The following is a 111,318-nucleotide window of genomic DNA, read 5'->3' as shown; positions in this document are numbered from 1 at the left end:
TGCCGGTGACGCTGACCATGTCGAAGGTGAAATGACCGCCCTTCAGACGCTTGGCGGTGGCCTTGATGAAGCCGTTCTCGACCACGATCTCGGCCCCCAGCGCCTGCAGGCCCTTGATGTGCTGGTCCACCGGGCGCGAACCGATCGCGCAGCCGCCGGGCAGCGACACTTCGGCCGCGCCAAAGCGGGCCAGCAGCGGGCCCAGCACCAGGATCGAGGCACGCATGGTCTTGACCAGCTCATACGGCGCCACATGCTGGTTCACCGGGCGCGGGTCGACCACGATCGCGCTGCCGCGCGACAGAGTGCCCTGATCGATGGTGACCTTGGCGCCCAGTTCGCCCAGCAGCTTCACCGTGGTCACCACGTCGTGCAGGTGCGGCACGTTGGTGATCTCCACCGGCGCATCGGCCAGCAGGGTCGCGCAGAGGATGGGGAGGACGGCGTTCTTGGCGCCGGAGATGCTCACTTCACCGTGCAGCGCAGTGCCGCCGGTCACAACGATCTTGGCCATGTATTGGGGATCTTCTGCGGTTCAGCCGGCTTCGGCCGGGGTCACGGTTTTCAGCGCCAGCGCGTGGATCGCGCCGCCCATCAGGTCACCCAGCGTGGCATACACCATGCGGTGGCGGGCCAGCGGCAGCTTGCCGGCAAAGGCCTCGCTGACCACGGTCGCTTCGAAATGCACGCCATCGTCACCCTGCACATGGGCGCGGGCGCCGGGCAGGCCGGTTTCGATCAGATTGCGGATGGTGTCGGCGTCCAACGGGCTTTCCTAATAAAATGTGCGTCCATTCTACTTCCGCTGCGTGGCGTCCGCATGGCCGAATCCCTGTTGCCCCCCCGTTCCGTCGACCCTGCCGCCCTGGTCGCCAGCGGCCGCCGTGTGTTCGAGATCGAGCGGCAGGCGCTGGATGCCGTGGCCGACCGCCTCGGCGATGCCTTCCAGCGCGCCTGCCAGGCGATCCTGGGCAGCCGCGGCCGGGTGGTTGCCACCGGCATGGGCAAGTCCGGTCATATCGCGCGCAAGATCGCCGCCACCCTGGCCTCCACCGGCACCCCCGCGTTCTACGTGCACCCCGGCGAGGCCGGCCACGGCGACCTGGGCATGATCACCGAGGATGACGTGGTGCTGGCGCTGTCCTATTCGGGTGAATCGGACGAAGTGCTGATGCTGCTGCCGGTGCTCAAGCGCCAGGGCAACATCCTGATCGCCATGACCGGCCGCCCGCAGTCCAGCCTGGCCAGCGCCGCCGACATGCACCTGGATGTGAGCGTGCCGGCCGAAGCCTGCCCGCTGGCGCTGGCGCCGACCTCCAGCACCACCGCCTCGCTGGCGATGGGCGACGCGCTGGCCGTGGCCCTGCTCGACGCCCGCGGCTTCACCGCCGACGATTTCGCCCGCTCGCACCCGGCCGGCAGCCTCGGCCGCCGCCTGCTGCTGCACATCACCGATGTCATGCACAGCGGCGAGGAACTGCCGCGGGTCGACGCCGATGCCACCCTCAGCGAGGCGCTGATGGAGATGAGCCGCAAGCGCCTGGGCATGACCGCCGTGGTCGATGCGCAGGGCGTGCTGATCGGCCTGTTCACCGACGGCGACCTGCGCCGCGCGCTGGATACCGACCTGGACGTGCGCACCGCGAAGATCGCCGAGGTGATGACCCGGCAGCCGCGCACGATCGGTGCCGACCAGCTGGCGGTGGAGGCGGCCCGGCTGATGGAGACCCACAAGATCACCGGCCTGATCGTGGTCGATGACCAGGGCCGCGCGGTGGGCGCGCTGAACATTCATGACCTGTTGCGGGCCCGGGTGGTTTAACCGACAGTCCGTAGACCCCATTCAGTCTGTACGCTTTCCCGCAACGATCGAGTCCGATGCCCTGATGCCCTGGTCCCCCCTGCCCGCCTTCCCTGCCCACCTGCACGCCGCCGCGGCCCGCGTCCGCCTGGCCTGCTTCGACGTGGACGGCACCCTCACCGACGGTCGGCTGTACTACGACAAGGACGGCAACGAGAGCAAGGCGTACTTCGTGCAGGATGGTCTGGGCCTGAAACTGCTGCAGCAGCACGGCATCCACCCCGTGCTGATCACCGCGCGCAACAGCCAGTCCGCGCTCAAGCGCGGCGCCGACCTCGGCATCGATACCCAGATCGCCGTGGGCGACAAGCTGGCCAGCGTGCAGGCGCTGTGCGCGCAGCATGGCATCGGCCTGGACCAGGTCGCCTTCATGGGCGATGACCTGCCGGACCTGGCGCCGCTGGGTGCGGTCGGCCTGGCGGTGGCCCCGGCCAATGCCCACCCGTGGATTGCCGAACGCGTGCAATGGATCACCCGTGCCGACGGCGGCCGCGGTGCCGCCCGCGAGCTGTGCGATGTGCTGCTGGCCGCGCAGGGGCGCGTGGATGCGGTGCTGGCGAGGTTCGGCGCATGAACGCCCCGTCGCTGAACTGGCGCGCGATCCTCGGCGTCGGCCTGCTGCTGGCGGCCCTGCTGAGCAGCTGGGCGGCACTGCGCAACCGCGACAAGGCGCCTGCCGTCGAAGGCCAGGACGCTGGCGTGGATTACATCCTGCACGACTTCCAGATCGTGGCGCTGGACGAGCACGGCAAGGAATCCACCACCCTGCGGGCGCCGTTGCTGGAACGCCAGCGCGGCGACCAGACCCTCAACATCACCACCCCGGTGTTTGAAATGCCGGACAAGGATGGCCAGCACTGGACCCTGCGCGCCGAGACCGGCTGGCTCAGCGCCAAGGGCGACGAGATGAAGCTGCGCGGCAATGTCGCCGGCGACAGCCCGGCCGGTCCGGGCGTGGCACCGACCACCTTCCGTACCGACCACCTGGACGTGTTCCCGAAGGACAACCGCGCCCGCACCGACGCCCGGGTGACCATGACCCGCCCGGGCATGGAACAGTCCGGCGTCGGGTTCGAAGTGGATTCGAAGAACAACACGTATCATTTCCTCAGCCAGTCCAAGGGCCGTTACACGCCCAGGCGCTGACCCCGCCGCCCACCCGCGACGTCCCAGGACAGGCGCGGGCGGACGGCCCCCACCCGCGTCCCCCGGTCGAACCGGCGGGACCTCCACCGCTAGAACGGACCTCCATGAAGATTCCCTTTGCAGCCCTGCTCGCGCTCAGTCTTCTTGTCCCGGCCGTCGGCTTCGCCAAGTCGACCGACCGCAATGAAGCCATGAACATCGATTCCGGTGCGCAGTCCGGCACCCTGACCGGCGACGGCAAGACCGTGCTTTCCGGCGGCGTGATCATCACCCAGGGCACGCTCGACCTGCGTTCGTCCGAAGCCGAGATCTACCTGAAGGGGGGTGAGGCCGTGCGTGCGGTGTTCACCGGCAAGCAGGCCAAGATGAAGCAGCAGCTGGACGATGGCACCTGGATGGATGCGGTGGCCGACCGGATCGACTACGACATCACCACCGAGATCATCACCCTGACCGGCAACTACAAGGTCACCAGCGCGCGCGGCACCAATGCGGGCCAGCGCATGGTCTACAACACCCGCAGCGGCGAGATGAACTCCGGCGGCGACGGCAGCCGCGTGCGTACCGTCATTCCGCCGAAGAACAAGACGCCGGCCGCCGCTCCGTCGGGAGGCAAGAAGTAATGCTCGTCGCCACTGGCCTGCGCAAGCGGTACAAGCAGCGCGAAGTCGTCAAGGACTTCGGGCTGACCCTGGATGCCGGCGAGGTGGTCGGCCTGCTCGGTCCCAACGGCGCCGGCAAGACCACCTGCTTCTACATGATCGTCGGCCTGGTCGGCGCCGATGCCGGCAGCATCGTGCTTGACGGCAAGGACATCACCGGCGACCCGATGTACACCCGTGCCAAGCAGGGCGTGGGCTACCTGCCGCAGGAACCGTCCGTATTCCGCAAGCTGACCGTGGCCGACAACCTGCGCCTGGTGCTGGAACTGCGCGAGGATCTGGATTCGGCCGGCCGCGAGCGCGAATTGAACAGCCTGCTTGACGAGCTGCAGCTGGGCCACGTGTCCGAACAGCTCGGCGCCAGCCTGTCCGGCGGCGAGCGGCGGCGCTGCGAGATCGCCCGCGCGCTGGCGGCCAGGCCGCGCCTGATCCTGCTCGACGAACCGTTCGCCGGCGTCGACCCGATCTCGGTCGGCGAGATCCAGCGCATCGTCACCCATCTCAAGCAGCGTGGCATCGGCGTGCTGATCACCGACCACAATGTGCGCGAAACCTTGGGAATCTGCGACCGCGCGTATATCCTCGCCGAGGGCACCGTGCTGGCCCAGGGTTCGCCCGAGGCGATCCTGGACAACGCCGACGTACGCCGCGTCTACCTTGGGGACTCCTTCAAGCTGTGACCGCGGCCGCCGGGCCCTCTCCCTTCCGTTCGGCACAGGCATGAAGACTCGGCTGCAGACATCGTTGGGACAGCAGCTGGTGCTTACGCCCCAGCTGCAGCAGGCCATCAAGCTGCTGCAGATGTCCACGACCGAACTGGAGCTGGAAATCGCCCAGGCGGTGGAGAGCAACCCGCTGCTGGACTGGGCCGAAAGCGGTGACGACAGCAGTGCGGCGGGCAGCGATGCCGCCGACGGCAACGACAACGACACGCCCCCGGACAGCGCCGAACCCGCTGGCGATGACTGGGCACCGGCCGAGCTCGACTGGAGCAGTGCCGGCAGCGGCGGCAGTTTCGACGATGATGACGACAACGGCAGTGCGGCCGAGCGCGTTGCCGAAACCGAGACGCTGGCCGATCACCTGCTCTGGCAGCTGCACCTGACCCACCTGTCCAGGCGCGACCGCAGCATCGGCGCCGCGCTGATCGATGCGCTCGACGAAGACGGCTACCTGCGCGAGCCGCTGAGCACCGTCGCCGAAGCGCTGCTGCCGGCCATCCATGCCGGCGAAGATGAAATCCTGACCGTGCTGCACCAGATCCAGCGCTTTGATCCGGTGGGCGTGGCCGCACGCAGCCTCGGCGAATGCCTGCAGCTGCAGCTGGACGTGCTTGACGCGGATACCCCGTGCCTGGCGCTGGCCCGGCAGGTGGCCGCCGGCCCGCTGGAGCAGCTGCCACGCACCGGCGTGGCCGGCCTGGCCCAGCAGCTGAAGCAGCCGTTGGCCGACGTCGAGACCGCAGTCGCCCTGCTGCGCTCGCTGGATCCGCGGCCCGGTACCCAGATCGCGCCGCTGGCCCAGGACACCTACGTGGTGCCCGACGTGGTGGTCTGGCGGCAGAACGGCGTCTGGCGCGCCGCGCTGGCCGCACATGCCGGGCCGAAGCTGGTGATCCACCGCGGCTACGAACAGATGATCCGCCGCTGCGGCGATGCCGACGCCGGCTACCTGCGTGGCCAGCTGCAGGAGGCGCGCTGGCTGCTGAAGGGCCTGCAGGCCCGCGGCGAGACCCTGCTGCGCGTGGTCCGCAGCCTGATCCAGCAGCAGGCCGGCTTCCTTGAATTCGGCGAGCAGGCACTGCGCCCGCTCACCCTGCGCGAGATCGCCAGCGAGCTGGGCCTGCACGAATCCACCGTATCGCGCGCGATCGCCCGCAAGCATGTGCGTACGCCGCGCGGCACCCTGCCGCTGCGTGCCTTCTTTGCCTCGGGCATCGATACCGAGGGCGGCGGCGAGGCCTCCAGCACCGCCATCCAGGCCATGATCCGGCGCCTGATCGATGATGAAAACCCACGCAAGCCGCTTTCTGACGCCAAGCTGGCTGACCTGCTCAAGACGTCGGGAATTCCAGTAGCGCGGCGCACCGTGGCGAAGTATCGTGAGGCCATGAACATCTCCGCCTCGCACGAAAGAGTCAGAATCGCTTGACGCGCCGCCGCGCCCGGCGGAGAGGTTCATTGGCACATCCGATCAAAGGAGAAACCCGATGCGCATCGAAACGTTTGGCAAAGATGTCGAAGTCACCCCGGCCCTGCAGTCCTATGTAGAGGAGAAGCTGGCCCGGATCGGCAAACACTTCGACCAGCACTGCGAAGCGCGGGTGACCCTCAAACTGCAGAAGACCGAACACCACGTCGACGCCAGCCTCAACATTCCCGGCCAGACCCTGCACGCCGAGGCCGGCGGCCAGACCATGTATGCCGCGATCGACATTCTTGCGGACAAGCTTGACCGGCTGGTGATCAAGCACAAGGAGAAAAAACAGCAGCACGCACCGCTGCCGGTGGGCGACAATGGTGGCTGATCGCCACCGTTCCCCGCAGACATGCCCCTGACTGACCTCCTGGCGGCCGTGCAGACCCAGCTCTGCACGGCCACCGACCGCGACAGCGTCCTGCGGGCCGCCGCCGGGTTGCTGGCCTGCCGCCAGGCCAACGCCGAACAGATCTATCTCAACCTGTGCCAGCGTGAAGCGCTGGGCAGTACCGCGATCGGCTACGGCATCGCCATTCCGCATGGCCGTGCACCGGCGCTGGATCGCCCCCGCGGTGCGCTGCTGCGCCTGCAGACGCCGGTTGATTTCGGCGGCGAGGAACCCGTGGACCTGGTGTTCGCGATGGCGGTTCCCGCCCATTACACCCACCAGCACCTGATGCTGCTGTCCGAACTGGCCGAACTGTTCTCCGCCCCGTGCATCCGCCAGGCGCTGCGCGAGGCCGGCGACGCGCGGGCCCTGCGCGAGGCCCTGGACCTGACCCCACCTGCGAGCGCCGCATGAATACCAGCATCACCGCCCGTGAACTGTTCGAACAGCAGCGCGAGCGGCTGGGACTGCGCTGGGCCGCAGGCAAATCCGGCGAGAAGCGCGAGCTGGAGGCCGGCAACACGGTATCGCGGCGACCGTCGCTGGCCGGTTACCTCAACGCGATCTACCCCAACAAGGTGCAGATCCTCGGTACCGAGGAACTGTCCTGGCTGGACGCGCTGGAACCGCGCCAGCGCTGGGAAACGATCGAGAAGATCATGCAGTCGCACCCGCTGGCGCTGGTGCTGACCCGCAACCAGGCCTGCCCGGAGGACCTGCGCGCGGCAGCCGACGAATCCGGAACGCCGCTGTGGCTGTCGCCCAAGCGTGGTCACGAACTGCTCAACCACCTGTCCTACCACCTGGCACGCACGCTGGCACCGCGGGTGATCCTGCATGGCGTGTTCATGGAGATCTACTCCATCGGCGTGCTGATCACCGGCGAAGCCGGTTCGGGCAAGAGCGAACTGGCGCTGGAGCTGCTCAGCCGCGGCCATCGCCTGGTGGCCGATGACGCTCCCGAATTCACCCAGATCGCGCCGGACGTGCTGGATGGCACCTGCCCGGAGCTGCTGCAGGACCTGCTGGAAGTGCGCGGCCTGGGCGTGCTCAACGTGCGCGAGATGTTTGGTGATACGGCGGTAAAGAAGAACAAGTACCTTCGGCTGATCGTGCACCTGACCAAACCGATGACCGAACCCACGCCGCACGGTTACGAGCGCCTGACCGGCGATTCCGGGACCCGCCACGTGCTGGACCTGGACGTGCCGCTGATCACCCTGCCGGTGATGCCCGGGCGCAACCTGGCCGTGTTGACCGAGGCGGCCACCCGCCTGCACATCCTGCGTACCAAGGGGATCGACCCGGCCGCGATGTTCATCGCCCGCCACAGCAATCTGCTGGAACGGCGGACCCCCTGACCTTTCCTGTCCTGCCAAGAGCCTGTCCATGAGCACCGTTGTTCCCACCGCCCCGACCCTGATCATCGTCAGCGGCCTGTCCGGCTCGGGTAAATCCGTCGCCCTGAAGACCTTCGAGGACCAGGACTACTACTGCTCGGACAACCTGCCGATCCAGCTGTTGCCGGAGTTCGTGCGCAATGTGCTCAGCCACCACGACGGCACCGCACCACGCCGGCTGGCGGTGGGCATCGATGTGCGCGGGCAGACCGACCTGGGCCAGCTGGGCAGCTGGCGCCAGCTGGCCGTCGACGCCGGGGTGGAGGTCAAGGTGCTGTACTTCGAGGCCAGCGATGAGACGATACTCAAGCGCTACGCCGACACCCGCCGCCGGCATCCGCTGAGCCAGCTCGGCCTGTCGCTGCCCGAAGCGATCGCCCGTGAGCGCGAGCTGATCGCACCGCTGCGCCGTGAAGCCGACGCGGTGATCGACAGCAGCACGCTCAACGTGCACCAGCTGCGGCGCCGGATCATCACCGAATTCACCCTGGACCACGCCACGCGGTTGTCGCTGCTGTTCGAATCGTTCGCCTACAAGCGCGGGGTGCCGGCCGAGGCCGATTTCGTGTTCGATGCCCGCGTGCTGCCCAACCCGCACTGGGATCCGGACCTGCGCGCGCTGAGCGGGCGCGAACCCGGCGTGCGCGACTACCTGGAAGCGCAGCCGGACGTGCAGCGCTACCTCGCCCAGGTGATGGAGTTCCTGGACACCTGGTTGCCCAAGCTCGGCGACGGCACCCGCAGCTACGTCACCGTGGCCTTTGGCTGCACCGGTGGCAAGCACCGTTCGGTGTATCTGGCCGAGCGGATCGCCCGCCATGCGCGCGAGCGGGGCTGGGAAGACGTGGCGACCTACCACCGCGAACAGGATTGAGGGCAGCCGGGCTGCGCCCGGCACCGGCCGGTAGTGCCGGCCGCTGGCCGGCAACAGCAACGCCAAAATCAAAAGCGGCATTCCGTGGGATGGCGGGGCGGTGTGGACCTTGATCGACACGGTGGATCCACACCATGCGTGGATGAATCTCTATCAGGCGTCGAAAAAACAGACAGGGTCGGATCCCTTTTCAACAGAAAAGCGCTCCGACCCGGGCAACGCTGAATACGGGACACAGTGCCCCTCTTCTGCTGCTATCGCCAATTCACCTTGACCTGTTAACGTGCAGTAATGACCTGTGGCATTCTCCTCGTAACACATCCCGGGGTCGGGGCCGCCCTGCTTGACGTGGCGACCCGGCTCCTGCGGCATTTGCCGCTGAAGACAGAAGCTTTCGAAGTACCGTTCGACGCAGACCTGGACGCCCTGCTCCCGCTTGCCTCGGCCGCGCTGCGGCGGGTCGACCAGGGGCATGGCGTGCTGATCCTGACCGACCTGTACGGCGCCAGCCCCGCCAACCTTGCCGGGCAGTTGGCCCGGCTGGGGACCCCGGTTCGCCGGGTGTCGGCGCTGAGCCTGCCGATGTTGCTGCGGGTGATGAATTATCCGGAACAGGGACTGGATCAACTGCCTGCCACTGCGGCGGCGGGCACCCGTAATGGAGCGATAGTCGACGATGCTTGAACGAGAACTCACCGTGAGCAACCGCCTGGGCCTGCACGCCCGGGCCACCGCCAAGCTGGTGCAGACCCTGGCGCCGTTCCGCTGCAACGTGACCATGGCCGCCAAGGGCCGTGAGATCAACGCCAAGAGCATCATGGGCGTGATGCTGCTGGCCGCCGGCCAGGGCACGCCGGTCACCATCCGCATCAACGGCGACGACGAAGCAGCGGCGATGGAAGCGGTAGTCGACCTGTTCGAGCGCCGCTTCGACGAGGACAGCTGAGGGTGCCGCGCGCGCGCGCCGGCCAGGCCCCCGACAGCCAGCGGCCGGTCCAGCTGCTGGCCGGCCACGGGGCTGCCCGTGGCTCTGCGATGGGCCGTGCCCGCGTGCGCCTGCCGCATGCCCTGGAGGTGGCCGAACAACGCGTGGCGGCCCACCAGATCGAGGCCGAACTGGCGCGCCTGCACCGCGCAGTGGACGCGGCACGCACGGAAATGCACGACCTTCGGCAGCGCCTGCATGGCGCGCTGAACCAGGAGGTGGGCGAGTTCCTCGACCTGCATGCGCTGCTGCTGGATGACCCGGAGCTGCTGTTCGGCCTGGACGAACTGATCCGCAGCGGCCCGTACAGCGCCAGCTACGCGCTGCGCCTGCAGCGCGACCGCCTGGCCAAGGTCTTCGATGGCATGGACGATGCCTACCTGAAAAGCCGCATGGACGACCTGGATCACGTCATCGGGCGCATCCACGCGTACCTGCAGCCCGAACGGCTGCCGGCGGTGAAGGGGCTGGCCGGGGAAATCCTGGTCTGCGACAACATCGCCCCTTCCGAACTGGCCCAGCTGCAGTCGCAGGGCGTGGTCGGGATCGTCACCGCGGCCGGCAGCGCGCTGTCGCACAGTGCGATCCTGGCGCGCAGCCTGCACCTGCCGCTGATCGTCAACGTTCCGCAGCTGCTGAGCCGGGTGAGCGATGGCGATGTCCTGATCGTCGATGGCGCCGACGGCAGCATCACCGTCAACCCCCAGGCCGACAACCTGCGCGACTACCGCGCACGGCTGAAGGAACACGCACGCGAACAGCGCGAACTGGGGCGCCTGCGCAGCAAGCCCAGCCGCACCCGCGACCAGGTCGACATCGCCCTGCTGGCCAACGCCGAGTCGCTGGAGGACGTGACCCAGGCCCATGCGCTGGGCGCACAGGGCCTGGGCCTGTACCGCACCGAATTCCTGTTCCTGCAGCGCAACGAGCTGCCCGACGAGGAAGAACAGTTCCAGACCTATCGCGATGCCGCGCTGGGCATGAGCGGCCGGCCGGTCACCATCCGCACCCTCGACCTGGGCGCGGACAAGGCCGACCGCACCGGCCTGACCCTCAGCAACGAGGACAACCCGGCGCTGGGCCTGCGCGGCGTGCGCCTGTCGCTGGCGCGGCCGAAGGTGGCCGACACCCAGCTGCGCGCCATCCTGCGGGCGTCGGCCTACGGCAAGCTACGCGTGCTGGTGCCGATGGTCAGCACCCGCGAGGAGCTGCTGGCGGTCCGCCGGCGCATGCTGAAACTGGGCGAGCAGTTGCGCGCCGAGGGCCACATCGTGGCCGAGCACGTACCGCTGGGTGCGATGATCGAGGTACCGGCCGCCGCGCTGGCACTGGAGAGCTTCATCGATCTGGTCGACTTCCTGTCGATCGGCACCAACGATCTGGTGCAGTACCTGCTGGCCGCCGACCGCAACAACGAAGCGTTGGGCGAACTGTATTCGCCGCTGCATCCGGCGGTGCTGCGGCTGCTGCAGCTGGTGATCGAGACCGGTGCACGCCATCGCATCCCGGTGGCGGTGTGTGGCGAGATCGCCGGCGACGCACGGATGACCCCGCTGCTGCTGGCGCTGGGCCTGACCGAGTTCAGCCTGCACCCGGGCACGCTGCTGGAGGTCCGCCGGGCCGTTCGCGACAGCGATCTGGCCACCCTGCGCGCACGCGCGCCGAAGCTGCTGGCTGCGCGCGACCGCCGCGCCATCGAGCGCTGGCTGGCACTGGTGGCCGACACGCCGTGATGGCCGCACCCAATGCCCGCCGGGCATGGCCCGGCGGCTATGCGCTGAAACATCCCCTTGCGATAATGACGCGCTGAACACCCCTGTTGCCGCATCCTTGCCAGGATCGCGGCTTTTCTTATCCCCGCGGGAGCTGCGATGGCTGAGGCTGTACGCCACGACAAGACTGCGCGCCAGTTGCGGATGCTGTCCGATGCACTGGACAGTGGTCGGCTGGGCCCGGTGCGCCGCCTGGTCAATACCCTGGCGCCGGCCGAGATCGGCAACCTGCTCGAATCGCTGCCCCCCGGCAAACGCGAGATCGTCTGGGGGCTGGTCGATCCGGAAGACGATGGCGAGGTGCTGGTCCACGTCGGTGACGACGTGCGCGAAAGCCTGCTCGCGGACATGGACCCGGACGAGATCATCGCCGCGGTCGAAGACCTGGACATCGACGATCTGGCCGACCTGGTCGAAGACCTGCCGGACACGGTCATCGACGAAGTCCTCAAGTCGATGGACCGCGAGAACCGCGAGCGCCTGGAGCAGGTGCTGTCCTACCCCGAGGACAGCGCCGGGCGCCTGATGAACCCGGACGTGGTGACCGTGCGTGCCGACGTCAATGTCGACGTCGTGCTGCGCTACCTGCGCCTGCGCGGCGAGCTGCCTGACCATACCGACCATCTGTTCGTGGTCAGCCGCCGCCACCAGTACCTGGGCCGGGTGTCGCTGGCATCGCTGGTCACCCATGAGGACACCACCCCGATCAACCGCCTGATCGACGATGAGCAGCCCGCCATCGACGTCGGCGAGAGCGACCAGGAAGTGGCACGGCAGTTCTCCGACCATGACTGGATCTCCGCGCCGGTCGTGGATGACAATAACATCCTGATCGGCCGCATCACCATCGATGACGTGGTCGACATCATCCGTGGCCAGGCCGAGCACCAGGCACTGGGCGCTGCCGGCCTGGACGAGGACGAAGACCTGTTCAGCCCGGTCTGGCGCGCCATGCGCCGCCGCCTGATGTGGTTGTCGGTGAACCTGTGCACGGCCTTCCTGGCGTCCAGCGTGGTCGGGCACTTCGAAGGCACCATCGACAAGCTGGTGGCGCTGGCGGTGCTGATGCCGATCGTCGCCGGGCTGGGTGGCAACGCCGGTACCCAGGTGCTGGCACTGATGGTGCGGGGCCTGGCCCTGGGCCAGGTCGGCGGCTCCAACGCGCGCACGCTGCTGTGGAAGGAAGTGCGGGTAGCCCTGCTCAATGGCGTGGTGCTCGGTTCGGTGCTTGGCCTGATCGTGCTGGCGTGGTTCCATTCGCCGGGCCTGTCGGCGGTGATCGCCATCGCGCTGACCTTCAACCTGCTGTTTGCAGCGCTGGCCGGTGTGCTGGTGCCGCTGACATTGAAACGCTTCGGCTTCGACCCGGCCCTGGCCAGCGGCATCTTCCTGACCGCGGTGACCGACTCGATGGGCTTCTTCACCTTCCTCGGCCTGGCCACCATGGTCCTGCTGCACTGACCGGAACCGCGATGGCAACCACGATTGAAAACTACTTCCAGCCCGGCTGGCGTGACCAGCTGCATACCTGCGCCGCCTGCGAATGGAAAGGCAGCTCGCGGGCGATGGTGATGGAGCTGGACGAGGACGCCACCGAGTATGTCTGCCCGGTGTGCGAGAACCCGCTGCTGGTGGTGCTGCACCCGGACCTGGCGCAGGTGCAGGCCGCTGCCGCCGCGGGCAATGCCGAGGCACAGGAGCAGCTGGACATCATCGCCAGCGCCCCGCGCCCGGAGTGATGCGGCGCACGATGCCCGGCATGCCGGCCCGCACTACCATCGAGGCGAACCTGCCCCTCCGGGAACCACCATGCTTCGATCGCTGCTGCGCTGCCTGCCCTTGTTGGCCCTGCTGATGATGGGAGGATGCGCAAGCACCCCGCCCACCGCAGGCGGGCACTTCGAAGCGCGGGCGGTGAAAGTCGATGGGCAGACCGCCTACTACCAGGTTTTCATTCCGGCCGCCGCAGCGCGCGCGTCCGCGCCGCTGCCGGTCGTGCTGTTCCTGCATGGCTCCGGCGAGCGCGGTGCTGACGGCGTCCGACAGACCGGTTCGGGCCTGGGCCCCTACCTGCGTGCGCATCCCGACTTTCCCGCGCTGGCGGTGTTCCCGCAGGTGCCGGGCCACGAGGAATGGAGCGGCCGCAACAACCGCGTGGCCGTGGCGGCACTGGATGCCACCCTCGCCGAATTCGGCGCCGACCCGGCGCGGCAGTATCTGACCGGAATGTCGATGGGCGGCTATGGCAGCTGGAACATCGCCCTGGATGATCCGCAACGCTTCGCGGCGATCGTGCCGGTGTGCGGCGCGGTGCTGGCACCGCGCGCCGTACGCCCTACCCTGTTCGTGGAACAGGTGGCCAACGAAGCGGATCCCTACGCGGTGATCGCGCAGCGCCTTCGGCACACCCCGATCTGGATCTTCCACGGCGCACTGGACGACGTGGTGCCGCCGGATGACGACCGCAGGCTGCATGCCGCCTTCCAGGCCACGGGCGCGCGTGATGTGCGCTACACCGAATACCCCGAAGGCAATCACAACGCCTGGGACGCCACCTATGCCGACCCGGCGATGTGGGCCTGGCTGTTCGCGCAGAAGCGCTGAGCCACGACGACCGGCGGGAACCATCTGTTGGTGGATGCCGGTGGGTGCCGACCGGCGCTGTGCCGACCAGCGCTCGGCACCACCCGGCAGCCCAAGGTGAAATCCGCACCGTGCCAACCAACGATTGGCACCCGGGCGGGTATCAGCCCAGCAGGGTTTCCAGCACGGCCATGCGGACGGCCACGCCATTGGCAACCTGGCGCAGCACCCACGACTGCGGGCCGTCGGCCACCTCGTCGGTCACTTCCACGCCACGGTTGATCGGGCCCGGATGCAGCACCGCGGCGTCCTTGCCGGCGCGGGCCAGGCGCGCGGCGTTCAGACCATACTGCGCGTGGTACTGCTCCAGCGACGGCACCAGGCCTTCTTCCATGCGCTCGCGCTGCAGGCGCAGCATCATCAGCGCATCGACGCCTTCCAGCATGGCGTCGAAATCGTCTCCGACCACGCAGCCCTGCAGCGTTTCATCGTCGGGCAGCAGCGATTGCGGGCCACACACGCGGATCTCGCCCACGCCCAGCGTGCGCAGTGCATGCAGGTCGGTGCGGGCCACGCGCGAGTGCTTCACATCGCCGACGATGACCACCTTCATCCTCGAAAAATCCGGGCCCTTGGCCTGGCGCAGGGTCAGCATGTCGAGCAGGCCCTGGGTGGGGTGGGCGCTGCGGCCGTCGCCGGCATTGATCAGGGCGGTGCCTTCGCCTGCCGCTGCGGCCAGCGCCGCGACCGCACCGTCGTCCGGGTGGCGCACCACGAAACCACGCACGCCCATCGCTTCCAGATTCTTCAGCGTGTCACAGGCGGTTTCGCCCTTGCGGGTGGACGAGGTGGAGGCATCGAAATTCAGCACATCCGCCCCCAGCCGCTGCGCCGCCAGCTGGAACGAACTGCGGGTGCGGGTGGACGGCTCGAAGAACAGCGTGCACACCGCCGACCCTGCCAGCACGTGGCGCTTGTTGCCGACGCGGCCCACCGCGGCGTCACGGATCTGGCCGGCGCGGTCGAGCAGCTGCACCAGGGTGTCGCGGGGCAGACCTTCAAGCGTCAATAGGTGGCGAAGGCGGCCGGAGTCATCGAGTTGCTGGGCGGTCATGGCAGGTACGCAGGGTCAGGGAATGGGAATGGCGTCGTCCGGCGACGACAGCCAGCGGTCGATGATCACCGCCGCGGCCACGGCATCGAGCGCGGCCGCATCACGGCGGCGCTTGCGCCCTTCGGCGCGCTCGACGGCGAAGCGGCGGGCAGCCTCGACCGAGCTGGAACGCTCGTCGATCATCACCACCGGCAGCTTGAATCGTTCCCGCAGCTGGCGGGCGAAGCCCTGCGCACGCTTGCGGTTGGGTTGGTCCTGGCCGTCCAGGGTCAGCGGGTCGCCGACCACCAGGCCATCGGGCTTCCATTCCTTGATGAGGCGTTCGACCGCGGCCCAGTCCGGGCCGTTGCCATGGACATCGACCACCGCCACCGCGCGCGCATGCGCCGCAAAGGCACTGCCGATGGCCACGCCGATCCGGCGCGAACCGACATCGAAGCCGAGCACGGTGCCATCGCGACGGATGAGCGCCGGCTCAGACATGGCCGCTGTAATCGGTCAGGCGGAACAGGTCGACGCCGATGCGCGCCGCGGCGCCCTGCCAACGATGCTCCAGCGGCAGCTGGAACACCAGTTCGGCATCGGCCGGCACGGTCAGCCAGCTGTTCTCGGCCAGTTCGCTTTCCAGCTGCCCCGCCGCCCAGCCCGCGCAGCCCAGGGTCACCACGGCGTTGGCCGGGCCTTCGCCGCGGGCCATCGATTCGAGGATGTCGCGCGAAGTGGTCAGGTACAGGCCATCGCCCACGCGCAGGCTGGAATCCCACGCGCGCGCATCATCGTGGATGACGAAGCCGCGCTCGGGGTGCACCGGCCCCCCGTTGAGCACCATGCGTGCCTGCAGCTGCTCGTCGCCGGTGGCGATGTCCATCTGCGCGAGCACATCGCCCAGCGTGTACTCGGACGGCTGGTTGACCAGCACCCCCATCGCCCCGTTCTCATCGTGCTGGCAGATGAGCGCGACGGTGCGGGCAAAGGTGGCGTCAACCAGCGACGGGAGTGCCACAAGCAGGTGATTGGCGAGGGAAGTTGGCGTTACGGGCATGGTTGCCATTCTAACCGCTGGGGCCGGATGCGGCGCGAAGGGATCGGCTAGGATGGGAAACGTCCCGCAGCGGACGGCTGGACACCTGGTGTTGCCTTCCCTGCCCTGTTTTCCCCATCTGAGCTGCCCATGAGCGGATACTGCCGCATCGCACCGGGCCACCCGGTGCACGAGTACTACCATGCCAACGAGTATGGCTTCCCGCAGCGCGATGAGCGCGAACTGTTCGAGCGGCTGCTGCTGGAGATCAACCAGGCCGGCCTGAGCTGGGAAACCATCCTGAAGAAGCGCGAGGGCTTCCGCGCGGCATACGATGGCTTCGACGTGGATCGGGTGGCCGCATACGCCGAGCAGGACATCGAGCGCCTGCTGTCGGACCCGGCCATCATCCGCAACCGGCTGAAGGTGCTGGCCGCGATCCACAACGCGCAGGTGATCCAGGGGCTGCGTGCGAGCCATGGCAGCTTCGCCGGCTGGCTGGACGCACACCACCCACGCAGCAAGGCCGACTGGGTGAAGCTGTTCAAGAAGACCTTCCGTTTCACCGGCGGCGAGATCACCGGCGAGTTCCTGATGAGCCTGGGCTACCTGCCCGGTGCACATGCCGAGGACTGCCCGGTGCATGCACGGCTGTTGACGCTGGCACCGCCGTGGCTGCAGGCGGCTGGCCGCTGATCAGAATCCGCCGGGCATGGCCCGGCGCTACCGCCTGCCGGTTCCGTGTGCCGGGCCTGGCGGTACAGGCGGTCAGACGCCCATGTAGCGGCCCGGCCGGTGGTTGAACATCAGCACCAGGCTGAGCACCACCGCACCGATCGCCGAGTACATCACTTTCGACGGCGACAGCACGAAGAACGCGGCCACCATCAGGCAGGCATCGAAGGACATCTGCACCTTGCCCGCACTCCAGCCGCGCGTGCGCTGCAGGTACACCGCCAGGATGCCGATGCCGCCCAGGCTGGCGCGGTGACGGATGAAGAACAGGATGCCGAGGCCGGACAACGCACCACCGACCAGGGCCGAATACAGCGGCGCGATGTGCGAGAAGTCGGCCCAGCGCGGCAGGATGTCGGTGAGCAGGCCGCACGCGGTGACCGCCGCGAAGGTCTTCAGGGTGAACTCCCAGCCCATGCGGCGCACGGCCACCCAGTAGAACGGCAGGTTGACCAGCACGAACACCAGCCCGAAGTTCCAGCCCATCGCGTAGTGCAGCAGGAAGGCCATGCCGGCCATGCCGCCGATCATCAACCCGCCCTTGGCGAAGATCGCCAGGCCCAGCGACGCCACCAGCATGGCCAGCACCATGCCCTGCACGTCCTCGGCCACCGAGTGGCGCAGCGCTTTTTCATCGGCAGGCGTGCCGGCACTGTCCGGCGGCGGGGTCAGCGGGCCAGCGGTGACCAGGTGGCCGTCAGCGTCGTCGCACGGCGCCGGGCCATGGGATTGCAGGGACATACGGGTGGGGGAACCGCGGGTGGGGAGCGGTATTAGACACGATCCCGATGACAGTTGCAGATGAAATCGTTCAGCTGGTTGGAGGACGTGCCACCCCGGCCCGCAGCGCCGGCATGCAGGCAGTGGGTCAGCCCAGCCCCGCCAGATGGTAGGCGACCAGGGCGTTGGCGTGACCATGGCCCAACCCGTGCTCGGACTTCAGGTAGCTGACCAGCGCCATGTGCTTCAGCCCGGGCCGTTGGGCCAGCAGCCCCAGCCAATGCGCCACCGGCTGGCCATAGGTTTTCTCGATGGAGGGAAAGTACGAGGCGGGGCCCTTGGTCGTTTCAGCAGACATGTGACGTGTCCTTGCGATGGATGTACCGGTACGACGAACCCGGGAACCGGAAATCGACACCCTGATGTCTGCAGGCGCGTGGGCGGCCGGGTGCGGGCACCGCTGCAGGGCATCGATCTGCCGCCTGCGGGGCGCCGTATCATCCCTGCATGCCCCGCGAAAACCTCAACGACCTGCAGGCCTTTGTCCACGTCGCCCGGGAAGGCAGCTTCACCCGGGCCGCCGCCCAGCTGGGCGTTTCACAGTCCGCGCTCAGCCATGCCATGCGGGGTCTGGAACAGCGCCTCGGCGTGCGCCTGCTCACCCGCACCACCCGCAGCGTGGCCACCACCGAAGCCGGTGCGCGCCTGCTGGAGACCCTGGCGCCGCGCCTGGCCGAGATCGAGGACGAACTGGCCGCGCTGGCCGAGTACCGCGAACGCCCGGCAGGCACCATCCGCATCAACGCCACCGGCCATGCTGCCGAATACCTGGCCTGGCCGCGGCTGGCACCGCTGCTGCAGCAGTACCCGGACCTGAAGGTCGAACTGACCACCGACTACGGCCTGGCCGACATCGTCGCCGAGCGCTACGACATCGGCATCCGCCTGGGCGAGCGGCTGGCCCGCGACATGGTGGCGGTGCCGATCAGCCCGCCGCTGCGGATGCGCGTGGTGGGGGCGCCGTCGTACTTCCGCCGGCACGCCGCGCCGCTGCACCCGCACGATCTGGCCGGGCACAACTGCGTCACCCTGCGCCTGCCGACCCATGGTGGGCTGATGCCGTGGGATTTCGGCCAGGACGGCGAGGAACTGAGCGTGCGCGTGTCCGGCCAATGGACATTCAACACCATGGGCATGACCCGCAGCGCCGCGCTGGCGGGCAGCGGCCTGGCCTGGCTGCCGCAGGACCAGGTGCAGCCGATGCTGGACGATGGCCGCCTGCAATCGGTGCTGGACGACTGGTGCCCGCACTTCGATGGCTATTACGCGTACTACCCGTCGCGCCGCCACGTCAGCGTGGCGATGCGCACGGTGCTGGATGCACTGCGTGGGCCGATGATCGCATGACGGGTGCGGACCAACGGTCCGCACCCACCACCAACAGTCCGCACCCAGCTGGTGATCAGCCCTTGGCCTGCGCCGCGCGCTGCGCGTTGTAGCGCTCGCCGACGATGGCGATGTCCTCCAACGTCTGCGCGATGCGCTGCAGCTCTTCCGGCGCCAGCTGCACCTCGGCGGCGGCAAGGTTCTCTTCCAGGCGATGGACCTTGGTCGTACCCGGAATCGGCACGGTCCACGGCGCCTGCGCCAGCAGCCAGGCCAGCGCCACCTGCGCCGGGGTCGCGCCTCGGGCAGCGGCGATCGTGCTGATGCGATCGACCAGCGCCTGGTTGGCCCGACGGGCCTCCACTTCGAAGCGCGGCACGGTATTGCGGAAGTCGTTGGCGTCGAAGGTGGTGTCAGCGTTGATCGCGCCGGTCAGGAAGCCACGGCCGAGAGGGCTGAACGGCACGAAGCCGATGCCCAGTTCCTGCAGGGTCGGCAACAGTTCGCGCTCGGGTTCGCGCCACCACAGCGAATACTCGCTCTGCACCGCAGCCACCGGCTGTACCGCATGCGCGCGGCGCACGGTGGCGGCACTGGCTTCGGACAGGCCAAAGTGACCGACCTTGCCTTCGGCGATCAGGTCGCGCACGGTGCCGGCCACGTCCTCGATCGGCACGTTCGGGTCGACGCGGTGCTGATAGAACAGGTCGATGTGGTCGGTGCGCAGGCGCTTGAGGCTGGCCTCGGCCACCGCGCGGATGGTCTGCGGACGGCTGTCCAGGCCGGTATCGACGCGCGCGTCCTTGAAGCCGAACTTGGTGGCGATGACCAGCCTGTCGCGGTACGGCGCCAGCGCCTCGCCGAGCAGGTCTTCGTTGGTGTAGGGGCCGTACACCTCGGCGGTGTCGAAGAAGGTCACGCCGCGGTCGACCGCGGCCTGCAGCAGCGCAATGCCCTGGCGGCGCTCCACCGGCTGGCCGTAGCCATGGCTCAGGCCCATGCAGCCCAGGCCGAGGGCGGAAACCTTGAGGCCGCTGCGGCCCAGTTCACGTATCTGCATCGTCGTGCTCCAGTAGGGGAGCGATGACGATACGCCGCCGGTGGCGGTGGATTGAACCGATCGCATGGCAGTCGGTCATGACTGGAATTCATCAATGCAGACCGCCGCCCCGGACGGGAACGGCGGCACCGGTCGCAGACCCGCACCCGGCGCCATGCGCCGGCCTGCATCGACGGCCTCGCCGATCAACGGATCTCGGAGATCTCCACGCCATCCAGCCCCTGCGACAGGGTGCGCGCATCGCCGCCCTGGCTGAGCTTGATGCGCAGGCGCACTTCGTTCTGCGAATCGGCGTAGCGCAGCGCGTCTTCGTAGCTGATCTCACCGGCCTGGTACAGCTCGAACAGGCTCTGGTCGAAGGTCTTCATGCCCAGCTGGACCGATTCCTTCATCACTTCCTTCAGCTTGTGGATCTCGCCGTCGCGGATGTAGTCCTGCACCAGCGGGGTGCCCAGCAGGATTTCCATCGCCACCTTGCGCGAACGCCCGTCCGGGGACGGCACCAGCTGCTGTGCAACCACGCCCTTGAGGTTCAGCGACAGGTCCATCAACAACTGGTTGCGGCGGTCTTCCGGGAAGAAGTTGACGATGCGGTCCATCGCCTGGTTGGCATTGTTGGCATGCAGCGTGCACAGCACCAGGTGGCCGGTTTCGGCGAAGGCGATGGCGTGGTCCATGCCCTCGCGGGTGCGCACTTCGCCGATCATGATCACGTCCGGGGCCTGGCGCAGGGTGTTCTTCAGCGCCGCTTCCCAGCTGTCGGTATCGATGCCGACTTCACGCTGGGTGATGATGCAGCCCTCGTGCTTGTGCACGAATTCGATCGGATCTTCGATGGTGATGATGTGGCCGGTCGAGTTCTGGTTGCGGTAGCCGATCATCGCCGCCAGCGAAGTCGATTTGCCGGTGCCGGTCGCGCCGACGAACAGGATGATGCCGCGCTTGGTCATTGCCAGCGTCTTGATGATCGGCGGCAGGCTCAGCTCTTCCACGGTGGGAATGCGCGTCTCGATCCGGCGCAGCACCATGCCCACCTGGTTGCGCTGGTAGAAGCAGCTCACGCGGAAGCGGCCGACACCGGACAAGCCGATGGCGAAGTTGCACTCGTGGGTCTTCTCGAACTCTTCGCGCTGTGCCGGCGTCATCACGTTCAGCACCAGGTCGCGGCTCTGCTGCGGCGTGAGCGGCGTCTGGGTGATCGGGGAAATCTTGCCGTTGACCTTCATCGCCGGCGGCATGCCTGCGGTGATGAACAGGTCCGAGGCGCGCTGGTGCGCCATCAGCTTGAGGAACGAAGTGAAATCGATGGTGGTGGCAGTGGTGTTCACGGAAGGCTCCAGGAATCGGTCGGTGGAGGGAACAGCGCGGGGACAACCGCGCCTTCGCGCGCGCTGCCCCGCCATTGCCTCGCCTTACTCGAACAGACGCTTGTCCTTGGCGTACTCGCGCGCCTGGTTGCGGGTGATCAGGCTGCGCTTGACCAGATCCTGCAGGTGCTGGTCCAGGGTCATCATGCCCTGCTGCTGGCCGGTCTGGATGGCCGAGTACATCTGCGCGACCTTGTCTTCGCGGATCAGGTTGCGGATGGCCGGGGTGCCGACCATGATTTCCCAGGCGGCGGTACGGCCACCGCCCACCTTCTTCAGCAGCGCCTGCGAAATGACCGCGCGCAGCGATTCGGACAGCATCGAGCGCACCATTGGTTTTTCGCCGGCCGGGAACACGTCGATGATGCGGTCGATGGTCTTGGCCGCCGAGCTGGTATGCAGCGTACCGAACACCAGATGGCCGGTTTCGGCAGCGGTCAGCGCCAGACGGATGGTTTCCAGGTCACGCAGTTCGCCGACCAGGATGATGTCGGGGTCTTCGCGCAGCGCCGACCGCAGCGCTTCGTTGAAGCCGTGCGTATCGCGGTGCACTTCGCGCTGGTTGATCAGGCACTTCTGCGAGGTATGCACGAATTCGATCGGATCCTCGACGGTGAGGATATGGCCGTATTCGTTCTTGTTGATGTAGTCGATCATCGCTGCCAGCGTGGTCGACTTGCCCGAGCCGGTCGGACCGGTCACCAGGATCAGGCCCTGCGGCTGCTGGATCACCTCGCGGAACAGCGGCGGGCAGGCCAGGTCTTCCAGGGTCAGCACTTCGGACGGAATGGTACGGAACACCGCACCCGCGCCACGGTTCTGGTTGAACGCATTGACACGGAAGCGCGCCAGCGACGGGATCTCGAACGAGAAGTCCACTTCGAGGAATTCCTCGTAATCGCGGCGCTGCTTGTCGGACATGATGTCGTACACCAGCGCATGGACCTGCTTGTGGTCCAGGGCTGGAATGTTGATCCGGCGAACATCGCCGTCCACGCGGATCATCGGCGGCAGGCCTGCGGACAGATGCAGGTCGGACGCTTTGTTCTTTACGGAAAACGCCAACAGCTCGGCGATATCCATGAGCGGCTACTCCCCAATAACGGCTTCGACTGGAAGGATCTTTCCCCGGGCGGCAGTATAGCCTCCTGATTCAACGGAACGCGTTACGTGGCCACTCCCCTGCCCCAGATCCTGAGCACCCTGCACAACGCTGCCGAGGCCGCCGGACGGCCATCGCCACGCCTGCTGGCGGTATCCAAGACCCAGCCGGCCGAGGCGGTGGCGGCGCTGGCCGCACAGGGACAGCAGGCGTTCGGCGAAAACTATGTGCAGGAGGCGCTGGCCAAGATGCAGGCGCTGCAGCCGCTCGGGCTGGAATGGCACCTGATCGGCCATCTGCAGTCCAACAAGGCCGAGGCGGCAGCCCGCCATTTCGACTGGGTGCAGAGCGTGGACCGGCCCAAGCTGGTGACCGCGCTGGCCCGCCATCGCCCGGCCGCGCGCGGGCCGCTGAACGTGCTCATCCAGGTCAACATCGATGACGAATCCAGCAAGCACGGCTGCACACCCGACGCGGTGGACGGGCTGGCCGCAGCGATCCAGGCCGAGCCGGCACTGTGCCTGCGCGGGCTGATGGCGATCCCGGCGCCGTGGCCCGATGCCGCGCGCCGGCGGGCTGCATTCGTGCGCATGCGCACACTTTTCGAGGCGCTGGCCGCGCGTCATCCGCAGGTGGACACCCTGTCGATGGGCATGAGCAGCGACTACGCCGACGCCATCGCTGAAGGCGCCACCCTGGTACGCATCGGCACCGCCCTGTTCGGCGCGCGCCCGCGCCCGGCCTGATACCCCGCTAGGAGATTCCCATGGCAACCGATTCCCTCACCTTCATCGGCGGCGGCAACATGGCCCGCAGCCTGATCGCCGGCCTGATCCGCCAGGGCATGCCTGCCGCGCAGATCCATGTTGCCGAGCCGGTAGCCGCTCTGCGCGAACAGCTGGCGGCCGATTTCGGCGTGCAGACCCACGACAACGCCGCCGATGCCGCCGCGCAGGGCCGCACCTGGCTGCTGGCGGTGAAGCCACAGGTGCTGCGCGAGGTGTGCCAGTCCCTGCAGAGCGTGGCGCAGGCCCACACGCCGCTGGTCATCTCGATCGCAGCGGGCATCACCAGCCCGCAGCTGCAGCGCTGGCTGGGCGGCGCGCTGCCGGTGGTGCGTGCGATGCCCAATACGCCGGCCCTGCTCGGTGCCGGCGTGACCGGCCTGTATGCCACCGCGGCGGTGGATGCGCAGCAGCGCGCGCAGGCGGAGCGGGTACTGGCCAGTGCCGGGCGCACGGTGTGGGTCGACGACGAAGCGCAGATGGATTCGGTCACCGCCGTGTCCGGCAGTGGGCCGGCCTATGTGTTCCTGCTGGCCGAGGCGATGGAAGCAGCAGGCATTGCCCAGGGCCTGCCTGCCGATGCGGCCCGCACGCTGGTGGTGCAGACCCTGCTGGGGGCCTCGCGCATGCTGGACGAAGCCGGCGAAAGCCCGGCCGAGCTGCGGCGCCGGGTGACCTCACCCAACGGCACCACCCAGGCTGCGATCGAGAGCTTCCAGGCCGGCGGCTTCGCCGCGCTGGTGGAACAGGCGCTGCGTGCGGCACAGGTGCGCGGACAGCAGTTGTCGGCCGCGAATGATTGACCCGGCGTCGTTGCCGCGGCGGCGCTGAGGATCTGCCCCCGCCCGGCCGGGCGCGCCGACCCGATGCCGCCTCAGCGCCCCAGTGTGTTCATGACGAATTCGACGAAGCACTGCAGGCGTGGACGCGGCCGTCGATCCGGCAGGTAGATCAGGTGCATCGGTCGTGGTTCGGGCAGATGATCGCGCAGCAGGGGCTTCAGCCGGCCCGCTGCGATCTCGTCGGCCAGCAGTGCGGTCGGTTGCAGGACCAGCCCCGCGCCGGCCACTGCCGCCGCACGCAGGGCGAAACCATCGTTGCTGGTCAGCCGTGCTTCCCAGTCCACCTGTTCGCCGTTGGCCAGCTGCCACCCGTGGCCACCGCGCCAGGCAAGGTGGCTCAGGCAATCATGCCCCTCCAGGTCAGCGGGTACGCGCGGGGTTCCCCGCCGGCGCAGGTATGACGGTGACGCGCACAGGCTCATCGCATACGGCGGCAGCGGCCGCGCCACCACCTCCTGCGATGGCAGCGGACCGACCCGGATCGCCGCGTCGAAGCCATCCTCGATCAGGTCCACGCGGCGGTTGCTGAGGTCCAGTTCGATGTTCAACAGCGGCTGCGCACGCAGCAGTCCACTCAACACCGGGGCCAGCACGCAGCTGCCCCATGTGGTCGGCGCGCTGACCCGCAGCAGCCCGCGCGGCTGCACCTGCAGCCCGGCCACGTCGGCCTCGGCCTGCTGCACCTGTTCCAGTACCTGCCGGCAGCCGGCCAGGTAGGCACTGCCTGCTTCGGTCAAGCGCTGCCGGCGCGTGTTCCGCTGCAGCAGCGCGGTACCCAGGTGCGTTTCCAGCTGCTGGATGTACTTGCCGACCATCACCGCCGACACCTGCAGCTGATCGGCGGCCCCGGCGAAACTGCCCCGTTCGGCCACGGCGACAAAGGCCTGCATGCAGCGCAAGGTATCCATTGCAAACCCACGGTTAGGAATCCACGAATCATACGCCGCTTACCAAACCCCGCTGTGACGGCGCAGACTGCCCGCATCCCCTCACGCACGGAGCTGTCATGAAGATCCTCCTCGTCGGTGCCAGCGGCACCCTCGGCCAGGCCGTTGCCCGCCACCTGGGCCAGCAGCACCAGATCCTGGCCGCCGGCCGCCACAGCGGCGAGCTGCGCGTGGACCTGACCGATGACAGCAGCGTGCGCGCGCTGTTCGCGCAGACCGGCCCGGTCGACGCGGTGGTCTCCACCGCCGGCAAGCTGCATTTCGGCCCGCTGCAGCAGATGACCCCGGAACAGTTCAACCTGGGCCTGCAGGACAAGCTGCTCGGCCAGGTACGGCTGGCGCTGGCGGCACAGCACCACCTCAATGCCGGTGGCTCGATCACCCTGACCAGCGGCATCGTCAGTGCCCGGCCGATCCGCGACGGCGTCAACGCCACCGCGGTCAACCAGGCGCTGGAAGGCTTCGTGCGCGCCGCCGCGCTGGAACTGCTGCCGCGCGGGCTGCGCATCAACGTGGTCAGCCCGAACGTGCTGGTGGAGTCGATGGATGCCTACGGGACGTACTTCCCGGGCTTTGAAGCGGTTACCGCACAGCGCGCAGCGCTGGCCTTCCAGCGTGCGGTGGAAGGCATCCAGAGCGGCGAAACGATCACGGTCTGGTAGCGCGGCCGCCGTCCGCCAGGCAGGGCTGCCGGCGCGGGCTCAGCCCCAGCGCATCGGGCCGTCGCCGCGTTCGCCGAGTTCGTCGTCCGGATTGGCCAGCCGGCAGCGCTTCAGCGACAGGCAGCCGCAGCCGATGCAGCCGGTCAGTTCATCGCGCAGCAACTGCAGCATGTGGATCCGCTCTTCCAGCTCGCCCTGCCAGCGTGCCGACAGCCTGGCCCAGTCGGCCTTGGTCGGCGCGCGCCCCTGCGGCAGCGACTCGAAGGCGCGGGCGACCGCTTCCAGCGGCATGCCCACGCGCTGCGCGACCCGGATCACCGCCAGCCGGCGCAGCACGTCGCGGGCGTAGCGGCGCTGGTTGCCGGCGGTGCGCAGGCTGCTGATCAGCCCCTTCCGCTCGTAGAAGTGCAGCGCAGACACGGCGACGCCGCTGCGTCGGGCAACATCGCCCACGCTCAGTTCCACTGCCTGCATTTCTTGACCTCAACGTTGGTTGAGGATGCATGCTGCTACCATCGCCGCCAGATGACAAGCGCGGCCTGCCCGCCCCCCGCATGACCCAGCCCCTGCCTCCCGCCCGCGCTACGGCGCCGGACGCGACCTCCATCCTGTCCGCGCGTTACCGCGCCACCACCCTCGGCATGGTCGCGCTGGTCTCGCTGCACGCCTTCGAAGCGCTTGCCGTCGCCGCCGCGATGCCGACCGTGGCCGACGCCCTGGATGGGCTGCGCCTGTACGCGCTGGCATTCGGTGGCACCCTGGCCACCAGTGTGATCGGCATGACCCTGGCGGGCCGTTGGGCCGACCGCCATGGACCGGCGCGGCCACTGTGGTGGGGCCTGGGCTGCTTCGTGCTGGGCCTGCTGCTGGCCGGCCTGGCCACGCGCATGGGCGTGCTGGTGAGCGGGCGCCTGATGCAGGGCCTGGGCGCTGGCGCGATCTCGGTATCGCTGTACGTGATGGTGGGCCGCACCTATCCCGAAGCGCTGCGACCGAAGGTGTTTGCGGCGTTCTCCGCCGCCTGGGTGGTGCCGTCGATGATCGGCCCGGCACTGAGCGGGATGATCGTGCAGCACCTGGGCTGGCGCTGGGTGTTCCTGGCGGTGCCGCTGCTGGCGGTGCCGGCCGGCCTGCTGCTGCGGCCCGCGCTGGCACGCATGGCAGCGCCGCCGGCGGCAGCCAGCGTGGCCGGTGCTGGCAGCGTCGTGCGCTGGGCCAGTGGCGCCTCGCTGGCGGCACTGCTGCTGTACCTGGGCGGCCAGCAGCGGGGCCTGCCCGCACTGCTGTGCATCGCTGTGGCCATGCTGGCGCTGCTGTTCTGCGTGCACCGGCTGCTGCCTGCCGGCACGCTGCGCCTTCGCCGCGGACTGCCCAGCGTGATCGCGCTGCGCGGCGTGGCTGCCGCCGCATTCTTCGCCTGCGAGGCCTATCTGCCGCTGCTGCTGCAGCGCGAGCGTGGCTTGTCGCCCAGCGCCGCCGGCGCGGTGCTGAGTCTCGGCGCGTTGGGCTGGTTCACCGGCTCATGGCTGCAGGGCCACCAGCAGCGCGGCTGTTCGCGGCAGCAGTTGCTGCGGGTGGGCACGCCGTTGATGACCGTGGGTATCGCAGCGACATCGGCGGTGCTGTTCAACATCGTGCCGTTGCCGATCGCGCTGGTCGGCTGGGCACTGACCGGCTTCGGCATGGGCATGATCTACGCCAGCCTCTCGGTGCTGACCCTGTCGTTGTCAGCGCCGCATGAGCAGGGTGCGAATACCTCCGCGCTGCAGCTCAGTGAAGCGTTGTCGGTGACCACCGCGCTGGCGGTGTCCGGCGCGTTGTTCGCCCTGTTCGTGGAACGCGCGCCGCACACCGGCTATGTGCTGTGCCTTGCGATCACCGTGGGCCTGGCGATGCTCGCCACCGTCATCGCGCGGCGGGTGTAGGCCGGCATGTTGCATCCGCCGGGCGTGGCGAGGACGCGTTGGCAGCGCCGGGCCATGCCCGGCGAGCACAGCGGTCAGGGGGTGGCGGCAGCCCCGACCTCATCGATGTCCTGGTGCAGGATGCGGCGCACTTCCAGCACCGCCTGCGGGGTTTCCTGCACGCTGTGGCCGGAGATGATCACCTTCTCCGACAGCGCGCCCGGCAGGTGCGAGCTCCAGTACGGCACCAGCCCGTCATCGGATTTCTCCACCGGCAGCTCCGGTTTGCGCTGGGCGATGATCGAGTGGTACTTCAGGCCGGGCGCGATCGGCAGCTGCGCCGCGGCCTTCACGAACGGATCGCTGGCCTTGAGGTTGTCGATGCTGTTGGGAATCTTCGGCTTGGCGGTGCCATCGACCTGCTGCTCGGCCTGCGCCAGGGCCAGGAATACGTCCTCGAACTTGCCGAGGATGGTCAGCGGCAGGCGCACCAGCCGCCCGATCAGCCGACCGACCTTGTTGCCGGCGATGTCGGTGCCCTGGTGCGGCGCGGCGATGAAGATCGCCCGCTCCACGTCCGGCTGGGCCTTGAAGTGCAGCAACGGCCCCAGCTTCGACTGCACGCGCTTCAGGCGCTCGCCCTTGAGTTCGTAGGTGGCCAGCAGGTCGTCCCACAGGACATCGCCGGAATCGCTGACCAGCAGGCGCGCCAGCACCCCGCCCATGCTGTGGCCGATGTAGACCATGTCCTTCGAGGCGCGCGTGCTGCGGTCCGGATCGAAGTGCTTGAGCGTGTCATTGAAGGCGTTGGCGATCTCGTAGCGGTTCAGGGCGATCGGCGCGTTGGTCGGGTAGTAGACCTGCCAAACCTGGAACTGCTGGCGCAGTTCGGGGTCGCCCATGATCTCGTTGGCCAGGTTCACCCACGCCTCCGGGCTGCTGGCCAGGCCATGCAGCATGAAGATGATGCGGCGGTTCGGATCCCACGGCTGCATCAGGTAGATGTGCGGCTCGCCGATGCCTTCGCTCATCCCGAACAGGGTGCGCAGCGACTGCCGCGCAAACCCGCTCTGCGCCAGCCACAGGCCATAGGCGGCGGTGAAGTTGCCGGCCAGCGGGACCTGTTCGCCGTGCAGGGTGATGCGTTCGGTGGCTTCCGGCGAGTACGCGTCCAGCTCCACCCGGCGAGTACGCATCACGTCGTCCAGGCTGCTGCCTTCGAAGCGCAGCAGCGCGGTGACGTTGATCGAGGACATCTCGCTGAACTCGGGCACCGAATCGTCATGGCGGTGACGGCGTCCCCGGCGGTTGCCATCCGCGTCCTCGGCACCGGCGTCCTCGGCCTTCGGCCCGTCCGGCGCGATCACCGGCGCCACCAGCTTGGGCGGATCCATCACCATCACCAGCTCGGCACCGAAACCGTCGCGGCGATAGGTGCTGCGCAGGCCAACGAAACTGACCGAGCCGGCCGGCACGAGCTGCGCGGGGATGCTCTTCAACTGCAGCTGCTGGTAGTTGGATGCCAGTGTCCAGCTGCCGGCCGATACCGGCCGGGTGTAGTCCTCGCCCGCCAGGGCCGCCGCCCGCGCACGCACGAACAGCACCACGGCGGCCTTTTCCGCGGCGTAGTTGTAGTAATCACGCACCTGCGTCTGGCGGTCCTCGAAGGCGCGATCAGACGGCGAGCGGCCGCTGTAGAACAGGTAGGCGTAGGCATAGCGCGCCGCTTCCAGCCAGGCATCCAGTGCGGCATCGCTCATCGGCGGTTCGTCGCGGGCCTGCTTCTTCGGCGTCAGTGCCAGCGCAGCCTTCACCCACAGCTCGGAGAGCGTGGACAGGCGCTGCTCGACATTGAGGTCGTCGGTCATCAGCAGGGTGCTGCGGCAGACCACGAAGTCCTTGTCGCACTGCGACTCATCCAGACCTGCGGCACTCAGTGTCTCGCGCGAGGCGGCACTGAGCTTGCCGGTGTTGAGTACGTCGGTGCGCTTGTTGGCCAGGTAGTCGCTGGAGGCCACCTGCTTGACCGTGACCATGGCGCAGCCGCTGCCACCCAGCAGCAGGAAGGCGGCGAGCAGCGCCGGCAGCAGGCGCTGCCAGCGGGACAGGAAGACATCAGGCATCAGTGCGGGTCCTGCTCGGTGCCGGGCACGCCCTGGCGGATCACGGTGGAGAACGGCCCGCCATCGCCCAGATCCAGCGCGCGCTGGGTGATGCGGCCCTTGGCATGCAGCTCGGCGTAGGGCACCCCGGGCGTCAGCGCCCCCACGTCGTGGGCGTACTCGGCCAGATAGCCGGACAACAGCAACCGGTAATCCAGCGGCAGGCGCGGGGCGATGTGCCGGGCCAGGTCGAACACGATGGTGGTGCAGTTGCTGGTCAGCGTGTTGTAGAAGCCGGGCTTGGCGTCCAGCTGGCGCGCCTGGTCGACATACGCGGCGAACAGGGTCTTCAGCTGCGCACGGTCCATGCCGTGCAGGCGGTACAGATAGACATCCTCGCCGCGCGCGTTGGTGCGGGTACGGATGATGTCGGTCTCCTCCGAGGCCACCAGGGTCATCTCGAACTTGCGGAAGAAACCGCCGAGCGCCGAGAACGATTCGCCCCGTTCCTTGCGGATCTCCAGCGAGAACACCAGGTAGCGCCCGTCGTCGAAACCGAACGAGACCAGGGTGTGGGCGATGGCCGGCCCCATCCAGTAGGACAGCACCAGATCGGCCGAGCGCAGCTGATCGAGGTCGTAGCTGCGGCGCACCCAGCGCGCGTCGTAGTCGGTCTCGCTGCGCCAGCTGAAGTCGCGCACGTTGTCCAGTACCACCTGACGACCGTCAAAGGATGCCACGTGCAGGCGCTGGGCCACATCGTCGGCCCAGTCGCGATCCTGGCGCGGCGCCAGCAGCAGCCACCACAGCGCGGCCAGGCCAAGCCCGGCGACGAACACCCGCCGCTGCCGTCGCGTGCCCCGGCCCCGCGCCACCTGCCAGGCCATCCAGCCGGCGGCCAGCAACCACAGCAGCGCGGCCGCCGCCCCCAGCCAGCCCGGGCCGGGCATCTGGTAGGTCAGCAGACCGGCCACCCACAGCGCCAGCAGCACCATCGCACATCCTGTCATCCATCGTCCTGCGGCGTTCACTGGCGTCCTGTCGGGGTCCCGGGGCGGCATAGTTAGCCACAAGCGGCCGCACGGCGACATCCACAACCGGTTCAGGCTGGCGCCGCCGGGCGCATACTGGCCTCCCTTTCACTGCACCGGGAGTACCGATGGGCATCACCTCCGTGGCCGGTATCACGGTCCAGCCGCAGCATCGCGCCACCTGCCACTGCGGCGGCGTGGAACTGCTGCTGGACCTGCCCGAGGGCATTGTCGACCCCCGCCGCTGCGACTGTTCGATGTGCCGCCGCCGCGGTGCCATCGCCGCCACCGTCACCCTCGCCGGCCTGCGGGTGGTGCGCGGCCGCGATCAGCTGCGCCTCTATCAGTTCAACACCCACGTGGCCGAGCACTACTTCTGCGGGGTATGCGGCATCTACACCCACCACCGCCGGCGCTCCAACCCGGACCAGTATGGTTACAACGTAGCCTGCCTGGAGGGGATCGACCCGTTCGCGCTGGGGGTGATTCCGGTCAGCGACGGGGTCAACCACCCTGCCGACCGCACCGGCTAGTGGCGGCTGCGCCGCACCGGCGGCGCGACTTTCTGCCAGGGCGCCATGCTGGCCCGCCCTACGCGCAGCGGGCGCTTCAGCAGCGTCCGTCGCACCGGCGGGGCCGCGCTGGACGGCGGCCGATCAGCCATGGCGGGCGGGCGCGGGGGCCACAACCGGTCAAGCAACCACATGGCAGGTCTCCGGGGGACGGGGACGCTCTACCCTACCGGCGGCCGGGCCAAGACCGGGTGAGGGCACTGCGGCGGGAACATGACAGCCGGCCCGCGCTCATGGCGTCGGCCGCGCCCGGCCCAGCCGCCGCACCAGCACGAAGAACAGCGGCACCAGCACCACCGCCAGCACGGTGCCGGAGAGCATTCCACCGATCACGCTGATGCCGATCTCGCGGCGGCTGACCGCACCGGCACCGGTGGCCAGCGCCAGCGGGATCACGCCGGCCACGAAGGCCAGGGAGGTCATCACGATCGGCCGCAGGCGCAGGCGCGCGCCCTGCAGCGCCGCCTCCACCGCCGAACTGCCGGCACGATAGCGGGCCTCGGCGAACTCGACGATCAGGATCGCGTTCTTCGCCGACAGGCCGATGGTGGTCAGCAGGCCCACCTGGAAGTAGATGTCATTGACGAACCCGGCCGCGGTGGTCGCCAGCACCGTACCGATCACGCCCAGGGGAATGACCAGCACCACCGCCACCGGCACCGTCCAGCTCTCATAGAGCGCGGCCAGGCACAGGAAAATGAAGGCGATGGAAGCGGTGTACAGCCACAGCGTCTGGTTGCTGGCCAGCTGCTCCTGGTAGGACAGGCCGCTCCACTGCAGGTCGAACCCGGGCTGGTCGGCGACCAGTGCCTGCATGCGCTGCATCGCCTCGCCCGAGCTGCGGCCTTCGGCGGCACTGCCCTGGATCTGCATCGCCGGCAGGCCGTTGAAGCGCTGCTGCAGCTGCGGGCCGCGCGACCAGTGACTGCTGGCGAAGCTGGCGAACGAGGCCATCTGGCCGTTGCCGCCGCGCACATACCATTGGCCGATGTCGTCGGGCACGCTGCGATAGGGCTGGTCGCCCTGCATGTAGACACGCTTGACCCGGCCGCGATCAAGGAAATCGTTGATGTAGCTACCGCCCCAGGCAGCGGACAGCGTGGAATTGATGTCGGCCTGGGCCAGCCCCAGCGCACTGGCCTGGGCATGGTCGATGTCCAGCCGCAGTTCGGCCTTGTCGCCAAGCCCGTTCAGGCGCACCGAGGTGAGTCCGTCGTCTGCACCGGCGGCGCGCACCACCTGTTCCTGCGCCGCCTGCAGCGCCACCCGCCCGGCCGCACGGGTGTCCTGCAGCCACAGCTCGAAGCCGCTGGACTGGCCCAGCCCCCGCACTGCCGGTGGCGCCAGCACGTTGACCCGGGCATCGGGCAGCCTGCGGAAGTAGGCGTTGGCGCGCGCGATGATGGCCGCAGCGGTGTTGTCGCCGCTGCGCTCATCCCACGGCTTCAGTGCCAGGAAGCCCTGCCCGGCATTCTGGCCGGTGCCGGCATTGTTGCGGCCCACCACCACGAACACCACGTCCAGGTTCTGCTTCTCGTGCTCCATGAAGTAGCGGCTGATCTGCGCACCCAGTGCCTCGGTGCGCGCCATCGGCGTGCCCTCCGGGGTGGAGAACTGGAAGGTCACCTGGCCCTGGTCTTCCACCGGCAGGAAGCCGGTGGGCATGCGCGCATACAGCGCGACCATCGCGATCGCCAGCAGCAGGTAGAACGCCATCCAGCGTCGCGGGCGTGCAACGACGCCGCCGAGCCGGTCCTGGTAGCCTGCCTGGCTGCGTTCAACGCCACGGTTGAACGCCCTGAAGAAGCGCCCCTGCGGCTTCTGCGCGGACGACGGCTTGAGCAGCGTCGCGCACAGTGCCGGCGTCAGCGTCAGCGCGACCAGTGCCGACAATGCCATGGCAGAGGCAATCGTGATCGAGAACTGGCGATAGATGATGCCGGTGGAACCGCCGAACAGCGCCATCGGCAGGAACACGGCACCGAGCACCACGGTGATGCCGATCAGCGCGCCGGTGATCTCACCCATCGACTTCTCGGTCGCCTCGCGCGGTGGCAGGTGTTCTTCGTGAATGATGCGCTCCACGTTCTCCACCACCACGATCGCATCGTCGACCAGCAGGCCGATCGCCAGCACCATCGCAAACAGCGTGAGCGTATTGATGGTGAAGCCGGCGACGGCCAGCACCCCGAAGGTACCCAGCAGTACCACCGGTACCGTGATCGCCGGGATCAGCGTGGCGCGCACGTTCTGCAGGAACAGGAACATCACCACCACCACCAGCACGATGGCCTCGATCAGGGTGTGGATGACCCCCTCGATCGAAACCCGCACGAACGGCGTGCTGTCACGCGGGTAGGCCACCTGCAGCCCGGGCGGGAAGGTCGGCCGCAACCGCTCGATCTCCGCGCGCACCGCATCGGCAGTGGCCAGGGCGTTGGCGCCGGACGCCAGGGTCACCGAGAAGCCGGCCGCCGGGTAGCCATTGAGATAACTGCTGGTCTGGTAATTCTCCGCACCGATCTCGACCCGCGCCACGTCGCCCAGCAGCACCGCAGCGCCGCTGGGCAGGGTACGCAGGATGATCGCGCGGAACTGCTCGGGGGTCTGCAGGCGCGATTGCGCGGTGACTGTGGCGTTGAGGCTCTGGGTGGGGCTGGACGGCATCGCGCCCAGCTCGCCGGCGGTCACCTGGGTGTTCTGTGCCTGGATCGCGCTGCGCACGTCCGACGGCATCAGGTCATAGGCGCGCAGCTTGTGCGGGTCCAGCCACACCCGCATCGCGTAGGCCGAGCCGAACACGTTGATCTCGCCCACACCGGGAATGCGGCTGATCGGGTCCTGCACGCTGCTGACCAGGAAATCGGAGACATCCACCCGTTCCATGCGCCGGCTGGTGTCGTACAGCGAGACCACCATCAGCGAGTCGCCCTGCGACTTGGCCACGGTCACGCCCTGCTGCTGCACTTCCTGCGGCAGCCGGTTGATGGCCTGGTTGACGCTGTTCTGCACCTGCACCTGGGCGATATCGGGGTCGGCGCTCTGGTCGAAGGTGACCGTGATGCGCGCCTGGCCCGACGACGAACTGGTGGACGAGAAATACAGCAGGTGGTCGATCCCCTTGATCTGCTGTTCGATCACCTGGGTGACGCTGTCCTCCACCGTCTGCGCCGAGGCGCCGGTGTAGTTGGCGGTGATGTTGACCTGCGGCGGTGCGATGTCCGGGTACTGCTCGACCGGAAGCTGGGTCACCGCGATGGTGCCGAAGGCCATGATGCAGATCGCCAGGACCCAGGCGAACACCGGGCGATGGATGAAGAAGCGCGGCAGCATGCGCTCAGTCCTTCGCTGCAGGTGCCGGCGCGGGCTTCAGCCGCACCGGCATGCCATCGGCCAGGCCCTGCGCGCCCGCCACCACCACCTGGTCGCCGGCCGCCAGGCCATCCAGCACCAGCCACTGGTCAGCGACGGCGCGTGCGGTCCGGAACAGGCGCAGCCGCGCCTTGCCGTCCTTGTCCACCAGCCACACCTGCGCCTCGCCCTTGGGGCTGCGGTCCACGGCCGCCTGCGGCACCAGCAGCGCCTGCTGCCGGGTACCCTGCCCGACCTGTGCCCGCACGTACATGCCCGGCAGCAGCTGCCCCTCGGGATTGGGAAAACGCGCGCGCAGGGTGATGCTGCCGGTCTCCTGCTGCACATCGATGTCGGCGAATTCCAGCGTGCCCGGCAGCGGATAGTCGCTGCCATCGGACAGGCGCAGCCGCACCGGTGCCGAGTCGGCCTGCACGCCTCCCTCGGCGATGGCGCGGCGCAGTGCCAGGTACTCGTTGCTGGACTGGGTGATGTCCACGTTCATCGGATCCATCTGCTGGACCCGCGCCAGCGGGTCGGCCTGGCCGGAGGTGACCAGCGCGCCCGGGGTGAACAGCGCGCGGCCGATGCGCCCGGCGATCGGCGCGGTCACCGTGGCGAACCCCAGCCGCGTGCTGGCGGTATCCCGGGCTGCCTGTGCGGCCTGCGCCGCAGCTGCGGCCTGCTGGTTGCTGGCAATCGCATCGTCCACGTCCTGGCGCGCGGCCAGCTGCTCCTTGCCGAGCACCTGCATGCGCTGCGCCCGCAGCCGCGCGGTCACCGCTGCGGCCTCGGCGGTCTTCAGGTTCGCCTGCGCCTCGTTCAGCGCGGCCTGGTACAGCGCTGGCTCGATCTGGAACAGCGGTTGCCCGGCCTTCACCCACTGGCCCTGCTCGAACAGGCGCTTCACCAGCACGCCGTCGACCTGCGGGCGCACGTCCGATTCCTGCGAGGCCACGGTGCGCCCCGGCAGCTCCTGCTGCAGCGCCAGCGGCTGGTTGCGCAGGGTCACCACGGTCACTTCCGGCGCCGCTGCAGCGGGCTTGGGCGTGTCCTTGCCACAGGCGGCCAGCAGGCCGGCCAGGGCCAGCGCCAGCAGTGGCAGGCCCGCGGTTCGCGGCAACGGCCAGGGACGGTAGTGGGGGGAGTCGAAACGGGTCATCGGCGAAAGGGTTCCACGCGTGGGGGAGCGTTCGGCGCCGAATATAGAAGACGCGGCGGTACGATCCTGCTAAATGCCGCATGAAACATTTTTCATTTGCAGTGGCTGCCCGCGGTTGCGAGGATGGCCCTGTCCCACTCTGCATACTGGCCCATGCCACGCGTACTCACCATCGAGGACGACCTTGTCACCGCAGAGGAAATCGCCACCGAACTGCGCAGCCATGGCTTCGACGTCGATGTGGCGGCCGACGGCAGCAGCGGCCTGGCCCTGGCGCGCTCCGGCGAGTATGCGGTGATCACCCTGGACCGCATGCTGCCCGGCATCGATGGCCTGGCCCTGGTCACTACACTGCGCCGCGAATGCATCACCACGCCGGTGCTGATGATCAGTGCGCTGTCCGATGTGGATGAGCGTGTGCGTGGCCTGCGCGCCGGCGGCGATGATTACCTGACCAAGCCGTTTGCCTCGGATGAGATGGCGGCCCGCGTGGAAGTGCTGGTCCGGCGCCAGCGGCAGGCCGGCGCCATCGACAGCGTGCTGCGTGCCGGTGACCTGGAACTGGACCTGATGACCCGTTCGGCCCGACGCGGCGGCCAGGAGATCGCACTGCTGCCCACCGAGTTCAAGCTGCTCGAATTCCTGGTCCGCAACGCCGGCCAGGTGGTCACCCGCAGCATGCTGTTCCAGGAAGTCTGGGGCTACCACTTCGACCCGGGCACCAACCTGATCGACGTGCACATCGGCCGCGTGCGCAAGCGCATCGAACAACCCGGCCGCCCGCAGCCGATCACCACCGTACGTGGAACCGGATATGTCTTCAACGCGCAATCCTGACCACTGGCGCTCTTCCAGCAGCAGACTGCTGGGGCTGTACTGCATCCTGTTCGTGGCGTGGTCGAGCCTGCTGCTGGGCGTGATGTACTGGCGCATCTCGGATTACCTCAGTGACCTGACCGAATCGGGCCTGCAGCAGCGCGCCCACCTGTTCATGAGCTTCGACGGGCCGGCGCTGGATGAAGCGCTGCGTGACAGCCAGCGCTTCGATCTGCACCAGGTCTATACCTATGGGTTGTTCGACAAGGCCGGCATGCCGATGGCGGGCCCGTTGACGGCAATCCCCGCGGGACTGCCGCTGGATGGCAACTCGCATGCGGTCGACGGTTGGACGCTGGCCGATGGCCGCCACGAGAACGGTGGCAGTGCGCTGGGCGTAGTAACCCGCGATGGCCGCACGCTGGTATTCGTGCGCCAGAATGGCAAGCTCATGGCGGTCAACAGCATCATCCTCGATGCACTGCTGTGGGGCGTGTCGCTGACCGTCATCCCCGGGCTGGTGGGTTGGCATATCCTGCGCCGGCGCCCGTTGAAGCGGATCCAGCAGATCGAAGCCGCGACCAACCGCATCATCGCCGGCGATCTCGGCCAGCGCCTGCCGGTCTCCAACCGCCGCGATGAGATCGACCGGCTGTCCAGCATCGTCAACGCCATGCTGGAGCGCATCGAACAGCTGATGACCGAAGTCAAAGGTGTCTGCGACAGCATCGCCCACGATCTGCGCACCCCGCTGACCCGGCTGCGCGCGCACCTGTACCGCCTGCGGGTGGGCCTAGACGATCAGCACCCGCACGTGGCACCGCTGGACAATGCACTGGCTGAGACCGACATGCTGATGGCGCGCTTCGCTGCGCTGCTGCGGGTATCCGAACTGGAAAGCCAGCAGCGGCGCTCGGCATTCGACGCGGTCGACATTGCCGACCTGCTGCAGGAACTGCACCAGTTCTACCTGCCACTGGCCGAAGAGAAGCAGCAGCTGCTGCAGCTGCAGGTGGACCCGCAGATCGGTGCGCTGCGCGGCGACCGCGAGCTGCTGTTCGAGGCGCTGGCCAACCTGCTGTCCAATGCGCTGCAGTTCACCCCGGCCCATGGGCGCATCCTGCTGCGTGCGGTGGACGACCACGGCGCCCCCAGGATCGATGTGATCGACAGTGGTCCGGGCATCCCGGCGCAGGACCGAACGCTGATCTACCAGCGCTTCTATCGCGGCAGCAGCAGCGCCAGCCAGGGGCCCGGGTTCGGGCTGGGCCTGTCGATCGTGGCCGCCATCACCGGCCTGCACGGCTTCCGGGTGCGCGCTGGCAGCGCCCCCGGGGGCGGCGCCTGGATGAGCATCCGCGCCGCCGCCGACGGCCTGCCCTGACGCGCGACCGCAGCACGCCCAACCGCACTTGGGAATCATTTGTATTTGAGCACGGGCATCCGGATAATCCGCCGTCACCGTCTCTCCCGGGTCACTTCCGATGCCTGCCCTGCCACCGCGTCCGCTGCTGTACACGCTTGCCCTGCCCTCCCTGCTGGCCGCGACCATGGCCCAGGCCCAGGACAGCCCGGCGGCGCGCACCCTGGACAAGGTGAGCGTGGTGGCCGATCGGGCCAGCACCGCGACCAAGACCGACACCGCGCTGACCGAGACGCCGCAGGCCATCAGCGTGGTCACCCAACAGCTGTTCAGCGACCGCGGCGCGCACAACCTGCAGGAAGTACTGCGCTACAGCGCGGGCGTCACCGCTGACGCCTGGGGCCTGGATACCCGCAACGATGCCAGCTCGGTGCGCGGGCTGGATCCGGTGCAGTACCAGGATGGCCTGCGCCGCAGCTATGGGTTCAGCCCCCTGGCCCGCCCGGAGATCTATGGCCTGGAACGGGTGGAAGTGCTGCGCGGTCCGTCTTCGGTGCTGTACGGTGCCGGCGCCACCGGCGGCATCATCAATGCGATGAGCAAGCGCCCGGACTTCGGTGCAGCCCGCGGTGAGCTCGGCCTGCAGCTGGGCAGCTTCGATCGCAGGCAGCTGCAGGGCGATGTCGGCGGTGCGTTGAACAGCGATGGCACCCTTGCGGGCCGCGTTGTTGGTGTGGTGCGCGAATCGAACATGCAGACCGATGTGCTCAATGACGACCGTGTCTACCTGGCGCCGTCGATCAGCTGGCGCAACGAGCGCAGCAGCCTGACCCTGCTGGCCAGCTACCAGCACGACAGGACCGGCTCCAGCCAGCAGTTCCTGCCGTTGGCCGCGACCCTGCTGGCGCCGCCCGGGCGCCGCCTGGATCCGTCCACCTTCATCGGCGACCGCGACTTCGACCGCATCGATTCGCGCGTCTACAGCCTGACCGCGCTGTTCGACCATCGCTTCAGCGACGTGGCCAGCCTGCGCTCGGCCGTGCGCTACATCGATGGCAGCACCACGCTGCAGCAGCTGTACGTGGACAGCTACAGCAATCCGGAGAACCCGTTCATCGACGCCGACCGCCGCGTGGTCAACCGCACCGCCTATGGCACCCGGCCGGATGTGCAGATTCTCAGCGCCGACACGGCGGTGCAGTTCGATTTCGCCACCGGTGCCTTCCAGCATCTGCTGCTGGCCGGCGTGGACTACAGCCAGTACAGAGAACAGCTGCAGCGTCTGGATGCCATCGGCACCCCCATCGACATCTACGCACCGGTATCGATCGCCCCCACCGTCCGTGGCTGGGATCGCCAGCCGGATCAGGAATCCAGCCAGCTGGGCCTGTACGTGCAGGATCAGATCCGCTGGGCCGACCGCGTTTCGCTGGTGCTGGGCGCACGCCGCGACCACGCGCGTTCGAAGACCGAAGGCCAGTCCAGCCAGACCGACAACGCCACCACCTATCGTGCCGGCCTGATCGGTGAGCTCGGCGGCGGGGTGTCGCCCTACCTGAGCTACAGCGAATCCTTCCTGCCGGTGTCCGGCCAGGATCTGTTCGGCAGCGCCTTCAAGCCGATGCGCGGGCGCCAGGCCGAGGGGGGCATCAAGTGGCAGCCTGCACGCGGCATGCTGCTGACCCTGGCGGCATACCGCATCACCGAGACCAACCGGCAGACCAACGACCCGGACAATGTGCTGAACGTGGTGCAGACCGGGCAGATCCGCTCCAAGGGCGTGGAGCTGGAAGGCCAGTTCCAGTTCGCCAACGACCTGACGGTCACCGCCGCCGTTGCGCGCAACGAGGCCGAAGTGAGCCGCAGCAACTTCGCGCTGGAAGTCGGCGAACGCTTGAACGACACCCCGCAGGACCTGGCCTCGGCCTGGGTGTCCAAGGGCTTCCCGCTGGACGACGCAGCACGCATGAAGATCGGCCTGGGCGTGCGCCATGTCGGCAACACGGTATCGCTCGGCAATGGTGGCCGCATCATCACGCCCAGCTACACCCTGGCCGATGCACTGGTGGAAGTGCAGGTGAGCGACTGGACGATGGCGCTGAACATCACCAACCTCACCGACAAGCGCTACTACGCGCCGTGCCGGACCTTCGGCGACTGCTTCGCCGGTTACCCGCGCGTAGTGACCGGCACCCTCAGCTATCGCTTCTGAGCGCGGCCACCACCACTAGCTGCGTCGTACCGGGCAGTTCCCTGCCCGGCACGGGTGTCCAGATGCATCGCCCGCCGCCGATCTGCTGGCGCACAGCGCCTTCCCCCAAGCGAACGCAGACCGGCGGCGGGCGATGCGGTTGGCACTGCACGCAGCACTGGACATGTCGGGCGGCCCCGTGTGATTCCCATGCTTCACCCGCCACGGACAACGGATCGCACTGGTTCCAAGCGCCGTCCATGACACCTGTCGACCGGTGCGACAGCGCTGCCTGCGAAATGCCAATCCCTGCCGGCCCGAACTGGCTGGCAGGGGCGTCATGTTCGCCATTGCACGCCGCGCGCACCATCGGTGGTTTGCCCGGTGACCTGTCAGGAATGGGGAAGGCGCATCGCATCACCGCGCGCAGCGCCGCTCATGCGCCCGGCAGGGCACGGCCGACCGCCGACCGCCATCAACGCGCCGCGCTGGCCGCCGCCGCGTCGATGAAGTTGCGCACGACCGGCGATGGAGATTCCGGCCGCAGGCAGAACTGCAGCGCGAACTCGGCCTGCGCGCCCTGCAGGGGCCGATAGAGGATTTCATCGGGCCGAAAACCGGTCATGCTCGCCGGCACGATCGCCACGCCGGCCTCCACCGCCACCAGCGACAGCACCGCGTGCATGCCCTGCGCCTCCTGCACCACGCGCGGACTGAACCCCGCGGCGGTGCACAGCCCCAGCACCTGTGCGTGGAAACCGATACCCTCGGCCGCCGGCCAGGAAACGAAGGGCTCATCCACCAGCATCGCGACCGACAGCTGCGGCACGTTGGCCAAGGCGTGGGCACGCGGCAGGGCGATCGCCAGACGGTCCTGGTCGAAATCGTGCAGCACCAGCTCGGCGGCGGGAATCGGCGGGATCAGCACGCCCACGTCGATACGCGCCTCGCGCAGCCAGACCTGCTGCTGTCGCGAAGTGGCTTCGTGCAGGTGCAGCTGCACCTGCGGAAAGGCGTGGCGGAACTGCCGGATCAATCCGGGCAGGCGGCCATACAGCGCGCTGCCCACATAGCCCAGGCGCAGACTGCCGGTCTGCCCGGCCGCCGCTGCGCGGGTACGCTGCAGCGCCTGCTCGGCCTGCTGCAGGGTCGCGCGCGCTTCCGCCAGCAGCGTCTGCCCGGCCATCGTCAGGCCCAGCGTGCGGTTGCCGCGCACGATCAGCCCGGTGCCCACTTCGTCTTCCAGCCGCCGCATCGCCGCCGTCAAGGGTGGCTGTGACATGTGCAGGCGCGCGGCGGCGCGGTGGAAGTGCAGTTCTTCGGCCACCGCCACGAACTGGCGGAGCAGGCGCAGATCGATCATTTCAATGCAGGCAGCGGGTGACCTGCCTAGGGTACGCGTTCAGCCGCGTGCGTCGACACTCGGCCGTGCGATCACCGGCCATTGCAGGGCCACCGACTCGATGCTGTCGGCCAGCACCGCACGCAGGTCGCGCGGATAGGCCACGTTCTCCGCTTCCTGCAGGCGCAGTGCATGGAACTGGCCATTGCTGGCCCGCAGCACCCAGCCGCCCTCGCGGCAACGACCGGATACCAGGAACGCGCCCCCGGCTGCCACAGCATCCGGATGCAGCTCATCCGGTTCGCCGTCGATGCCCCACATGCGGGTCTTGGCGACCGGCGAAACCGCGTTGACCACGATGCCGTGCTCGGCCCCCTCCAGCGCCAGCACGTTGACCAGCCCCTGCGCCGCCAGCTTGGCCATCGCATAGGCCGCCAGGCCGCGCTGGGCATACTGCGGGTACAGCGCGCGATCCGACGTGGTCACCACGATGCGCCCGCCGCCGGCTGCCCGCATCGCCGGCCATGCGGCCTGGGCCAGCCACAGCGGCGTCTTCGCGGCCAGGCACAGCATCTGCTCCAGCGCGTCGTCCTGCACCGCCTCGATGCCCGCGTACGCCACCCAACCGGCGTTGTGGATGATGAAGTCCAGCCGCCCATGCCGCTGCAGGATGTCCTGCACCAGCGCGTGGCAGCCGGCGCGCTGGTCGATGGCAGCGGCGGCGGCGTCCACCGCCAGGCCCTGCGTGCGCAGCGCAGCGGCGGCCTGCGCCACGCGCTGCGGATCGGTCCCGGTGCCATCCAGCCCGGCGCCGACGTCATGCATCACTACATGCGCGCCGCGCTGGGCCAGCAGGCGGCTGTAGGCCAGGCCCAGGCCACCGGCGGCACCGGTCACCAGGCCCACCTGGCCGTCGAAGGAAATGCTGGAATTCGGCTTCATCCGGCCAGCATCGGCCAGCGTGCGCACGACGGCCAATACTGTTTTCGCGCCTGTGCGATACGCCAACGGTATCGCGGCGTGATCGCCGGCGATGCGTTCAGCGGCTGAAGCGGCGTGCGCCGGCCACGCAGGCCACTGCCGCCACGGTCACCAGCAGCATGCTGGCGCTGACCGCTTCGTGCAGCAGCACCGCCGCCAGCGCCAGGCCGAAGAACGGCTGCAGCAGCTGCAGCTGGCCCACCGCAGCGATGCCGCCCTGGGCCAGGCCGCGGTACCAGAACAGGAACCCCACCAGCATGCTGAACACGGCCACATAGCCCAGCGCCCACCAGGCCGATGCCTGCACCGCAGCGAACGAGGCCGGGCGCATCAGCACGGTCAGCGGCAGCATCACCGGCAACGCCAGCAGCAGCGCCCAGCTGATCACCTGCCAGCCGCCCAGGTGCCGCGCCAGTCGCCCGCCTTCGGCATAGCCCAGCCCGCACACCACGATCGCCGCCAGCATCAGCAGATCGGCCTGCCACGAAGCCTCGATACCATTGCGCGCGGCGTAGCCGGCCACGCAGGCGCTGCCCAGCAGCGAAAACAGCCAGAAGGCCGGGCGCGGGCGCTCGCCACCGCGCAGCACGCCAAACACCGCGGTGCTCAACGGCAGCAGGCCGACGAACACGATGGTGTGCGCCGACGAGGCGTGGCGCAGGGCCAACGCGGTCAGCAACGGGAATCCCACCACCACGCCCAGACTGACCAGCACCAGGCCCGGCAGATCACGCCGATGCGGGCGCGGCTGGCGCAGCAGCAACAGCAGGGCCAGGCCGAGCAGCGCGGCGATGCTGGCGCGCGCCGCAGTGACGAAGCCGGCATCCAGCTGCAGCACCGCCACGCGGGTTGCCGGCAGCGATCCGGCAAAGATCACCACACCGATGAAGCCATTGATCCACCCGTTCACCGACCGTTCCACGCCTGCGCTCCTGGAGTCCCGGGCGGCGCCCGGCAGATGCGGGCATGGAACCACCCGCATCGCGGATACCCCAGCTACAATCCAGTACAGTCGAAAGTAACTGTACTGCCCATACTTCCACTACAGTCCCCATGTCAGGTCCGCCTACCCGCATCGATTCGGTCATCCAGGCGGTGCGCGCCCGCATCAGTGCGCGCATCGATGGACCCGGCTCGCGCCTGCCCTCGGTACGTGCCCAGGCGGCGGCGATGGGGGTGTCGGTCTCCACCGTGGTCGAGGCCTACGAGCGCCTGGCCGCAGAAGGCGTGATCAGCGCGCGCGCAGGCTCCGGGTTCTACGTCAGTGGTCCGGTCGCACCGCTGGCGCTGGCGGCGATGGAGCCGCAGCGGGAACGCGCGGTCGACCCGCTGTGGGTTTCGCGGCAGTCACTGGAAACCCCGGCCGGGCACCTCAAGCCGGGCTGCGGCTGGATGCCGAGCGACTGGTTGTACCAGGACGGCGTGCGCCGTGGGCTGCGTCGGTTGGCACGCGTGGACGCATCGCATCTGGTCGACTACGGCAGCCCGCTCGGTCTGCCGTCGCTGCGCCAGCTGCTGCAGCGGCGCGCCGCCACGCTGGGCATCGATGCGCCGATGGAACAGGTGCTGCTGACCGAATCCGGCACCCATGCCGTCGATCTGATCTGCCGCTTCCTGCTCAAGCCCGGCGACTGCGTGCTGGTGGATGACCCGAGCTACTTCAACTACCACGCGTTGCTGAAGGCACACCAGGTGCAGGCCATTGGCGTGCCGTACACGCACAGCGGCCCGGACCTGGAGGCATTCGCGCAGGCACTGCAGTCGCACGCGCCGCGGCTGTACATCACCAATTCCGGCCTGCACAACCCGACCGGCGCCGTGTTGTCGGCCAGCACCGCGCATCGCCTGCTGGGCCTGGCCGAGCGCAGCGAACTGGTGATCGTCGAAGATGACATCTTCGCCGACTTCGAACTGCAGCCGGCACCGCGGCTGGCCGCACTCGATGGGCTGTCGCGGGTGATCCACGTCGGCAGTTTCTCCAAGACGCTGTCGGCCGCCTCGCGCTGCGGTTTCATCGCCGCGCGCGGTGACTGGATCGAGGCACTGACCGATCTGAAGCTGGCCACCAGCTTCGGTGGCGGTCACCTGGCTGCGCAGCTGATGCATGTCGCACTGACCGACAGCGGCTACCGGCGCCACATGCAGGCGGTGCGCACGCGCCTGGCCGACGCGCGCCGGCACACGCTGCGGCAGCTGCACAGGCTGGGCATCATTCCCTGGCTGCAACCCGACGCGGGGCTGTTCCTGTGGTGCCGGCTGCCCGATGGCCGCGATGCCGCCGCACTGGCGCGGCAATGCCTGCGCGAGGGCATCGTGCTGGCACCGGGCAACGCGTTCAGCCAGTCGCAGCGCGCGGCCGACTACCTGCGCTTCAACGTCTCGCAATGCCAGGACCCGCGGATCTGGCAGGTACTTGCGCAGGCGTTGCGCTGAGCTGGTAGTGCGCCACCAGCGCATCCACCACCACGCGCACGCCCGGCAACTGGCCGCGACGGTGCGGCATCAGCACACTGGTGGTCACCTCGCCGGCGTGCCAGGCCGGCAGAACCTGCTGCAGGCGGCCAGCGGCAAGGGCCGCTGCACACAGGCTGTGCGGGAGCACGGTAATGCCAAGCCCGGCTTCGGCTGCGGCGATCAGCAGCGTCGACTCGTTGCCGACCAGCGCCACCTGCGGCTCCACCTGCACCCGGCGGTCGTTGGCATCATGCAGCGTCCAGCGCGTTGCATGACGCGCGGTCAGCAGGCCTGCGTGCGCGCACAGCTGCTCCGGTGACTCCAGGGCGGGCGCGCTGGCCAGATAGTCCGGTGCAGCCACCAGCACGATGCGCTCGCTGCCCAGCGAGCGCTGCACCAGCCCGGAATCCGGCAGCGGACCGAAGTGGCTACGCAGGGCGATGTCGATGCCTTCCTGTGCCAGATCGATGAAGCGATCGCTGACATCGACTTCGATGCGCAGCCGCGGATGGCGGCGGGCGAGTGCGGGCAGGCAGGCAGCGAGCTGGTCCTGCACGACCGGAATGGACGCGCTGATGCGCACGGTGCCACTGGGTTCGGCCTGGCGGTCGCGGACAATCGCTTCGGCGGCCTCCACTTCCGACAGCGCCGCACAGGCGCGCTCGAAGAACGCCTGGCCAACCTCGGTCAGCGCGAAGCGGCGCGAGCTGCGCTGCAGCAAGCGCACGTCAAGCTGCGCTTCCAGCAACGCCACGCGCTTGCTCAACGTCGAGCGCGGCAGCCCCAGGTGACGCCCGCCGGCGGCGAAACCGCCCTGTTCGACCGCCGTCACGAACAGGGCCAGATCGTTGAGGTTGAGCATGCGCAATGTCCACGGAGGTGGACTTCAGGATGCCAGCGGGACGGCTTCCTCGGCAATGTCCACACAGGCACGCTTTTCCTACCCGCCGCACCGCGGCTTGAACCGGAAACCTGCCATGACCCCGATCCTCTTCTACGGCGTGCCCTCGGGCTGCTCGTTCGGCTCCATCGTCGCCCTGGAATGGCTGCGCCAGCCCTACCAGCTGTGCCGCATCGACATGCCCGGCCAGGTGCAGGGTGACCCGTACCGTCGCCTCAACCCCCTGGGCGAAACCCCGACGCTGCGCACCGCCCAGGGCGAACTGCTCAGTGAAAGCCTGGCCATCCTCAACCATCTCGCCGCACGGGGCATCCCGCAGGGGCTGGGCTTCGCGCAGGGCACGCCCGGCTTCGACCGCCTCAACCATCGGCTGGCCTATCTCAACACCAGCTTCTTCGGTGCCTATGCCCCGCTCTGGCACGCGCTGGAACACGCCGAAGGTGCCGAGGGTGAGGCGCTGCGGGCCTACGGTACGACCAAGGTGCGCCACGCCCACCAGGCGCTGGAGCAGATGATCGGCAATGGCCCCTGGCTGCTGGGCGATCAGCGCAGTTTCGCCGACGCCTACTTCGCCGGCATTGCGCGCTGGAACGACTACCACCAGGTGGTCGACCGCCGCGGGTTCCCGAAGCTGCAACAGCTGTTCGAGCGCCTGCAGGATGACCCGGGCGTGCAGTTCGCCCACGCCATCGAAGCGCAGCGGCCGGCCACCAGCAGCGGGAGCTTCCTCGGCGAGGTGCAGCTGCAGGATGTGCCTGAGGCTGCAGCGGCCTGAACCCCGCCGTGCCTGTGCCGCCGCGGCGCGCAATGCCCCTTGCGCGCCGCGCTACAGTGGTTAGTCCCCCGCCGCAGGAATCCGCGCATGTCCACGTTCTCCGACCCGCAGGTGGTGGCCCGCTACGCCGACGGTCCGCTGCGGCAGGTGCCGGGCTTCCTCGCCCTGCAGCAGATGAGCCGCCTGCTGCTGGCCGAAGTCGTTCCCGCACACGGCCGCGTGCTGGTACTCGGGGCCGGGGGCGGGCTGGAACTGAAGGCCTTCGCCGAGGCACATCCGGGCTGGCAGCTGCTGGGCGTGGACCCGGCCGCGCCGATGCTGGCGCTTGCGCAACAGACGCTGGGGCCACTGATGGCGCAGGTGGAATTGCTGGAAGGCTATATCGACGATGCACCGGATGTGCGCTTTGACGGCGCCAGCTGCCTGCTGACACTGCACTTCCTCGATGCCGCGCAGCGGCTGCACACGCTGCGCGAGCTGCACCGCCGCCTGCGTCCGGGCGCGCCGCTGGTGCTAGCCCACCACAGCGTACCGGCCGATGAAGCAGGCAAGCGCCGCTGGCTGCAGCGCTACCTGGCCTTCGCCGAGGCATCCGGGGTGACCCACGCCGATGCCCAGCGCACGATCGAGGTCATGATCGAGCGGCTGCCGCTGCAGTCACCCGAGCAGGACGTCGCGTTGCTGCAACAGGCCGGCTTCGACGGCGTGGAACTGTTCTATGCCGGCTTCAGCTTCAAGGGCTGGGTGGCGTACGCCGGCTGATGCCTACGGCACCAAGGTGATGCCGATGCGCTGCATCAGCAATGCCACCTGCTGCACATCCAGCCGCGCCCCGCGCAGGTTGACCACGCGCAGGTCCAGATCGCCCAGCTCCGAACCGGTCAGGTCACAGTCGGTGAAGTTGGCACTGCTCCAGTCGATGCCCTCGAACTGGCCCGCCGACAGGTCCGAACCGGCAAAGCTGGCGCCGCTGAGGTTGGCGCCGTCCCAGCGGTTCTCCCACAGCTCGCACTTTTCCAGCGTCACCCGCGAGAAGTTGGCGTAGCGCAGGTTGGACTTCTTGATGAAGGCACTGCAGAACCAGCTGCGCGTGGTGATCTGGTTCATGAAGCTGGCGTTGCTGAAATCCGCGCCCTGCGCGCGGCACTCGCTGATTTCCAGGCCCAGTGCCTTGATGAAGTTGAAATGGCACATGCTGATGTCACAGCCGCGGAAGCTGGCTTCCTTCAGCGTGGCGCCGTTGAAGCGGCAGCCGGTGCGGCTGTCAGCGTTGTAGAAGCTGCAGTTGATGAACTCGGTGCCGGTCAGGTCGGCGCCGGAAAAGTCGCAGTCGTGGAACTGCTGGTCGACCACTTTCTGGCCGGTGTACAGGTCGCCGGCAATGCGCAGCTTGCGGTGAACGGTGGGGGACATCGGGAATTCCATGTCACGTTTGCCCGACATGATGCCGGGCAAACGTGGTCTTCCGTAAGCGGGCGTGCCGCGGGGTTCACCGGCAGTCCAGCCGTGCTGTGTACAAATCGCAGCCGACGTCAGTGCCGACGGCGCCGGAACTTCATCCGCAGGCGACGATAGCCGATCACCACGCCCGTGGCACACAGGCCTGAACCCGCCACACTCAACACCAGCAACACGCCCAGCCGCGTGTTCTCTTGGCGCAGCATGCCCGGCAGGTCCCAGCTGTGCAGGAGGTAGAACAGCCAGCGGCCAACCCGCTCGCGATGGCCCAGGGTCAGCAGCGGATCACCGGTGGCCAGGTCGAAATAAACCCGTGTGGCGGGCGCATCGCCGAAGTCCGCCACAGCTACCGGAAAGCGCCGCACCGCTGCACCGTTCATCGCCTCGGGGGCACGCGGGTAGAAGTACTCGTCGGGCGTGTGCAGGATCGAGAACGCACGCAACGGCCCCCTACCCATCACCTGCGCGTGCTGCTGCAGCCACGGGGTGGGCAGCACCCGGGCGACATGCAGCTGCCCCTGTGCCTGCGAAACGATGCGCGTACCACCCTGCCCGTCCAGCAGCACCGCGAACAGTTCGCCACCGATGCGACGCCACTGGATTTCCACCGGCACGACACCTTCCCGGGACGCTGCGGCAAGCAACGCCTGCGGCCGTGCCATCGCAGAATCCAGCGCCACTGCCGCACCGCGATAGCGCGCGGTATCCACTGCGCCCGCGGTGCTGCTGAACACCTGCAGCGGGTTCATCGACATCAACCCGCTGAATATCCAGGTGAGAACGAAGGCGGACGCCAACAGCCCGATCAGGTGGTGCCAGCGCATCCACGGTTCGGCATACGGCGTCTTCGCGCCGGACCGGTAGCGACCACGGAAGCGCCAGCGCCACACGCCCACCACGATGCCGCTGATGGCCACAACCGTGCACAGCCCGGACAGCACGATCACCACCCACGTCCACACCGGGTCCACCGACTGCATGCGCAGGAAGTACAGCCAATGCAGCCACGCGCCGACGTAGTTCCAGCGCTGCTGGCGGTACGGCGCGTCCAGCACCACTTCGCCGGTGCGCGAGGACACGTACAGACTGCCTGGCTGCGGGCCGCCCACTTCCACCTTGTACAGTGGTCGGTGCGCGTCCAGTGCGCGCGAATGCGTCCAGCGATCCTCATCGACGCGCATCGCCCCGACGAAGGCCTGTCCCCCAGCGTACTGCGCCGCGGCAGCCTCGGCGCGCTGTGCCGACACCGGCAACAGGGCCTGGCCGGTGCGCGCAGACCAGGCGCCCACGTTGCCGCCACTGCGCACCACGTAGGCCGGCTCACCGCGCAGCGTGGTCAGCGCCACGCTTTCCGGCTCAGCCTGCACCGCCGCTGGCAGCGCCGACAGCCCGAGCACGGCGTGCGTGCCGTCCAGCACCGGCAACGCTGCCAGCCGCTCGCCCGGCGTCAGCTTCGGGTAGCCGACGAACAGCATCACCATGCCACTGGCAAACCACAGCAGCATCAGCAGGCAGCCACAAATGCCCAGCCAACGGTGCACCAGATACGTCCAGCGCTTGGCGGTGGATCGCAGCGACATGGCCGGCCCCCTCAGAAGCGGTGGTCGACAGTGAACTCGACGCGGCGGTCCGCGCCCAGCAGCCACTGCGTGCTGGTGTAGTACGCCGTCGCGTAGTACGCCTTGTCTAACACGTTGAACAGGCGTGCGCTCACCCGCGTGCGCGGTGCCGCCTGCCAGCTCAGCGCCAGGTCGGTGGTGCTGTAGCCCGGCAGCTCCAAGGTGTTGCCGTTGTCGGCGTAGCGCTTGCCGACATAGCGAACACCTGCGGCCGCGCTCCAGTCGGGCAGGAACTGCCAGCTCAACCACGCACTGGCCAGCCGCTCGGCCACGTTCGGCGGCACGTTGCCGTCGCGCGAGACCAGCACCGCCGGCGAACCGGTGGTTTCCAGGAAGTCCTCGAATTCCGCCTTCAACACCGTGGCATTGGCATCGAGCGACCACTGCGGCGCGAAGGTCCAGTTCAACGAGGCTTCAATACCGCGCGAGGTCTGCGCGCCCACCTGCACCCGACGATCCGGCACCAGCGGGTCGCGGCTGAGCAGCCCGGTCTTGCGGATCCGGTACGCCGCCAGCGTCCACTCGCCACCGTCAAAGGCCTGCTTCACGCCCACCTCGATCTGCCGCCCCTTGGCCAGATCGAAGGCACCGTTGGCCGGGCTGATCATCAACAGGCCACTGACCGGGTCGGCCGCCTGCGCGTACTGTGCGTACAGGCTCAACGTCGGGCGCAACGCAAACACCGTACCCGCGCGCCAGCCGGTGCTGCTGTAGGTCTTCGAGAACGCCGCCGCACCGCTGATCAGATCGGTGCGATCGATGCGCGCGCGATCGTGGCGCAGGCCGCCCAGTACCGACCAGCGCTCGCTCAGCGCCAACCGGTCCTCCACGAACAGTGCGTACTGCTCGGCACCGTTGCGGTAGCGCGGCAGATTCGGCGCATCGCTGACGAACTGGCCCGGCACAGGGTCAAACGGATCGACCGGGCCAGAGCTGCCGGCATAGGTGTTGTTGGTGTGCCTGAAGTGCGCGCGGTTGGCATCCAGGCCCACCGCGAAGCTGTTGGCCAGCCCGCCTACCTGCCCCTGCACACGCAGCGTCGAGGTCAGCCCGGTCTGGTCCTGGTTGTGAGTGATCTCGGTGTTTCCCGAGCGATCGATCAAGCCGGTAGCGCGGTTGTAGACATAGGCCTCGGCATTGCGCCAATCGCGCTGGCTGTCGATCTGGTAGAGGCGCGTGCGCCATTCCACGTTCGCGGTCGGCGTCCACAGCGCATCGAGCTGGGTCCAGCGGTCACGGAAGCGGATCACGCTGTCGGCCACGTTGTAGTTGCGGTGGCGCAGCGCGTCCAGCTGGCGGCCCTCCACCAGCGGCGTGCCGAAGTAGCGCATCGGCTGCTGGTAGCCCTGCGCATGGGTGAGGGTCAGCTGCAGGTCCGCGCGCGGCTGCCACAGCAACGCACCGGAGAATGTCGCGTCACTGTTACGCCCGCGATCCACCCAGCCACCGCTGTAGTTGCCACTCACATCCAGCCGGTAGGCCAGCTCGGGGGTCAGTGCGCCGCCACTGCCGACGCCCAGGCGCGCGGTGTCCTCACTGCCCACGGTTACGCTGATCTCGTTGTCGATCGCACCGCGCGAAGGCTTCTTCGGCACGATGTTGATCACGCCGCCGATCGCACCATCGCCATGGATCACCGACGCCGGTCCGCGCAACACTTCAATGCGATCGATCGACCAGGTATCGAACGGGAAGGTGATGCCCACGCCGCCGTACTGGCGCAGCCCGTCGTACAGGCGCATGACCGAAGCACCGTCGGTGAAGCCGCGGCTGGACAGCGCACTCAGGCCGTTGCCCGGGTGCGGCATCGCACTGATCGCACCCGCACGGCTGATCGCATCGTTGAGGCTGCTGTCGCCGCGCTGTTGCAGTTGCTCGCGGTCGATGACGGTGAGCGCGGCCGGCGTCTGCAGCACGCTCAGGCCAAGGGCCGAGCCCGCGCTGGGCACGGCCGACAGTTCGCCATGGCGGGTATCGACCACGCGCACGGTGTCCAGGGTGGTGGGGTCTGCCGCATCGGCGCGGGCCGGTGCGGTGTACAGGGCGCAGGCGCACAGCGCCGGCAGCGTCGCCCAGCGCAGGGCAACGACATTCGGATTCGTTTTCATGTTTCCACGGCATGCAATGCCGCCCCATCAACAGGAGCAGCAGAAAGAAGGTCGCACGCGGGTGCACCGGGCCATGCCCGGCGGCTTCAATCAGCTCGACAACGCCGGGCCATGCCCAGCAGCTTCAATCAGATCGGTTGCGCCGGGCCATGCCCGGCGGCGTTCGCGTGCGCGGCTCAGCCAGCGAACGCCCGCGGCGGTCCACGCGCGCCCAGGGTTCCAGCAAGGCGCGCAGGCAACGCCAGCACCGCACCCAACCGCTCCCTGCACATCGGCACCAAGGGCACCAGCAGCAGCAACGCCGCCACCAGCAGGGTGATCAATCGCGCCGCGATCAGGCAGTACTCGCAGTCCACGCCCATTTCATGCTCGGCATGTGGATCGCCAGGCGGCTTCTTTGCGGCCTCGCCGTGCGGCATCGCCATCGCGTGATGGTCGTGATGCCCTTCCATCGCGTGCTGCGCATGCTCTGCGTGCATCGCGTGATCCATCGCCACCGCCGGCGCGGCAGCCGCAACGTGGCCATGCGCCAAACCACGGCTCACCAGCGGGGCGAGCAGCACCAGCAGCATGGCAAGCCATGCCAGGGCCTGGAACCGGCGATGGAGGACAGAGTGACGCACGGGGCCATTCTACGGGCCCGCAGCCAACCTTGGACCCCGTCCAGGGTTTACTGCCTGCGACACGGTGACGCAGGGGCCAGCGCCAGCCGCGGGATCCACGCCATGCGCGGGTACCCGGTGCACATCAACGCACATACTGCGCCTGCCCGTTCCCGAACGACCAGTTTTCCTTCTTCACTTCCACCAGGTTGATGAACACATCCTCGCGGCGGATGCCCACTGCCGCGTGCAGGCCCTCAGCAATGCCCAGGTACAACGCTTTTTTCTGCTCCAGCGTGCGCCCTTCGTTCCAGGTGATCTGGATGCAGATGAAGTCGTCGCTGCGGTCCACGCCCAGATAGCCGGGGTCGTAGATCAGCGTGCCGGGCGCGTGTTCCTGGAAGATCTGGAAGCGATCATTTTCCGGCACGCCCACCGCGCGCATGGCCTGGTAGATCGTTTCGCCGACGCGGTGCAGGTAGTCGGCGGATTTACCTTTGCGAAGATCGATACGGGCGAGCGGCATGGTGGCACTCCAGGGCGGATGGGCACGGCAACGGGCCGAGACTACGCCTGCCCGGGCCGGTGGGACAGCGCAGGAATGGAACGCCTGCTCTCATTGACGGCACATTCGACGGGGTCACGCGCCGGATGACGTGATTGCCACTCCGAGGCGACCGTCGAGCGGCACAGTCCGGTTCAGGTGCGGGCAGCGGAGTGCGCCATGGACGATGGGGCGCACATGGAGAGAGTGGTGGGCTGCACAGATCCGGAAACGCCGGCTCCTGCAGGACATTGTTGCAACGTTCCTCACTGACTTCCGTGTTTGCACGAATCGAAGATCGCCTCGCCGAGGCAGGTTGCCTTGGCCGGGATTGGCGTCTCGAATAAATGAACAGGCTCACAGGATGTTGCGATATCGATCGCAGCAAAGAGAATGCACCGGCTGCCTTGCATGGCGGGCGGTGCGTGGGGATCGCAAGATCCGCCAGGCCTTTTCTCCCTGTGAGCTTTTCAGCCTTGGTACGCCAACCCGCACCGTCCGCCACCTTCACTCCGCAAGGTGGCCCTACGCCAGTGAGGGTTTCGCCATGACCAACCGCACCTCCATCCATCCCCACCTGCACGCACTGATTGGCGACATCGCCACCGACGTGCCTGAAGACCTCGCACGCGAGATCGAGTGCGCATTGCGCGACCAGCATCCCCCCGTGCCGCCGGCCCGGTTCTTCGCCTGCCTCAATGCCATCCGGCAAGCAGACGATGCAGACGGACAGCGCTGCGCCGCACGCACGCTCGGTGCCACTCGCCGTGCTGCTTGATCTCCTGCACGCCGCCGAACGCGCGCGGGTGGACAGCGGCCCGGATGAGCAGCTGGGCGCCTTCCACACCGATGGCCTGATCCTGGCAGCGCGGCAACTGGTACGCGAGGCGCATCACTGCCTGGCGGGCAGCGCAGCCTGATCGGCGGCATGGGCGGTGCCGCTACAATCGCGCAGGGAGCGCAGGAGACCGCAATGGACGCCGAACACCTGGAGTACTTCAAGGCCGCACTGGAAGGCCGCGCAACCGTGGGCTGGAACGTCTGGTTCGCCGCCAACCAGCAGGCGCTGGCACAACAACTGAGCCGCCCTGCGCTGTTGCGCTTGAAATTCAGCAAACTGGATGAAGCCGAACGCCTGCTGGCCGAGGCCGGCATCGTGCCCGCCAGCACCACCGGCAAACGCTACGAGATGTACTGTGCACAGTTTGCAGCCGAGGCGGTGGACGCGAACGGCCGACCGCTGCCCCGCTACTGGCGCGCGGCCCATGGCGGCGCCATCGGCCTGCTCGCCGATGGCCAGCATGAGGCCGGCCGCGACAAGCTGCTCGCAGAGTTCCGCCGTACCCGCAAACGCGGGTTGCAGCAGGCCCACGAGTGGTTGGCCGATCTGTGCTTTGAAGGTGAGATGGAACTCAGCGCGGGCAACCTTGAGGTGGGCCGCAGCCTGCTGGGCGTGGTGGTGCAGGCCGGCAGCGGCCATGACCTGCTGGATGGAACAGCGATGATCGCGCGCGAACTGCTGGACGGACAAGGCTGAAACGGTGTGCGCTTCCAGCTGATCTTGCTGGATCGCAGGCAACAGAAAGCCCCCATTGCTGGAAGCCTCTTTCGTTCTGCAACATGGTGGGCGGTACGGGGATCGAACCTTTGCCCCTTGCCGTGTGAAGGCTAATCCAAATTGCTGTTATAGGAGCTGTTACGGAGGCGTAGTGAAGCTCGCAAAGAAGCTGCCCCGGCCATCGTTACGGCCCTGAAGCCCGAATCCGAACCCTATCGACTGTGGGATGTGGCAGTTCCGCAGTTGTTTCTGCGTGTCCAGCCATCCGGCGTGAAGTCCAGGAACGTGCAATGGCATAGGAACAATATCCGTGCACTAGGAAGTGGCCGGGTGTCACTACCGAAGCAGCTCGCACGCAAGCCCGCAAGCTGCTGACCGAAACGGCCGAGCAGGGAGCGCCGTCAGAAGTGGTCAAGGACAGCGTGGCCGACGCTTGCCGGGTCTATGTCACTTGGCTGCGCAGCAAAGGCCGCAAGGATGCAGCCGCAGACACAGAGCGCCGGTTGAGCGGACGGTCTACGGTGATCCGCTAGGGAAGATCCGTTTAGCGAAGCTGCACCAGGATGATCTGGAAGCTTGGCGCGAACGCGTGAAGCGTGGTGAGCTAACGCCTCTCCCGAGCAAGCGCGGCTGGCCGCCAGCCGCCGGGCCGTTGAGCAAGGCCAGCGTCAACCGGATGCGTACTCCGCTGGTTGCGGCGCTGAACCGCGCAGTCCCCCTACGCAAGGTGGCCCAAGACCGTGCGTTTGAATGGGAAAGCGTCAAGCCCTATCAGGATGCCGGCAAACGCCGTGACCTGTATCTGAAGCGCCAGCAACGGCGCGCCCTGCTGGACAAAGCCGGGAACGCTTACCTGCGCGATTACATGGAGTGCATCGCGTGGACCGGCTGCCGCCCCGGCGATCCTGCGGCGGCGCTGTGCAGTGATTACGACGCCCGTCACGGCACCACCCGCTTCAAGTCGAAGAAGCATGTGCGTGTCATCCCAAGGTCGAGATGGTGCCCACCTATAAGCTGTCCATCCTCAACCGCACCCGCTTGGAGAACCTGTTCCAACGCATTTTCCAGGAACCCCGGCTGGATCTGACGATCGAGGACCGGTTCGGCAAGCCGGTGAAGCCGCGCGATGGTTCCTAGTGCCGCTCCACGTCATCGACGAAGCAGTAAAGCGCATCCAGGACGGGACGATCACCGACTACGTTTACGCCCCATCGCAGGCGGCTTTGGTGCGTCGCTGACCGTCGAGCTCAGGATCGATCCCTGAGCTCGTCGTTCACCGCGTTGCCGATCATCAGTATCAAGCCCTCTTGCCGCTGGTATTCGTCGATCAGCGTGGGGCGAACCCACTTGGTGGGATATGTCACCCCATCGTAGGTGAAGGGGTTGAATCGCAGACCGTGTTCGACCGCGTCCGACTCGAAGTTCACCGAGTAGGAAACCTCGACGATGGAACGGTGTTTGGAGTGGTTGCTTAGAGCCGCGAGGTAGGTGAAGCCCGGATCGTCCAGTAAGGCGCTCAACCCATCCTTGATGGGCCCCGCGACGAGCTTCTTGCTCACCTTGGACCAGGTGATGTCGCGCTCCTTCTCAATGCGGGTGGCCGGGTCCAAGTTGACGCCGAGGACGTAGTAGGCGAAATGGACCATATTGTCGACGACCGCGTGCATGTTCTGGACGCAGGCAACCGTGTGCGCATACGCCTGAAATCGTGCGGTGCTGAACTGCCGATCGTCGGTGTCGAACGCCCCAAGGAGCGCGGCAGTCAACTCGAAAGTTTCGCGGCCCTGGAGGGCACCCTCCATTCGGCCCTTAGCTTCGTTGAAGTGGTAGCGACTGAACTCGCGCCGGTCGCCGATGGTTCGCAAGCACTGGTTGACTGTGCGCAGCTGCTCTTCGCCGAACAGCCGCTCCACGTGTCCCCGAAGCACTTTCAAGTCCCATTTCATCAGCGCACCTCAAGGCGAGCGTGCAAACAACCGATCGACTTCCGAACGCTCCTCATCCGAGTAGGGCTTGCCCAAGTATTTGCCCGAGTAATCCATCGCGCCGGTCAAGAAGTAGTGCGCGACTTGGCTGCACGCGTCAATGGACGTGTCCAGGTAGATGCAAAATGCAAAGCCGGCTTGCGGGGCAAGTATACCCATTTCCTCCAGCACTGCGCGCAGCGCCGTGAGGTCTGAGAACGGGCCAATGTGCGCGTCCATGCCGTTGGGGCGCAGCATGGCGAACCCGTCTAGCGTGGGGTGCCCAGCCAGCATGGAGAACTTGATGTAGATAGCCTCGCGCTGGCTCTTGCCCAAACCCGCAGCGTCGTCGAGGATCTTGCGCACGGCCGCGGGACCGAAATCCCGCTTGAGCGTACGTCGGTCCGCCTTGCGCCACCTTTCGATGAGCGCGCGGTCCACATGGAATGCATTGACCAGGTTGGTGGTCTCCACGATGTCGCGCAGGATGAGCGTGGCCGCCTGGTAATAGCCCGATGCCATGAGCTTCCACGCGGTGGCAAAGCCATTGAACGTGCGGATACCAAGATGGCTGATGGCGCGTTCGTCGTCGTCGGCTTGGTAGTGCTGGCGCAGCATGTCCATCACGTCCATGGCACGCTCGGTGATGCCCAGGTGGTCGGCCAAGTCGGGGTTGGTTTCGACCAGGCGCACGGCGCGCTGGCACAACTCCTCTTCGCCCTGGTGCAGCAACAGCATGTTGGCCGGGACTCGGGCCATGGTTAGCCACCGATGGCCGTCACACCGGCCAGCGCGTCGCGGTCGTCCTCGCGGCGCCACACCAGCGGCAGTATCCCTTCAAAGCGCTCCAGCGCGGCGGCGTCGGTGCCGGCGCGGCGGTACGTGGCCGAGTCGTCGAGCACGTCCAGCACCCCTGCGCCCCCTGTGCCGTCCTCGCCCACCGCGACGTGGGTTTCGTAGATGCACGTGCCGGTCCACGAGCGCCAGCAGCGCATTGCGTGGCCGTCGAGGCAAACGGTACAGCGATCGTCCATGTCGCGCGGCCACATACCTTCTCGCAGCAGCGCCGGCTCGTCGGCCGAAAACACGTGGCCGCAGCGGATGGGCCAACGGGCCCGGGTCAAGGCGGGCAACTTGGCTTTCCAGGCGGTGGCGCGGTCTATTTTCATGACTTCATTTAGTAGGTGGTCGGACTGGGCGGCAAGATCGCTTTCGAGAGGCGACGTCAGTCTCGCGGATATGGCCTGAGCACCCCACGGTCCAGCAGATCCAGCAGCAGTCCGGCAACTTCCCGGGCGGCCACCGTCCATTCCTCGTCGTCGCCCTGGTAGGGCTCCTGCAATGGGTCTTCCTTGCCGCCGTGGAAGAGGTTGTTGCGCACACGCCGCATGGCGACCACCAGCGCTTCGACGTCGTTGCGTGGCAAGGGGCTGTCCTCGTAGTTCGCGCTCCAGGTGCCGTCGGCAGCCACTTGCACGAACTGCACCTGCGGCCGGTTGCGCGCTCCACCCAGCAGCTTGGCGAGCGTTGACCCGGACAGCTGGTCGAGGAAGTCCGCCGGCTCCAGCGCGGCCACCGCGCGATCAACGGCCGGCCAATCCGCCTTTGCTTTTGCCCGCTGGTTTCCTAGTGGATTTCCATCAGCCGCCAGAAAACCCGGCGTGCGTTTCAGGGTGAACTCCAGCATCCCGAAGGCACGGAGCAGAGCAAAGGCGCTGGCATCGGAGACGGGCATAGCCGCATCATAGCCGAGGGCTGCACCTCGGTGGCCTAGCTGGCTGATAATGCCGGCCTTGGGGCCGGCGCGCGCCTCGTACTCTGACTCAGTCCTTGAGACGGGACCGGGGCAACCTAGTTCGCGGTAAGCTGGCCGCTGGGGACAGCCACAACCAACAGGGGACCACTTGGACGCGAACACCCGTCAGCTCAAGGCCATCTTCGATCCCAGCGTGAACTTCCAGGTGCCGCTTTTTCAGCGGCCCTACGTGTGGGCGGAGGACGAGAATTGGAAGCCGTTGTGGGACGACATTCTGGCGCTGCTCGATAGGCATCTGCGCACCGGGGCTGCCCGCGCCCACTTTCTGGGCGCCATCGTGTTGGAGCAACTGCCCAACCCGGCCGGGTCCGTGGAAGCGCGCCAGGTCATCGACGGGCAGCAGCGTTTCACCACGCTGCAACTGTTCTTGATGGCGGGGCGCAACTTGGCGGCTGAGCACGGCGCCGAGCGTTACGTGGGGCGCTTCACGGGCTTGGTGGAGAACGACGACGACCTGGTGGAAGACCCCAGCGAGAAGTTCAAGCTGTGGCCGACCAACAGCGACCGGGCGGCGTTCAAGACCATCCACGCGAGTTTGAACCTGCAAGACTTGGACAAGGCAATGAAGGGCAAGCCCGAGCTCGCCCGCAGCAACCTCGTCGGCGCCTACCGCTATTTTCACGCCCGGTTGTCCGACTGGTTGAACGGGAAGCTGGACGACGTCGACGACACGCCCGAGCTGGCCAGCAAGACGGTCGCCGATCGCCTGGAAACGCTGTGGCAGGTGGTGAACCGCGGCCTGCAGCTGGTGGTGATCAACCTCGACAAGGAAGACGAGGCCCAGGTCATCTTCGAAACCTTGAATGCCCGCGGCACCGAGCTGTTGCCGGCCGACCTCATCAAGAACTACCTGTTCCGCAAGGCGCTGAACCAAAAGGCGGACGTGGAAGCGCTCAACGATCAGCATTGGGCGCGCTTCGAAGGTGGGTTCTGGCGGGAAGAGGTTAAGCAAGGCCGCATCACTCGCCACCGCATCGATCTCTTCATCAACCACTACCTAGCCCTGATGACCCGAGATGAGGTGAAGACCTCACACCTGTTCAACGCCTTCAAGGCCTTTGTGGAATACGCCGAGCCGGTGCCGGGGTCGCTCATTCCGGTGCCGGCGGACGCGGATGGTCACATTCGCCAGCTCTCCCGCTACGCCGATGTGTTCGAAGCCTTCCACCATCCCGACGGCCACTTGGCCTTGGCCCGGTTCCTGCGCAACCTGGAAGCGGTAGACACCACCACCGTTTACCCTTTCCTGCTGCACGCCTATGCGGAGCTCATGCCCGACGACCAGACCGAGTTCGACAAGGTGCTGGCGGTGCTTGAATCCTTCCTCATGCGCCGGCTCATCACCAATTACACGAGCAAGAACTATAACCGCCTGTTCGTGGATCTCATCAAGGCGATGGAGAAGGGAGGCAGCCTGACGGCCAAGGCCGTGGCCGAGCACTTGCGCAAAGGCGCGGGAGAGAGCACCAAGTTCCCCATCGACTCGGAGCTTTTGACCGCAGTGTTCGAATGGCCGCTCTACGGCCGCATCGCCCAGTACAAGGTCCGCGCGGTCCTGGAAGCGCTTGACGCCGCGGCGCAGTCTACCAAGAGCCCCGTGCTGGCCATCCCCACCAACCTGACCATCGAACACGTGTTGCCACAGACGTGGCAAACGCACTGGCCATTGCCGGCCGAGGCGAAGGCGGACCCGGTGGTCGAGCAAGAGGCCATCGCCCGGCGCGAGGTGATGCTCAACACCTTGGGCAACCTCACGCTCATCACGGGGGCATTCAATTCGTCGCTGCAGAACGCGGCATGGTCGGCCAAGCGGCCCGAGCTGTTGAAGTATTCGAAGATCAACCTGACGCAGTATTTCCACGGCCCCGAGGCGGACGACTGGCACGAGGACGCCATTCGCAAGCGCACTGAGCACTTGTTTGGGTTGTTGCTCAAGGTGTGGCCGGACGCTAGCAAGGTCGCCGCATAGGAGAGGAACGGTGCGGACCCCGTATGTGCCCCATGTGTTTGGCGAGGAGGTGGAGCGCAAGCTCCGCAGCCGAATGGGATGGCTGTCCGCTGCGGTGGCGAGTTCCATACCGTGGCCGAAGAAGGACGTGTGGATCCGGTACGCCGAGGACGATTTCATCCTGCGCGGCACCGAGAACGGACAGCAACCCACCGCGCCAGCCGTCACTGTGCCGGGGACCTCACAGCAGATTGAAGAGGGACTGGCCAAGGTCTATCGACTGACCTCCGTTCTGGGGTGGTTCTTGAACGGATACGTGGATGTGGTCGAAACCATCCAGGGCAGCCACCCCATGGGGTTTGGCGCGCAAATGCGGCAGGCCTATTCCGAAGTGGGCCAGTTCGGAGATCGAGATTTTGATTGCAATCATATGCCGATCATCGAGTCGGAGAACGTGCGCATTGCTTTGGCGTTCTGGCGGGAAGGGCAACGCCTGACACGGGTCCACGACAGTTACGCATTCCTGAGCTACTTCAAGGTAATTGAATCGCAATACCAACAGGGCGCCGACCGCGCCGATTGGTTTGCTCGCCACGTGGATCTCATGACGGGCGAGGCTGGAGCCCGAGTGGCCCAACTGCGTGAGGATGGCATGGATGTGGGGCGGCACCTGTATGACAGCGGTCGGAACGCCGTGGCGCATGCATCCTTCGGTGGCGGCATCGTCGATCCGGACATTCCGGCCGATCGCCGGCGGATTGAGGCCGACCTGGTCCTGATGCGAGAACTGGCCAAGCACTACATCGCCAGCGAGTTGAAGGTGCCGACAGCGTGGGAGCTTTGTCGAACCCGCAATCGCATTGAGCCCTGGGAACCGCTGATTAACGAAGGGGCGCTCGCTGCGTTGAAGGCAGGCGGAACCCCCGAAGGAGAGCTTGGTTTGGATGGGTTGGCTGTGGCGCTCAACTTATGGCCGGATAGCCCCATGCCAGGTCTTAGCCGGCTCATCATGAGGGTGGACGCGGTGCATGAAGGGGCCGCCAGAGTGCTCTTGTTCAACGACCGCATGACGATGGTGTTTGCGTTCGTGATTGATTTCCTGAAAGGGCAAATCCACGCGCAACTGGAGAATAGCGGATTGCTGCAGAACGACGAGCACAGGCCAATCGAGGAAGACGTTCGCGAGTTCTACACGGTGTTCCACCGCGCGATGGGAAATGCTGTGGTGGAACTTCGCATTGAAGGACGTGAGCCCGTGGACTGCGAGGTAGTCATCCCTGTGAACATCCTCCCCAGAAATCCTGAGGAAGCGGTGGCAGAAGCCGTCGAGGCGTTCCGTCGGGCGAACGCACAAAAGCCAGAATGATCACGGCGAGCGGTTGCGGAGACTGGAGAAGGCGGGCTTAGCTCCACTTACCGTTCCATTGCGGCCCCATGCATGGCCTGCAGGCGATGGCTGGCACGCCATACCCGTTTTGCCGTTATGAGGCTGTTACAAAACAAAAAAGCCACCTCTTTCGAGGTGGCTTTTTTGATCATAAGCCCTTGTATATCAAGGCACTTTATATGGTGGGCGGTACAGGGATCGAACCTGTGACCCTTGCCGTGTGAAGGCAATGCTCTACCGCTGAGCTAACCGCCCGGTGTGTTGCTGAGCCGCTCATTATAGGGGCTTTTCAGGGGCCGTCAACAGGTTTTCACATTCGTGTTCACGTCCGTTTTCGAGGCCCGCCGGGCATGGCCCGGCGCTACCGGAATCACATCGTATGGGTCGGCTTGTCCGAACCGGTCAGGCCAGCCAGGATCGTCTCGATCTTGTGGCGCACGGTCTCGCCTTCCTGGCCATCGGCCAGCTGCACGCCGATGCCGGCGGTGCGGTTGCCCTGCGCGCCGGCCGGGGTCACCCAGATCACCTTGCCGGCCACCGGCAGGCGCTCGCTGGAATCGGGCAGCGTCAGCAGCAGGAACACCTCGTCGCCCAGGAAGTAGCGCTTGGGCGTGGGCACGAAGATGCCACCGTTCTTCACGAACGGCATGTACGCGCTGTACAGCGCGGCTTTGTCCTTCACGGCCAGGGACAGGATGCCCTGGCGGGCGTTGCTGGCACTCATCGATTTCCCCTTGCGGCAGGCCGCTCGTTGACCTTGTTCCAGGCCAGCAGTAGTTCCACCACGGCAAGATCCGCACGCACCGTGGTGCGCAGCAGGTCGCGGGTGCGGTTGGCAGCGTCGAACCAGGCTGCAAGCTTGTGCAATCGCTCCGGCGTGGTCAAGGCATCGGTGCTGGCCTGGGCCAGCGCCAGGTCGGCGGCGAAGCGCAGGCGCAGCGCCGCGTTGTCGTCGCCACACCACTTCTGCGCCAGTTCCACCGCACCGGTCTTGCCGGCGGCCAGCTGTTCCAGCTCGCGCCCCACCTCGCGGCGCAGGCTCAGGCCATCTTCGCGCAGCCAGTTGTCGGCCTGCCCGGGGTGGCCGCGCGCGGCGTCGAGCGCTTCTCGCGCGGCTGCCTCGCTGTGGCCCTGCTGCTGCAGCCAGGCCAGCGCTTCCTCGCGTGGCGGCAGCTTGAACTCCAGGCGCTGGCAGCGGCTGCGCACGGTCTGCGGCAGGCGCGCCGGGTCGCTGCTGATCAGCCACAGGTAGCGGCCGGGCTGCGGTTCTTCCAGCGTTTTCAGCAGCGCGTTGGCGGCGGAACGATTGATTGCGTCGGCGGGATCGACAATCACCACCTGGGCCACGCCGTACTGCGGGGTCAGCGCCAGCTTGTTGGTGATCTCGCGCACCTGTTCGATGACGATCTCGGTGCGCAGCTTGTCGCCGCTCTTGTTCGGAATGAAGCTGATCAGCTGCAGGTCCGGATGGGTCCCGGCGGCGATCAGCTGCCGCGTGCGCGTCGCATGCGCGGCATCGCCGCGGGCCAGCACATGGTCGGCCAGCGCCAGCGCCACCTCACGCTTGCCCAGCCCGGCCGGGCCGCAGATCAGCAGGCCATGACCGAGGCGGCCGGCATCGAGCGCGGCCACGGTCTGGTCGAAGGCGCGCTGCTGCCAGGGCGAGAAGTGGCTCATGCGCCCTCCCCGTCCCGCAGCCAGCGCTCCACGCGCGCGACCACGTCGGCCGCCACGCGTTCCTGCACCTGCGCGGCGTCGATGAGGGCGAAGCGCTGCGGGTCCTGCTGGGCGCGGTGGCGGAAAACTTCGCGCACGCGCTGGAAGAAATCATCCTGCTCGCTCTCGATGCGGTCCGGCCACAGGTCGCGGCCATTGGCGCGGGCGCGGCCGACCGCGACGTCCACGTCCAGCAGCAGGGTCAGGCCCGGCAGCAGGCCCACGGCGCGGCGCTCGAGGTCGGCGATCCACTGCGGGTCCAGGCCGCGGCCACCGCCCTGGTAGGCATAGCTGGAATCGGTGAAGCGGTCGCTCAGCACATAGGCGCCGCGCCGCAGCGCCGGCCGGATCACCTGGCGCACATGCTGCGCGCGCGCGGCGAACACCAGCAGCAGCTCGGCTTCGGCGCTGAGCGGTTCAGCGGCGATCTCGGCGTCCGGCTTCAGCACCAGGCCGCGGATGCGCTCGGCCAGCGGCGTACCGCCCGGCTCGCGGGTCATTACCACCTCATGACCGTGGCGGCGCAGGCAGTCACGGATGGCGTTGATGGCGGTGGTCTTGCCCGCGCCCTCGCCGCCTTCCAGGCTGACGAAACGCGGGTGGCGAAGCAGCGCGGGACTCATTGCGCCGGGGTCTCCTGGGTGCGTTGCTGGCGCAGCTGCTGCAGGTAGCGGGCTACGGCGGCGTTATGCCGGTCCAGACTGGGCGAGAACACGTGCGCGCCACTGCCATCGCCCACGGCGACGAAGTACAGCGCGTCGCCGGGCGCCGGCTGCGCGGCGGCCATCAGCGCGTCGCGGCTGGGCATGGCGATCGGGGTCGGGGTCAGGCCAGAACGGGTGTAGGTGTTGTAGGGCGTATCGGTGGTCAGGTCGCGGCGGCGGATGTTGCCGTCGTATGCCGCACCCAGGCCGTAGATCACGGTGGGGTCGGTCTGCAGGCGCATGCCGATCTTCAGGCGGCGCATGAACACGCCAGCGATCTGCGGACGCTCGCTGGCCAGCGCGGTTTCCTTTTCGATGATCGAGGCCAGCGTCAGCAGTTCATACGGGCTGTTGATCGGCAGGTCGGGCGCGCGGCTTTCCCAGGCCTCGTCCAGCGCCTTTTCCATCGCAGCGTGGGCGCGCTTGAGCACATCCAGGTCACTGTCGCCACGCTGGTAGACATAGGTCTCCGGCAGGAAGCGGCCCTCCGGGTGCTGGCCGCCAAAGCCCAGGCGCTGCATCAGTGCGGCGTCATCCAGCGCATCGGTGGTGTGCAGCAACGGCTCGGCGCGCTTGAGCGCGGCACGCAGCTGGCGGATGTTCCAGCCTTCGACGATCGTGACCCGGTGCTGCAGCACCTTGCCGGCGCGCATGCGCAGCAGCAGTTCGCGCGGTGTCAGGCGGTTGTCCAGTGCGTACTCGCCCACCTTCAGCTTGCCGGCGGCGTCAAGCTGGCGGGCCAGCAGCTGCCACTGGGTGTCCTGGCCCTCGTCCACACCGGCCTGGCGCAGCTTGCGCAGCACGGTATTCATGCCATCGCCGCTGGCGATGACCACGCTTTCGGCGGACGGGGTGATGTGGCGGTCCGCGAACTGGCCCTGCTGGTAGAAGAACCACGCGCCCGCGCCGGCCAGGACGGCGCCCAGCACCACCACCAGCGTTACCACGAACAGACACCCGCGCTTGGCTCCCGCCATGGACTACCTCTGAACTCGATTCCGTCGTGCAGGATACCGTGCCGGTGGTGTGGGGTCATGGCCGGGGGGTCCCAAACCCCGCTTCGCTCGCCGGGCGTGGCCCGGTGCTACCAACGCGTCACCCTCCCGGTAGCGCCGGGCCATGCCCGGCGAAGCCCCGTGCCCTCAGCCCGGCTGGCCCAGCGCGCGCAGCAGGCCGCGGGCCTTGGCGCGGGTTTCATCCAGCTCCTTGTCCGGGTCCGAATCGACCACGATGCCGGCGCCGGTACGGAAGCTGACGTCGTGGCCATCCACTTCGGCGGTGCGGATCAGGATGTTCAGGTCGAGGTCGCCATCGCGGTTCAGCCAGCCGAAGGCACCGGTATAGGCCCCGCGCGGTACCTGCTCCAGCTCGCTGATGATCTGCATGCAGCGCACCTTGGGGCAGCCGGTGATGGTGCCGCCGGGGAAGGTCGCGGCGATCACCTCGCCCGGGGTCACCTCGGGGCGCAGATGGCCACTGACGTTGCTGACGATATGGTGCACGTGGGCATAGCTTTCCACGGTCATCAGTTCATCGACAACCACGCTGCCGGGCAGGCAGATGCGGCCCAGGTCATTGCGCTCCAGGTCGATCAGCATCACATGCTCGGCGCGCTCCTTCGGGTGGCCGACCAGCTCCTGGATGCGTGCGGCATCGTCATCGCCTTCGAAGCGCGGACGGGTGCCGGCAATCGGCCGGGTCTGCGCATGCCCGGCATGCACGGAGACCAACCGCTCCGGTGAGGAACTGACCACGTGGCGGCCGTGTGCGCTGAACAGGCCGGCAAACGGCGCCGGGTTGGCGCGGCGCAGCTGCGCGTACAGCGCCTGCGGGCTGACCGGCGCGGCGAACTGCGCGCTCCAGCGCCGCGACAGGTTCACCTGGAACACGTCGCCGGCGCGCAGGTATTCGATGACCCGGCGCACGCCGTCGGTGAAGCGCTGCGGCGGGTCTTCGCTGACCGACTGCGGCGGCTGCCAGCCCTGCCCGGCTTCGGGCAGTACCGATGACGCCTGTGCCACCAGCGCGTCCAGCAGGGCCTGCTCTCCCGCTTCGGCGATGACGAAGGCGGTGCCGTGCTCGTGGTCGTGCAGCAGCGCGGCCGGGCAACGCAGGGCCAGTGCGCTCGGACGACCGTCGTCGCGCGCGCGCGCCGGCAGCACGGTTTCGATCTGGCTGGCCACTTCGTAATCCAGCATCAGCGCCCAGCCACCGCGGAACGGCAGGCTGTGGCTGCCATCGTGCGGCAGCCGCTGTGCGCGCCAGGCATGGTCGAGCGCCTGCAGGAAGCTGCCCGGCAGCACCCGGTCATGCTGGTCACGCACCTGGCCATCGGCATCCAGCCGCAGCACGTCGCCCTGCGCGGCCAGCAGCAGGCTCCAGCGGCCCTGGGCGGTCCCGGAGGCAGTGGATTCCATCAGCAGCGGGAAGCGTGCCGGGTCGTGCTGCTGCAGGGCCAGCAGGTCGATCGGATGCGGCAGCGGGTGGATCAGCGGTGCGTGGGTCATGGCGGCCAGGTCGGGATCAGATGCACGGAAGCCGCCTTGCGGCGGCTTCTTCGTATGTAGAGTCGAGCCATGCTCGACTGGGTTGCACGTTCAGTCGAGCATGGCTCGACTCTACACAACGGCGGAGTCGAGCATGGCTCGACGCTACCAAGCGGCGCCGGGCAGTTGCCCGGCGCCACAGACAGGTCAGACGCGCTTGAAGATCAGCGTGCCGTTGGTGCCGCCGAAGCCGAAGCCATTGGACATCACCACGTCGACCTTGGCCTGGCGCGCCTCGTTGGGCACGTAGTCCAGGTCGCAGCCTTCACCCGGCTCGACCAGGTTGATGGTCGGCGGAATCACGTTGTCCTGCAGCGCCATCACCGAGAAGATCGCTTCCACGCCGCCGGCGGCGCCCAGCAGGTGGCCGGTCATCGACTTGGTGGAGCTGACCATCATCTTGTAGGCGTGGTCGCCGAAGGCGGTCTTCATCGCCATGGTCTCGCCCAGGTCGCCCAGCGGCGTGGAGGTGCCGTGCGCGTTGAGGTAACCCACCTGTTCCGGGGTCACGCCAGCGTCCTTCATCGCCATGACCATGCAGCGCGCGGCGCCTTCGCCGTTCTCGCTCGGGGCGGTCATGTGGTACGCGTCGGAGCTGGCACCGAAGCCGGCCAGTTCGCAGTAGATCTTCGCGCCGCGCGCCTTGGCGTGCTCGTACTCTTCCAGGATCAGGATGCCGGCGCCGTCGCCCAGCACGAAGCCGTCACGGTCCTTGTCCCACGGGCGCGAGGCCTGTTCCGGGGCGTCGTTGCGGGTGCTCATGGCCTTCATCGCACAGAAGCCGCCCAGCGCGGTCGGCGACGAGCCACGCTCGGCACCACCGACCACCATCACGTCGGCATCGCCGTACTGGATCATGCGCATCGCGGTACCGATCGAATGGTTCGAGGTCGCGCACGCCGACACCGCCGAGAACGACGGGCCCTTCAGGCCGGTGATGATGCTCAGCTGGCCCGGCAGCATGTTGATGATGGTCTTGGGCACGTAGAAGGGCGAGATCTTCTTGCCCTCGTGGAACTCGATGGTCTGCTCTTCGATGCCGAGCAGGCCGCCGATGCCGGCGCCGACGATGGCGCCGATGCGCTCGGCATTGGCGTCGGTGATCTCCAGGCCCGAATCGTGCAGGGCCATGAACGAGGCACCGAGGCCGTAATGGATGAACGGGTCCATCTTCTTGGCATCCTTGCCGCTGACCCTGAATTTGCCGAACAGTTCATTGTCGGCGGTGATGTCGAATCCCTTGACCTCACCTGCAATCTTGGTGGTGAACCGATCCACGTAGGCATCAGCAACGTTGGTCAGCGGACCGATGCCCGAACGACCGTGGGTGATGCCTTCCCAGCTGCTGGCCAGATCATTGCCCAACGGCGAGACGATGCCCAGGCCGGTTACGACGACGCGACGCTTCATTGCTGATTCTCCTGACCCGAACGTTCTTTACGGGTAACGCGGTTTACTTCGGTGTGATGCGCAAACACACGGGGCCGCAAACAGCGGCCCCATGGGGTGCCGTGCGCGGCGAGCGCAAGCCCGCACGCGCACTGACGTCCTGCATCAGGCCTTGACGTGGGCCGTGATGTAGTTGATCGCAGCCTGCACGGTGCTGATCTTCTCGGCTTCTTCGTCCGGGATCTCGCACTCGAATTCTTCTTCCAGCGCCATCACCAGCTCGACGGTGTCCAGCGAGTCAGCGCCCAGGTCATCGACGAACGATGCGCTGTTGGTGACTTCTTCTTCCTTGACGCCAAGCTGTTCGACGACGATTTTCTTGACGCGTTCTTCGATGGTGCTCATGGGATATCGCTCCAGATGGAGTAGTGGTTCAAAAAGTGGTCGCCATCAAAGGCGATGGCCGTGGGATAGTGTAGTGGAAACCGGCGCGACCTTGCATTGCAGCAAAAATCCTCGCAGATCAACCACTTGCGGCGCAATCCCTGCGCCCCTTGCTTACGGCATGTACATGCCGCCGTTCACATGGAGGGTTTCGCCGGTGATGTAGCCGGCCGCCGGGCTGGCCAGGAAGGCCACCGCATGGGCGATGTCTTCCGGCGAACCGAGGCGTTCGAGGGCGATGTCGTTGATCAGCGCGGTGCGGGCTTCTTCCGGCAGCGCCTTGGTCATGTCGGTATCGATGAAGCCGGGTGCGACAACATTGACGGTGACACCGCGCGAACCGATTTCCTTGGCCAGCGACTTGCTGAAGCCGATGATGCCGGCCTTGGCCGCAGCGTAGTTGGCCTGCCCGGCATTGCCGGTCACGCCCACCACCGACGCGATGTTGATGATGCGGCCCTTGCGTGCCTTCATCATGCCGCGCATGACCGCCTTGCTGGTGCGGAACACGCTGGTGAGGTTGGTGTCGATGATCGACGCCCAGTCCTCGTCCTTCATGCGCATCAGCAGGTTGTCGCGGGTGATCCCGGCGTTGTTGACCAGGATCGAGATCGGGCCGAATTCCTTGGCGATGCCGTCCAGCACGCTGTCCAGCGCGGCGGCATCGGTCACGTTCAGGGCGCGGCCGTGGCCACCGTGGGCGGCCAGGCGCTCGCCGATCGCGGCAGCGCCGGATTCGGTGGTGGCAGTGCCGATGACGGTGGCGCCCTGGGCGGCCAGCAGATCGGCGATGGCGGCACCGATGCCACGGCTGGCGCCGGTGACCAGTGCGATTTCACCCTGCAGGGGCTTGCTCATGATGTTTTCCTCAGGCTGGGGCGGCCGCCGCACCCGTGCCGCAGGCAGCGGTCACCGGTACGGTCGGCAGGAACAGGGGCAATCAGGCGGACCACGTCTCGCGGGCGCCTTCGAAGTCGCCCGGGGTGGCCAGTGAACGGCCGTCGATGGCCTTGTCGATACGCTTCACCAGGCCGGTCAGCACCTTGCCCGGGCCGCATTCGGCGATCCGGGTGACGCCGCGGGCGGCCAGTGCCTGCACGCAGCCGGTCCACTGCACCGGCTGGTACAGCTGCTGCACCAGCGCAATACGGATCGCGTCGATGCCGTCATGCACCTTCGCATCAACGTTCTGCACCACCGGCAGCTGCGGCACCTGCCAGGACAGGCCGGCCATCACTTCGGCCAGACGGTTGGCGGCTTCGCGCATCAGCGGGGTATGCGAGGGCACGCTCACGGCCAGCTTCACTGCCTTGCGCACGCCCTTCTCGGCCAGCAGCGCCAGCGCGCGGTCGACCGCGGCCGCGTCGCCACCGATGACGATCTGGCCCGGCGAATTGAAGTTGGCCGGCACCACCACCTGGCTGCCGGCCGCTTCGGCGCAGACCTCCAGCACCAGCGCGTCCTCGGCACCGAGCACGGCGGCCATGGCACCCACGCCGGCCGGGGCAGCGTCCTGCATCAGCTGGCCGCGCAGGCGCACCAGGTGCGCACCGTCATGCAGGCTCAGCGCACCGGCAGCGACCAGCGCGGTGTATTCACCCAGGCTGTGCCCGGCCAGCACCGACGGACGCGGGCCAGCCGCGGCGTTCCAGGCACGCCAGACACCGATGCTGGCCGCCAGCAGGGCCGGCTGGGTGTACTCGGTACGGTTGAGCATTTCCTCCGGGCCACCCTGGGACAACGCCCACAGGTCGACGCCGGCACCATCGGATGCTTCGGTGAAGGCCTCACGCACCTGCGGGTGCAGCTCGGCCAGCTCGGCCAGCATGCCCACAGACTGCGAGCCCTGGCCGGGGAAGACAAAAGCGAGGGTGGATACGGTCACGCGGTCATCCGCTTGTTGCAATCGAAGCGGCCCATGATAAGGGCGAATCCCCTGTGTCGTCTGTACGTGCGCGTATGCAGGGCGTATGGAAGAGCTGCGGCAGGCGCCGCCGGGGATGGCCCGGCAAACCGCCCCGGCAGCGCCGCGCCAAGCCCGGCGAATTGACCGGGTAGCGCCGGGCCATGCCCGGCGAATCAATCCGGTAGCGCCGGGCCATGCCCGGCGGCGGCACTCAGCAGAGCAGCTGCAGGATGTCCAGCTCGCCGTCGGCGAACCAGTCCATGCACAGGCCGACCACCATGATCAGGCCCAGCGTGGTGGCGCCATGGGTAATGAAGATCGAATGCGCCAGCGCACGCGCCGAACGCCCCAGCTTCATGCACACCCGCGCCAGGCGCTGCAGGCGGCCACTGACCGCGTGCACATGCGCACGCACCGGCGCCTGCACCTCACGCATGGCCTGGGCCATCATCGCCTGCAGGTGCTGCGGGCGGTCAGCGTAATACTTGGCCACGCCGTAGCCGAACATCAGCCAGTCACGCGCCTGCGCCTCGGCCAGATCCATCACTTCCAGCGGATCTTCCTCGAAGTCGATGAATCCCACGTTCTCGCCATCCCAGGTGAGGTTGCGCGGCAGCGGCTGGCCGAAATAGGCACCACGGCCGTGCGCCTGGGCAATGGCGTGCATCGCTGCGGCGACCAGGCGGTCACGGCCGGCCTCATCGGCCTGGCGCAGGCAGGTATTGAACGAACTGCCGTTGTCACCGATCACCAGCGCCGCATGGCCACTGCCGATCACCACCGGCACATTCACCCCCTGCGCCTGCAGCTCACCCAGGCGGCGCGCCTCGGTCTCGCGCGCGGCATCGCCGCCCCGGTGCGGCGGCGGGCGCAGTGCATCGAGATGGAAGCGGCGGGCCACAAAACCGAGCAGGCCCAGGGCCACGGCCCGGCTGCCCTGGCCGTACTGCTTCAGCCAGGCGCGCTGCCCTTCAATGACGATGGGCTCTACCATGGACGGTCTCCTTGAACGCATTACGGCCCCAGAGGGGCCGTAACGACGGTTTCACTTTGTCGTAACTTGCACTATCAATAGCGCAGCAGGGCCGAACCCCACGTGAAGCCGCCACCGAAGGCTTCCAGCAGCAACAGCTGGCCGCGCTCCACCCTGCCGGACCGGACCGCAGCATCCAGCGCCAGCGGCACCGAGCCGGACGAGGTATTGCCGTGCTTGTCGACGGTCACCACGACCTGGTCCATCGACATCTCCAGGCGCTTGGCGGTGGCTTCGATGATGCGCAGGTTGGCCTGGTGCGGGATCAGCCAATCCAGGTCGGTCTTGGTCAGCCCATTGGCATCCAGGGTTTCATCCACGACCGAGTCCAGCGCCTTGACGGCATACTTGAACACGTCGTTGCCCTTCATGTTGATGGTGCCGCCACCATTGTTGCCTTCGCCGAACCCGACCGAGACACCGACCGGATTCCACAGCAGCTCCTTCTTGCTGCCATCCGAATGCAGGTGGGTGCTGAGGATGCCGGTTTCTTCGTCGGCCTTGAGCACGACGGCGCCCGCGCCATCGCCGAACAGCACGCAGGTGGTGCGGTCATTCCAGTCGACGATACGGGTCAGGGTTTCCGCACCGATCACCAGCACGTGGCGGGCATCACCGGAACGGATGAATTTGTCAGCCACGCTCAGCGCGAACACGAAGCCCGAACAGGCCGCGTTGACGTCGAAGGCGGGGCATCCGCTCGCACCGAGCTTGGCCTGGATCAGGCACGCGGTGGAGGGGAAGATCAGGTCGGGCGTGGTCGTGCCGACCACGATCATGTCGAGCTGCGACGCGTCGATACCGGCCGCTTCAAGCGCACGCAGCGCAGCCTGGTAGCCGAGATCGCTGGTGGTTTCGCCCTCGGCAGCGATGTGCCGTTCACGAATGCCGGTGCGCGTCTGGATCCACTCGTCCGAGGTCTCGACCATTTTTTCCAGGTCGGCATTGGTCAGGACTTTTTCCGGCAAATAGCTGCCGGTGCCCGCGATCCTCGAGTAGATCCGCTTGCTCATCATGTTTCCTGTTGCACGAGCCGCCGTTCACCGGCGTGCCCGGGAAAGAAGGCGAAGGCCGCTGCCCGGCGGGCAGCGGCCTTCCGGCACATCAGTCTTCCTGGACGGCCGAAGACTTGGTCTGGATGACCTTCTTGCCGCGGTAGAAACCGTCAGCAGTGATGTGGTGACGCAGATGCACTTCACCGGTGGTCGGGTCGGTCGACAGCTGCTTGGCGCTCAGGGCGTCATGCGAACGGCGCTGGCCGCGACGGGACGGGGTAACACGGGATTTCTGGACAGCCATGGGATTGCTCCAAACTCGGTTCGTTTTGCTTCGTCGTTTCGTCGCACAGGACGCCAGCGCCCAGCACACTTTTCGCTTTCGCCGCAGCCGCCGACGACAACCGGCTGCTATTGTTTCTTCAATGCCGCCAACGCCGCGAACGGGTTGGCCTTTTCTGTTTCTTCTTCGGTCGGCGCCCAGTCCTTGTCGACTGCCTCACCGTCCGGCGACAGCGGTACCACCGGCACCGCCAGCACCAGTTCGTCCTCGACCAGGTCCAACGGGCGCAGCTGGCCATCTTCCGGCACCAGCAACGCCTCGTAGTCTTCCGGCAAGGACGATTCCTCGTCCTCGTCGCGGATCAGGCCAAGCCTCTGCGTCATCTTCACCGGCAACAGGAAACGCTGCAGGCTGCGCTGACAGGTCAGCGGCAACGCGGTATCGATGGTCAGTTCCACATAGGATACCCGCAAGATCTCGTCGCGACCGAATTCGAGCGAGTAATTGCACTCACCGTCGGTATCGGCGACCAGCCCCTGCAGGCGAGTCAATTCAGCCAGGGAGACCTGACCGTCGAAGCGCCTTCGCGCTACGACCATCCGCCAGGCATCCAGCGTTTCGGGCACGTTCGCGGACATAAGCCGCTGAATACTAAGGATCGGCAGGGCCCGTGTCAAATGGCTGCCACACAGGGCTTGCTGCTGCGGGCAGGCACGGGCCAGACTGCCGCGCCCTGCCCCGGAATTGTCGCATGCCTGCCCTGGTCCTGGCCTCCACCTCCCGCTACCGCCGCACGTTGCTGGAACGGCTGGGCCTGCCCTTCGACTGCGCTGCTCCGGACGTGGACGAGACCCCGCGGGCCGGCGAGGCGCCGCCTGCGCTGGCGGCGCGCCTGGCGGCAGCCAAGGCCACCGAGGTGGCCGCCCGCCATCCGGGGGCCTGGGTGATCGGCTCGGACCAGGTCGCGGACCTGAACGGCCGGCCACTGGGCAAACCCGGTACGGTCGCGGCCGCCTGCGCCCAGCTGGCCGCCATGGCCGGGCAGACGGTGCGCTTCCATACCGCCCTGTGCCTCGCCCGCGACGGCACGATGTTCACGGCGATGGACCTGACCGAAGTGCGCTTCCGCGCGCTGCAGGCGCCGGAGATCGCCCGCTATGTCGCCGCCGAGCAGCCGCTGGACTGCGCCGGCAGCTTCAAGTGCGAGGGGCTGGGCATCAGCCTGTTCGAGGCGATCGACAACCGTGACCCGACCGCCCTGGTCGGGCTGCCCCTGATCGCGTTGTGCGCGCTGCTGCGCAATGCAGGGTTCGCCGTGCCCTGAGGCCGTCGCGCCTGCCTGCGCGCGTCAGGCAGCGCGCATCAGCGGCGTTCCACCACGAACGGCTGTTCCTGCCATTGCTCGACACTGCCGTCATGACCGTGCAGGCGCAGGCCCAGCCAGTGTTTCCCCGGCGCCAGCGTGCGGGTATCGAGCGTCGCGTCGAACCCCACCGCTGGATGCTGTGGATCGGTACTGTCCGGCCACGCGGGCCGCACATCGAACGACCGGCCGTAGGTCGCATCGCCCAAGGGGCGGCCGTCGACCTGCACCTCGATGCGCGACAGTCCGACGCCATCCTTGAATGCCCAGCCCTTGATCGCCAGCGTCCCCTCCACCACCTGGCCGTTGGACGGGGCGTCCAGCCAGGCCATCGCGGGCGTCACGCAGGGACCCGGCGCGCGCTGCGCCGGCAGGCGGAACAGCAGGAAGCGCTGGAAACCATGATCGTTGCTGACCACCCGCGGCGGCGGCAGCGGCCCGACCTGGGTGCAGATGGCGTGGTAGCGCGCCAGCAGATCGCGGAAACGCTGGTCGCTGGGTGACAGCACCAGCAGCATCGGCACCTCGCGCTCGCCCTCGTGCAGCAGGCCCCACTGGGCCAGCTGCGCGGTGCGGCCGTGCTTGTCGTTGAGCGGATGCGGCAGCACCGGGATGTCGCCGTTATCCAGCTGGAAGCCCAGCTCCGCGCCGACCTTGAAATTGCCGGCCAGCACGCGGCTGCCCTCGGGCATCTGCTGCAGCTCCTCGCGCACCGCGGCCGCCAACGGCTGCCAGCCGGCAAAGTTGCGCGGGTAGTACTTGTCGCCGGCCAGCTGCGCGCGCAGCGAAGGGGTCGATGCGACCAGGTAGTAGGAAAATGCCAGCGCCATGCCCAGCCCGGCCAGCCACCAACCGGTACGCCGCAGCCAGCGCGGCCACCCGTTGAGCACCACCGGCACCGCCACCAGCAAGGCCAGGTAACCCGGCAACGGCCAATGGAAACTGATGCGCTCGACGTCGGTGAAGAAGCCCAGCACGAAGATGCCCAGCGTCGATACCCCGCCGACCAGGCCGAAGTAGCGCCACTGCACGCGCGCGCCGCCGCCGTTGCGGGTACCTGCCAATGCCACCTTCCACATCGCGATGCACAGGATCGGCGTGACCAGCATCGGCTGGATCACCAGGAACCACAGCCCTCGCCATTCAAACGCCCACGGGTGACGTTCAACCACCTGGAACTTCAGGCCGGCGTCATGGTTGTCGGCATTCCAGGCCAGCAGCGGCAGCCACGCCAGCACACCCACCGCCAGCGCCACCCACACCCGTGGATCGGCCAGCATGCGCCGCCCCTGCGGCAACGCCAGCAGGGCGATGAAGCCCACGCCGATCACGCCGATGAAGCGATAGTGGCTGAGCGCGCCGATCAACAGGCCCAGCGCCAGCTTCACCGCCGAAGAGGCATCCACACCGCGCAGCAGGCGCGCACCTGCATCCAGGCACAGCACTGCCGCCAGTGCCATCGGCACATCGGGCACCGCCAGCAGGCCCAGCGTGGCCGACAGCGGCATCAACAACGTCAGGCTGCCCGCCTGCCAGCCGGCCACGTTGCCGAACCAGCGCGTGGCCACGCGCGATACCAGCAGCGGCAGCAGCGCACCGATGGCCAGGAACGGAAGGCGCAGGGCCAGCACGTGCTGGCCACCGATCTCCACGCCCAGCCGCGCCAGCCAGGCGGTCAGGCCGGGAAGATCGGAATAGGCCGCCGCCAGATGCTGGCCTTCCTGCCAGTAGAACGCCTCATCGACGAACAACGGCAGGCGAGCGGCCACGACCAGCTTGGCCGCTGTGACGAGCGTCCATAACCAGAGAAATATCGTTCGTGCGCGTTGTTCGCCCTGCATTGCTCTATGGATAGAATCGACCGGTTCCCGACATTGAGACGATCATGACAGCTTCGTCCCCCATGCCCAGCATGCTAACCGATCAACTGCGTCAGTCCCTGCGCCAGGCCCAGGACCAGGTCAACGCACTGGTGCTGGGCAAGGTGCAGGAAGTCCGCCTGGCCTTCGTGGCGCTGCTGTCCGGCGGTCACCTGCTGATCGAAGACCTGCCCGGGCTCGGCAAGACCACCCTGGCCCATGCGCTGGCCAGCAGTCTCGGCCTGAGTTTCCACCGCGTGCAGTTCACCTCCGACCTGTTGCCGGCCGATGTGCTGGGCGTGTCGGTGTACGACGCCGGCAGCCGCCAGTTCCAGTTCCATCCCGGCCCGGTGTTCACCCATGTGCTGCTGGCCGACGAGATCAACCGGGCGCCACCGCGTACGCAGAGCGCGCTGCTGGAAGCGATGGCCGAACAGCAGGTCACCCTGGACGGGCAGACCCATGCCCTGCCCGATCCGTTCTTCGTGATCGCCACGCAGAACCCGGTGGACCTGTCGGGTACGTTCCCGCTGCCGGATTCTCAGCTGGACCGCTTCCTGCTGCGGCTGGCGATGGGTTACCCGAGTGCGCAGGCCGAGCGCGAACTGCTGCGTGGCAGTGATCGCCGCGACCTGATCGCACGCGCGCTGCCACAGCTGGATGACACCCAGGTGCGGCAGCTGCGCGAGGCGGTCGGCCAGGTGCATGTGAGCGACGCGCTGGTCGACTACGTGCAGGCGCTGCTGACCCGCAGCCGCCAGCACGCAGGGGTGCGCGTGGGTCTTTCACCGCGCGCCGGCCTGGCACTGCTGCGTGCGGCCAAGGCCCACGCCCTGCTGCTCGGCCGTGGCCACGTGGTTCCGGAGGACGTGCAGACCCTGTTCGTGGCCGTGGCCGGCCATCGGCTGGTCGGCGAGGCCGAATCCAGTTCGGGACCGGCGCTGGCGCGCGCGATCCTGCAGACCGTCGCGGTCGATTGACGATGGCCCCGCGCGCCTGGCGATGGCTGCAGCTGGCGCGCCCGCGCGCGCCGGAGGCGTTGCCACAACGGCTGGACCGCCGCCGCATCTACGTGCTGCCGACCCGCTTCGGCCTGTTCGTCAGCGTGGTGCTGGTGGCGATGCTGCTCGGCGCGTTGAACTACAACAACAACCCGGCGCTGCTGCTGGCCCTGCTGCTGGCGTCGGCAGCGATCGCCAGCGCCATCGCCGCGCACCTGCAGCTGTCCGGCGTGCAGATCGATGCGATCTCCGCCGAACCGGTGCCTGCCGGGCAACCATTGCGCCTGCGCGTGGACCTGTCGCTGCGCGATCCACGCGCGCGCCACGGCCTGCACCTGCAACTGGGCGACAGCAACGCCTGGATCGACCTGCCCGCACACGGCCGCGGCGAAGCCGCGCTGGAGGTGCCCAGCGAACGACGCGGCTGGCTGGAACTGCCGCGCATCCGCCTGTCCACCACGCAGCCGCTGGGCCTGGTGCGGGCCTGGTCGTGGGTGTGGCCCGAGCAGCCGTTGCTGGTCTATCCGCTGGCCGAAGCCAGCGCACCGCCGCTGCCGGAACAGGGCAGCGACCCCCTGCACACCCGCGTCCATGCCAACGGCGAGGAGCTGCACCAGCTGCGCCCCTACCGTGCCGGCGACCCGCCGCGCAGCATCGCCTGGAAGCACTCGGCGCGCCGCGATGCGCTGCTGGTCCGCGAATATGAAAAGCCGGTCGGCATCGAGGTGGTGCTGGACTGGCGCACGCTGGCGCCACTGGGCGCGGAGGCCCGCATCGCGCGGCTGGCACGCTGGGTCGACCGCGCCGAACGCGAGGGCCGGCGCTACACCCTGCTGCTGCCGCTGCACCCGCCGATCGGTCCCGGCCAGGGCGACAGCCACCACCACCTGTGCCTGCGCGCGCTGGCGCTGCTGCCCCATGACTGAGCCCTCCCTGCTGCTGGACCGCACCGCGCGCGGCTGGACACTGGCCAGCGCGGCACTGGCGCTGCTGCCCCTGCTGCTGCAGCTGCCGCCGCTGCTGGCCGTGCTGATCGCCACTGCGGCGATACTGACGGCGGCACTCTCGCAGCGGCGGGTGCTGCCGATGCCGGTGCGCGTGCTGCTGGTGCTGGGCATGCTTGCGGCCATCGTCTGGCAGATGGGCGCGGTGCGCCCCGGCCGGGATACCGGCTGCGCCTTGCTGGCGGCGATGCTGGCGATCAAGTCCAGCGAGCTGCGCAGCCTGCGCGACGCACGCAGCCTGCTGGGCTTTGCCTTGTTCTCCCCGTTTGCCGCGTTCCTGCTCGACCAGGGGCCACGCACCACCGTGCTGGCGGCGCTGGCCGGCATCAGTGCACTGATCGCACTGCAACGCCTGGCGCAGAGGGAAGGCCGCAGTGCAGCGCAACCGTTGCCCGGGCAGCTGCGCGGTGTCGGCCGTCTGCTGCTGATCGGGCTGCCGCTGGCACTGACCTGTTTCTGGCTGTTCCCACGCCTGGCCACACCGCTGTGGGGCATTCCCGATCGCGCGGTCGGCACACCGGGACTGTCGGACACCATGGAGCCGGACGCGTGGCTGGATCTGATGGCCGATGACACCCCGGCGATGCGCGTGCAGTTCTTCGGCAGTACCCCCGAGCCGGCGCAGCGTTACTGGCGCGGACCGGTGCTGACCGACTTCGACGGCCATGTCTGGTCACGCGACCGCTACACCGAAGGACTGCCTGCGGCGGTGGTGGAGCATGGGGCGCAGGGCTGGGACTACCAGATCGACTACGAGCCCACCGATCGTCGCCAGCTGGTGGCGCTGGACCTGCCAACGGCCGCGCCCGCGGGTAGCCGGCTGGATGCAACGCTGAGCCTGAGCAGCGAGCGCCCGCTGTCGGCGCTGAGCCGCTGGCGGCTGCATTCGGCGCCGCCCGCCCGTTTCGACGCCACGCTGTCGCCCTACCAGCGCCGCGCCGCGCTGCGGCTTCCGGACGGCTTCAATCCGCGCACGGCCTCACTGGCCCGGCAATGGCAGCAGGAGGCGGCAGGCGATGATGCCGCCGTGGTGCGCCGCGCACTGGCCTGGATTGCCGCCGACTTCTCCTACACGCTGGACACGCCGGCTGCGGGCCGCGATCCGGTCGACGCGTTCCTGTTCGATTACAAGGCCGGCTACTGCCAGCATTTCAGCTCGGCCTTCGTGGTGCTGATGCGCAATGCCGGCATTCCCGCCCGGGTGGTGACCGGCTTCGCCGGTGGCACCCGCAACCGGATCGGCGACTACTGGGTGCTGCGCCGCATGGACGCTCATGCCTGGGCCGAGGTGTGGCTGCCACAGCGCGGCTGGGTGCGCATCGACCCCACCGCAGCGGTGGCGCCGGAACGGATCCTGGACACCCTCGACGACCGCCTGCAGGCGTCCGCCGACATCGGGCTGCAGCAGCGCTGGCAGGATCTGGGCCAGGTCGGCGACTGGATGCGCCGCGGCTGGAACGAGCTGGTGCTGTCCTTCGATGCGCGCCGCCAGCAGCGGTTGCTGCAGCCGTTCGGGCTGGACGAGCTGGGTCCGGGACAGCTGCTGGCCGGCTTCGTGACGGCTGCGTTGCTGGCCCTGGCCTGGATGGCCTGGCTGCTGGCCCGCGGCGAACGCGAACGCGACCCGCTGCTGCGCGCCTGGCACCAGCTGGGCCGTCGCTATGCGCGGCTGGGGCTGGGCCGCGAGCCCCACGAACCGGCGCTGGCCTGGGCACGACGGGTGCACTCCCAGCGTGCCGACCCGGCCCTGATCGCACTCAGCCAGCGTTTCGCTGACGCGCGCTACGCTGGCACTTGTACCGAGCTCGCCCCATTATTGCGGGACCTGCGCAGGCATCGCCCGACTTCCGGAGCCTCCCCATGAACACCAAGTTCTTCCTCACCGCCGTGGCCACGCTGGCCCTGTCGGCCTGCGCCACGGCCCCCAAGCCGCTGCAGGGACAGTTCAGCCTGGTTTCCCCGCGCGACTCGGTCGCCACCCAGCAGGTCGGCACGCCGGTCCGATGGGGCGGCCGCATCATCGAGACCAAGCCGGGACAGGGTGAAACCTGCTTCCAGATGATCTCGCGCCCGCTCAACGGCAGCGGCCGACCGAACACCACCTCGTCCGACGCCAGCGACGGCCGCTTCATCGCCTGCCGCTCCGGCTTCTACGATCCGGCCGTGTTCGAAGCCGGTCGCGACGTGACCTTCATCGGCAAGATCGATGGCTACGCCAATACCCGCATCGGCGACTACGACTACCGCCTGCCGAAGCTGGCCGCCGACGTGATCTACCTGTGGCCGGAACAGCGCCAGGTCGATGTGGTGCCCTACCCCTATGGCCCGTGGGGCCCGGGTCCGTACGGCCCGTACTGGGGCGGCTACCGCGGCTGGGGCTGGTGGTGATCCGCGCCCGGTTCGCGTAACGCAGAAGGCCGCCCTTGGGGCGGCCTTTTTTGATGACGGCGTTTCCGATCCGCGTCGTGCGCAGCGCGCCGGGTCAATGGCCGGGCGTACCGAAATGGCCCAGCGGTGCGCCGGCCAGCAGATGCAGGTGGATGTGGAACACGGTCTGCCCGGCATTCTCGCGGCAGTTCATGACGATCCGGTAGCCGTCCTGCGCGAAGCCTTCGCGGCGCGCGTACTCGGCTGCGGCCAGGGCCAGCTTGCCGATCAGGTGCGCCTGCGACGGCTGCAGGTCGTCCAGGGTCGGGATGATCTCGTTCTTCGGAATGAACAGCACGTGCACCGGCGCCTGCGGTGCGATGTCCTTGAAGGCCAGCACCTCATCGTCCTCGTAGACGATGGTGGCCGGAATCTCGCGACGGATGATCTTGCTGAAAAGCGTTTCGTTGCTCATGGTCGGCCTCGGCGGGAGATATCACCCCCATTGTAGGCCGGTCGCGCCGGGCCATGCCGGCGGCCGCCTCAATCGCGGAATGCGCTGCGCGTACCGAACGCGTGCGACAACGTGCCGCGATCGACGTACTCCAGCTCGCCTCCCAACGGCAGGCCCTGCGCCAGCCGGCTCGGCTGCACCTGGCGGGCACGGGCCAGCTGTGCGAGATAGTGCGCGGTTGCCTCGCCTTCCACGGTAGCGCTGGTGGCGATGATCAGCTCCTGTACTTCGCCCTCGGCCAGGCGCTGTTCCAGCTGTTCCAGGCCCAGTTCGCGGGGGCCGATGCCATCGAGCGGTGACAGCCGCCCCTGCAGCACGAAGTACACGCCACGGAAGCCGGTGGCATTCTCGATCGCCAGGCGGTCCGCCGGCGATTCAACCACGCACAGCTGGCTGCGCTCGCGGCTGCCATTGGCGCAGGTCGGGCACCGTTCGCTTTCGCTGAAATCGCGGCACTGCGTGCAGTGCCCGATGCGTTCGATGGCCTGCGCCAGCGTCTCCGCCAGGCGCTGGCCGCCTTCGCGTTCGCGCTCGAGCAGGTGGTAGGCCATGCGTTGCGCCGTTTTCTGGCCCACGCCCGGCAGCACCCGCAGCGCATCGATCAGTTGTTCAAGCAGGGGTGCGGACACGGCGGCGTGCTTCGGTAGCGTCGAGCGGGCTCGACGGGTGCCTGGAGGGGTCGAGCGGGCTCGACGCCGGCGACTGCGTGGCAGCGGCCATGACCGCCGCCACGCCGGTGATCAGAACGGCAGCTTCATGCCCGGCGGCAGCTGCATGCCGGCGGTGGCCGAACCCATCTTCGACTTGGATTCGGCGTCGATCTTGTTGGACGCATCGTTGAAGGCTGCCGCGATCAGGTCTTCCAGCATTTCCGGATCGCTGGTCAGCGACGGGTCGATGCGCACCTTGCGGCATTCCTTGGCGCCGGTCAGGGTCACGCTGACCATGCCGCCACCTGCACTGCCGGTCACTTCGATCTTGGCGATTTCTTCCTGGGCCTTCTGCAGGTTTTCCTGCATCTTCTGGGCCTGCTGCATCAGTTGGGCGATGTTGCCGCGCATGTCGTCTTACTCGTCAAAAGAACGGATGGAATCGGAAACAACCCGGGCGCCGTGCTGCTGGATCAGCAGCTGGACTTCCGGATCGTCCATGAATGTGGCCTCGGCGGCCTGCTGCCGCTCGCCACGCTGGCGATCGGCCCGCTGGTGCAGGGTCTCGGCCGGGACCTGGGCGGTTTCCACGGTCTCGACCACGATCCTCGGCGCCTGCTGCAGGGCCTTGTCCAGCATCCCGCCCAGGGCGGCCAGCGCGCGTTCGGAACGCAGATACTCAAATCCGGGCGAAAGGCCCAGTTTCAAGACCCCGTGCTCGCAGCTGATGAAGGCCGCGTTGGCGGCCAGCTGCCGCGACGGCCCGCTCAGGCCACTGTTGGCAACCAGATCGAGCCAATCCTCGGCACAGGCCAGCTCACTGACAGCGCCCACCACAGCGGCGTCCTTCGACGCCGCCGGCGGCGTGATCGCGATGCCCTCGGTACGGAACGCCTGCGCGGGCGTGGCCACTGCGGCCTCCTGCGGCGGCGGTGCGGGCGTCGGCGGTTCCTGCCAGGGCGCGACCATGGCCGCCTCCGGCGTCGCGTGCTCGGCCACCAGGGCCTCGTCGCGGGCGTCAGCCTCGGCAGTCGCCCAGGGCGGCAGGTCGTCGGCGTCGGTGGATGCCGGGGCGGCCCCGGTCGTCGGCTGCGCCTTGAGCGGCGGCGGCGATACCGGCTCCTCCACCGGAACCGGCTCGGGTTCCGGTACGGGATCGGGTTCGCGGGCCGGTTCCGGCTCCGGTTCGGGTTCGCGCTGCGGCACCGGCGGCGGCGTCTGCGCGGCCACCGCGGCCGGCATCGCTGCGGCGGGTGCCGGTGCGGCGGCGGCCGGCGCGGCCCCTGCGTGACTGCCCGCGCCAGCGTTGCCGGTCGGGGCCCCACCGCTCGGCGCGCTGCTGCCGCTGGCGTCAGGGCTGCGCGGCACCGACGGCACCGCGGCAGCCGGACGGAACGCCAGCATGCGCAACACGGCCATTTCAAAACCCGCGCGCGGGCTGGGCGCCAGCGGCAGGTCGCGGCGGCCATTCAGGGCCATCTGGTACCAGAGCTGCACCACTTCCGGGCGCAGGCGCTCGGCGAACGCGCGGGCGTCCAGGCCTTCGGCAGCGGCAGCGGCGCCCGGCACCAGCTGCTGCACCTGGATGCGGTGCAGGCCTTCGGCCAGCGCTTCGAGCACGCCACTCCAGTCCGGCGAGAACTCGGCCAGCGCGGCGACCACCTGCAGCAGGCGCGGGCCATCGCCTTCGGCCAGCGCGTTCAGCATGGCGGCAACCTGGGTGCGATCAACCGTGCCCAGCATCGTGCGCACTACTTCGTCGCGCAGCGCCCCGCCCGCATAGGCGATGGCCTGGTCGAGCAGCGACAGCCCGTCACGCAGGCTGCCATCGGCCGCCTTGGCCAGCTGCACGATGGCGGTCGGATCGGACTCGATGTCCTCGGCGGTGAGGATGCGGGTCATCTGCCCCTGGATCTGGTCCTCGTCCAGGCGCTTGAGGTTGAACTGCAGGCAGCGGCTGAGCACGGTGACCGGCAGCTTCTGCGGGTCGGTGGTGGCCAGCAGGAACTTCACATGCTCCGGCGGTTCTTCCAGCGTCTTCAGCAGCGCATTGAACGCCGCCTTGGACAGCATGTGCACTTCGTCGATCAGGTACACCTTGTACTTGCCACGCGAGGGCATGTACTGCGCGTTCTCGATCACCTCGCGCACGTCGTCCACGCCGGTGTTGGACGCGGCATCGATTTCCAGCAGGTCGATGTAGCGGCCGGCGTCGATGTCCAGGCAGGCCGCGCACTGCCCGCACGGGTCGGCGCTGGTGCCCTGCTCGCAGTTCAGCGACTTGGCGAAGATGCGCGCGATGGTGGTCTTGCCCACGCCGCGGGTGCCGGTGAACAGGAACGCATGGTGGACCCGGCCGCTGTCCAGCGCATTGCTGAGCGCACGGACCACGTGTTCCTGGCCTACCAGCTCGGCAAAACGCTTGGGACGCCACTTGCGGGCAAGGACGAGATAGGACATCAGGCCACCGTCTTCCATCGGATGTTCCATTGTGCCATGCCTGTCCAGCCCCCTCCCCCTGCAAACCGGTGCTTGTGTCCGGCCGCGGCGCCCGCTAGAATCTGCGCCCCTGCTGAGGCGTTTGCCGATGGCAGGGATCCGGAGAGGTGTCCGAGTGGTTGAAGGAGCACGCCTGGAAAGTGTGTAAGCGTCTAAACCGCGCTTCGGGGGTTCGAATCCCCCTCTCTCCGCCAGATAACTGAAAAAGGCTGCCCTCAGGGGCGGCCTTTTTCAGTTATCTGGCGCGGGACGCGAAGTGCGCGACGCGCGCTTCGCCCCAAACGTTGCTGCGCAACCTTTGGGCCCCTCCCTTTGCCGGCCTCTCCCCGCCCCTGTCAGGGCAGCCCCTCAACAGAGGGGCCTGTTCCTCCAGATGCGCGACATGCACGGACAGACCGCCGCAGGCGGGTCCCGGGGTGCAGCGCGCACCGGGATCGGGTGCAGGGATGCGCCCCTCTCTCCGCCAGACAAATGAAAAAGCCGCCCACTGGGCGGCTTCTTCATTTGGCCGTCGACCCCTTCAACGCTCACTTCCGTCCGAACACTGCGCGCAGGGCAATACCCACGAACGTCAGCCCGATCAGCGCCACCATCAGGGTCATCCCCCACAGTGCGCCGAAGCTGTCGAGTGCCGGCTCCAGGGACGGGCGCTCGGGCCGATACAACACGCGCACGGCCTGGCCCGGCTCGTAGCCGAAGATCATGCCCCCCTGCGGATAGGAGACCCGTTCGCCGGCCGCCGTGGTGAAGGCCACCTGCGGATGCGACCCGCCCGCGTTCAGGCGCTCGACGTGGCCATCGGCGATCTGCGCGTCCCGCACGAACGCCAGGCGATGGTTCACTTCAACGCCGACGACGACCAGCATCAACAGACCCATGGCGCCGAACGCCAGGCCGCGCATGATCCGGTCGGTCCGGGAAAGGGAAGGTTCTGGCATTGCGGGGCAGCTCCATTGCAGACGGGACGACAAGCAGGGCCGGCGCGTTCCTGTCGCCCGGTCGATCCCGCTCGCTGCAAGCATAGCCCAACTGCGGCCAGCCCCTTCAGCACGTCAGCGCCGGTATCGACGCTGTGCACAGGGGGCGGGAGCTGCACTCCTCCCGCCCCGCTGTCACCCACGTACCACCTGGATCCACCGCTGGTCCGCTCCCCTCAGAAACCCACGCGCAGGTTCAACTGCCCGCCGACATCACGACGGCCGTCGCCATGCTGGCCCTGGACGAACAACGAGAGCTGGCTGTTGCGCCCCAGTCCCACCGCCACCCCCAGCTGGCTGACCAGCGCATTGCGCGCCATCACCGCGCTGTACACATCGAAGGCCGCCCCTCCCACCGCGAAGCTCTGGCGACTGGCCACATCGGTATCACCCGAAGCGTGCTGCCAGCCGAGCCCGACCGTCAGCTGCGCCGGGTAGCGTTCACCGCTGCCGACATCCCAGCGCCCGCGCACGCCCACGGTGCTGACATTGAGCGTGTCCTTGCCGCCCTCCAGCACCAGCGCAGCACTCCCGCCCTGCTCCACTGCACGGTCGCTGTCGACCCAGTGCTTGGTGAACTGCACGTACGGCTGCAGCTGGGTCCCGCCGTGGGTCCAGGTCCAGCTACCCTCCACCTGGGCGATGGTCACGTCCGAATCCTGGCGGCTGTACAGGGTCTGGCCCAGCAGCGGCACCTCACGCGTGGTACGCGTGCGGTAGTCACCACGCGATACGCTGCCGCCGACCGCGAAGCCATTGTTCCACTGCCCCTGCGCATACAGACCGAAGGTGTTGCCACGCAGCCGGGCGCGCGAGCTTCGCTCGTACAGCCGCGTGTCCAGCCGCTCGTTGCCGGCGGCCGCACCCAGCACCCCGTGTTCGCCGAGCTGCCAGTCGACACCGGCCATGAGCGCATTGCGATTGGCACGGATCTCATCGCCGTTGCCATCGCCGTCCTGGGTGAAGACCTTGCCACTGCCGGCCAGCCACGCCGACGCGCGCTCGCCGCGCACCGTCGGCAGCTCGCTGCCCAGGCGCTGACGGATGCCCTCTTCCAGGTAGTTGTCGTACAGCAGCACCGCGCGACCGGCTGCATGGACTTCGCCGGACAGCTGATCGAAGGCGCTGCGCGCGGTACCGGCGTCGTACATCAGCAACGTGTTGTACAGGCCCAGCGCCGCACCGGTCTGCGGCAGGCTGTCCAGTGCGGCAGCCGTGTTGAACTGGTTGCGGGTATCGGCAGCGGTCACGAACGCTGCGGTCTGTGCAACGTCGATCTGCAGGTTGGCCGTGTTGGCGCTGTAGACCGGCGTGATGGTGAGGAACGCCGACGGCGAGGTGGCCGAGCCGAACTGGCCGCTCACGCCACCGCCGGCGTTGACGATGGTGTACTGCTGGCCCTGCTGGTAGCTGGTACTGGGCGAGATGGTGTTCACCACCACGTTGCTGCCGCCCACGCTGGCACTGCCGCCCACCTGCACCGTGTCGCTGCCAACGGCGCCCAGATCGATGCCCAGCGTGCTGCCCGGCGACAGCGTCAGGTTGCCACCCACGTTGATCGTGCCGGTACCGTTGCCGGCACTGCCCCCGTTGCCCGCACCCGCGCCCGGCGACAGCACGCCGCCGGTGGAGACGGTGACACCACCGCCGGTACCACCGATGGTGCCGGTGCCGGACAGCGTGGTACCGCTGCCGATGGTCCACTGCCCGCCGATGGTGCCGGTGACATTCAGGCCACCGCCGGTGACCTGGCCGGTGCCGTTGAAGCCCCCACTGTTGCCGCCCAGGTTCAGCCCGCCCGGGCCGGCCTGCACGATGTTGCCGCCGCCACTGATGCTGCCGCCCAGCGTGGTGGTACCGCCGGTGTTGATGACCAGGCCACCATTGTTGGTGATGTTGCCGGTGATCGCGCCGCTGGCGCCGCCGTTGCCGACCTGCACGGTGCCACCCGCGTTGATGGTGGTGCCACCGGTATAGGTGTTGTTGCCGGTGAGCGTGACGGTGCCGGTACCGGCCTGGATCAGGCCACCGCTGCCGCTGATGGTGCCACCGACCGTGGTGTTGCCGCCCACGTTGAACACCAGGCTGCCGTTGTTGCTGACGTTGCCGGCGATCGATCCGCTCGCACCGCCGTTGCCGACCTGCAGCGTGCCGCCGGTGTTGATGGTGGTACCGCCGGTGTAGGTGTTGTTGCCAGCCAGGACCAGCGTGCCGCTGCCGGCCTGGGTCAGGCCGCCGCTGCCACTGATGCCGCCGCCGACGGTGGTGTTGCCGCCCACGTTGAACACCAGGCTGCCGTTGTTGGTCACGCTGCCGCCGATCGCACCGGTCGCGCCGCCATTGCCGACCTGCAGGGTACCGCCGGTGTTGATGGTGGTCGGGCCGGTGTAGGTGTTGTTGCCGGTCACGGTCAGTGTGCCGCTGCCAGCCTGGGTCAGGCCGCCGCTGCCGCTGATGGTGCCGCCCAGCGTCGTGTTGCCGGCCACGTTGGACACCAGCGAACCGTTGTTGGTGATGTCACCGACGATCGAACCGGTCGCGCCGCCATTGCCCAGCTGCAGCGTGCCACCGGCATTGATGGTGGTGCCGCCGGTGTAGGTGTTGGTGCCGGTCAGCAGCAGCGTACCGCTACCGGCCTGGGTCAGCCCGCCACTGCCGCTGATGGTGCCGCCCAGCGCGGTGTCGCCGGCCACGTTGGAAATCAACGCACCATTGTTGGTGATGTCACCGGTGATCGCACCGGTCGCCCCGCCGTTGCCCACCTGCAGCGTGCCACCGCTGTTGATGGTGGTGCCGCCGGTGTAGCTGTTGTTGCCGACCAGGGTCAGCACACCGCTGCCCGCCTGGGTCAGGCCACCGCTGCCACTGATCGCGCCACCGACGCTGGTGTTGCCCGCCACGTCGAAGACCAGGCTGCCGTTGTTGGCGACGTTGCCGGTGATCGCACCGGTCGCCCCGCCATTGCCGACCTGCAGCGTGCCACCGGCGTTGATGGTGGTGCCGCCGGTATAGGTGTTGTTGCCGGTCAGGGTCAGCGTGCCGCTGCCGGCCTGGGTCAGGCCACCGCTGCCGCTGATGGTGCCCCCCAGTGTGGTGTTGCCGGCGACGTTCGATACCAGCGCGCCGTTGTTGCTGATGTCGCCCACGATCGCGCCGGTCGCACCGCCGTTGCCGATCTGCAGCGTGCCGCCGGCATTGATGGTGGTGCCACCGGTGTAGGTGTTGTCGCCGGTCAGCACCAGCGTGCCGCTGCCGGCCTGGGTCAGGCCACCGCTGCCGCTGACCACCCCGCCCACGGTTGCCGTGGTGCCGAGGTTGTAGACCAGGCTGCCGTTGTTGGTGATGTCGCCCAGCACCGAGCCGGTGCTGCCGCCGCTGCCGATCTGCAGCGTGCTGCCACCGTTGATGATGGTGCCGCCGGTATAGACATTGTCACCGCTCAGGACCAGCGTGCCGGTGCCGCTCTGCACCAGGCCGCCGGTGCCACTCAGCACGCCCGCGAAGACGGTGCTGCCATTGTTGCCGCCGGTGGTCAGGGTGGCGCCGCCCAGCACCACGCTGGAGCCGGTGACCCCGGCCAGGCCACCGATGCTCTGGTTGCCACCGGCACTGATGTCCAGCGTACCGGGGCCAGCCAGGTTCACGGTGCTGGCAGCGGACAGGCTGCCGCCTGCACCTACCGCCAACGTGCCGCTGTTGATGGTGGTGGTGCCGCTGTAGCTGCTGGCGCCCCCCAGGGTGACGGTAGCGCTGCCGTTCTTCAGCAGGCCACCGGCGCCACCGATCGCGCCATCGAGGGTCAGCGCGTTGCTGCCTGCCAGGGTCAGCGTGCCGCTGGCCAGCTGCACATCGTTGGCCACGGTCAATGCGGTGGTGCCATCCAGCGTTGCATCACCGCCCACGGTCAGCAGGCCGCTGCCCAGTGCCGCGTCGTTGCCCAGGGTCAGGCCACCGGCGTTGAGCACCACGCCGCCACTCATGGAATTGGCACCCATCAGGGTCTGCACGCCCGCGCCATTTTTCACCAGTCCGCCGGTGCCGGTGATCTCGCCAGCAAAAGACGCATTGCCCACACCGTTGATGGTCAGCGTGCTGCTCCCCAGTTCCACCGTACTGCCCGCCACACCGGCCAGCGACCCAATGGTCTGCGCACCGCCTGCGGAAATGTCGAACGCAGTACCGGCATTGGCCAGTGTCACCGCCCCGATCGATGAGAGGCTGCCGCCGGCACCGATCGCCAACGTGCCGGCATTGATGAGCGTGCCGCCGGTGAAGGTGTTGGCCCCGGTCAGGGTCTGGGTGCCGGTGCCTTCCTTGATCAGCCCACCGGTGCCGGCGACCGAACCGCTGAAGGTGCCGTCGCTGGGACCGCCGATGGTCAGGGTATTGCCGCCCAGGTTCACCGTGCCGTTGCCGATCAGGGTGCCGAACTGCTGCGTGCCGCTGCCCGCCGACAGATCGAAGGTGGCTCCGGTTGCAAGGTTGACGATGCCTGCGGCGCTCAGGCTGGCGCCGGCGCCCAGGGCCAGCGTGCCGGCATTGATGAAGGTGCCGCCGGTGTAGCTGTTGTTGCCGTTGAGGGTCAGCGTGGCCAGCCCTTCCTTGGTGAGTGAACCGGTGCCGCTGAGGTCGCCGTTGAGGGTGAGATCGTTGCTGCCCAGCACGGTCATGCCGGCATTGAGCGTGAAGTTGTTGCCCAGCGTGATCGCGCTGTTGGAGTCGAGCGTGGCATTGCCGCCCACGGTCACCGTGCCGGAACCGAGCGCGGTGTTGTTGCCCACCACCAGGCCGCCGGCGTTGAGGGTCACGCCGCCACTGAAGGCGTTGGCACCGGTCAGCGTCTGCACGCCGGCGCCGTTCTTGATCAGTCCGCCACTGCCGTTGATCACGCCGCTGTAGGTACTGTCGGCGGTGCCCCCCAGGGTCAGCGAATTGCCGCCGAGCGCCACGTTGCTGCCAGCCACGCCGGCCAGTGAACCGATGCTCTGGTTGCCACCGCCGGAGATGTCCAGCGTACCGGCACCGGCCAGGTTCACCGCACCGCTCGCCGCCAGGCTGCCGCCCGCGCCGATCGCGAGCGTGCCGTTGTTGATGGTGGTGCCGCCGACATAGGTATTGGCACCGGTCAGGGTCACGCTGGCTGCACCGTCCTTGACCAGTCCGCCGCCCCCGGAAAGGGTGCCACCCAGGGTCAGCGCGTTGCCACCGAGCAGGGTCAGGTTGGCGCCCGCGGCCAACCCGATGTTGTTGGCCAGGGTGACCGCAGTCGATGCATCCAGCGTGGCGTTGCTGCCGACATTCAGTGCGCCGCTGCCGAGCGCGGCGTTGTTGCCGACCACCAGTTCGCCACCATTGAGCGCAACGCCGCCGCTGAACAGATTGGCACCGCCCAGGGTCAGGCTGCCGACGCCATTCTTGACCAGCCCGCCCGTACCGGAAATCGCGCCGTCGAAAACGCTGTTGCCGACACCGCCGAGTATCAACGACTGTGCGCCCAGGCTGACCGCGGAGCCGGCCACCCCGGACAGTGAGCCGATCGTCTGGTCGGTGCCGGCGGCCGAGATGTCGAAGCCGGTACCTGGCGCGGTCAGGCTCACCGCGCCGTTCGGTGCCAGGCTGCCGCCGGCGCCGATCGCCAGCGTGCCGGCAGTGATGAAGGTGCCGCCGCTGTAGGTGTTGGCGCCGGTGAGCGTTTCGATGCCGGCGCCGACCTTGGTCAGGCTGCCGGTCCCGGCGATGGAACCGCTGAAGACGCCATTGGACGCGCCGCCGACCTGGATTCCGTTGCTGCCCAGGTTGACCGTGCCGCCGCCGGTCAGCGTGCCCAGCGTCTGCGTGCCGTTGCCGGCCGACAGATCCAGGGTGGCGCCGCTGGCCAGGTTGACCACGCCGCTCGCGGACAGGCTGGCGTTGGCCCCCAGCGCCAGCGTGCCGGCGTTGATGTTGGTGCCGCCGGTGTAGGTGTTGTTGCCGTTCAGCGTCAGCGTTGCACTGCCCTGCTTGGTCAGGCTGCCGACTCCGGAGATCGCACCATTGAGCGTCAGTGCCTGGGTGCCCAGCACGGTCAGGCCGGCATTGAGCACGACGGCATTGGTCAATGTCGCCAGCCCGGTGGTATCCAGCGTCGCCGCGCCGCCCACGGTCAGCGCACCGCTGCCCAGCGCCGCGTCATTGCCCAGCAGCAGGCCACCGGCATTGAGCACCACACCGCCACCGAAGGTATTGGCACCGGACAGTGTCTGCACCCCCGCACCGACCTTGACCAGACCGCCGCCACCGCCGATCACGCCGTCGAAGGCGGCATTATCTGCGCTGCCGAAGGTCAAGGAGTTGCCGCCCAGCGCGATGCTGGTGCCGGCGACGCCGTTCAACGCGCCGATGATCTGGTTGCCACCACTCCCGGAAATGTCGAACCCGGCACCGGCGGTGCCCAGCGTGACATCACCCGCCGCCGCGAGGCTGCCACCCAGGCCGAGCGCCAGCGTGCCGGCGTTGATGGTGGTACCGCCGCCATAGGTATTGGCACCGGACAACGTCAGTGTCGAGGCACCATTCTTGATCAGGCTGCCAGTGCCGCTCACCCCACCCGACAGCGTGAGTGCGTTGCTGCCCGGAACGGTCAGCGCCACGCCCGCGCCGAGGCTGATCGCATTGCCTACGGTGACTGCAGCGCCGGCATCCAGCGATGCGCTGGTGGTCACCGCAAGTGTGCCGGTGCCCAGTGCACCGTTCGCGCCGACCAGCAGGTTGCCCCCGTTGAGCGTCAGGCCGCCGCCAAAGGTGTTGGTGTTGTTGAGGGCCAGCAGGCCGGTACCGTTCTTGACCAGCGCGCCGGCGCCGGACACCACGCCGCCCAGCGTCACATCCTGGCTGCCGCCGAGGGTCAGCTCGGTACCGGCACCGAAGTTCACCGCGTTGGCCAGGTTCAGTGCCACCGTGCTGTCCAGGCTGACGTTGCCGCCGACAGCGAGCGCCCCCGTGCCCAGCGCACCGGCGTTGCCCAGCAGCAGGCCGCCCCCGTTGAGTGCGAGACCACCGCCGAAGGTATTGGCCCCGGACAACGTCTGGATGCCGGCGCCGGTCTTGATCAGGCCACCGCTGCCATCGATCACGCCGGCGAAGCTGCCGTTGGCCGCGCCACCGAAGGTGAGCGACTGCGCGCCGAGCGCCACGCGGCTGTCGGCAACGCCGTTCAACGCCCCGATGCTCTGGTTGGCCCCCGCCGCGGAGATGTCCAGCGTGGCACCGGCGCCGGCGAGATCGACCGCGCCGGTCGCCGCCAGGCTGCCGCCGGCACCGAGTGCCAGCGTCCCGGCAGTGACCGTGGTGCCGCCGAGGAACGTGTTGGCACCGGACAGGGTCAGCGTTGCCGCACCATTCTTCAGCAGACCGCCACCACCGCTCACCGCGCCGGTCAGCGTCAGCGCGTTGCTGCCCGGCAGGGTCAGCGTGTTGCCCGCGCCGAGGATCACTGCGTTGCCGAGCACGGCCGCGGCCCCGGCATCCAGTGACACGTTGCCACCGACGTTCAACGCGCCGGTGCCCAGCGCACCGTTGGCGCCGACCGACAGTCCGCCGGCATTCAACGCGACGCCACCGCTGAAGCCATTGCTGTTGTTCAACGACAGTATCCCGGTGCCGCTCTTGACCAGACCGCCGGCCCCCGAGACCACGCCACCCAGCGCAATATTCTGGTTGCTGGTCAGGCTCAGCTCCGCACCGGCGCCCAGGTTGACCGCGTTGCCCAGGTTCAACGCCACCGAACTGTCGAGGGTCGAGCTGGCGCCGACGTTGAGCGCCCCGCTGCCCAGCGCACCGGCATTGCCCAGCAGCAACCCGCCGCCGTTGAGCGCGACCCCGCCGCCAAAGGTGTTGGCGCCGTTGAGGGTCAACGTGGCGGCGCCATTCTTGACCAGTCCACCGCCGCCGGAAACCACCCCGCCGAGTGTGATCGCCTGCGAGCCCGGCAGCGTCAGCAGCGCACCGCCTGCCAGTGCCACCGCGTTGGTCAGGTCCAGGGCGGCGCTGCCATCAAGCGAGGCGTTGCCGCCGACGTTCAATGTGCCGGCGCCGAGTGCACCGCTGTTGCCCAGCAGCAGGCCGCCGGCATTCAGATTCAGGCCACCGCCGAAGCCGTTGCTGCCGTTCAGGGTCAGCAGCGAGGCGCCATTCTTGGTCAGGCTGCCAGTGCCGGTGATGTTGCCGCCGAGAGTGAGATTCTGGCTGCCCGGCAAGGTCAGTGCGCCGCTCAGAGCGATGGCATTGCCGAGATTCAGCGCTGTGCTGCCGTCCAGCGAGCCGTTGCCGCTGACCGTCAGGCCACCGCTTCCGAGCGCACTGTTGTTGCCCAGCAGCAGGCCGCCAGCGGCCAGGTTCACTCCCCCGCTGAAGGTGTTGACGCCGGTCAGCGTCTGCACGCCGGTGCCCTGCTTGATCAGGCCACCGGTACCGCCGATCACACCGCCGAAGGTCTGGTTGGTTGCGCTGCCGAAGGCCAGCGTGCTGCCGCCCAGCGTCACGCTGCTGCCGGCCACGCCAGACAGCGCACCGATGGTCTGGTTGCCGCCGAGCGAGATGTCCAGCTCGGTGCCTGCATTGACCAGATTCACTGCACCGGTGGCGGCGAGGCTGCCACCACTGGCCAGTGCGACCTTGCCTGCGTTGATCGCCAGCCCTCCGGTGAACGCGTTGGCCCCACCCAGCGTGAGCGTCGCAGCGCCGTTCTTGACCAGGCTGCCGTTGCCGCCGATGGCGCCCGCCAGCGTCAGCGCATTGCTGCCCTGCACGTTGAGCGCACCGCCGACACCCAGGTTGATCGCATTGCCCACACTCAGCGCCGTGCTGGTATCCAGCGATGCCGCACCACCGACATTCAGCGCACCGGTGCCCAGCGCACCGGCATTGCCCAGCACCACGCCACCGGCAGTGAGCGAAAGTCCTCCAGCAAACGTATTGGCGTTGTTGAGGGTCAACGTGGCCGGGCCACTCTTGACCAGGTTGCCGGTACCGCCAATCACGCCGTTGAAGGTCAGCGCCTGGTTGCCGGACAGGGTGAGGATGCTGCCCGCGCCCAGATTGACCGCGTTGGTCAGCGCGAGCGCTCCGCTGGCGCCATCGAGCGACACGTTGCCACCGACACTGAGCGTGCCGCTGCCCAGCGCCGCGGCATTGCCCAGCAGCAGGCCGCCGCCATTGAGCGCAACACCGCCACTGAAGGTATTGGCACCGGACAGGGTCTGGATGCCGGTACCGACCTTGGTGAGGGCGCCACCGGCACCGCTGATGACACCGGAGAACGTGGTAGCGGTGTTCAGGCCACCCAGCGTGAGGTTGCGCGCTCCCAGGTTGAGCGAACCGGAACCGGCCAGCGAGCCGATGGTCTGGTTGGCGGCCGCCGACAGATCAAGGTTGGTGCCCGCAGCCAGCGAAACCGCGCCAGTCGGCGACAGGCTGCCGCCCGCGCCCAGTGCCAGCGCGCCGCCGGTGATGGAGAACGCGCCAGTGAGCGAATTGGCACCGTTCAGGGTCAACGTGCCCGGCCCGCCCTTGATCAGATTGCCGGCGCCGGAGATCGAGCCGTTCAGCGCCAGTCCGTTGTTGCCCAGCAGATTGAGCGTGCCACCGGCATTGACGATGAAGTTGTTGCCCAGGCTGAAGGCGGCGGTGGTATCCAGCGACGCCGTACCACCGACGGTCAGGTTGCCGCTGCCGAGCGCGCCGGCATTGCCCAGCAGCAGGCCGCCTGCATTGAGGTTGACCCCGCCGGAGAACAGGTTCGCTCCGCCGAGGGTGACGATGCCGGTGTTGTTGACGGTAAGCCTGCCGGTGCCTGAAAGCACGCCGCCCAGACCGAAGGCATTGGTCCCTGCCAACGAGAGGTTTCCGCCCAGGCTGAAGGGGTTGCTCAGGTTCAGACCGGCGCTGGAGGAGGCGATGGCACCGCCGTTGGCGGTGAGCGTCCCTGTGCCGAAGGACGCGGCATTGTTGAAATTGACCAGCCCGTCATTGATCGTCGTGGACCCGGTGCCAGCCCAGGCGCCCTGCAGGTTCCAGGTACCGCTGTTGACGGTGAGCCGCTGGAAGTTGATGTACTGGTTCCAGCCGACCGAGGTCACCGCGCCGCCGGTGCCGGACCCGGGGCCGGCGGCTTGGTTCTGCAGCACCAGGCTGTTGTTGGAGGTCGAACCGCCATCGACGATGCCGGCCGCGGCCAGATTCACCGTGAGCCCGGCGATCTGCCCGGCCACGCCGATGCCGGCCGTGTTGACACTGGAACCGGACACCGCAGTGAAGGTGTTGCCGGCGGTCGAGTTGCCCAGGTGCACGCTGCCATTGACGGCGCCTGCGTTGATGAAGGTGTTGCCGTTGGTGGCCGATGCCGATCCCTGGAATCCGATGCGACCGGTCATGCTGCCGGTGTTGGTCAGGTTGGTCTGCGCGCCCCCATAACTGACGATCGACGCCGCGTCGGCCGTGGTCAGCAGACCGGCGCCGAGGATCGACATGTCCACGCTGCCGGCGTTGGTGATGTTGCTGGTCCCGCCCGCAGCGTTCTGCAGCACCAGCGCCTGTCCGCCAAAGCCCAGGATCGAGCCGATGTTGACCAGGCCCTTGATCGTGCCGCCGGTCCGGTTGTTGACGTTGATGGTGTTGCCGCCGGCCGTGTTGTTGCCCAGGACCATGCCGGAGGCGGCAAGACTCAATCCGCCGTTGATGGTCGGATCAATCGTCCCCTGATTGTCCACGCTTATGCCGTTGCCGGTGAGCGTGACCGTATTGCCGCCGACGATCGGCGGCACGCTCAGCACCGCGCCGGACTGGATGTTCAACGTCACCCCGTTCACAGCGCTGGAGAAGGTGTTGGTGTTGGATCCGGTCGCGCAGGTGATGATCGTTCCTGCCGTCGTGCACGCCGCGAAGGCCGGACCGCTGGCCAGCGTGGCGGCCAGTGCCAGCGCCAGCTGATGCGATCTCGGCCGCGCTGCCCGCGCCGGCGTCACCGCACTTCCACCGGGATTCTGGGCGACCTCCGAAGCAACCTGCATTACCCCGAGGGCGCGATTGAAAACCAGACGGTAAATGCGGTTCATCGGTAAATCTCCATGAAAAGACCGGATGGCACTGCAGGCAGGTTTTTTTGAAGACGACGTCGCCCCGCCCTGTCCCGTGACGGAACCCAAGGCCTCGACATCAACTTCCGGAAATCGTCACACCTTCACGCGACCGCACTTGGCAGAACGGCACGGCAACGTGCCCGTCATCGCAAAATCTCCCCGGTTTTGCATGACGGATGGCCGCACTGTGCGGCGGTGGCTGCCAGCGCCATGTGAATCAGCGCCATTATTTTCATGACGAGCGTCAAATAAAACGCGTGAAGAAACGTCCTTGCCGAAAATGCATATTCTCCGCACACGGCAAAAGCGGGCGGACATTCTCGTGCACCGCCCGCAGTAAATACTCAGCTGCTGGAGAGTTTCATCAGCACCAGCCCGGAAACAATCAGCACCGCCGCACCGATCCGCAGCGCGCTGACCTGCTCGCCCAGGAACACGATGCCAACCACGAAGGCACCCACCGCGCCGATGCCGGTCCAGATCGTATAGGCGGTCCCCAGCGGCAGGCTGCGCATGGCCACGGCCAGCAGCCAGAAACTGGCGATCATGCCGGCGAGGGTGATGAGGGTGGGGGTAAGCCGGGTAAAGCCTTCCGACTGCTTCATGGCCACGGCCCAGACGATTTCCAGCAGGCCGGCGAACAACAGATAGATCCAGGCCATGACGGCCCTCCTCTTGGTAGGGCCAGGCCGTCCTGGTCATTGAATCCCGATACGGGGGAGGTCGTTCCTCCTGGCCGGCATTCTAGCAACGGCGCACGTACATGGCCGATGCGGCGGCAGCCGGGTTACAGCGGATTCAGCGCATGAAGCTGGCGTCAGCGCCCCTGCGTGCGCTAGAATGCGCGCCTGCCATCGGCCAGACCGATGCGCAGTCCGGCTGTGGTCTCCGGCGCGCAACGCGCCGCTTCCCCTGATCCGCGAACCGGCCGCCTTCGGGTGGCCAACGTCTCTATGGTGGCCCCGTCGGCCCCTCGCGACGCTAGGTCGAAAACTCCGCCAGGGCCGGAAGGCAGCAACGGTATCGATCGACGCGGGCGCCGAGGTCAGTTGGCGGGGCCACCGCCTTTTCCGGCAATGGACGCGCGACGCGCGCTGGCTGCGCGCAGCGGGCCGCTGTGCTCCGGCCGGGATGCCCGAGGCAGGGTAGCGCCGCACCATGCCCGGCGAAACGCCCCGAGCAGGGATGCCATCCGCGCGCCCACGGCGTCTGCCGGCACGTTCCAGGCGTTCCGGTTCCATGCGGCCAGCGCTGCTCCGGCAGGCTGGCCACTGCCCGTCACGGCGGATCCTGGGCCAGCACGTTCGGCGCCGTCGGCACGGCCAGCGGCACGCACTGGCCGGGCTGCGCCACACGGTGCCCACGCGCCGCCAGCGCCTGGCCATCGGCCACACTGGCGTAGTGGTACAGCATCATCCGCGCCTGCAGCGCGGCGCTGTACTCGCGCTCCAGATCGTCAACCCCGGTATGCGATGGATTGCCATGCAGGCCGCAGTCGTGTGCGATCAACTCGTTGTCCGCGGCGAAGCGGGCCAGCATTTCCGGAATCGGACGGGTATCGCCGCTCCAGGTCAGCGCGCCCTGCAGGCGCAGCCCGTAGGCCGTCTCCGGCCAGTGGTGGCGCACCGGGAATACTTCCAGGCGCACGCCCTCGTGCCAGAACGCATCGCCGACCACGATCAGCTGGAACGCGTCCCAGAAATTGGCGCCGCCCTCGGCCAGCACATTGGGGTAATCGCCAATGCGCCGGTGCAGCAGCGGCACCACCGTGGCCGGCACGTACAGCCGGACCTTGCCGCGCCGCTGCGCGCTGAAATAGGTATCCACGAACAGGCGTTCGAAGCCGGCGACGTGGTCCAGGTGCACGTGGGTGACGAACAGCGCCTGCGGCAGGTGTCCGTAGTGCGCCTTGAACGCGGTCAGGCCTTCACCGCCGCAGTCGATGGTCAACCATGGCCGGCCCTCGCGCTCGATCACCGCCATCGGCGACCCCAGCTCGACCGCCGACGCATTGCCGACCCCGAGGAAACGCAACGACCAGTCCATCAGGTTCCCCGGTTCCAGGCCATGTCGTAGGCGCGGCGCAGGCGCGCGTAATCCTTTTCCACGTCTTCCACGCTGCGCTCGCCGCGCAGCTTGATCAGCGAGCGCAGCAGCCGCTTGAGGTTGCGCTCGCGCCAGGCGGTGGCCGGGATGCGGATCACCCCGCGGTCGAAATCGATCAACCAGCCATGGCCATTGCCATCGAACAGGATGTTGTGCGCGTTGAGATCGGCATGGTCCAGCCCGGCACGGTGGAACCGGGCAATCAGGCGCCCGGTCTCTTCCCACGGCGCGCCACGACCGGCCACCAGCGCACGGTCGGCCAGCGAACGCACGCCCTCGATCCGCTCCATCAGGATCGCGGCCCGGTAGCGCAGGCCTTCACGCATGTAGAAGGCGGCAATCGGCCGCGGCACCGGCAGTTTCTTCTCCCGCAGCGCGCGCATCAGCCGGAATTCGGCAAAGCTGCGGGTACGGTCGGAGCCCCGCCAGATGTACTGGTCGTGGCTGATCCGGGCCGCCAGGCCGCCGCGCAGGTAGTGCCGCAGCACGCTGGGCCCGAACGGCGCGTCGACGAACCAGGCGCTGCCGCGGCCACCCTCCCCCACCGGCCGGGCCTTGCTGGCCCAGTGCTGGGGTGAGAACAGGCCGATGTCGGCTTGCCGCAGCCGCTCGCGGTCGAACAGAATGGCCCCGATGCCGCGACCCTCGCGGCATGGCGTCAGCGCTTCATTGGCGTCGAATGCGACCATTTCTTTGAGTCTAACAACACATGGCATCAGCGTCCTCCTCCTTGTGTCTTCTGCGGCTGTCCGCGCTTGGCGATGTGACCCATGTGGTGCCGCTGGTGCGCACCTTGCAGGCCGCGCGCCCGGACACGCCGATCCACTGGATCATCGACAAGGTCGGGCAGAAGCTGCTTGATGGCCTGCCGGGCGTCACCTTCCACGCCTACGACAAGAAGACCGGGATGGCCGGAGTGAAAGCGCTGCGCCGGCAACTGCCGCCCGGGCGCTTCGCGGCGCTGCTGCAGATGCAGGTGGCGTTCCGTGCCAACGTGCTGTCGGCCTTCATTCCCGCCGAGCGCCGCATCGGCTACGACCGCAGCCGCTCGAAGGATCTGCACGGCCTCTTCATCAACGAGCGCATCGCCGATCGCCCGGGCATCCACGTGCTCGATGCCATCGGCAGCTTCTGCGAACCGCTGGGCCTGCGCCAGACCGAGGTCAGTTGGGACCTCGCCGTGCCGCCGTCGGCCTACGACTGGGCCGCTGCCCAGTGGCAGGACGATGGACGCCCGGTGCTGATGATCTCGCCCTGCTCCAGCCACGTGCGCCGCAACTGGTACGCCGACCGCTATGCCGCAGTCGCCAACCATGCCGTCGCCCGCGGCTGGCGGGTGGTGCTGTGCGGAGGCCGCAGCGAACTGGAACGCAGCATGGCCGACGCCATCCAGGCCCAGCTGGATGTGCCGGCCCTGGACCTGGTCGGCAAGGACACCCTCAAGCAGCTTCCCGCGCTGCTCGCCCGCGCCAACCTGGTGATGACCCCGGACTCGGGCCCGATGCACATCGCCAACGCGATGGGAACCAAGGTGCTCGGCCTGCATGCCGCCAGCAACCCCCACCGCAGCGGCCCGTATTCGGACCGGCGCTACTGTGCCGACCGCTACGACGACGCCGCACGCAAGTACCTTGGCAAGCAGGCCGCCGACCTCAAGTGGGGCACCAAGATCGAATTCGACGACGTGATGGAACTGATCACCGTCGAGGACGGCATTGCCGCCTTCGAACGCTACGTGGCCGATCATCTGGGGTAAGTGCGCAGCGGGTGCCGCCGGGTTGCCTTGGATGGCTGGCCTGGAGCCCGGGGATTACGCGCGCTGCGTGTAGTCCTGGTAGGACTTCTCTTCCACGTAGGCCGAACCCAGCGCCAGGTTGATCGCCTTCTTGATCCGCGCGCGTTCGTCGTTGCGCAGGTACACGCTGCGCGCGAGGTCGACGAATGACTGGTCGAAGGCCTGCGCCTTCTCCTTCAGACGGATGTCGTCCTCGATCTCCCACAACTGCTCGTTGACCGCCTTCAGTTCGGCACGCAGCTTGGCGATGTCCTTCACCGCCGCCGGATGCGCCATCCAGGTATGTTCCAGCGCAGACAGTTCCTTGCGCACATTGGCCAGCTTGCCCTCATCGCTGATGCGCTCGGACTTGATCTGCAGGATCGAGATCTTGTCCAACAGCTCGCCGAAGGAAACGGGAACAAGGATTTCAGCGGTCATCGGAAAGCTCCAGCAGGTGATGCACACATGGTAACCCGCAGCGCAGATGGCATTCCCGCGTGACAACGACCCGATAAGCATCTGGTGGCACAAGCCCCTCTGTTGAGGGGCTGCCCCGACAGGGGCGGGGAGAGGCGGGCAAAGGGAGGGGGCCCATGCGTTGCGCAGCAACCCATGGGGCGAAGCGCGCACAGCGCGCATCGCATCCCGCGCCAGATAAAAAGAAAACGGGCCGCCGTAAGGCAGCCCGTTTTCTTTTTATCTGGCGGAGAGGGGGACTGCCATAGATTCGTCCAAGGAAATCCAGTGGCATTTCAAAAAAAATATGTTTGCCATTTAATTTCAATGACTTACAAGTGACATCATCCAGCACCGTCCAGCAACGCCCATCACCACCCAACGCGAAATGGCATACCAGATGGCATACTGGATGGCATACCAGATGGCATACCAGGCACGCATGGCACTGCTAACCGACATCAAAGCTCGAAGCATCACTCCCGGAAGCGCAGCACTGCCACACGGCGGAGTTACCGGCCTGAGTCTGCTTCCTTCACGCACCCAGAAGGGCCAAGGCAAGTGGGTCTTGCGCTACGTAAGCCCTGTCACTGGCAAGCGGCGCAACGCCGGCCTAGGCAGCTACCCGCACGTGGGCGTCGCTCTTGCCGGCAAGCTGGCTCGCGAGATGCGCGAAGAGATTGCACTGGGGCATGACCCCCTGGCGATCAAGGAGACCCCTGTGGCCGCACCGGTGATGCCATCCTTCCAAGAGGCAGCAAAACAGGTACACGCCGAACTGAAGCCAGGCTGGAAGAATGCCAAGCACGCACAGCAGTGGATCAACACACTTACCGAATACGTTTTCCCCAAGATCGGCTCCCTACCGATGGATCAACTTCAGCCTCGTCATATGGCCGATGTCTTGCGCCCGATCTGGCTGGAAAAAGCAGAGACCGCTTCCAGGGTAAAGCAGCGTTTGCATGCCGTGATGGCCTGGGGCTGGGCACACGGGTTCAACCAAGCCAACCCCGTGGATGTAGTCACACATCTGTTGCCGGTACAACCCAGCAAGACGGTCAGACAAGAGCATCAACCGGCCATGCCTTGGGCCGACATCCCAGCGTTTGTAAAAACCAGACTGGCGGATACAAACGAGCTAGATGTCACCAAACGTGCGCTGCTGTTTTTGATCTTGACCGCTGCGCGCTCTGGCGAAGTCAGGGGAATGACTTGGGATGAGGTCAATTTGCGCAACAAAGTCTGGATCATTCCTGCCGATCGCATGAAAGCCAGCCAGACCCATCGTGTCCCACTCTCTGAGCAAGCCATCACTTTGCTGCAGGTACAGGCAGGGAAGCACGATCATCTGGTCTTCCCATCGATCCAGTCCCGAACAGTCCTCTCGGACATGACCCTAACTGCGCTATTGCGCCGCCTGAAGGCCCACAGCGATAGCGACAAGCGGATAGCCACCGCGCACGGCTTCCGGTCAAGCTTTCGCGACTGGTGCAGCGAGGAAGGCTATGCTCGGGATCTTGCTGAACGCGCGCTGGCCCACACTGTCAAAAACAAGGTCGAAGCTGCCTATCACCGCACTGATCTGCTGGAGCAACGACGCCCCATGATGCAGGCATGGGCTGATTTCATCCTTCCCAGACCTGCTCCGGACTGAACCGCCCCGACTTTCTTGGAGGCCATTTGGTTTGAGTCAGGCCGCTTTGGCCTGACCGGCTTGCTGCCGATAGTAAGCCGCTTCGGCTTCCGCTGGCGGGATGTTCCCGATCGGCCCCAGCAGTCATTGGTGGTTGTACCAGTACACCCAGTCCAGCGTGGAGCCAGCTCCACCTGATCGCGATTGCGCCACGAATGCCGATGGATCACCTCGGCCTTGTACAGCCCATTGGTCGTCTCGGCCAGCGTGCTGCCATAGCTATCGTGCACGCTGCCCGCCGACAGTTCGACCCCGGCCTCGGCTAGTTGTGTAGCGACCCATCGGTTCCTGCTCAGGTCATGCTACTAACAACCAAGCAGTTGGACAGCGCCGCCAAACGAAGTGGTCACAGCAGCCAGCCAGTTGGACTCTTGGCATGGCACCGATGTCCGCTTTCGGCCAGAAGCGGACCTTCGAGAACAGCCGGGGGAGATGAGCACGGCCTTCCCAGCCGCGTTGAATCACAGGCATGTGACCGGTGGCGATGCAACTATTCAGTGCTAGCGGGGAAGCGATTCAGATATCGGCACAAGACGAACGGCACTATTCAGGTAATCCTGGATCGTCGGGCGGTCTCGAAGCAGCGAATCGCTCTTGGTTCTGGGCGTTATGTGATCGAGCACGCCGAGCCACGGTTTCGACCCGGCGGGGGCCGACGAGCCCTTCGAGCTGCGTGCGGCCGATCTCGGTCAGCGCAATCACCGCACCCTCGCCATACAGGCAGTCCCCGTGCGTTTGCCCATCCGGACCACCGTCTCTCCAACAATACGCAGTCGCCACCAATTGACCATTGGCATCGAACCATCGCGATGTACCGTCCGTCGCCGCCTGCCACCTCAATCGATTGGCTAGGCTGGCGCTGCCGGCGGACATCACCCTGCGATCGGGGGCCGAAACGGCGCGACCGGGTGCGCGTGCGGATACGTGCTCGCTTTGGCTTGCATCGCTGGCCGATGCGAGCCGATGTTCGCAACGGTCAGCAGGATCTCAGGGGGCTGTGCGGCCTGGCTGCAGCACAGCGCCAGTTGGTGAAGCCGGTGCAAGGCGGCGCCAATACCACGCTCAGGTGCCGGTGCGGCCGCTCCCGGACCATGGGCGGCAGCGGCCCGATGAGCGTGAACGTGCAGTTCGCTCGCCATACCCAAGACCGGCTGGACCAGCAAGCCCACGGCCAGCTGCGATAGCAGCAGCCAGCGTAGGCACATCCGCAGCGGGCCAAGGGCGGTCATGCAGGGGTCTTGCGTGCGTCGGCACGTGCGCGGCGGGCATCACCCAGGATCTCGACGGCTTCCTTGATCACATACAGCCCGATCAAGGCGCCGATCACGAAATCCGGGTACGGACTGGCCAGCCACCACACCAACAGGCCGGCCAGAATCACCCCGACGTTGGCCACGACATCGGCGCGGGTGAACAACCAAGTCGCCCGCAGGTGTACTTCGCCGGACTTCAGCGGCGCCAGCATGCGCAGCACGGTCATATTGACCACAAGCGATAGCAGCGCCGTGCCGATCATCCAGCCACTCACCGGCTCGGCGCCGTACATCACTCGACGGCCGACCTCCACCAGCACACCCACGCCCAGCACCATCAGTACGCTACCGCTGACCCAGGCTGCGTTCGCCTTGAAGCGGGCCGTGCGCCCGATGGCGACCAGGCCAATGGCATAGGCGGTGGCGTCGGAGAGCATGTCCAGGGCGTCCGCCAACAGGCCGGTGGAGTGGGCGATCCAGCCCGCAATGCCGCCGATCACGGCCATGGCCGCGTTCAAGGCCAGGGCAATCCAGAGCACGCGGCGCTCCTGCGCGTTCTTGGCCTCGTGATGGCAGCCGCAGTCACTCATCGGATCATTCTCCAGTCGCAGGGAAGCCGCGCCGGGCGGGGCTGGCATGGCACAGGCTGTGAGGGTAAAGTCTGTAGCTACTACGGAGTCAAGCGTACTACGAATGAAAATCAGTGAGGCTGCCGATGCCAGCGGATGCCACCTGGAGACGATCCGCTACTACGAGCGGATCGGACTTCTGCCGCGCCCGGGGCGCTCGGGCAATGGCTACCGGGTCTATGGCCCGGCGGACATTGAACGGTTGCGCTTCATTGCGCGCGGTCGGGACCTGGGTTTCAGCTTGGAAGAGGTCCGCAGCTTGCTGCAGTTGGCCGGGGATGAGGCCCTTTCATGCGCAGATGTGGATCGGCTGGCCCGCAGCCACTTGGCCGACGTGCGTGCGCGGATGGCCGACCTGCAGCGCATGGCCGGCGAGCTGGAACGAGTGATTGCCGGTTGCCACGGAGGGCAGCGTGCTGAATGCACCATCCTGTCGACCTTGCGCCAGCCGGTTTCTGTGGAGGCCGCGCACCAGTGACCGAAGTGGACCGCTACCTCGATGCGGCCACGCGCCAGAACACGGTGCGCAGCTATGCGTCGGCGCTGCGGCACTTTGAAGTCGAATGGCAAGGCCACCTCCCAGCCACACCTGACAGCATCGCCCGGTACCTGGCCGCCTATGCGCAGACCCTGGCCACCAGCACCCTGCGTCATCGGCTGGCCGCCATTGCCTCTTGGCACCGCGACCACGGATTTGTCGATCCCACGCGGTCGCCGCTGGTGCGCAAGGTGTTCAAAGGCATCCAGACCCTGCACCCAGGCCAAGTCAAGCAAGCCGCGCCGCTCCAGATCCGCCGGCTGGTCGAGCTCGATGACTGGTTGGCTGCAGCGATCGCCGCGGCACATGCCCGGGATGACGGTGCGGCGGCGCTTCGCTACCAGCGGGACCGAGCGCTGGTGCTGCTCGGATTCTGGCGTGGCTTCCGTGGCGATGAACTGCTGCGTCTGGAAGTGGCCCATCTCACCTTGGTGCCGGGACAGGGGATGACCTGCTTCCTGCCGCGCAGCAAGGGCGATCGGCAGGCGGCCGGCGTCACCTATAAGGTGCCGGCGCTGTCGCGGTTGTGTCCGGTGGAGGCGACCCAAGCGTGGCTGCAGGCGGCTGACTTGCAAGAAGGGCCGGTGTTCGCACCCAAGGACAAGATCGGCGACTGGCTGGAGATGTACACCAAGGTCATGGAAGTCAATTACTGGTCTTCCACCAACTGCGTGAAGGCCCGCTACGACGCGGCCCGCAAGGAATGGGAAGTGACGGTGGAGCGCGACGGCGAGACGCTGGTCATCCGGCCGAAGCACCTGGTGTTCGCGACCGGCATGTCCGGCAAGGCCAACGTGCCGAAGATCGAGGGCCAGGACGTCTTCAAGGGCGTGCAGCAGCATTCGTCGCAGCACCCGGGGCCGGATGCCTACCGCGGCAAGAAGGTGGTGGTGATCGGCGCCAACAACTCCGCGCACGACATCTGCGCCGCGCTGTGGGAACACGGCGCCGACGTGACGATGGTGCAGCGCTCCTCCACCCACATCGTGCGCTCGGATTCGCTGATGGACATCGGCCTGGGCGCCCTGTATTCCGATCGCGCCGTCGCCAACGGCGTGACGACGAAGAAGGCCGACCTGATCTTCGCCTCGCTGCCCTACCGCATCATGGCGGACTTCCAGATCCCGCTGTACGACCGCATCCGCGAGCGCGATGCCGAGTTCTACCGCAAGCTCGAGGAAGCCGGCTTCATGCTCGACTTCGGCGACGACGGCTCGGGCCTGTTCATGAAGTATCTGCGCCGCGCTTCGGGCTACTACATTGATGTCGGCGCCTGCGATCTGGTCATCGACGGCAGCATCAAGCTGCAGTCGGGCAAGGACATCAGCCACCTGACCGAGAACGCCGTGGTGCTGGACGACGGCACCGAATTGCCCGCCGACCTCGTCGTCTATGCCACCGGCTATGGCTCGATGAACGGATGGGTCGCCGATCTGGTCAGCCAGGAAGTGGCCGACAAGGTCGGCAAGGTCTGGGGGCTGGGTTCGGACACGACCAAGGACCCCGGCCCCTGGGAAGGCGAACAGCGCAACATGTGGAAGCCCACGCAGCAGGAAAACATGTGGTTCCACGGCGGCAACCTGCACCAGTCGCGCCACTACTCGCTATACTTGGCGCTGCAGTTGAAAGCGCGCCAGGAAGATCTGCCGGTGCAGGTCTATGGCCTGCAGGAAGTGCATCACCTGCGCTGAGCGGGAGGCTTCCGGAGCGACTCCCCGGCAAGGGGCGAGGCGCTCCGGCAACGACCACAGGAATTCACGAGCACGGAGTCTGACCGATGAAAGCAGCACGTTTTTACGACCGCGGCGACATCCGCATCGAAGACATCCCCGAACCCGTCGTGGCGCCGGGCACCGTAGGCATCGAAGTGGCCTGGTGCGGCATCTGCGGCACCGACCTGCACGAGTTCATGGAAGGGCCGATCTTCATTCCGCCCTGCGGCCATCCGCACCCGATTTCCGGGGAGTCCGCCCCCGTCACCATGGGCCATGAGTTTTCCGGCGTGGTGTATGCCGTCGGCGAAGGCGTGGACGACATCGAAGTCGGCCAGCACGTGGTGGTCGAGCCCTACATCGTGGCCGACGACGTGCCCACGGGGCCGGGCGAGAACTACCACTTGTCGAAAAACATGAACTTCATCGGCCTGGGCGGCCGCGGCGGCGGCCTGTCGGAGAAGATCGCGGTCAAGCGCCGCTGGGTGCACCCGATTTCCAGCGACATCCCACTGGACCATGCCGCCTTGATCGAACCCTTGTCGGTCGGCCACCACGCCTATACCCGCAGCGGCGCCAAGGCCGGCGACGTGGCCCTCGTCGGCGGCGCCGGCCCGATCGGCCTGCTGCTGTCGGCGATCCTGAAAGCCAAGGGCCTGACCGTCATCATCACCGAGCTGAGCGCCAAGCGGAAAGAGAAAGCCCGCGAATCCGGCGTTGCCGATCACATCCTGGACCCGTCCGAAGTGGATGTGGTGGCGGAAACGATGAAGCTCACCGGCGACAAGGGCGTGGACGTGTCCTTCGAATGCACCAGCGTGAACAAGGTGCTGGACGCCCTGGTGGCCGCGACCAAGCCCACCGGCGTGGTGGTGATCGTGTCGATCTGGAGCCATCCGGCCACCATCAACGTGCACAGCGTGGTGATGAAGGAGCTGGACGTGCGCGGCACCATCGCCTACTGCAACGACCATCGGGAAACCATCAAGCTGGTGGAACAGGGGAAGATCGACCTGGAGCCTTTCATCACCCAGCGCATCCAGCTGGACGACCTGGTTTCACAAGGCTTCGACACCCTGATCCACAACAATGAGTCGGCGGTGAAGATCATCGTTCAGCCGCGATTGAAGTAAGCCGGCCTTTGCTCCCATCCTCCTTTCACCCAATGCTCTCAACGGGTTCTACCCCGAAATCACGGACTGTTTGGAAAGGGCTGAAAACTTCTGATCCTGTTTGACCCGGCGCCGTCGCATCCTGGGGTTGTGGCGGCGCTCGATGTATTCGGACACATCGGACCTGGCGGCATCGAGTGTTGGATACGTTGTGCGATATATCCGCTCGCGTTTGAGCAGGCCAAAGAAGCCTCCGCAGGCGGCGTTGTCACCACAATGCCCCACAGCACTCATCGAGCAAAGCAGGCCATTGGCGGCCAGGTAGCCCTGGTAATCGCCGCTACGAAATTGACTGCCGCGGTCGGAGTGCAGGATCAGCGGATGCCGCTCCTGCCGTTGCCAAACCGCCATCTGCACCGCTCTGATAACCATCTGCCGGTCCTGCCGATGATGCATGGGCCAGCCCACAATGCGCTGATCAAACAGGTCCAGCACGACGCATAGATACAGCTTGGCCTGCTGGGTCTTGATCTCGGTGATGTCGGTCACCCACTTGGTTTCCGGCTCCAAGACGCTGAAATCACGCTCCAACAGGTTACGCACGCCCGGCGGCGTCAGTGCCGGTTGAGCGCGCTGGCCACGCCGTTTCGGGCGTGGCCAGCCCTGCAGGCCCGCTGCCGCCATCAATCGGGCAACCCGATTTCGACTGGCTAACAACCCTTCCTCGACCAGATCCTCCTGCATGCGGCCGGCCCCCAGCGTGCCCCGGCTGTCCTGGTGCAGCGCATGGATACGGCTCAGCAAGCGCTCGTTGTCGCATTGACGAGGGCTGGGCAGTCGTTTGCTCCAGTCGTAGTAGCCACTGGTCGATACCCGCAGGCAGCGGCACATCAGGCGAATCGGAAACTCATCGCGGCAACGTTCGATCACCTGATACCTCAGGATGATGCCTTGGCAAAGAACGTCGCCGCTTCTCGCAAAAAATCCCGCTCCTTGGTGATCCGGGCCAACTCGCGCTTGAGCCGGGCAACTTCCTCGTCACGCGGGCTACCGGTGCCAACAAAGGCGGCTTTTCCCACCGCCTGTGCCTCCCGCTTCCAGCGGGTCAGCAGGCTGTCACGGATGCCCAACTCACGGGCTACCTGGGCGCAGCTGACACCGGGCCGACTGGCTTGCTCCACCGCGCCACGCTTGAACTCGGCACTGAACTTGCGACGCTTTGACATGAACACTCCTCATGGCCTCGATCGGCCTTCTTGTAAGTGTCCGTGAAAACGGGGGTGAACCCGGGTAAGTCGATGATACGTAATGATTAGAGCCCATGGGTTCCTCTCGCCGCCCGGCTGAAAAAGGAGTATCAGTGCGGAGTTGGGAGCCGCCCTACCAGCCAGGTCGAGGCCACTTTGCTCCTCAATTGCTTGCCTCAAATGACTTGTTAGTAATATAACTAACAAGCCTACATCTAGCTCCAACTCACGACTATGGAGCGCCATACCAATGATGACTCTGCCTGCGATAGCTCTACCTGTCCGGGACGGCTTGCCATCCCTACACCTACCTGTTCTAGCCTCGACTGCAGCCTGCGGCTTTCCTAGCCCTGCCGAAGACTTCTTCCGGGAAGAGGACCGCTTGGATCTCAATGCCAAGCTGGTGCCTAACCCACCAGCTACGTTCCTGGTGCAGGCCGACTGCGGCGGGTCGATGGCCGATTTCGGTATCCACGACGGCGATCTCTTGGTTGTCGATCGCTCGATCAGTCCACGACCTGGGCACACAGTCGTGGCTCTGTGGGAAGGTGGCTTCGTCTGCAAGAAGCTCTACATGCGTAACAACTGCATGGTCTTGGCCAGCGGTAGCGGATATCCATCCATCGTCGTGCCAGAGGATGTCGAGCTGGAAATCTGGGGTGTGGTTCGCTGGTCCATCACCCAGCACCTCTGATCTCAGCTCCTGATACATGAGCCTCGTACCGTGCCCGCATGCGCTACGCACTTATCGACGGCAACACCTTCTATGTCTCATGCGAGCGGGTCTTCGACCCCAAGCTGCGAGGCAAACCCACTGTTGTGCTTGGCAATGGCGATGGATGCTGTATCGCCCTGTCGCCAGAGGCGAAGGCCTTGGGATTGAAAATGGGTATGCCCATCTTCCAGGTCCCCAAGGACATCAGAAAGCAGGTCCTCGTCAGGTCAGCCAACTTCGCGCTGTACGGGGATCTGTCAGCCAGGATTGTGACGATTCTTCAGGATCTCTTCCCCAGGGTGGAGATCTATTCAATCGATGAAAATTTCGTCGACCTGGAAGGCCTCAAAGACCCTCTTGCGGCCTGCCTGGAAGCACGCCAACGCATCCTGCAATGGGTGGGCATTCCCTGCTGCGCTGGCCTGGGTGCCACACGCACCCTGGCCAAGGCAGGCAACAAGCTCGCCAAGGACCAGTCCAAGCGTGCCGTCCATGCGGGCTCCTTGGCCGTCTTCCATGCCACCGCACAGAACGTCAACGCTCTGGCCGTCGAGGATGTGTGGGGAGTGGGTAGGCGCTACGCCGAACGCCTGGCAGGCGAAGGGGTAAGAACTGCTGCAGATTTGGCCGCACTCCCCACCGACCATGTTCGTGCGCACTATGGGGTAGTTCTGGCCCGCACCCAAATGGAGCTGCGGGGAATTCCCTGCAGCGATCTGGAACTGGAAGAACCCGAACGCCAGCAACTGGTGGTCAGCCGTACTTTTGGTCGTGACGTGACCGACCCGATGGAGGCCCTGGCCACGTTCTGCAGCGTGGCCTGCGAGAAGTTACGTAAGCGAGGCCAAGCGGCAGGTGCACTGTGGGTCTGGCTGGACGGCAACTCCTTCAAGGGCGATTCGTTCCATGCCAGCAGAGCCGCACCTTTCCCCTTTCCTACGCAGGACACAGGGGAAGTCCTACGGACAGTGCGACGCCTGGCCAAGTCGATAATGGATCAGGCAGACCGTGGCCAAGGCATCCAGGCCTATAAACGTGGAGGTGTGGGTCTGACCAACTTGGTACAGGCTGAAGCCCGTCAGGCAGACCTCTTCGTTGGCCCTAACGAGAAAGCCGAACGCACCATGGCCGTGCTGGACCAGATCAATGCGAAGTTCGGCAGAGGCACTGTGGGAGTAGGCAACGTGGGCTGGCGGGTTGGTGGAGCCAGACTTGGAGAGCAGTCCAACGTGACTATCAACGCTCAATGGCGACCCATATTGCATTCGTTGTCGCCCAGCTATACAACGAAGTGGGGCGACCTTCTGCAGGTGCGCTGACAAGGATCGGCGAAATAGCGATCATCAAACACTAGACACAACCAAAAGGATGGTGGCTGAAAATGGAAAACAGCAACATCGAATCAGGGAAGTACAAGCCGCGCTTTGACTTCGAAAAAGATCAAAAAACAGATCCGTCTGAGACTGGAAGTATCAGCGAGCTTTTGGAAGAGCTCAACTACGAGATGGCGCATGCGTCAGATGGCAGCAAAGCCAAACACTCTAATACCTCGGGGAAAACAATAACCCGCAAGGAGCTTAAAGGAGTCATTGACTTCATAAACTCCACATTGGGACAAGAGATTCCTACTGGGAACTGTACACTTCCACTCTCCACCCTAAAAACAATCAAGCTCCTTTACATCAAGAACGACTCCAGCGACACCCAGCTGCTTCAAAGAATATCGAAACCAGGAACCATTAAGGCCACCTTCGAGCACTGGATAGAGCGCAACACCCCCAGAAACGAAAAGACCATAAAAGCAGCGTCCTATCTCATATCCACACTTGAGCGTGAGATTGACGAAGAAAGACGCAGCCACATCCACACCAACAGACTCACACCATCGAAACTCCTTGAATACTACGCCAAACACATCAAGGAGCTTATAGAACCCATCTACATGGCTTTCGATGGCAATGATGAAGCCATAGCAAGCGCCTTTATGTTTGGCGCACATCAAATAGAAAGCTATCAACCCTCAACTATCCTGCCCAGCAAAGAAGCCGCCCCCCTCCACGAAAGGCTGTACATCTATTTGCTAACACTCCCATTCCTGCACTTCGTTGGCGAGTATCAGCAGGTTGTCGAATCAGAAAACGACGAGTTGAGCAAAT

The 111,318-nt window shown here is 67.1% G+C and carries 104 protein-coding genes, 2 tRNA genes, 1 other RNA gene and 3 pseudogenes (2 of these 110 running past the window's edge); 52 read left to right on the top strand and 58 right to left on the bottom strand.

The window, feature by feature from the left end; all coding sequences use genetic code 11:
- Positions 1 to 514, bottom strand: the 5' portion of a protein-coding gene (murA, locus tag Q5Z10_RS05185) for a UDP-N-acetylglucosamine 1-carboxyvinyltransferase (RefSeq protein ID WP_303638196.1). 758 nt of this gene lie to the left of the window's left edge; the window shows 514 of its 1,272 coding nt (coding positions 1-514); its start codon is at positions 512 to 514; the stop codon falls past the left edge of the window.
- 21 nt (positions 515 to 535) lie between these two features.
- Positions 536 to 766, bottom strand: a complete 231-nt coding sequence (locus Q5Z10_RS05180) for a BolA family protein (protein WP_303638195.1) — start codon at positions 764 to 766, stop codon at positions 536 to 538.
- Positions 767 to 820: 54 nt separating this feature from the next.
- On the opposite strand from Q5Z10_RS05180, the gene Q5Z10_RS05175 reads away from it, so the two are divergent.
- The 16 genes from Q5Z10_RS05175 to Q5Z10_RS05100 all read left to right on the top strand — a co-directional run bounded on the left by Q5Z10_RS05175 (position 821) and on the right by Q5Z10_RS05100 (position 13,891).
- Positions 821 to 1,822 (top strand): KpsF/GutQ family sugar-phosphate isomerase, encoded by a 1,002-nt coding sequence (locus tag Q5Z10_RS05175; protein ID WP_303638194.1) that lies wholly within the window; start codon positions 821 to 823, stop codon positions 1,820 to 1,822.
- 64 nt (positions 1,823 to 1,886) lie between these two features.
- A complete protein-coding gene (locus tag Q5Z10_RS05170; RefSeq protein ID WP_303638193.1) occupies positions 1,887 to 2,435 on the top strand; it encodes a KdsC family phosphatase in 549 nt (182 codons plus the stop codon).
- Positions 2,432 to 3,007 (top strand): LPS export ABC transporter periplasmic protein LptC, encoded by a 576-nt coding sequence (lptC, locus tag Q5Z10_RS05165; RefSeq protein ID WP_303638192.1) that lies wholly within the window; start codon positions 2,432 to 2,434, stop codon positions 3,005 to 3,007. Before Q5Z10_RS05170 ends, lptC begins: the two co-directional genes overlap by 4 nt.
- 104 nt (positions 3,008 to 3,111) lie before the next feature.
- Positions 3,112 to 3,630 carry a lipopolysaccharide transport periplasmic protein LptA gene (gene lptA, locus Q5Z10_RS05160; protein ID WP_303638191.1) on the top strand — a complete coding sequence of 173 codons (519 nt, stop codon included), beginning with the start codon at positions 3,112 to 3,114 and terminating at the stop codon, positions 3,628 to 3,630.
- Entirely contained in the window at positions 3,630 to 4,349 is a 720-nt protein-coding gene (gene lptB / locus Q5Z10_RS05155; RefSeq protein WP_303638190.1) for an LPS export ABC transporter ATP-binding protein, read from the top strand. Before lptA ends, lptB begins: the two co-directional genes overlap by 1 nt.
- 40 nt (positions 4,350 to 4,389) lie before the next feature.
- Positions 4,390 to 5,820 (top strand): RNA polymerase factor sigma-54, encoded by a 1,431-nt coding sequence (locus Q5Z10_RS05150; RefSeq protein WP_303638189.1) that lies wholly within the window; start codon positions 4,390 to 4,392, stop codon positions 5,818 to 5,820.
- Positions 5,821 to 5,878: 58 nt separating this feature from the next.
- Positions 5,879 to 6,196: a ribosome hibernation-promoting factor, HPF/YfiA family gene (hpf, locus tag Q5Z10_RS05145; protein ID WP_303638188.1), complete on the top strand. Its 318-nt coding sequence runs from the start codon at positions 5,879 to 5,881 to the stop codon at positions 6,194 to 6,196.
- A 21-nt stretch (positions 6,197 to 6,217) separates the two neighbouring features.
- On the top strand, positions 6,218 to 6,670 hold the full coding sequence (locus Q5Z10_RS05140; RefSeq protein ID WP_303638187.1) for a PTS sugar transporter subunit IIA: 453 nt from the start codon (positions 6,218 to 6,220) through the stop codon (positions 6,668 to 6,670).
- Positions 6,667 to 7,617 (top strand): HPr(Ser) kinase/phosphatase, encoded by a 951-nt coding sequence (hprK, locus tag Q5Z10_RS05135; RefSeq protein WP_005408388.1) that lies wholly within the window; start codon positions 6,667 to 6,669, stop codon positions 7,615 to 7,617. The genes Q5Z10_RS05140 and hprK overlap by 4 nt, the downstream gene beginning before the upstream one ends.
- A 28-nt stretch (positions 7,618 to 7,645) precedes the next feature.
- Complete coding sequence (gene rapZ / locus Q5Z10_RS05130) at positions 7,646 to 8,530, top strand: RNase adapter RapZ (protein WP_303638186.1); 885 nt, start codon at positions 7,646 to 7,648, stop codon at positions 8,528 to 8,530.
- 291 nt (positions 8,531 to 8,821) lie between these two features.
- Complete coding sequence (locus tag Q5Z10_RS05125) at positions 8,822 to 9,214, top strand: PTS sugar transporter subunit IIA (protein ID WP_303638185.1); 393 nt, start codon at positions 8,822 to 8,824, stop codon at positions 9,212 to 9,214.
- Positions 9,207 to 9,476: an HPr family phosphocarrier protein gene (locus tag Q5Z10_RS05120; protein ID WP_303638184.1), complete on the top strand. Its 270-nt coding sequence runs from the start codon at positions 9,207 to 9,209 to the stop codon at positions 9,474 to 9,476. Before Q5Z10_RS05125 ends, Q5Z10_RS05120 begins: the two co-directional genes overlap by 8 nt.
- A 2-nt stretch (positions 9,477 to 9,478) precedes the next feature.
- Positions 9,479 to 11,248 (top strand): phosphoenolpyruvate--protein phosphotransferase, encoded by a 1,770-nt coding sequence (gene ptsP / locus Q5Z10_RS05115; RefSeq protein ID WP_303638183.1) that lies wholly within the window; start codon positions 9,479 to 9,481, stop codon positions 11,246 to 11,248.
- Positions 11,249 to 11,386: 138 nt separating this feature from the next.
- Positions 11,387 to 12,748, top strand: coding sequence for a magnesium transporter (mgtE, locus tag Q5Z10_RS05110; RefSeq protein ID WP_303638182.1), 1,362 nt, complete (start codon positions 11,387 to 11,389; stop codon positions 12,746 to 12,748).
- Positions 12,749 to 12,759: 11 nt separating this feature from the next.
- Positions 12,760 to 13,026 (top strand): hypothetical protein, encoded by a 267-nt coding sequence (locus tag Q5Z10_RS05105; RefSeq protein ID WP_303638181.1) that lies wholly within the window; start codon positions 12,760 to 12,762, stop codon positions 13,024 to 13,026.
- Between the two features lie 70 nt (positions 13,027 to 13,096).
- On the top strand, positions 13,097 to 13,891 hold the full coding sequence (locus tag Q5Z10_RS05100; protein WP_303638180.1) for a carboxylesterase family protein: 795 nt from the start codon (positions 13,097 to 13,099) through the stop codon (positions 13,889 to 13,891).
- 142 nt (positions 13,892 to 14,033) lie between these two features.
- Here the strand turns inward: Q5Z10_RS05100 and Q5Z10_RS05095 are convergent, their stop codons facing one another.
- The 3 genes from Q5Z10_RS05095 to Q5Z10_RS05085 are packed head-to-tail and all read right to left on the bottom strand — an operon-like array spanning position 14,034 to position 16,026.
- Positions 14,034 to 14,984: an aspartate carbamoyltransferase catalytic subunit gene (locus Q5Z10_RS05095; protein WP_303638179.1), complete on the bottom strand. Its 951-nt coding sequence runs from the start codon at positions 14,982 to 14,984 to the stop codon at positions 14,034 to 14,036.
- Positions 14,985 to 14,999: 15 nt separating this feature from the next.
- A complete protein-coding gene (gene ruvX / locus Q5Z10_RS05090; protein WP_303638178.1) occupies positions 15,000 to 15,467 on the bottom strand; it encodes a Holliday junction resolvase RuvX in 468 nt (155 codons plus the stop codon).
- Positions 15,460 to 16,026 carry a YqgE/AlgH family protein gene (locus Q5Z10_RS05085; RefSeq protein WP_303638177.1) on the bottom strand — a complete coding sequence of 189 codons (567 nt, stop codon included), beginning with the start codon at positions 16,024 to 16,026 and terminating at the stop codon, positions 15,460 to 15,462. The genes ruvX and Q5Z10_RS05085 overlap by 8 nt, the downstream gene beginning before the upstream one ends.
- A 129-nt stretch (positions 16,027 to 16,155) precedes the next feature.
- On the opposite strand from Q5Z10_RS05085, the gene Q5Z10_RS05080 reads away from it, so the two are divergent.
- Positions 16,156 to 16,701 carry a DNA-3-methyladenine glycosylase I gene (locus tag Q5Z10_RS05080; protein WP_303638176.1) on the top strand — a complete coding sequence of 182 codons (546 nt, stop codon included), beginning with the start codon at positions 16,156 to 16,158 and terminating at the stop codon, positions 16,699 to 16,701.
- A 72-nt stretch (positions 16,702 to 16,773) separates the two neighbouring features.
- Here Q5Z10_RS05080 and Q5Z10_RS05075 read toward each other — a convergent pair whose 3' ends face one another.
- A complete protein-coding gene (locus Q5Z10_RS05075) occupies positions 16,774 to 17,481 on the bottom strand; it encodes a YitT family protein (protein WP_303638175.1) in 708 nt (235 codons plus the stop codon).
- 127 nt (positions 17,482 to 17,608) lie between these two features.
- Positions 17,609 to 17,818 carry a DUF4287 domain-containing protein gene (locus Q5Z10_RS05070; RefSeq protein WP_303638174.1) on the bottom strand — a complete coding sequence of 70 codons (210 nt, stop codon included), beginning with the start codon at positions 17,816 to 17,818 and terminating at the stop codon, positions 17,609 to 17,611.
- Positions 17,819 to 17,967: 149 nt separating this feature from the next.
- Between Q5Z10_RS05070 and Q5Z10_RS05065 the strand changes: the two genes are divergently transcribed.
- Entirely contained in the window at positions 17,968 to 18,867 is a 900-nt protein-coding gene (locus tag Q5Z10_RS05065) for a LysR family transcriptional regulator (RefSeq protein ID WP_303638173.1), read from the top strand.
- 55 nt (positions 18,868 to 18,922) lie between these two features.
- Here the strand turns inward: Q5Z10_RS05065 and Q5Z10_RS05060 are convergent, their stop codons facing one another.
- From Q5Z10_RS05060 to Q5Z10_RS05050, 3 genes are all read right to left on the bottom strand, one after another.
- On the bottom strand, positions 18,923 to 19,906 hold the full coding sequence (locus Q5Z10_RS05060; RefSeq protein WP_303638172.1) for an aldo/keto reductase: 984 nt from the start codon (positions 19,904 to 19,906) through the stop codon (positions 18,923 to 18,925).
- 185 nt (positions 19,907 to 20,091) lie between these two features.
- Entirely contained in the window at positions 20,092 to 21,186 is a 1,095-nt protein-coding gene (locus tag Q5Z10_RS05055; protein WP_303639139.1) for a PilT/PilU family type 4a pilus ATPase, read from the bottom strand.
- 132 nt (positions 21,187 to 21,318) lie between these two features.
- The gene (locus tag Q5Z10_RS05050; RefSeq protein WP_303638171.1) at positions 21,319 to 22,356 is read right to left on the bottom strand and encodes a type IV pilus twitching motility protein PilT; all 1,038 of its coding nucleotides are present in this window, start codon (positions 22,354 to 22,356) and stop codon (positions 21,319 to 21,321) included.
- 87 nt (positions 22,357 to 22,443) lie between these two features.
- On the opposite strand from Q5Z10_RS05050, the gene Q5Z10_RS05045 reads away from it, so the two are divergent.
- Positions 22,444 to 23,121 (top strand): YggS family pyridoxal phosphate-dependent enzyme, encoded by a 678-nt coding sequence (locus Q5Z10_RS05045; RefSeq protein ID WP_303638170.1) that lies wholly within the window; start codon positions 22,444 to 22,446, stop codon positions 23,119 to 23,121.
- 20 nt (positions 23,122 to 23,141) lie between these two features.
- Entirely contained in the window at positions 23,142 to 23,963 is an 822-nt protein-coding gene (proC, locus tag Q5Z10_RS05040) for a pyrroline-5-carboxylate reductase (RefSeq protein WP_303638169.1), read from the top strand.
- A gap of 71 nt (positions 23,964 to 24,034) precedes the next feature.
- On the opposite strand, the gene Q5Z10_RS05035 is transcribed toward proC, so the two are convergent.
- Positions 24,035 to 24,910, bottom strand: a complete 876-nt coding sequence (locus tag Q5Z10_RS05035; protein ID WP_303638168.1) for a LysR family transcriptional regulator — start codon at positions 24,908 to 24,910, stop codon at positions 24,035 to 24,037.
- 98 nt (positions 24,911 to 25,008) lie between these two features.
- Here Q5Z10_RS05035 and Q5Z10_RS05030 point away from each other — a divergent pair, with 98 nt between their 5' ends.
- Positions 25,009 to 25,611, top strand: a complete 603-nt coding sequence (locus Q5Z10_RS05030; RefSeq protein ID WP_303638167.1) for a short chain dehydrogenase — start codon at positions 25,009 to 25,011, stop codon at positions 25,609 to 25,611.
- Between the two features lie 39 nt (positions 25,612 to 25,650).
- Here Q5Z10_RS05030 and soxR read toward each other — a convergent pair whose 3' ends face one another.
- Positions 25,651 to 26,085: a redox-sensitive transcriptional activator SoxR gene (gene soxR, locus Q5Z10_RS05025; protein ID WP_303638166.1), complete on the bottom strand. Its 435-nt coding sequence runs from the start codon at positions 26,083 to 26,085 to the stop codon at positions 25,651 to 25,653.
- Between the two features lie 29 nt (positions 26,086 to 26,114).
- Between soxR and Q5Z10_RS05020 the strand changes: the two genes are divergently transcribed.
- Positions 26,115 to 27,536 (top strand): MFS transporter, encoded by a 1,422-nt coding sequence (locus tag Q5Z10_RS05020; RefSeq protein ID WP_303638165.1) that lies wholly within the window; start codon positions 26,115 to 26,117, stop codon positions 27,534 to 27,536.
- 74 nt (positions 27,537 to 27,610) lie between these two features.
- Here the strand turns inward: Q5Z10_RS05020 and Q5Z10_RS05015 are convergent, their stop codons facing one another.
- Both Q5Z10_RS05015 and Q5Z10_RS05010 read right to left on the bottom strand, forming a co-directional pair.
- Positions 27,611 to 29,638, bottom strand: coding sequence for an esterase/lipase family protein (locus Q5Z10_RS05015; protein WP_303638164.1), 2,028 nt, complete (start codon positions 29,636 to 29,638; stop codon positions 27,611 to 27,613).
- Positions 29,638 to 30,612, bottom strand: a complete 975-nt coding sequence (locus Q5Z10_RS05010; RefSeq protein ID WP_303639138.1) for an Lnb N-terminal periplasmic domain-containing protein — start codon at positions 30,610 to 30,612, stop codon at positions 29,638 to 29,640. Before Q5Z10_RS05010 ends, Q5Z10_RS05015 begins: the two co-directional genes overlap by 1 nt.
- A gap of 164 nt (positions 30,613 to 30,776) precedes the next feature.
- Between Q5Z10_RS05010 and Q5Z10_RS05005 the strand changes: the two genes are divergently transcribed.
- A complete protein-coding gene (locus Q5Z10_RS05005) occupies positions 30,777 to 31,181 on the top strand; it encodes a GFA family protein (protein ID WP_303638163.1) in 405 nt (134 codons plus the stop codon).
- A 270-nt stretch (positions 31,182 to 31,451) separates the two neighbouring features.
- On the opposite strand, the gene Q5Z10_RS05000 is transcribed toward Q5Z10_RS05005, so the two are convergent.
- Entirely contained in the window at positions 31,452 to 34,553 is a 3,102-nt protein-coding gene (locus Q5Z10_RS05000) for an efflux RND transporter permease subunit (RefSeq protein ID WP_303638162.1), read from the bottom strand.
- A 4-nt stretch (positions 34,554 to 34,557) separates the two neighbouring features.
- Entirely contained in the window at positions 34,558 to 35,733 is a 1,176-nt protein-coding gene (locus Q5Z10_RS04995) for an efflux RND transporter periplasmic adaptor subunit (RefSeq protein ID WP_303638161.1), read from the bottom strand.
- Between the two features lie 153 nt (positions 35,734 to 35,886).
- On the opposite strand from Q5Z10_RS04995, the gene Q5Z10_RS04990 reads away from it, so the two are divergent.
- From Q5Z10_RS04990 to Q5Z10_RS04980, 3 genes are all read left to right on the top strand, one after another.
- A complete protein-coding gene (locus tag Q5Z10_RS04990; RefSeq protein ID WP_303638160.1) occupies positions 35,887 to 36,570 on the top strand; it encodes a response regulator transcription factor in 684 nt (227 codons plus the stop codon).
- Positions 36,548 to 37,933: a sensor histidine kinase gene (locus Q5Z10_RS04985; protein ID WP_303638159.1), complete on the top strand. Its 1,386-nt coding sequence runs from the start codon at positions 36,548 to 36,550 to the stop codon at positions 37,931 to 37,933. Before Q5Z10_RS04990 ends, Q5Z10_RS04985 begins: the two co-directional genes overlap by 23 nt.
- A 100-nt stretch (positions 37,934 to 38,033) precedes the next feature.
- Positions 38,034 to 40,124 carry a TonB-dependent siderophore receptor gene (locus tag Q5Z10_RS04980; RefSeq protein ID WP_303638158.1) on the top strand — a complete coding sequence of 697 codons (2,091 nt, stop codon included), beginning with the start codon at positions 38,034 to 38,036 and terminating at the stop codon, positions 40,122 to 40,124.
- Positions 40,125 to 40,578: 454 nt separating this feature from the next.
- Here the strand turns inward: Q5Z10_RS04980 and Q5Z10_RS04975 are convergent, their stop codons facing one another.
- The 3 genes from Q5Z10_RS04975 to Q5Z10_RS04965 form a co-directional block, all read right to left on the bottom strand.
- On the bottom strand, positions 40,579 to 41,466 hold the full coding sequence (locus tag Q5Z10_RS04975) for a LysR family transcriptional regulator (RefSeq protein WP_303638157.1): 888 nt from the start codon (positions 41,464 to 41,466) through the stop codon (positions 40,579 to 40,581).
- A gap of 39 nt (positions 41,467 to 41,505) precedes the next feature.
- Positions 41,506 to 42,387, bottom strand: a complete 882-nt coding sequence (locus tag Q5Z10_RS04970; protein ID WP_303638156.1) for an SDR family NAD(P)-dependent oxidoreductase — start codon at positions 42,385 to 42,387, stop codon at positions 41,506 to 41,508.
- A gap of 97 nt (positions 42,388 to 42,484) precedes the next feature.
- The gene (locus Q5Z10_RS04965) at positions 42,485 to 43,348 is read right to left on the bottom strand and encodes a DMT family transporter (protein WP_303638155.1); all 864 of its coding nucleotides are present in this window, start codon (positions 43,346 to 43,348) and stop codon (positions 42,485 to 42,487) included.
- Between the two features lie 131 nt (positions 43,349 to 43,479).
- Between Q5Z10_RS04965 and Q5Z10_RS04960 the strand changes: the two genes are divergently transcribed.
- Positions 43,480 to 44,859 (top strand): aminotransferase-like domain-containing protein, encoded by a 1,380-nt coding sequence (locus Q5Z10_RS04960; RefSeq protein ID WP_303638154.1) that lies wholly within the window; start codon positions 43,480 to 43,482, stop codon positions 44,857 to 44,859.
- Here Q5Z10_RS04960 and Q5Z10_RS04955 read toward each other — a convergent pair.
- Positions 44,798 to 45,742 (bottom strand): LysR substrate-binding domain-containing protein, encoded by a 945-nt coding sequence (locus tag Q5Z10_RS04955; RefSeq protein WP_303638153.1) that lies wholly within the window; start codon positions 45,740 to 45,742, stop codon positions 44,798 to 44,800. The two genes, Q5Z10_RS04960 and Q5Z10_RS04955, sit on opposite strands and share 62 nt — an antisense overlap.
- Before the next feature lie 115 nt (positions 45,743 to 45,857).
- Between Q5Z10_RS04955 and Q5Z10_RS04950 the strand changes: the two genes are divergently transcribed.
- Both Q5Z10_RS04950 and Q5Z10_RS04945 read left to right on the top strand, forming a co-directional pair.
- The gene (locus Q5Z10_RS04950; protein ID WP_303638152.1) at positions 45,858 to 46,556 is read left to right on the top strand and encodes a glutathione S-transferase family protein; all 699 of its coding nucleotides are present in this window, start codon (positions 45,858 to 45,860) and stop codon (positions 46,554 to 46,556) included.
- Positions 46,557 to 46,643: 87 nt separating this feature from the next.
- Complete coding sequence (locus Q5Z10_RS04945) at positions 46,644 to 47,318, top strand: class I SAM-dependent methyltransferase (RefSeq protein WP_303638151.1); 675 nt, start codon at positions 46,644 to 46,646, stop codon at positions 47,316 to 47,318.
- A 3-nt stretch (positions 47,319 to 47,321) separates the two neighbouring features.
- Here the strand turns inward: Q5Z10_RS04945 and smqnr are convergent, their stop codons facing one another.
- The 5 genes from smqnr to Q5Z10_RS04920 form a co-directional block, all read right to left on the bottom strand.
- Entirely contained in the window at positions 47,322 to 47,969 is a 648-nt protein-coding gene (smqnr, locus tag Q5Z10_RS04940) for a SmQnr family pentapeptide repeat protein (RefSeq protein ID WP_303638150.1), read from the bottom strand.
- Between the two features lie 119 nt (positions 47,970 to 48,088).
- A complete protein-coding gene (locus tag Q5Z10_RS04935; RefSeq protein WP_303638149.1) occupies positions 48,089 to 49,594 on the bottom strand; it encodes a PepSY domain-containing protein in 1,506 nt (501 codons plus the stop codon).
- Between the two features lie 11 nt (positions 49,595 to 49,605).
- Positions 49,606 to 51,741: a TonB-dependent receptor gene (locus tag Q5Z10_RS04930; RefSeq protein WP_303638148.1), complete on the bottom strand. Its 2,136-nt coding sequence runs from the start codon at positions 51,739 to 51,741 to the stop codon at positions 49,606 to 49,608.
- Between the two features lie 176 nt (positions 51,742 to 51,917).
- Positions 51,918 to 52,313, bottom strand: coding sequence for a DUF2946 family protein (locus Q5Z10_RS04925; protein ID WP_303639137.1), 396 nt, complete (start codon positions 52,311 to 52,313; stop codon positions 51,918 to 51,920).
- A gap of 175 nt (positions 52,314 to 52,488) precedes the next feature.
- Complete coding sequence (locus tag Q5Z10_RS04920) at positions 52,489 to 52,869, bottom strand: tautomerase family protein (protein WP_303638147.1); 381 nt, start codon at positions 52,867 to 52,869, stop codon at positions 52,489 to 52,491.
- Between the two features lie 565 nt (positions 52,870 to 53,434).
- Here Q5Z10_RS04920 and Q5Z10_RS04915 point away from each other — a divergent pair.
- The 5 genes and pseudogenes from Q5Z10_RS04915 to Q5Z10_RS04895 all read left to right on the top strand — a co-directional run.
- The gene (locus tag Q5Z10_RS04915) at positions 53,435 to 53,665 is read left to right on the top strand and encodes a hypothetical protein (RefSeq protein ID WP_303638146.1); all 231 of its coding nucleotides are present in this window, start codon (positions 53,435 to 53,437) and stop codon (positions 53,663 to 53,665) included.
- Positions 53,655 to 53,807 (top strand): hypothetical protein, encoded by a 153-nt coding sequence (locus tag Q5Z10_RS04910; RefSeq protein ID WP_303638145.1) that lies wholly within the window; start codon positions 53,655 to 53,657, stop codon positions 53,805 to 53,807. The genes Q5Z10_RS04915 and Q5Z10_RS04910 overlap by 11 nt, the downstream gene beginning before the upstream one ends.
- Positions 53,808 to 53,860: 53 nt before the next feature.
- Positions 53,861 to 54,424: a hypothetical protein gene (locus Q5Z10_RS04905; RefSeq protein ID WP_303638144.1), complete on the top strand. Its 564-nt coding sequence runs from the start codon at positions 53,861 to 53,863 to the stop codon at positions 54,422 to 54,424.
- Between the two features lie 673 nt (positions 54,425 to 55,097).
- Complete coding sequence (locus Q5Z10_RS04900; RefSeq protein ID WP_303639244.1) at positions 55,098 to 55,532, top strand: hypothetical protein; 435 nt, start codon at positions 55,098 to 55,100, stop codon at positions 55,530 to 55,532.
- A pseudogene (locus tag Q5Z10_RS04895) lies at positions 55,433 to 55,683 on the top strand (GIY-YIG nuclease family protein); the annotation flags it as partial. The gene Q5Z10_RS04900 and the pseudogene Q5Z10_RS04895, both read left to right, overlap by 100 nt.
- A gap of 9 nt (positions 55,684 to 55,692) precedes the next feature.
- On the opposite strand, the gene Q5Z10_RS04890 reads toward Q5Z10_RS04895, so the two are convergent.
- The 4 genes from Q5Z10_RS04890 to Q5Z10_RS04875 are packed head-to-tail and all read right to left on the bottom strand — an operon-like array spanning position 55,693 to position 58,144.
- Complete coding sequence (locus tag Q5Z10_RS04890) at positions 55,693 to 56,391, bottom strand: hypothetical protein (protein ID WP_303638143.1); 699 nt, start codon at positions 56,389 to 56,391, stop codon at positions 55,693 to 55,695.
- Positions 56,392 to 56,400: 9 nt separating this feature from the next.
- Positions 56,401 to 57,147, bottom strand: coding sequence for a hypothetical protein (locus Q5Z10_RS04885; protein WP_303638142.1), 747 nt, complete (start codon positions 57,145 to 57,147; stop codon positions 56,401 to 56,403).
- 23 nt (positions 57,148 to 57,170) lie between these two features.
- Positions 57,171 to 57,578, bottom strand: a complete 408-nt coding sequence (locus Q5Z10_RS04880; protein ID WP_303638141.1) for a hypothetical protein — start codon at positions 57,576 to 57,578, stop codon at positions 57,171 to 57,173.
- Between the two features lie 56 nt (positions 57,579 to 57,634).
- A complete protein-coding gene (locus Q5Z10_RS04875; RefSeq protein ID WP_303638140.1) occupies positions 57,635 to 58,144 on the bottom strand; it encodes a hypothetical protein in 510 nt (169 codons plus the stop codon).
- A 169-nt stretch (positions 58,145 to 58,313) separates the two neighbouring features.
- Between Q5Z10_RS04875 and Q5Z10_RS04870 the strand changes: the two genes are divergently transcribed.
- The gene (locus Q5Z10_RS04870; protein WP_303638139.1) at positions 58,314 to 60,194 is read left to right on the top strand and encodes a DUF262 domain-containing protein; all 1,881 of its coding nucleotides are present in this window, start codon (positions 58,314 to 58,316) and stop codon (positions 60,192 to 60,194) included.
- Positions 60,195 to 60,204: 10 nt separating this feature from the next.
- A complete protein-coding gene (gene mauJ, locus Q5Z10_RS04865) occupies positions 60,205 to 61,539 on the top strand; it encodes a methylamine utilization protein MauJ (RefSeq protein ID WP_303638138.1) in 1,335 nt (444 codons plus the stop codon).
- A gap of 201 nt (positions 61,540 to 61,740) precedes the next feature.
- On the opposite strand, the gene Q5Z10_RS04860 is transcribed toward mauJ, so the two are convergent.
- From Q5Z10_RS04860 to Q5Z10_RS04795, 14 genes are all read right to left on the bottom strand, one after another.
- Positions 61,741 to 61,815 (bottom strand) — tRNA-Val (locus tag Q5Z10_RS04860).
- 115 nt (positions 61,816 to 61,930) lie between these two features.
- A complete protein-coding gene (locus tag Q5Z10_RS04855; protein ID WP_025874071.1) occupies positions 61,931 to 62,284 on the bottom strand; it encodes a PilZ domain-containing protein in 354 nt (117 codons plus the stop codon).
- A complete protein-coding gene (locus Q5Z10_RS04850) occupies positions 62,281 to 63,237 on the bottom strand; it encodes a DNA polymerase III subunit delta' (RefSeq protein WP_303638137.1) in 957 nt (318 codons plus the stop codon). The genes Q5Z10_RS04855 and Q5Z10_RS04850 overlap by 4 nt, the downstream gene beginning before the upstream one ends.
- Complete coding sequence (gene tmk / locus Q5Z10_RS04845; protein WP_303638136.1) at positions 63,234 to 63,899, bottom strand: dTMP kinase; 666 nt, start codon at positions 63,897 to 63,899, stop codon at positions 63,234 to 63,236. The genes Q5Z10_RS04850 and tmk overlap by 4 nt, the downstream gene beginning before the upstream one ends.
- Positions 63,896 to 64,957 carry an endolytic transglycosylase MltG gene (gene mltG, locus Q5Z10_RS04840; RefSeq protein ID WP_303638135.1) on the bottom strand — a complete coding sequence of 354 codons (1,062 nt, stop codon included), beginning with the start codon at positions 64,955 to 64,957 and terminating at the stop codon, positions 63,896 to 63,898. Before mltG ends, tmk begins: the two co-directional genes overlap by 4 nt.
- Before the next feature lie 165 nt (positions 64,958 to 65,122).
- Positions 65,123 to 66,487 (bottom strand): aminodeoxychorismate synthase component I, encoded by a 1,365-nt coding sequence (locus Q5Z10_RS04835; protein ID WP_303638134.1) that lies wholly within the window; start codon positions 66,485 to 66,487, stop codon positions 65,123 to 65,125.
- 186 nt (positions 66,488 to 66,673) lie between these two features.
- Entirely contained in the window at positions 66,674 to 67,936 is a 1,263-nt protein-coding gene (gene fabF / locus Q5Z10_RS04830) for a beta-ketoacyl-ACP synthase II (RefSeq protein ID WP_303638133.1), read from the bottom strand.
- A gap of 144 nt (positions 67,937 to 68,080) precedes the next feature.
- Positions 68,081 to 68,320: an acyl carrier protein gene (gene acpP, locus Q5Z10_RS04825; RefSeq protein ID WP_303638132.1), complete on the bottom strand. Its 240-nt coding sequence runs from the start codon at positions 68,318 to 68,320 to the stop codon at positions 68,081 to 68,083.
- A 153-nt stretch (positions 68,321 to 68,473) separates the two neighbouring features.
- Positions 68,474 to 69,217, bottom strand: coding sequence for a 3-oxoacyl-ACP reductase FabG (gene fabG / locus Q5Z10_RS04820; protein ID WP_005408312.1), 744 nt, complete (start codon positions 69,215 to 69,217; stop codon positions 68,474 to 68,476).
- A gap of 82 nt (positions 69,218 to 69,299) precedes the next feature.
- A complete protein-coding gene (gene fabD / locus Q5Z10_RS04815) occupies positions 69,300 to 70,244 on the bottom strand; it encodes an ACP S-malonyltransferase (protein WP_303638131.1) in 945 nt (314 codons plus the stop codon).
- A gap of 232 nt (positions 70,245 to 70,476) precedes the next feature.
- Positions 70,477 to 71,259: a BUD32 family EKC/KEOPS complex subunit gene (locus Q5Z10_RS04810; RefSeq protein WP_303638130.1), complete on the bottom strand. Its 783-nt coding sequence runs from the start codon at positions 71,257 to 71,259 to the stop codon at positions 70,477 to 70,479.
- Positions 71,260 to 71,333: 74 nt separating this feature from the next.
- Positions 71,334 to 72,311: a beta-ketoacyl-ACP synthase III gene (locus Q5Z10_RS04805; protein WP_303638129.1), complete on the bottom strand. Its 978-nt coding sequence runs from the start codon at positions 72,309 to 72,311 to the stop codon at positions 71,334 to 71,336.
- A 91-nt stretch (positions 72,312 to 72,402) separates the two neighbouring features.
- Positions 72,403 to 72,597, bottom strand: coding sequence for a 50S ribosomal protein L32 (rpmF, locus tag Q5Z10_RS04800; RefSeq protein ID WP_025879386.1), 195 nt, complete (start codon positions 72,595 to 72,597; stop codon positions 72,403 to 72,405).
- A 107-nt stretch (positions 72,598 to 72,704) separates the two neighbouring features.
- Complete coding sequence (locus tag Q5Z10_RS04795; protein WP_303638128.1) at positions 72,705 to 73,214, bottom strand: YceD family protein; 510 nt, start codon at positions 73,212 to 73,214, stop codon at positions 72,705 to 72,707.
- 113 nt (positions 73,215 to 73,327) lie between these two features.
- Here Q5Z10_RS04795 and Q5Z10_RS04790 point away from each other — a divergent pair, with 113 nt between their 5' ends.
- A complete protein-coding gene (locus tag Q5Z10_RS04790) occupies positions 73,328 to 73,900 on the top strand; it encodes a Maf family protein (RefSeq protein WP_303638127.1) in 573 nt (190 codons plus the stop codon).
- A gap of 38 nt (positions 73,901 to 73,938) precedes the next feature.
- Here the strand turns inward: Q5Z10_RS04790 and Q5Z10_RS04785 are convergent, their stop codons facing one another.
- Positions 73,939 to 75,780, bottom strand: a complete 1,842-nt coding sequence (locus tag Q5Z10_RS04785; protein ID WP_303638126.1) for a glycosyltransferase family 39 protein — start codon at positions 75,778 to 75,780, stop codon at positions 73,939 to 73,941.
- 44 nt (positions 75,781 to 75,824) lie between these two features.
- Between Q5Z10_RS04785 and Q5Z10_RS04780 the strand changes: the two genes are divergently transcribed.
- From Q5Z10_RS04780 to Q5Z10_RS04765, 4 genes are read left to right on the top strand one after another with little or no spacing between them, the layout of a single operon-like run.
- Positions 75,825 to 76,778, top strand: a complete 954-nt coding sequence (locus Q5Z10_RS04780) for an AAA family ATPase (RefSeq protein WP_303638125.1) — start codon at positions 75,825 to 75,827, stop codon at positions 76,776 to 76,778.
- 2 nt (positions 76,779 to 76,780) lie between these two features.
- A complete protein-coding gene (locus Q5Z10_RS04775; protein WP_303638124.1) occupies positions 76,781 to 77,725 on the top strand; it encodes a DUF58 domain-containing protein in 945 nt (314 codons plus the stop codon).
- The gene (locus Q5Z10_RS04770) at positions 77,718 to 79,667 is read left to right on the top strand and encodes a transglutaminase TgpA family protein (RefSeq protein WP_303638123.1); all 1,950 of its coding nucleotides are present in this window, start codon (positions 77,718 to 77,720) and stop codon (positions 79,665 to 79,667) included. Before Q5Z10_RS04775 ends, Q5Z10_RS04770 begins: the two co-directional genes overlap by 8 nt.
- Positions 79,664 to 80,191, top strand: coding sequence for a Slp family lipoprotein (locus tag Q5Z10_RS04765; RefSeq protein ID WP_303638122.1), 528 nt, complete (start codon positions 79,664 to 79,666; stop codon positions 80,189 to 80,191). Before Q5Z10_RS04770 ends, Q5Z10_RS04765 begins: the two co-directional genes overlap by 4 nt.
- Positions 80,192 to 80,285: 94 nt before the next feature.
- Here Q5Z10_RS04765 and Q5Z10_RS04760 read toward each other — a convergent pair whose 3' ends face one another.
- From Q5Z10_RS04760 to dnaX, 4 genes are all read right to left on the bottom strand, one after another.
- Positions 80,286 to 80,645 (bottom strand): histidine triad nucleotide-binding protein, encoded by a 360-nt coding sequence (locus Q5Z10_RS04760; RefSeq protein ID WP_303638121.1) that lies wholly within the window; start codon positions 80,643 to 80,645, stop codon positions 80,286 to 80,288.
- Between the two features lie 68 nt (positions 80,646 to 80,713).
- Positions 80,714 to 81,313 (bottom strand): recombination mediator RecR, encoded by a 600-nt coding sequence (gene recR / locus Q5Z10_RS04755; RefSeq protein WP_303638120.1) that lies wholly within the window; start codon positions 81,311 to 81,313, stop codon positions 80,714 to 80,716.
- Between the two features lie 111 nt (positions 81,314 to 81,424).
- Positions 81,425 to 81,745 (bottom strand): YbaB/EbfC family nucleoid-associated protein, encoded by a 321-nt coding sequence (locus tag Q5Z10_RS04750; RefSeq protein WP_005408298.1) that lies wholly within the window; start codon positions 81,743 to 81,745, stop codon positions 81,425 to 81,427.
- A gap of 6 nt (positions 81,746 to 81,751) precedes the next feature.
- Complete coding sequence (gene dnaX / locus Q5Z10_RS04745) at positions 81,752 to 83,812, bottom strand: DNA polymerase III subunit gamma/tau (protein ID WP_303638119.1); 2,061 nt, start codon at positions 83,810 to 83,812, stop codon at positions 81,752 to 81,754.
- A gap of 122 nt (positions 83,813 to 83,934) precedes the next feature.
- Here dnaX and Q5Z10_RS04740 point away from each other — a divergent pair.
- Positions 83,935 to 84,027, top strand: a tRNA-Ser gene (locus Q5Z10_RS04740).
- A 333-nt stretch (positions 84,028 to 84,360) separates the two neighbouring features.
- Here Q5Z10_RS04740 and Q5Z10_RS04735 read toward each other — a convergent pair.
- The 3 genes from Q5Z10_RS04735 to Q5Z10_RS04725 form a co-directional block, all read right to left on the bottom strand.
- A complete protein-coding gene (locus Q5Z10_RS04735; protein WP_303638118.1) occupies positions 84,361 to 84,771 on the bottom strand; it encodes a DUF3592 domain-containing protein in 411 nt (136 codons plus the stop codon).
- Between the two features lie 215 nt (positions 84,772 to 84,986).
- Complete coding sequence (locus tag Q5Z10_RS04730; protein ID WP_303638117.1) at positions 84,987 to 95,900, bottom strand: autotransporter-associated beta strand repeat-containing protein; 10,914 nt, start codon at positions 95,898 to 95,900, stop codon at positions 84,987 to 84,989.
- Between the two features lie 368 nt (positions 95,901 to 96,268).
- Positions 96,269 to 96,586: a DMT family transporter gene (locus Q5Z10_RS04725; RefSeq protein ID WP_303638116.1), complete on the bottom strand. Its 318-nt coding sequence runs from the start codon at positions 96,584 to 96,586 to the stop codon at positions 96,269 to 96,271.
- Positions 96,587 to 96,886: 300 nt separating this feature from the next.
- Here Q5Z10_RS04725 and ffs point away from each other — a divergent pair.
- Positions 96,887 to 96,983: signal recognition particle sRNA small type (gene ffs, locus Q5Z10_RS04720), an RNA gene on the top strand.
- A gap of 219 nt (positions 96,984 to 97,202) precedes the next feature.
- Here ffs and Q5Z10_RS04715 read toward each other — a convergent pair.
- Positions 97,203 to 97,970 carry an MBL fold metallo-hydrolase gene (locus tag Q5Z10_RS04715; RefSeq protein WP_303638115.1) on the bottom strand — a complete coding sequence of 256 codons (768 nt, stop codon included), beginning with the start codon at positions 97,968 to 97,970 and terminating at the stop codon, positions 97,203 to 97,205.
- The gene (locus Q5Z10_RS04710; protein WP_303638114.1) at positions 97,970 to 98,719 is read right to left on the bottom strand and encodes a 3-deoxy-D-manno-octulosonic acid kinase; all 750 of its coding nucleotides are present in this window, start codon (positions 98,717 to 98,719) and stop codon (positions 97,970 to 97,972) included. Before Q5Z10_RS04710 ends, Q5Z10_RS04715 begins: the two co-directional genes overlap by 1 nt.
- 20 nt (positions 98,720 to 98,739) lie before the next feature.
- Between Q5Z10_RS04710 and Q5Z10_RS04705 the strand changes: the two genes are divergently transcribed.
- Positions 98,740 to 99,786 (top strand): glycosyltransferase family 9 protein, encoded by a 1,047-nt coding sequence (locus tag Q5Z10_RS04705; protein WP_303638113.1) that lies wholly within the window; start codon positions 98,740 to 98,742, stop codon positions 99,784 to 99,786.
- Positions 99,787 to 99,840: 54 nt separating this feature from the next.
- Here the strand turns inward: Q5Z10_RS04705 and Q5Z10_RS04700 are convergent, their stop codons facing one another.
- Positions 99,841 to 100,245, bottom strand: coding sequence for a DUF6165 family protein (locus Q5Z10_RS04700; RefSeq protein ID WP_303638112.1), 405 nt, complete (start codon positions 100,243 to 100,245; stop codon positions 99,841 to 99,843).
- A 418-nt stretch (positions 100,246 to 100,663) separates the two neighbouring features.
- Between Q5Z10_RS04700 and Q5Z10_RS04695 the strand changes: the two genes are divergently transcribed.
- On the top strand, positions 100,664 to 101,917 hold the full coding sequence (locus Q5Z10_RS04695) for a tyrosine-type recombinase/integrase (protein ID WP_303638111.1): 1,254 nt from the start codon (positions 100,664 to 100,666) through the stop codon (positions 101,915 to 101,917).
- A gap of 36 nt (positions 101,918 to 101,953) precedes the next feature.
- Here Q5Z10_RS04695 and Q5Z10_RS04690 read toward each other — a convergent pair.
- The 3 genes and pseudogenes from Q5Z10_RS04690 to Q5Z10_RS04680 all read right to left on the bottom strand — a co-directional run.
- Positions 101,954 to 102,225 (bottom strand): annotated as a pseudogene (locus Q5Z10_RS04690) (integrase core domain-containing protein); the annotation flags it as partial.
- 603 nt (positions 102,226 to 102,828) lie between these two features.
- Positions 102,829 to 103,185: a hypothetical protein gene (locus Q5Z10_RS04685; protein WP_081113784.1), complete on the bottom strand. Its 357-nt coding sequence runs from the start codon at positions 103,183 to 103,185 to the stop codon at positions 102,829 to 102,831.
- Positions 103,182 to 103,799, bottom strand: coding sequence for a cation efflux transmembrane domain-containing protein (locus Q5Z10_RS04680; RefSeq protein WP_062607640.1), 618 nt, complete (start codon positions 103,797 to 103,799; stop codon positions 103,182 to 103,184). Before Q5Z10_RS04680 ends, Q5Z10_RS04685 begins: the two co-directional genes overlap by 4 nt.
- 103 nt (positions 103,800 to 103,902) lie before the next feature.
- Here Q5Z10_RS04680 and Q5Z10_RS04675 point away from each other — a divergent pair, with 103 nt between their 5' ends.
- The 4 genes and pseudogenes from Q5Z10_RS04675 (at position 103,903) to Q5Z10_RS04660 (ending at position 107,221) form a co-directional block, all read left to right on the top strand.
- Positions 103,903 to 104,316: a MerR family transcriptional regulator gene (locus tag Q5Z10_RS04675; RefSeq protein ID WP_099475787.1), complete on the top strand. Its 414-nt coding sequence runs from the start codon at positions 103,903 to 103,905 to the stop codon at positions 104,314 to 104,316.
- Positions 104,313 to 104,987 (top strand): annotated as a pseudogene (locus Q5Z10_RS04670) (site-specific integrase); the annotation flags it as partial. The gene Q5Z10_RS04675 and the pseudogene Q5Z10_RS04670, both read left to right, overlap by 4 nt.
- 12 nt (positions 104,988 to 104,999) lie before the next feature.
- Positions 105,000 to 106,067, top strand: coding sequence for an NAD(P)-binding domain-containing protein (locus Q5Z10_RS04665; RefSeq protein WP_338399961.1), 1,068 nt, complete (start codon positions 105,000 to 105,002; stop codon positions 106,065 to 106,067).
- Between the two features lie 86 nt (positions 106,068 to 106,153).
- Positions 106,154 to 107,221, top strand: a complete 1,068-nt coding sequence (locus tag Q5Z10_RS04660) for a 2,3-butanediol dehydrogenase (RefSeq protein ID WP_099497895.1) — start codon at positions 106,154 to 106,156, stop codon at positions 107,219 to 107,221.
- A 48-nt stretch (positions 107,222 to 107,269) separates the two neighbouring features.
- Here Q5Z10_RS04660 and Q5Z10_RS04655 read toward each other — a convergent pair.
- A protein-coding gene (locus Q5Z10_RS04655) for an IS3 family transposase (RefSeq protein WP_303638110.1) occupies positions 107,270 to 108,426 on the bottom strand; the annotation gives its coding sequence in 2 pieces (ribosomal slippage) (positions 107,270 to 108,186 and positions 108,186 to 108,426; 1,158 coding nt in all).
- Between the two features lie 313 nt (positions 108,427 to 108,739).
- Here Q5Z10_RS04655 and Q5Z10_RS04650 point away from each other — a divergent pair.
- The 3 genes from Q5Z10_RS04650 to Q5Z10_RS04640 form a co-directional block, all read left to right on the top strand.
- Positions 108,740 to 109,141: a LexA family protein gene (locus Q5Z10_RS04650; RefSeq protein ID WP_241899311.1), complete on the top strand. Its 402-nt coding sequence runs from the start codon at positions 108,740 to 108,742 to the stop codon at positions 109,139 to 109,141.
- A 38-nt stretch (positions 109,142 to 109,179) separates the two neighbouring features.
- Positions 109,180 to 110,481 carry a Y-family DNA polymerase gene (locus tag Q5Z10_RS04645; RefSeq protein WP_303638109.1) on the top strand — a complete coding sequence of 434 codons (1,302 nt, stop codon included), beginning with the start codon at positions 109,180 to 109,182 and terminating at the stop codon, positions 110,479 to 110,481.
- Between the two features lie 62 nt (positions 110,482 to 110,543).
- On the top strand, positions 110,544 to 111,318 hold the 5' portion of the coding sequence (locus Q5Z10_RS04640; protein WP_303638108.1) for a hypothetical protein. 674 nt of this gene lie beyond the right edge of the window; the window shows 775 of its 1,449 coding nt (coding positions 1-775); it begins with the start codon at positions 110,544 to 110,546; its stop codon lies off the right edge, out of view.

Source organism: Stenotrophomonas sp. 704A1 (assembly GCF_030549525.1).
GTDB classification, from domain to species: Bacteria; Pseudomonadota; Gammaproteobacteria; order Xanthomonadales; family Xanthomonadaceae; genus Stenotrophomonas; species Stenotrophomonas tuberculopleuritidis.
The sequence above is the reverse complement of the archived record's forward strand: the minus strand, read 5'-3'. Positions and strand labels throughout refer to the sequence as shown.

Bases quoted from the DNA above. Each gene is read 5' to 3' on its own strand.
- Q5Z10_RS05050 (WP_303638171.1), bottom strand. From the start codon at position 22,356: ATGGATATCGCCGAGCTGTTGGCGTTTTCCGTAAAGAACAAAGCGTCC.
- smqnr (WP_303638150.1), bottom strand. From the start codon at position 47,969: ATGTCCCCCACCGTTCACCGCAAGCTGCGCATTGCCGGCGACCTGTAC.
- Q5Z10_RS05075 (WP_303638175.1), bottom strand. From the start codon at position 17,481: ATGTCCCTGCAATCCCATGGCCCGGCGCCGTGCGACGACGCTGACGGC.
- Q5Z10_RS04780 (WP_303638125.1), top strand. From the start codon at position 75,825: ATGACAGCTTCGTCCCCCATGCCCAGCATGCTAACCGATCAACTGCGT.
- Q5Z10_RS04955 (WP_303638153.1), bottom strand. From the start codon at position 45,742: ATGCTCAACCTCAACGATCTGGCCCTGTTCGTGACGGCGGTCGAACAG.
- Q5Z10_RS05055 (WP_303639139.1), bottom strand. From the start codon at position 21,186: ATGGCGCACCAGCGCGCCTCGGACCTGTTCATCACCGCAGGCATGCCG.
- Q5Z10_RS04680 (WP_062607640.1), bottom strand. From the start codon at position 103,799: ATGAGTGACTGCGGCTGCCATCACGAGGCCAAGAACGCGCAGGAGCGC.
- Q5Z10_RS05170 (WP_303638193.1), top strand. From the start codon at position 1,887: ATGCCCTGGTCCCCCCTGCCCGCCTTCCCTGCCCACCTGCACGCCGCC.
- Q5Z10_RS04925 (WP_303639137.1), bottom strand. From the start codon at position 52,313: ATGCTGCTGGTGCTGCTCGCCCCGCTGGTGAGCCGTGGTTTGGCGCAT.
- fabG (WP_005408312.1), bottom strand. From the start codon at position 69,217: ATGAGCAAGCCCCTGCAGGGTGAAATCGCACTGGTCACCGGCGCCAGC.
- hprK (WP_005408388.1), top strand. From the start codon at position 6,667: ATGAATACCAGCATCACCGCCCGTGAACTGTTCGAACAGCAGCGCGAG.
- Q5Z10_RS04985 (WP_303638159.1), top strand. From the start codon at position 36,548: ATGTCTTCAACGCGCAATCCTGACCACTGGCGCTCTTCCAGCAGCAGA.
- Q5Z10_RS04660 (WP_099497895.1), top strand. From the start codon at position 106,154: ATGAAAGCAGCACGTTTTTACGACCGCGGCGACATCCGCATCGAAGAC.
- Q5Z10_RS05070 (WP_303638174.1), bottom strand. From the start codon at position 17,818: ATGTCTGCTGAAACGACCAAGGGCCCCGCCTCGTACTTTCCCTCCATC.
- Q5Z10_RS05100 (WP_303638180.1), top strand. From the start codon at position 13,097: ATGCTTCGATCGCTGCTGCGCTGCCTGCCCTTGTTGGCCCTGCTGATG.
- Q5Z10_RS04835 (WP_303638134.1), bottom strand. From the start codon at position 66,487: ATGACCCACGCACCGCTGATCCACCCGCTGCCGCATCCGATCGACCTG.
- Q5Z10_RS04715 (WP_303638115.1), bottom strand. From the start codon at position 97,970: ATGGACTGGTCGTTGCGTTTCCTCGGGGTCGGCAATGCGTCGGCGGTC.
- Q5Z10_RS05035 (WP_303638168.1), bottom strand. From the start codon at position 24,910: ATGGATACCTTGCGCTGCATGCAGGCCTTTGTCGCCGTGGCCGAACGG.
- Q5Z10_RS04890 (WP_303638143.1), bottom strand. From the start codon at position 56,391: ATGAAATGGGACTTGAAAGTGCTTCGGGGACACGTGGAGCGGCTGTTC.
- Q5Z10_RS04695 (WP_303638111.1), top strand. From the start codon at position 100,664: ATGGCATACTGGATGGCATACCAGATGGCATACCAGGCACGCATGGCA.
- Q5Z10_RS04980 (WP_303638158.1), top strand. From the start codon at position 38,034: ATGCCTGCCCTGCCACCGCGTCCGCTGCTGTACACGCTTGCCCTGCCC.
- Q5Z10_RS05065 (WP_303638173.1), top strand. From the start codon at position 17,968: ATGCCCCGCGAAAACCTCAACGACCTGCAGGCCTTTGTCCACGTCGCC.
- hpf (WP_303638188.1), top strand. From the start codon at position 5,879: ATGCGCATCGAAACGTTTGGCAAAGATGTCGAAGTCACCCCGGCCCTG.
- Q5Z10_RS04990 (WP_303638160.1), top strand. From the start codon at position 35,887: ATGCCACGCGTACTCACCATCGAGGACGACCTTGTCACCGCAGAGGAA.
- Q5Z10_RS04765 (WP_303638122.1), top strand. From the start codon at position 79,664: ATGAACACCAAGTTCTTCCTCACCGCCGTGGCCACGCTGGCCCTGTCG.
- Q5Z10_RS05095 (WP_303638179.1), bottom strand. From the start codon at position 14,984: ATGACCGCCCAGCAACTCGATGACTCCGGCCGCCTTCGCCACCTATTG.
- Q5Z10_RS04685 (WP_081113784.1), bottom strand. From the start codon at position 103,185: ATGACCGCCCTTGGCCCGCTGCGGATGTGCCTACGCTGGCTGCTGCTA.
- ruvX (WP_303638178.1), bottom strand. From the start codon at position 15,467: ATGTCTGAGCCGGCGCTCATCCGTCGCGATGGCACCGTGCTCGGCTTC.
- proC (WP_303638169.1), top strand. From the start codon at position 23,142: ATGGCAACCGATTCCCTCACCTTCATCGGCGGCGGCAACATGGCCCGC.
- Q5Z10_RS05020 (WP_303638165.1), top strand. From the start codon at position 26,115: ATGCTGCTACCATCGCCGCCAGATGACAAGCGCGGCCTGCCCGCCCCC.
- rpmF (WP_025879386.1), bottom strand. From the start codon at position 72,597: ATGGCTGTCCAGAAATCCCGTGTTACCCCGTCCCGTCGCGGCCAGCGC.
- Q5Z10_RS04950 (WP_303638152.1), top strand. From the start codon at position 45,858: ATGACCCCGATCCTCTTCTACGGCGTGCCCTCGGGCTGCTCGTTCGGC.
- Q5Z10_RS05030 (WP_303638167.1), top strand. From the start codon at position 25,009: ATGAAGATCCTCCTCGTCGGTGCCAGCGGCACCCTCGGCCAGGCCGTT.
- mltG (WP_303638135.1), bottom strand. From the start codon at position 64,957: ATGGCGGGAGCCAAGCGCGGGTGTCTGTTCGTGGTAACGCTGGTGGTG.
- Q5Z10_RS04880 (WP_303638141.1), bottom strand. From the start codon at position 57,578: ATGAAAATAGACCGCGCCACCGCCTGGAAAGCCAAGTTGCCCGCCTTG.
- Q5Z10_RS04975 (WP_303638157.1), bottom strand. From the start codon at position 41,466: ATGATCGATCTGCGCCTGCTCCGCCAGTTCGTGGCGGTGGCCGAAGAA.
- Q5Z10_RS04665 (WP_338399961.1), top strand. From the start codon at position 105,000: ATGTACACCAAGGTCATGGAAGTCAATTACTGGTCTTCCACCAACTGC.
- Q5Z10_RS04735 (WP_303638118.1), bottom strand. From the start codon at position 84,771: ATGCCAGAACCTTCCCTTTCCCGGACCGACCGGATCATGCGCGGCCTG.
- Q5Z10_RS04855 (WP_025874071.1), bottom strand. From the start codon at position 62,284: ATGAGTGCCAGCAACGCCCGCCAGGGCATCCTGTCCCTGGCCGTGAAG.
- fabF (WP_303638133.1), bottom strand. From the start codon at position 67,936: ATGAAGCGTCGCGTCGTCGTAACCGGCCTGGGCATCGTCTCGCCGTTG.
- Q5Z10_RS05140 (WP_303638187.1), top strand. From the start codon at position 6,218: ATGCCCCTGACTGACCTCCTGGCGGCCGTGCAGACCCAGCTCTGCACG.
- Q5Z10_RS04970 (WP_303638156.1), bottom strand. From the start codon at position 42,387: ATGAAGCCGAATTCCAGCATTTCCTTCGACGGCCAGGTGGGCCTGGTG.
- Q5Z10_RS05175 (WP_303638194.1), top strand. From the start codon at position 821: ATGGCCGAATCCCTGTTGCCCCCCCGTTCCGTCGACCCTGCCGCCCTG.
- Q5Z10_RS04785 (WP_303638126.1), bottom strand. From the start codon at position 75,780: ATGCAGGGCGAACAACGCGCACGAACGATATTTCTCTGGTTATGGACG.
- Q5Z10_RS04795 (WP_303638128.1), bottom strand. From the start codon at position 73,214: ATGTCCGCGAACGTGCCCGAAACGCTGGATGCCTGGCGGATGGTCGTA.
- Q5Z10_RS04775 (WP_303638124.1), top strand. From the start codon at position 76,781: ATGGCCCCGCGCGCCTGGCGATGGCTGCAGCTGGCGCGCCCGCGCGCG.
- Q5Z10_RS04915 (WP_303638146.1), top strand. From the start codon at position 53,435: ATGACCAACCGCACCTCCATCCATCCCCACCTGCACGCACTGATTGGC.
- Q5Z10_RS04725 (WP_303638116.1), bottom strand. From the start codon at position 96,586: ATGGCCTGGATCTATCTGTTGTTCGCCGGCCTGCTGGAAATCGTCTGG.
- Q5Z10_RS05105 (WP_303638181.1), top strand. From the start codon at position 12,760: ATGGCAACCACGATTGAAAACTACTTCCAGCCCGGCTGGCGTGACCAG.
- Q5Z10_RS04675 (WP_099475787.1), top strand. From the start codon at position 103,903: ATGAAAATCAGTGAGGCTGCCGATGCCAGCGGATGCCACCTGGAGACG.
- lptC (WP_303638192.1), top strand. From the start codon at position 2,432: ATGAACGCCCCGTCGCTGAACTGGCGCGCGATCCTCGGCGTCGGCCTG.
- Q5Z10_RS04945 (WP_303638151.1), top strand. From the start codon at position 46,644: ATGTCCACGTTCTCCGACCCGCAGGTGGTGGCCCGCTACGCCGACGGT.
- Q5Z10_RS05120 (WP_303638184.1), top strand. From the start codon at position 9,207: ATGCTTGAACGAGAACTCACCGTGAGCAACCGCCTGGGCCTGCACGCC.
- Q5Z10_RS04810 (WP_303638130.1), bottom strand. From the start codon at position 71,259: ATGGTAGAGCCCATCGTCATTGAAGGGCAGCGCGCCTGGCTGAAGCAG.
- Q5Z10_RS05015 (WP_303638164.1), bottom strand. From the start codon at position 29,638: ATGCCTGATGTCTTCCTGTCCCGCTGGCAGCGCCTGCTGCCGGCGCTG.
- mgtE (WP_303638182.1), top strand. From the start codon at position 11,387: ATGGCTGAGGCTGTACGCCACGACAAGACTGCGCGCCAGTTGCGGATG.
- Q5Z10_RS04730 (WP_303638117.1), bottom strand. From the start codon at position 95,900: ATGAACCGCATTTACCGTCTGGTTTTCAATCGCGCCCTCGGGGTAATG.
- Q5Z10_RS04995 (WP_303638161.1), bottom strand. From the start codon at position 35,733: ATGACCCGTTTCGACTCCCCCCACTACCGTCCCTGGCCGTTGCCGCGA.
- Q5Z10_RS04790 (WP_303638127.1), top strand. From the start codon at position 73,328: ATGCCTGCCCTGGTCCTGGCCTCCACCTCCCGCTACCGCCGCACGTTG.
- Q5Z10_RS04875 (WP_303638140.1), bottom strand. From the start codon at position 58,144: ATGCCCGTCTCCGATGCCAGCGCCTTTGCTCTGCTCCGTGCCTTCGGG.
- Q5Z10_RS05150 (WP_303638189.1), top strand. From the start codon at position 4,390: ATGAAGACTCGGCTGCAGACATCGTTGGGACAGCAGCTGGTGCTTACG.
- acpP (WP_303638132.1), bottom strand. From the start codon at position 68,320: ATGAGCACCATCGAAGAACGCGTCAAGAAAATCGTCGTCGAACAGCTT.
- Q5Z10_RS04710 (WP_303638114.1), bottom strand. From the start codon at position 98,719: ATGGTCGCATTCGACGCCAATGAAGCGCTGACGCCATGCCGCGAGGGT.
- lptA (WP_303638191.1), top strand. From the start codon at position 3,112: ATGAAGATTCCCTTTGCAGCCCTGCTCGCGCTCAGTCTTCTTGTCCCG.
- Q5Z10_RS04770 (WP_303638123.1), top strand. From the start codon at position 77,718: ATGACTGAGCCCTCCCTGCTGCTGGACCGCACCGCGCGCGGCTGGACA.
- Q5Z10_RS05060 (WP_303638172.1), bottom strand. From the start codon at position 19,906: ATGCAGATACGTGAACTGGGCCGCAGCGGCCTCAAGGTTTCCGCCCTC.
- Q5Z10_RS05010 (WP_303639138.1), bottom strand. From the start codon at position 30,612: ATGGTGCTGCTGGCGCTGTGGGTGGCCGGTCTGCTGACCTACCAGATG.
- dnaX (WP_303638119.1), bottom strand. From the start codon at position 83,812: ATGGAAGACGGTGGCCTGATGTCCTATCTCGTCCTTGCCCGCAAGTGG.
- Q5Z10_RS05080 (WP_303638176.1), top strand. From the start codon at position 16,156: ATGAGCGGATACTGCCGCATCGCACCGGGCCACCCGGTGCACGAGTAC.
- Q5Z10_RS05125 (WP_303638185.1), top strand. From the start codon at position 8,822: ATGACCTGTGGCATTCTCCTCGTAACACATCCCGGGGTCGGGGCCGCC.
- Q5Z10_RS04960 (WP_303638154.1), top strand. From the start codon at position 43,480: ATGTCAGGTCCGCCTACCCGCATCGATTCGGTCATCCAGGCGGTGCGC.
- Q5Z10_RS04935 (WP_303638149.1), bottom strand. From the start codon at position 49,594: ATGTCGCTGCGATCCACCGCCAAGCGCTGGACGTATCTGGTGCACCGT.
- Q5Z10_RS04885 (WP_303638142.1), bottom strand. From the start codon at position 57,147: ATGCTGTTGCTGCACCAGGGCGAAGAGGAGTTGTGCCAGCGCGCCGTG.
- Q5Z10_RS04905 (WP_303638144.1), top strand. From the start codon at position 53,861: ATGGACGCCGAACACCTGGAGTACTTCAAGGCCGCACTGGAAGGCCGC.
- Q5Z10_RS04645 (WP_303638109.1), top strand. From the start codon at position 109,180: ATGCGCTACGCACTTATCGACGGCAACACCTTCTATGTCTCATGCGAG.
- tmk (WP_303638136.1), bottom strand. From the start codon at position 63,899: ATGAGTCCCGCGCTGCTTCGCCACCCGCGTTTCGTCAGCCTGGAAGGC.
- Q5Z10_RS04805 (WP_303638129.1), bottom strand. From the start codon at position 72,311: ATGAGCAAGCGGATCTACTCGAGGATCGCGGGCACCGGCAGCTATTTG.
- Q5Z10_RS04920 (WP_303638147.1), bottom strand. From the start codon at position 52,869: ATGCCGCTCGCCCGTATCGATCTTCGCAAAGGTAAATCCGCCGACTAC.
- Q5Z10_RS04750 (WP_005408298.1), bottom strand. From the start codon at position 81,745: ATGCGCGGCAACATCGCCCAACTGATGCAGCAGGCCCAGAAGATGCAG.
- Q5Z10_RS05000 (WP_303638162.1), bottom strand. From the start codon at position 34,553: ATGCTGCCGCGCTTCTTCATCCATCGCCCGGTGTTCGCCTGGGTCCTG.
- Q5Z10_RS04930 (WP_303638148.1), bottom strand. From the start codon at position 51,741: ATGAAAACGAATCCGAATGTCGTTGCCCTGCGCTGGGCGACGCTGCCG.
- soxR (WP_303638166.1), bottom strand. From the start codon at position 26,085: ATGCAGGCAGTGGAACTGAGCGTGGGCGATGTTGCCCGACGCAGCGGC.
- Q5Z10_RS04700 (WP_303638112.1), bottom strand. From the start codon at position 100,245: ATGACCGCTGAAATCCTTGTTCCCGTTTCCTTCGGCGAGCTGTTGGAC.
- Q5Z10_RS04850 (WP_303638137.1), bottom strand. From the start codon at position 63,237: ATGAGCCACTTCTCGCCCTGGCAGCAGCGCGCCTTCGACCAGACCGTG.
- Q5Z10_RS04760 (WP_303638121.1), bottom strand. From the start codon at position 80,645: ATGAGCAACGAAACGCTTTTCAGCAAGATCATCCGTCGCGAGATTCCG.
- lptB (WP_303638190.1), top strand. From the start codon at position 3,630: ATGCTCGTCGCCACTGGCCTGCGCAAGCGGTACAAGCAGCGCGAAGTC.
- Q5Z10_RS05085 (WP_303638177.1), bottom strand. From the start codon at position 16,026: ATGCCCGTAACGCCAACTTCCCTCGCCAATCACCTGCTTGTGGCACTC.
- rapZ (WP_303638186.1), top strand. From the start codon at position 7,646: ATGAGCACCGTTGTTCCCACCGCCCCGACCCTGATCATCGTCAGCGGC.
- Q5Z10_RS05005 (WP_303638163.1), top strand. From the start codon at position 30,777: ATGGGCATCACCTCCGTGGCCGGTATCACGGTCCAGCCGCAGCATCGC.
- Q5Z10_RS04705 (WP_303638113.1), top strand. From the start codon at position 98,740: ATGGCATCAGCGTCCTCCTCCTTGTGTCTTCTGCGGCTGTCCGCGCTT.